Raw genomic sequence first — 115,343 nt, forward strand, 5'->3', positions numbered from 1 at the left:
GACCGTTTCCGTATCCGATTTCCTCGGTGCTTTCCAGGTTCCCGCTTCCGCGTTTCCCTTTCCGGCGAGTCCGACTCTATCAGAACCTTTCGGGCTTGATTTCCTCGGTGCTTTCCAGGTAATCCGCTTTCGCGTTTCCCTTTCCAGCGGCTCCGACTTTATCAGATTCTCTGAGTCGGAATTCCCGCCCCGTTCGGGGACTGGTTCCGGAGCACGAAGCTTCCGGGTTCCCGTTCAGGCGGAGACGTAAACGTACTGGAGCGGAGCGCCACGACGCAAATCGAGGTGCTCCGCTCCAGGTTGGGGCTTTGCCGGGGGTCAGACCTCGACGACGACCGGGAGGATCATCGGGCGCCGGCGGTAGGTGTCGGACACCCACTTGCCCAGCGTGCGGCGGATGAGTTGCTGCAGCTGGTGGGGCTCGACCACGCCGTCCTGGGCCGACCGTTCCAGGACTTCCGTGATCTTCGGGATGACATCGACGAAGACGGAGTCGTCGATGCCGGAACCGCGTGCCTGCACGTGCGGGCCGGCCGTGAGCTTGCCGGTGCTGGCGTCCATCACCACGAAGACCGAGATGATGCCCTCGTCGCCGAGGATCTTGCGGTCCTTGAGCGCGGGCTCACCGACGTCACCGACCGAGAGTCCGTCGACGTAGACGTACCCCGCCTGGACCTTGCCGGAGATCTTCGCCTTGCCCTCGATCAGGTCGACGACGACGCCGTCCTCGGCGATCACGATGCGGTCGTGCGGGACGCCGGTGAGGGCGCCGAGCTCGGCGTTGGCGCGCAGGTGACGCCATTCGCCGTGGACCGGCATCAGGTTGCGCGGCTTGCAGATGTTGTAGAAGTACAGCAGCTCGCCCGCGGAGGCGTGGCCGGAGACGTGCACCTTGGCGTTGCCCTTGTGGACGACGTTCGCGCCCCAGCGGGTCAGGCCGTTGATGACGCGGTAGACCGCGTTCTCGTTGCCCGGGATCAGCGAGGACGCCAGGATCACCGTGTCGCCCTGGACGATCCGGATCTGGTGGTCGCGGTTCGCCATCCGGGAGAGGGCGGCCATCGGCTCACCCTGAGAGCCCGTACAGACAAGGACGATCTCGTGGTCCGGAAGGTCGTCGAGCGTCTTGACGTCGACCACCAGGCCCGGCGGAACCTTCAGATAGCCGAGGTCCCGTGCGATGCCCATGTTGCGGACCATCGAACGGCCGACGAAGGCGACCCTGCGGCCGTACTCGTGGGCGGTGTCGAGGATCTGCTGAATGCGGTGGACGTGGCTCGCGAAGCTCGCCACGATGATCCGCTTGCTGGCGCCGGCGAAGACCTGGCGCAGCACGTTCGAGATGTCGCGCTCGGGCGGGACGAAACCCGGGACCTCGGCGTTCGTGGAGTCCGAGAGAAGGAGGTCGATGCCCTCCTCGCTCAGCCGGGCGAACGCGTGCAGGTCCGTGAGGCGGCCGTCCAGCGGGAGCTGGTCCATCTTGAAGTCGCCGGTGTGGACGACCATGCCCGCGGGGGTGCGGATGGCGACCGCGAGGGCGTCCGGGATGGAGTGGTTGACCGCGACGAACTCGCAGTCGAAGGGGCCGATGCGCTCGCGGTGGCCCTCGGCCACTTCGAGTGTGTAGGGCCGGATGCGGTGCTCCTGGAGCTTCGCCTCGATGAGGGCGAGGGTCAGCTTGGAGCCGATCAGCGGGATGTCCGGCTTCTCGCGCAGGAGGAACGGGACGCCGCCGATGTGGTCCTCGTGGCCGTGCGTGAGCACGATGCCCTCGATGTCGTCGAGGCGGTCCCTGATGGACGTGAAGTCCGGCAGGATCAGGTCGATTCCGGGCTGCTCCTCCTCGGGGAAGAGCACTCCGCAGTCGACGATCAGCAGACGGCCTCCGTACTCGAAGACCGTCATGTTCCGGCCGATTTCGCCGAGACCGCCGAGCGGGGTGACCCGGAGGCCGCCCTTCGGGAGGACCGGCGGTGCGCCGAGTTCAGGATGCGGATGACTCAAAAGACTCTCCTCACCACGCGCGCCACGTACCTGGCAAGGCACGTGGCGCGCGTGACGTTCGTGCAGTAGCTGTTGTGTGTGGGGTGCAGACCGCCGGGTCTGCGGGTCGTGCGTATTCAGTTGTGTCGTACGTATTCGGTTGTGAAGTCTGTGGCTAGAGCTCTACCCCGCCGGCGCCAAGATCGATCTTGAGCTGGGTGGTCTCCTCGGGCGACAGTTCGACCATCGGGGCGCGCAGCGGACCGGCGGGCAGGCCCTGGAGGGCGAGCGCGGCCTTGGTCGTCATGACGCCCTGGGTGCGGAACATGCCGGTGAAGACGGGGAGCAGCTGCTGGTGGATCTCGGTGGCCTTCTGGACGTCGCCCGAGAGGTACGCGTCGAGCATCGCGCGCAGTTCCGGGGTGACGACGTGGCCGACTACGGAGACGAAGCCCACCGCGCCGACCGAGAGCAGCGGAAGGTTCAGCATGTCGTCGCCGGAGTACCAGGCGAGGCCGGAGCGGGCGATGGCCCAGCTGGCCCGGCCGAGGTCTCCCTTGGCGTCCTTGTTCGCGACGATACGCGGGTGCTCGGCGAGCCGCACCAGAGTTTCGGTGTTGATCGGGACGCCGCTGCGGCCGGGGATGTCGTAGAGCATGACCGGCAGTTCGGTCGCGTCGGCGATGGCCGAGAAGTGCCGGTACAGGCCCTCTTGCGGGGGCTTGTTGTAGTACGGCGTCACGGTGAGCAGGCCGTGCGCGCCGGTCTTCTCGGCGTCGCGGGCCAGCTCGATGCTGTGGCGGGTGTCGTTCGTGCCGACGCCGGCGACGATGTGGGCACGGTCGCCCACCGCCTCCAGCACCGCGCGTACGAGATCCGATTTCTCCGCGTTGCTGGTGGTCGGGGACTCACCGGTGGTGCCGTTGATGATCAGGCCGTCGTTGCCTGCGTCCACCAAGTGGGTGGCGAGCCGCTGAGCGCCGTCGAGGTCGAGCCCGCCGTCCGCCGTGAAGGGCGTGACCATGGCGGTGAGGACCCGCCCGAAGGGGGTCTGCGGAGTGGAGGTCGGAGCCATGGGTAACACGCTACTCGCTGCTCAACGCGTGGTCTGCCCTCGGGGGACACGACAAAGCATGACAAAGGTGGAACCCGGCACTGCCTGCTCGGGGGTTCAAGCAGTGCCGGGTCCGTTTGATCAGGCTAGATGAACTTCGCGAAATGCCGCAATACGGACACTTCGCTCGGCTGATCCGTACATCTGTGCCGGACCGGTGCGCGGGGGCGTGTTACGGCGCCACGCGCCCGTTGGCGTTGTAGGCCGCGTGTGTGAGCGGCATGAGTTTGGCCCACTCCGCCTCCATCTTCTCGCCGACCATCTCGATCTCCCGCTGGGGGAAGGAGGGGACCTTGGCGAGCTCGTGCTGGGTGCGCAGACCGAGGAAGTGCATCAGGGAACGCGCGTTGCACGTGGCGTACATCGAGGAGAAGAGACCGACCGGGAGGACGGCGCGGGCGACCTCGCGGGCCACACCGGCGGCGAGCATCTCCTGGTAGGCCGCGTAGGCCTGGCGGTAGGAGTCCTCCATGACGCGGCCCGTGAGCTCCTGCTGCGCCTGCGTGCCCTCGACGAAGACGTACTTGCCGGGGCGGCCCTCCTGGACCAGTTTGCGGGAGGCGTCCGGGACGTAGAAGACCGGCTCCAGCTCCCTGTAGCGACCGGATTCCTCGTTGTACGACCAGCCCACGCGGTGCCTCATGAACTCGCGGAAGACGAAGATCGGGGCGCTGATGAAGAAGGTCATGGAGTTGTGCTCGAAGGGGCTGCCGTGCCGGTCCCGCATCAGGTAGTTGATCAGGCCCTTGGAGCGCTCCGGGTCCTTCTGCAGCTCTTCCAGCGACTGCTCCCCGGCGGTGGAGACCCGGGCGGCGAACAGCACGTCGGCGTCGGAGGCCGTGTGCTTGATCAGCTCGACGGTGACATCGCTGCGGAAGCTGGGCTTGAGGTCGTCGGCTGGGGTGTCGGTCACGTGCGGAGGGTCCTTCCCATTGCTGGCTCGGGCGGCGACCACTCTACGGCCCGGCACTGACAACGGGGCGTTCGGTACCGTGCCGCGACATTAGGCGCCGAACTTCTGCGAATTCGGTGATTCTGGGCACCTCTTGGGGCATTCGGCCGTCTGTATGAGTGAGACTGACACGTTCGAGCAGTTCGAGTCACTTGTCACCGGATCACCGGAACCGCGCGAGCCCACAGAGGAGAAGCACCGCCCATGTTCCGTCGGCGCGAGCCCGTCCCGTTCGCCTTCATCGCCGAAGCCGACCAGTTCCGCAGCAATGTCACTCCCCCGCCCCGCGAGCGGTCCTCCGCCGGGCAGATAGCCGGCCGGTGGCTCATCGGCCTCACCGTGATCGCCGGGATCGCCGGGTCCCTGATCCTCGGAATGCCCGCCCTGTCACAGGATCGGTCACCTGCGCAGACACAGCGTTCCGAGGCGTCGGACGGCCGCTGACTCTTCCGGACCCCCAAGGGTGGTGAGCCGGCAACCGGCTCGATAACCTCACCGGGCACAGCCCATGCGTGGATTGAGTGAGGATCAGTCGTGCCCCTGCCCTTTCTGACGGCGGACCGCGCCTTTGACGAGGCGGCCGAGGATGTCGCGCTGCCCTTCGACGACCGCGACCGCTGGCGGCGCCCCTACCGGCCCGGCCCCTGGCGGGTGGGCGCGGCCGCGCTCGTCCTGCTGCTCGCCTCGTACGTGCTCGTCGCGGCCGTGATAATCGCCCTCGCCGGGACGCTGCCCGGCGCCGCGGCCTGTATGGCCGGCGCGACCGTGGTCATACTGTGCGCGCTCCGGCTGCTGCGCATGGGGGTGTGGGTCAGCGCCCGAGGGCTGCGCCGGGTGGGCTTCTTCGTCACGCACACGACTCCCTGGGAGCAGGTCGTGGCGGTGCGCACGGTGCAGCAGCCGGTGCGCTGGCTGGGGCTCCCGCGCACGGTTCAGGGCCAGGCCCTGATGCTCGTACGCGGGGACCGCGCGCCCGGAGACGTTCCGCCGCTGATGACCACGCACAACGCCGACTTCCTGGCACGTACCGAGGCCTTCGACCGCGCGGCGGACGTCGTCGAGGTGTGGGCCGACGAGTACCGGCGGGTCTGAGCCACTCGCTCCCGGGGCCGCGTCGGGCCTCGGTTCCGCGTCGGGCCTCGGTTCCGCGTCAAGCCTCGGCTTCGCGTCAAGCCTCGGTTCCGCGTCAGGCCTCGGCTTCGCGTGCGACCCCGACTCCGCGTGCGGCCCCGGCTCCGCGCATGGCGGGATCACCGACCCGCCCCCGGACAGGAGCGTCAGCAGTGTCCGCTCCGCGCATCCCCCGGCGCCGGCACGGCGGACGGCGCCCCGCCTCGGCGGAACCGGCCAGACGGCTGTTGTACGACGATGGGGCCGGCCCGCGGTGCGCGGGCCGGCCCCATCGTCGTACAACCTGATCAGGCCTCCAGAGACCGGCCCTCGTGCAGGGCGATGGCCCGCTGCATGGCCTTGCGGGCGCGCGGGGTGTCCCGGGCGTCGTGGTAGGCGACAGCGAGGCGGAACCAGTTGCGCCAGTCGTCCGGGGCGTCCTCGGTCTCGGCCTTGCGGCGGGCGAAGACCTCGTCGGCCGAGTCACGGTCGATGCGTCCGCCCTCGGTGCGCCGCAGCTCGTCGACGGGCAGTCCGCCCTCGGCGTCGAGCACGGCGGAGAGCCGGTTGGCCTTACGAACGAACTGCGTGTTCATCCACAGGAACCAGACGCCGATGACCGGCAGGATGAGCACCGCGACACCGAAGGTGACGGTGATCAGGGTGCCGTTCTGGATGAGCAGCACGCCCCGGCTGCCGACCAGGACGAAATAGACGACCAGGACGGCGGCCGTGATGGCATAGGTGATCTTCGCGCGCATGTCTGCCGGCTAACTGTTGTACGTTCCCCGGCTCAGCCGAGGTCCAGGAAGTGTTCCAGGCCGAAGGTGAGGCCCGGGGTGGTCACCACGCGGCGGGCGCCGAGCAGGATGCCCGGCATGAAGCTGCTGTGGTGGAGGGAGTCGTGGCGGATGGTCAGGGTCTCGCCCTCGCCGCCCAGCAGGACCTCCTGGTGGGCGAGGAGGCCGCGCAGCCGGACCGAGTGCACGGGGACACCGTCGACGTCGGCGCCACGGGCGCCGTCCAGGGCGGTCACCGTGGCGTCGGGCTGCGGGGCGCTGCCCGCGCGCTCCCGGGCCGCGGCGATGAGCTGAGCGGTGCGCGTGGCGGTGCCGCTGGGGGCGTCCACCTTGTTCGGGTGGTGCAACTCGACGACCTCGACGGACTCGAAGTACGGCGCGGCGATCTCGGCGAACTTCATCGTCAGCACCGCCCCGATGGAGAAGTTGGGCGCGATGAGCACACCGGTCTCCGGGGATGCGGCCAACGATGTGCCGAGCTGCGCGAGGCGCTCCTCGGTCCAGCCGGTCGTCCCGACCACGGCGTGGATGCCGTGCCGGACGCAGAAGTCGAGGTTGCCCATCACCGAGGCCGGAGTGGTCAGCTCGACCACGACCTGGGTACCCGCTTCGACGAGCGTCTCCAGCTTGTCGCCGCGGCCCAGCGCGGCCACCAGCTCCATGTCCTCGGCGGCCTCGACGGCTCGTACCGCCTCGGCTCCGATCCGGCCCTTGGCACCGAGGACCGCCACGCGCAGCTTGCTCATTGCTTCGTTCCTTACCGAGACGGGATTTACGCGACCGCGTCGTGCAGACGGGACGCCTGCTTGTCCTTGACCGGGCCGATGACCGCCAGCGAGGGCCGCTGTCCCAGGACGTCCCGGGCGATCGAGCGGACCTCGTCCGGAGTGACCGACGCTATCCGGGCCAGCATGTCGTCGACCGACATCTGCTCGCCCCAGCACAGCTCACTCTTGCCGATCCGGTTCATCAGCGCGCCGGTGTCCTCCAGGCCGAGGACCGTGGAGCCCTGGAGCTGGCCGATGGCGCGGCCGATCTCGTCGTCCGAGAGGCCGTGTTCGGCGACCTGGTCGAGCTCGTCGCGGCAGAGCTTGAGAACGTCGTGGACCTGGCTCGGGCGGCAGCCCGCGTAGACGCCGAAGAGGCCGCAGTCGGCGAAGCCCGAGGTGTACGAGTACACGCTGTAGGCCAGGCCGCGCTTCTCACGGACCTCCTGGAACAGGCGCGAGGACATGCCCCCGCCCAGGGCGGTGTTCAGGACGCCGAGAGCCCAGCGGCGCTCGTCGGTACGGGCCAGGCCCGGCATGCCGAGGACGACATGGGCCTGCTCGGTCTTGCGGCCGAGCAGTTCGACGCGGCCCGCGGTACGGATGCTGCGCCGGCCGTCGCGCGGGGCGATGGGGGCCGCCTCGGCGTTCTTGAATGCGCCCGCCTTCTCGAAGGCGGCGCGGACCTGGCGTACGACCTTGTTGTGGTCGACGTTGCCCGCGCAGGCCACGACGAGGTGCGTCGGGTCGTAGTGCTTCTTGTAGAAGCGGCGGATGCGGTCCGCGGTGAGGGCGTTGACCGTGTTGACCGTTCCGAGGACCGGGCGGCCGAGGGGGGTGTCGCCGAGCATGGTGTGCGCGAACAGGTCGTGCACGCAGTCGCCCGGGTCGTCCTCGGTCATCGCGATCTCTTCGAGGATGGCGCCGCGTTCGACGTTGACGTCGTCCTCGAGGATGAGCGAGCCGGTCAGCATGTCGCAGACGACGTCGATCGCGAGCGGCAGGTCGGTGTCGAGCACGCGTGCGTAGTAGCACGTGTACTCCTTGGCCGTGAACGCGTTCATCTCGCCGCCGACGGCGTCGATCGCCGAGGAGATGTCCAGGGCGGACCTGCGGTTCGTGCCCTTGAAGAGCAGGTGCTCCAGGTAGTGCGTTGCGCCGTTCAGGGTCGGCGTCTCGTCGCGGGAGCCCACGTGCGCCCAGATGCCGAACGTGGCGGAGCGCACGGAGGGGAGCGTCTCGGTGACGATGCGCAGGCCGCCGGGCAGGGTGGTCTTGCGGACCGTACCGATGCCGTTCGCTCCCTTGATGAGGGTTTGGGTACGGGCGACGGCCCGCGCCTCCGAAGAGGTGCGGGCCGTCGTCGTGGAGCTACTCGACGTCACTGGTCGGTGTCGTCCTTCTTCTCATCGTCGCCTTCGCCCTCGACCACGGGGATCAGGGAGAGCTTGCCGCGGGAGTCGATCTCGGCGATCTCGACCTGGACCTTGGAACCCACGGCCAGGACGTCCTCGACGTTCTCCACGCGCTTGCCGCCGGCGAGCTTGCGGATCTGCGAGATGTGCAGCAGTCCGTCCTTGCCCGGGAGCAGCGACACGAACGCACCGAACGTCGTCGTCTTCACGACGGTGCCCAGGTAGCGCTCGCCGACCTCCGGCATGGTCGGGTTGGCGATCGCGTTGATCGTGGCGCGCGCGGCCTCGGCCTGCGAGCCCTGGGCGGCACCGATGTAGATGGTGCCGTCGTCCTCGATCGTGATGTCGGCGCCGGTGTCCTCCTGGATCTGGTTGATCATCTTGCCCTTGGGGCCGATGACCTCACCGATCTTGTCCACGGGGATCTTGACGGTGATGATCCGCGGGGCGTTCGGGGACATCTCGTCCGGCGTGTCGATCGCTTCCATCATCACGTCGAGGATGTGGAGGCGGGCGTCGCGGGCCTGCTTGAGGGCCGCGGCCAGGACGGAGGCGGGGATGCCGTCCAGCTTGGTGTCGAGCTGGAGGGCGGTCACGAACTCCTTGGTGCCGGCGACCTTGAAGTCCATGTCACCGAAAGCGTCCTCCGCACCGAGGATGTCGGTGAGGGCGACGTAGTGCGTCTGGCCGTCGATCTCCTGGGAGATCAGACCCATGGCGATACCCGCGACGGCGGCCTTGAGCGGCACACCGGCGTTGAGCAGCGACATGGTCGAGGCGCAGACCGAGCCCATGGACGTCGAGCCGTTGGAGCCGAGGGCCTCGGACACCTGACGGATCGCGTAGGGGAACTCCTCGCGGGTCGGCAGGACCGGCACGATCGCGCGCTCGGCGAGCGCGCCGTGGCCGATCTCGCGGCGCTTCGGGGAGCCGACGCGGCCCGTCTCACCGACGGAGTACGGCGGGAAGTTGTAGTTGTGCATGTAGCGCTTGCGGGTCACCGGGGAGAGGGTGTCCAGCTGCTGCTCCATGCGGAGCATGTTGAGGGTGGTGACGCCCAGGATCTGGGTCTCGCCACGCTCGAACAGCGCCGAGCCGTGCACGCGCGGGATGGCCTCGACCTCGGCGGCCAGCGTACGGATGTCCGTGACGCCGCGGCCGTCGATGCGGATCTTGTCCTTGATGACGCGCTCGCGGACCAGCTTCTTGGTGAGCGAGCGGTACGCGGCGGAGATCTCCTTCTCGCGACCCTCGAACTGCGGGAGCAGCTTCTCGGCGGCGATCTCCTTGACGCGGTCCAGCTCGGCCTCGCGGTCCTGCTTGCCGGCGATGGTGAGCGCCTGGGCGAGCTCGCTCGTGACCGCGGCGCTGAGAGCCTCGAAGACGTCGTCCTGGTAGTCCAGGAAGATCGGGAACTCACCGGTCGGCTTGGCGGCCTTGGCGGCGAGGTCCGACTGCGCCTTGCACAGGACCTTGATGAAGGGCTTCGCGGCGTCGAGGCCGGCGGCCACGACCTCCTCGGTCGGCGCCTCGGCGCCACCCTGGACGAGCTGGATCGTCTTGTCGGTGGCCTCGGCCTCGACCATCATGATCGCGACGTCGCCGTCCTCCAGGACGCGACCGGCGACGACCATGTCGAAGACGGCGTCCTCGAGCTCGGTGTGCGTCGGGAACGCGACCCACTGGCCGTTGATCAGCGCGACGCGGACGCCGCCGACCGGGCCGGAGAAGGGCAGACCGGCCAGCTGCGTGGACGCGGAGGCGGCGTTGATCGCCACGACGTCGTACAGGTGGTCGGGGTTGAGCGCCATGATCGTGGCGACGACCTGGATCTCGTTGCGAAGGCCCTTCTTGAAGGACGGACGCAGCGGGCGGTCGATCAGACGGCAGGTGAGGATGGCGTCCTCGGAGGGACGGCCCTCACGGCGGAAGAAGCTGCCGGGGATCTTGCCCGCGGCGTACATCCGCTCCTCGACGTCCACCGTCAGGGGGAAGAAGTCGAGCTGGTCCTTGGGCTTCTTGGACGCGGTGGTCGCCGACAGCACCATGGTGTCGTCGTCCAGGTACGCGACGGCGGAGCCGGCGGCCTGCCTGGCCAGACGGCCCGTCTCGAAGCGGATGGTGCGGGTGCCGAAGGAACCGTTGTCGATAACGGCCTCGGCGTAGTGGGTCTCGTTCTCCACTAGCGTTTTCTCCTCGTCTTCGTCCCGTCCTGCCCGTGTGGCAGGGGGACGGTGGCGGAGAAGCGCTCCTTCTGGTGCTGGCCGGTCTTCGATCGAAGCACCCGGGGCTCTTTCGCCCGGGGGCCACTACCGAGGACCGGCGGCGGCGAGGCGCGCTTCTCCTCGTTCGTTGTCGTGACATGCCCTACCCGGCGGGTGGGGCGCCGTCACGCTGTGTTCGTACGTGCGGTTTCCTGCGTATTGCGTTGTGCTACCACACTACAAAGCGTCGGTGACACTCCGCACGTAGAGAGCACGTGCGGCAGCACATACAGCAAAAGGAGCGGCTCCCAAGAAGTGGGAACCGCTCCCTTCACGGCGTCTTACTTGGCGCCCGCCGCACCGCGGCGGATGCCCAGGCGTTCGACCAGCGCACGGAAGCGCTGGATGTCCTTCTTGGCCAGGTACTGCAGCAGACGGCGACGCTGACCGACCAGGATCAGAAGACCACGACGGGAGTGGTGGTCGTGCTTGTGGGCCTTGAGGTGCTCGGTCAGGTCCGAGATCCGGCGCGAGAGCATCGCAACCTGGACCTCGGGGGAGCCGGTGTCGCCCTCCTTCTGACCGAACTCGGTGATGATCTGCTTCTTCGTAGCGGCGTCGAGCGACACGCGTACTCCTCGTAGTCTCATGTCTGCCACCGAGTGCCCCTGGTCCACTTCTCAGGGGAGCTTCCGTAACTCGGGAGGCGGGGATCCGCTGGGCGCGGCCTCCAGAGCAGCGCTCCGGGGGTGCGTACACAAACGGCCGTTACACAGGGTACCAGCCTGGCCGGATCCGTCTGTCCGGGTCTTCGAACCTTCCCGGAAGCCACGGACCAGGCCACTAGGGTGACGGCAGAGGTCATTCGTACGTGGGGAAGGGGCCGGCGGAACATGGCCGAGGAAGCGGAGAACGACGTCAAGGCGCGCAAGGAGCGGGAGAAGGACGAGCTCTACGCCCTCGACATCTCGGGCGTCGCATGGCAGAGCGCGCCGGGCACGGAGGAGCACGAGGAGCGGGTCGAGATCGCGTATCTGCCCGGGGGCGCGGTGGCCATGCGCTCGTCGCTGGACCCGGGGACGGTCCTGCGGTACACGGAGGCGGAGTGGCGGGCCTTCGTGCTGGGTGCCCGGGACGGCGAATTCGACCTGGAGCCGGCGCCGCAGACGGGCGGTCTGGAGACGGAGTAGCCGGTCGTCCGCCGACGAGATGGCCGGTGGTCCGCCGGCGGAGTAGCCGGTCGGCCCGCGGCCCGTCGGACGAGGGTCTGCCGACGAGCCATGTGGATCGACGGGAATCGCGGGCCGTCGGAAACCGAGGGGCCGACGCGGAGAGGTGTCCGTGGCGGCCCTTTTGTCTGCCCACCTCAAGGTCCGTACATGGGAGACAAGTGGCCGTCGGGCAAGCATTCATGGGGCAAGTGGCCATCCCGGTGCCATTGTTTGTCCGCTTTCGGGGTCAATAGTGAGCGTGCGTACGCCACTTCTGGGCAGGGTGTGCCGTAACGGGCTGCCGCGGTGAGGTGGACAGGCCTGCCCTGCGGACAGTCATGGTGATTAGGCTGGGACGGGGCGCGACGCCTGAACCCGTGGACGGGTGGCGCGCGTTACCCGGGGAGCCGGTCAATTCGGACGACCTCGTACGGACTTCGGGCGGCCTCGGTCGTCCGTGAACGTCAACGGACGACAAGTAGACGGTCGCCCCGGCACGACTTGAGGGTGCTCGACCACACCAGGAGGAATTGTGAACAGCGATCGGGACGGGATCCGCGGGGGCTGGGCGACGCCCGGCGATGACCAGTCCGACGCCGAGTCCGCCGTCGAGACGACGGGCGAGTTCACCATCGACTACGCGCCGCCCGCCTGGTACACGCAGAACGCCTCGGGCGGTGCCGGGGATTCGGGGAGCACGGGCGACTCGCACGGAGCGGGCGATTCGGGGGACTCGGAAGGCCCGGAGAAGCCGGAGGAGTCGGAGGAGCCGGAGGACTTGGCAGCTGCGGGCGCCTCGACGACTTCGGAGAGCCCGATGGACTCGGGTGATCCGGCGGCTTCGGACGTTCCGGCGGCTGCCGCCGCCGGCTCGGCGCCCGTGGCCGGCCCCGAGGCGGTCCGGCCGGCCGTCGCGCAACCCCTCGTCGCGCAGCCTCAGGCTCCGGCCGTGGCGCCCGTCGTGGACGCCGGTGGCGCGACTGCTCTGCCGAACCTTCCCGTGGGTGGGTTCCAGGCGCCGTGGACGCCCACCGATCTCCCGGCTCCCGTCGCCGAGCCGGTCGCGCCGAACGCCGCTCCACTCGCCTCTTCCGACTCCGTTTCCGCTTCCGCTTCCGCTTCCGCTTCCGACGAACCGGATTCCGGGAGCGGGGACCTGGAAAGCGGCGCGACCATGCGGTTCTCCGCTGTCGCGCTGAAGCGTGAGATCGCGGAACGGGCGGTCGCCGAGGCCACGGAGTCCGAGGACGCGGTCGCGGATGCTCCCGTGACCGCGGTCGGCTCCGAGAATGAGGGAGCGGAGGCCGAGGGCGACAGCGAGTCCGGCGCCGAAGACGGCGGCCGGGGCAACGGCGGTGTGGTGGAGGACGAGGACGAGACCGAGGCCCCGAACGCGCCCGTAGCCGCGGTCGGACCTGAGGCCGTGGTCGAACCTGAGGCCGTGGTCGAACCTGACGCCGTGGTCGAACCTGACGCCTTGGTCCAGCCCGGCTCCTTGGTCCAGTCCGAACACGTGGTCCAGTCCGAGCAGATGGCACAGCTCCAGCCCGTGGCCGCGCGCGAGCCCGAGCCCGTCGTCGATCCCGTGCTCGCCTACCAGTCCCTGGAGGCCGCCTCTCAGCGCGCGAGCGTGACCGACGTACCGGTGGCGGACCAAGCCGTCACGTCCGACGACGCCGTCGTCGCCTCGCCGGGTGCCGAGTCCGACGAGGAACCGAGCGCTGCCTCCGCCGAAGTCGAGGGCGAGGTCGCCGAGGTCGTGGAGTCGCGCTCCACGGACGACGAGGTCGGCACGGACAGCGATGCCCCCGTGGCCGACGGGTTCCAGCCGCAGGACGACTCCTTCCAGGACAGCGAGCCCCAGGACGCGGTGCCCGTGGTCCGGCCGGAGGAGCCCGCGGGTGTGCAGGACACGCCCCCCGCCTGGGCTCCGCCACCGCTCCCGCAGGGTGGACTGCCGCCCTTGCCGCCCGCCTACCAGCCCGCGGCACCCGCACCGGCCCCGCAGTGGCCCGCCTCCATGGAGCCCGCACCGGCCGCGCAGGACCGGGTGCCGCAGCAGGCACCATTGCCGCAGCAGCCGCCGTCCGCACCGGCGCCGGGCCGGCCCTTCCAGCCCCCCGCGCCCGCACCCTCACCGGGCCGGCCCTTCCACCATCCGGCGGCACAATCGCCCGCCCCCGGCCAGCCCTTCCAGCCCCCCGCGCCCGGCCAGCCCTTCCAGCCTCCGGCGCCGCAGCCCGTGTCGTCGGCGTGGCCCTCTCCTGGTGCGCCCGCAACTGCGGGTTCGCCGCAGGGACCCGCGCCCGTACAGCCGGCCGGATTCGAGAACGCCGTGCCGGCTCCGCCGCAGGCCCAGCCCTCGGTACCGCCGGCGTCGGTACCGCCGGCCCCGGCAGCCGAGGCGCCCGCAGCGGCTCCGCCGCAGCAGGGGAGTTACGGGTTCCGCCAGTCCGGCGCCCCGGACCAGGCATCCGCCCCGCAGGGCAGCTACGGCTTCCCGCAGCCCGGGACGCCCGCCCCGGCCCCGGCGGCCCCGCCCGCCCAAGCCCCGGGATACGGGTTCCCGCAGCAAGACACCCCGCCCCAGGACCAGCAGCCGGCCCTGCCTGCCGCCCCGCAGGCTCCCGGCTACGGGTTCCCGCAGCAGAACGCTCCCGCCCCGGGGCAGCAGCCACCCGTCCCGCCCGCTCCGGGATACGGGTTCCCGCAGCAGAACACCGCGCCCCAGGACCAGCAGCCACCCGTCCAGCCCGCTCCCGGCTACGGGTTCCCGCAACAGAACACCCCGCCCCAGGACCAGCAGCCGGCCCAGCCTGCCGCCCCGCAGGCTCCCGGCTACGGGTTCCCGCAGCCCGGCACGCCCATGGCTGTGCCGGACGCCGGGCCGCCGCACGCCCCGGCTCCCGGTCCCGTCCCTCAGCAGGGCTACGGATTCCCGCAGCCGGCGGCCAACTCGGCCGCCCCGCAGCCCGGTTACGACCTGGCGCAGCCGCACCAGCAGCCCCCGGCCCCGGGACAGGCGGCCCCGCCGTATCCGGCGCCGGACCAGGCGCAGAGCCCGCAGCCGCAGCCTCCGCACCAGCCGGGCCTCCCTCCCGTACAGCAGCAGCCCGCCGCCCCTGTCGACCCGCGGACCGGTACCGCCTGGCCGCAGCCCGTGCGGCACGATCAGCGGCAGCCGACCAATCCCGGTGCGGCCCCGCTCGGGTACACCGCGGCGGTGGAGCTCTCTTCCGACCGGCTGCTCAACAACAAGAGGCAGAAGGCCAAGAGCGGTCGTCCGGCCGCCGCGTCGTCGCGCTTCAAGCTGGGCGGGAAGAAGGAAGAGGCCGAGCGGCAGCGGAAGTTGGAGCTGATCCGGACTCCGGTGCTCTCCTGCTACCGGATCGCCGTCATCAGCCTCAAGGGCGGTGTCGGCAAGACGACCACGACCACCGCGCTCGGTTCCACGCTCGCCACCGAACGGCAGGACAAGATCCTCGCCATCGACGCCAACCCGGACGCCGGTACGCTCGGCCGCCGGGTGCGTCGCGAGACCGGCGCCACCATTCGTGACCTCGTGCAGGCGATCCCGTACATCAACTCGTACATGGACATCCGGCGGTTCACCTCCCAGGCGCCCTCCGGACTGGAGATCATCGCCAACGACGTCGACCCGGCCGTGTCCACGACCTTCAACGACGAGGACTACCGCCGCGCGATCGACGTCCTGGGCAAGCAGTACCCGATCATCCTGACCGACTCCGGTACGGGTCTGCTGTACAGCGCCATGCGCGGGGTGCTCGACCTCGCCGACCAGCTCATCATCATCTCGACGCCGTCGGTGGACGGGGCGAGCAGTGCCAGTACGACGCTGGACTGGCTCTCGGCGCACGGGTACGCGGACCTCGTCTCGCGGTCCATCACCGTCATCTCCGGAGTGCGCGACACCGGCAAGATGATCAAGGTGGAGGACATCGTCAGCCACTTCGAGACACGCTGCCGCGGTGTCGTGGTCGTGCCGTTCGACGAGCATCTGTCCGCGGGCGCCGAGGTCGACCTCGACATGATGCGCCCCAAGGTGCGGGAGGCGTACTTCAACCTCTCCGCGATGGTCGCCGAGGACATCGCGCGGCACCAGCAGTCGCACGGGCTGTGGACGAACGACGGCAACCCGCCGCCGGTGGCCGCGCCGCCGATGCCGGGCCAGTACGTGCCCGGGCAGCAGGTTCCCGGCCAGTACGTTCCGGGGCAGCAGGTTCCGGGACAGCCCGCGCCCGGTCAGGCTCCGCAGCAGCCCCAGCCCGGCCAGCCCTACGCCCAGCCGGGACAGCCCTACCCGCAGCAGCCGGGACAGGCCTACCCGCAGGCACCGGGACAGGGCTACCCGCAGGCGCAGCCGCCTCAGCCGGGTCAGCAGTTCCAGCCCGGACAACCCTACGAGCCGTACCAGCCGAACCCGGGGCAGACCCCGCCGCCTCCGGCGCCCCCTCAGCAGTAACGCGATCGGCCCCGTCGAGGGGCCGATTCCCGCTCGGGCCCGCACCGTTCACGGACGGTGCGGGCTTTCGCGTACCGGGGATCGCCGCTGATCGACAGCGGGACTGACGGACCGAGGGGGACTATTCCCCGTCATACGCCTCGATCAGTGCCAGCGAGCGCTTCACATCGTCGGTGATGGCTTCCAGCAGTGCCTCGATGGAGTCGAAGCGGGCCTGGCCGCGGACGAAGGCGAGGAAGTCGACGGCGACGTGCAGGCCGTAGAGGTCGAGGCCGACGCGGTCGATGGCGTACGCCTCCACCGTGCGCTCGGTGCCGTCGAACTGGGGGTTCGTGCCGACGGAGATCGCGGCGGGCATCGCCTCGCCCTGCGCGTGCAGCCAGCCGGCGTAGACGCCGTCGGCCGGGATCGCGGTGTGCGGGAGGGTCTCGACGTTCGCCGTGGGGAAGCCGAGCTCGCGGCCCCGCTGGGCACCGCGGACGACGATGCCCTCGACGCGGTGCGGCCGCCCGAGGATCTCGCGAGCGCCCTCGACATCTCCCTCGGCGACGAGGCGCCGGGTGAGAGTCGAGGAGAACGGCTCGCCGCCGCCCGCCTCGCCGGACACATGGAGGTCCACGACCTCGACCTCGAAGTCGTACGTCTCCCCCTGCTCGCGCAGGAAGTCGACGTTGCCCGCGGCCTTGTGGCCGAAGCGGAAGTTGGGGCCCTCGACGACGGCCTTGGCGTGCAGCTTGTCGACCAGCACCTTCACCACGAAGTCGGCGGGCGACAGCTTCGAGAACTCGGTGGTGAACGGCAGGATGAGCAGGGCGTCCACGCCCAGTTCGGCCATCAGTTCGGCGCGGCGATGGTGCGGGGCGAGCAGCGGGGGGTGGCTGCCGGGGCGGACCACCTCGCTGGGGTGCGGGTCGAAGGTGACCACGACGGAGGGGACGCCCAGTTCACGGGCGCGGTCCACGGCATGCCGGATGATCAGCTGGTGTCCGCGGTGCACCCCGTCGTAGGAACCGATGGTGACGACGCTGCGCCCCCAGTCCTCGGGGATGTCCTCCAAGCCACGCCAGCGCTGCACTGTGACCGCTCCTTGTCGAACCCGTGTCCGTGATTGCCTTATTCGCAGCTCTAAGGGTGCCATGCCGTGTGCTCTCGGCTTGCATCGGCATCGGGCTGTGACCGATCGCTCAGCGCCGCGGCCGCGGTGTGCGGTGCGGAGTGCCGCGCGCGGGCCCCTTCAGATGGGAACCCTGGCCCCTGCCAGGTTGTCGATCATGCGGCGCGTGCTGGGGTCGACCATGGCGGACCACTCCCCGGGGGTATCGGTCAGCCAGCGCGCGACCGGGGTGGCGAAGCCCGGGAAGCGCCGGGCCAGGTCGACCAGAGCTCGGTCAAAGCAGGTGGCCCCGGCCGGTGTGCGGACGAGGAGAAGGCCGACGCGGTTCACCAGTTCGCGGGTGGGCTCCTCGCCTCGCCGGTCGAGGCCGTCGGCGGCGGCCCTCAGGACGGTGACGAGAACGACCGGATCCCGCTCGTGCGCCAGCAGCAGATCGAGCAGCTCACGCCGCAGCGGGGCCGACTCCTTGTCTCCCGGCGTCGCGAGGACCTGGGCGAGCGCCGTCCGCACCGGCGCGCCACAGCCCTCCAACAGACCGCTGACCAGGGGAAACAGTACTGTCTGGGCGGTGCTCCCGCGGTCGAGGCGCCGGTCCACGTACGCCGCCATGTACGCGGCGGCTCCGGGGCACAGTTCCACGGTCTCCTGCACCAGCGCGGCGATTCGGCGGGCCGACGCCGACGCGGTGACGTCGGCGAGGGAGCTCAGCAGCTCGGCCGTGTCGGGGCCGAGCCGCCGCAGCCGGTCGCGGAAAGCGGTGAGCACGGGCTCGGGATGGGTGGCGAGTGCGGCGGCCAACGCGCTCGGGGGCAGCCGTGGGTCGCCGACCGCGAAGCGCTCCACGGCTTGCGGCAGGTGGAGAGCACGCGTGAGCGGATCCCGTACGAGGATGCCGAGCGCCCCGCCATGCAGTGTGCGGTCGGCGGGACGGGCGAGCAGAGCGAGAGCGGCGTGCCGCAGCAGCTCGCGGTCGGCCGGGGTCCCCGCGAAGGGCGCCGCCCGCAGCCCGTACGCGACCGCGGCCACGCGCCGCACCGGCTGTTCGTCCTGCGCCCACCGGTCCACCGCCCGGCACACGGGCGACGGCTCCTCCTCGGCCAGCACGGCCAGCAGCTCGTCGCCCCGCGGGTGTGCGCAGGCCACCAGGGACTCGGCCAGATCGTCCGGCGCCCGCCGCCGGTGCGCGTACAGCAGCGCCTGCGCGGCCGTCGCCACGGTCGCGTCCGGCGTCGCGGGCAGCGACCGCTCGTCCTCGAACCAGCGCGTGAGGTGGCGCTGTACGGCGGTGGGGTCGGCCTTGAGGAGACGGGAGACGGTGTCGAGACAGCGCGGGACGGCGGATGCCTCGCCGGGGTCCGGGGGTTCGGTCGCCGGGGCCCGGCGGGGGTCGGCGACCACCAGGCGCCTGAGCAGGTCGAAGCGTTCCGCGTCCGGTACGGGCAGTGCCACCCAGAACGCCGGACCGAACTCCTCCGGCACGGCCCTGCCCTGCTGCCGCCACGCCACGATCCGCTCGGTGAGCAGCCGCAGCACGCCGATGTACGGGGTCGCGTCGGGCACCCGGAGCAGGACGGTGGTGCAGAGGCGAGTGGCCCACCAGAGGGGGTCGCCCAGCGGGGCCCTGTGCGCGACGCCGGGCTGGGCGCCGTGCGGGGCGCCGGACGGGGCTGCGCCGTGCGGGGCGGTGAGGCGGTCCGGGGCCTCGGGCAGCAGACCGTCGACCGCGTGGACGAGATCCTCCAGGCGGAGGGTCAGTTCGGCGGTGCCCTGTTGACGGGCCAGCAGGAGCATGGTCTCGATGACGGGGCCGATCCTGTGGCGTGGGACGGGAACGGTGTCCGCCCCGGAGTCGGGCGTCGCGGAGTCAGGCCCTGTGGACCGGGCGCGGCGGGCGTGCCGACGGCCGGGCACGGTGGTCCCCGTACGCCCGGGGCGGTTGTCGGGTGCGGCGGGCCTGCCGTGGACCAGGCTGTGCAGTGCCGCGTCCAGGTCGAGGTGGGTGCCCTGGATCCAGTCGGCGAGCTCTTCGTGGGCGAAGCGGTAACCGTCGCCGACCGGGACGAGGAGTCCCTCGGTGAGAACGGCGGGCGCCCAGCCGGTGATGCCGGCGAGGCGTCCCGGGGCGGGGCCCCAGGGAAAGACGGCTTCGAAGGACTCCCGGTGCAGTTGGCCCTGCCCGGGTCCCAGACAGCCTCGGGCGGCTTCGTGCACCTGGCCGCAGACCCGGGCGGCGAGTCGGCGCACGGCGGTGCCGCGCAACCCGTTCGCCGCGGCGAGCCGGACCGCGACGCGCAGGCACATCAGGTCGAGGTGGGCGGCGAACACGTCGTCGCGGTCGAGCCGTTCGGCCGGTAGGTCCACCGGCGCGGCCCGTACCTCGGAGAGCAGCCGCAGCACCAGGGGATGGCGGGCGTCGGCCGGCACGAGGGTGCCCTCCGGAATCCCGGCACGCGACCGGGCCCGCCGGGCCTCCTCCTCGGTCAGATCGCCGAGCCGCACACAGGCGGGCAGGCCGTCGGCGTCGGCCTCCGGCGAGGGCTGCCCACCCGGGTACGCCGACGGCCGGTGCAGCAGCTCCGCCGGAAATTCCGCCCCCGCCCGTTCCCAGTACTCCGCCCGGCAGCCGACCACGAGTCGTGTGCCGGTCTCCGTCAGCCAGGCGGCCGTTCCCTCGGTCCAGGCGGGGAGCCGGTGGGCGAGCTCGGGTGGCATCTCCTCGGGGCCGTCGAGAAGGAGCAGCAGCGGCCGGGTGGTGGAGCGCGCCAGCCGGGCCAGCCGGTCCGGACCGATGTCGCCCAGTTCGCCGCCGTAGCCCTCGGGGGGCAGCACACCCTCGTCCGCGGACCGCGGCGCGGCCTCCGCCCCGGTCGCCCCGGGGCTCTGCCGGGACGCGGCCACGATCCGCCCGGCGCGCTCCAGGGCGCGCGTCGCCGCGTCCGCCACCGAGGTGTCGTCGGCGCGGAGGTCGGCGCCGCGCAGCCACAGGGTGGGTGCCGGTTCGGGGCCCCGCAGGCGGCGGGCGGCGGTGGCGGCCAGTTCCGTCGTACGGCCGCTGCCGGGCGGGCCGACGAGCCCGAGGACGACGGCCGGGCCGCTCTCGAACGCCGCGAACTCCCTGATGACATCGACCCGTTCGACGATTCCGGGGTCCGTGCCCGCGGCCCCGGACGGGACCGGTGGGCGGGGTCCGTCCGAGCCCACCGAGGTCGCGGTGAGTTCCAGGGCGCCCGCGAGATTCAGATCGGCGCCGTACGCGGGCACGGTCGCCGCGTTGCGGGCCAGCAGGTCGGCGAGCGGCCCCGGGGTACCCCGAAGGGGGACGGCGAAGCCGGGCGCCCGATGGCCCGCCGGAGTCTCCCCCGGCCCGGTGCCGTCCGGGGTCCGGGGACGCAGGGCGGTGCCGACGACCGCCACCACGGCGCCGGTGCCGACGTCGAGGACCGGTCCCCCGGCCGCTCCGCCGCCCGGCCGCAGCGCGTCCGCGCCCGCCGTGCCGATCGCCAACTCCAGTGCGCCGCACAGGAGATGGCTGCGGCCGGTGGCGGGGTACGTCACGGCGGAGGAACCAAGCACCCGCGCCTCGCGCCAGCCGCCCGCCGCGATCCGGACGTACGTACCGGTCGCGACGCGGTCCCGCACGGTGACGGGGAGCGGGCCGAGGCCGAGACCTTCGGTGCGTACGAGGGCCAGACCGACGTCGGGCAGCGGCGTGACGGCGTCGGCGGTCACGACACAGGTGCGGTCGCCGGGGGCGTGCAGGACGAGTCGTTCCAGGCCGTCGACGGCCTCGTGGCCGGTGATCACGGTGCCGTGATGGTCGGCCGCGAATCCCGTGCCGCGTGGACGGCCCGCCAGGTCGCAGACGCGTACGAGGACCTCGTCCCCCGTCTGTCCGGCGCCGTCCGCCGCCTCTTCGTTCCCGGTCCGCGGGCCTCGCGCCGCCATACTCGAACCTCCCCGCCGCGCTCCTTCTCCGAAGGTAGGGGGCGAGGTGATCAGCGGGACAGATCGTGGGGCGAACGCGCCCCCTTCTACTCCCTCGGTTCACTCCGAGCGCCTGCCCGATGGGGTGAATACGCGAGGTCGGATGGATATACACCCTTGGGTGGGGGAGCCGAGGGGGGACCGTGGAGCGGCGGGCACGAGACCCCGTGATCGCCGCTCCACGGTCGGAGCGTCCACCCGGCCGCCGCGCCGGACGTGCGCGCGGGGAACCTCAGCCGAAGACGGCCAGGCTCTTCGCCTTGCCCTTCTGCTCCTCGACCAGCGCGAGGAACTGGCCCTCGGGGTCGAAGACCGCCACGGTGCCCTTGCCCGCGTACTCGTCGGGCATGTCGAGCCGGACGCCGTTCAGCAGCAGCCCGGCCCGCCTGGTGTCCACGTCCCAGCGCGGGAACGCGGCCGCGGCCGCCTCCGCGATCGGCATCACCGTCAGCTCCTCCTGGAGCTGGTCGAGGGTGCGCGCGGAGTCCAGCTTGTAGGGGCCGACGCGGGTGCGGCGCAGGGCGGTGAGGTGACCGCCGACGCCCAGGTCCGCGCCGAGGTCGCGGGCGATCGCCCGGATGTACGTCCCGGACGAGCAGACGACGGAGACGACCAGGTCGAGCACCGGGGTGCCGTCCTCGGCGACCGCGTCACGGATGTCGTACACCGCGAACGACGAGATGGTCACCGGGCGGGCCGGGATCTCGAATTCCTCGCCCTCGCGCGCCCTCTTGTAGGAGCGCACGCCCTTGATCTTGATGGCGCTGACCTTGGACGGCACCTGCATGATGGCGCCGGTCAGCTTGGCGACCCCGGCGTCGATCGCGTCGCGTTTCACGCCGGAGGCGTCCGTCGAGGAGGTGATGTCGCCCTCGGCGTCGTCGGTCAGCGTGTTCTGGCCGAGCCGGATCGTGCCTAGGTACTCCTTCTCGGTGAGCGCGAGGTGCCCGAGGAGCTTGGTGGCCTTCTCGACCCCGAGGACGAGCACACCCGTCGCCATGGGGTCGAGGGTGCCCGCGTGGCCGACCCGGCGCGTCCTGGCGATACCGCGCATCTTGGCGACCACGTCGTGCGAAGTGAAGCCCGACGGCTTGTCGACAATGACAAGCCCGTCGGGCGTGCTGGGCTTCTGCGTCATTCCGCCGCGTCGTCCTCGTCGTCCTCGCCCGGCTTCTTGTACGGGTCCGCGTCACCCGCGAAGGACGCGCCGGCCGAGACCTCGCGCACCTTCTCGTCCGAGGCCCGTGCCTTGTCGAGCAGGTCCTCGATGGTCTTGGCGGTGTCCGGCAGGGCGTCCGCGACGAACGTCAGCGACGGCGTGAACTTCACGCCCGCCGCCGCGCCGACGGCCGAGCGGAGCACGCCCTTGGCGCTCTCCAAGCCCGCGGCCGCCTCGGCACGCTGCTCGTCGTCCCCGTACACCGTGTAGAAGACGGTGGCCTCCCGGAGGTCCCCGGTGACCCGGGTGTCCGTGATGGTGACGTGAGTGCCGAGCCGCGGGTCCTTGATCCCGCGCTGCAGCTTCTTGGCCACCACCTCTCGGATGAGGTCCGCCAGCCTCTTCGCCCGCGCGTTGTCGGCCACTGGTCCGTCTCCTTCTTCGCCTTGCTTGTTTCGTCAGTCTTCGTCTGTGTGGACTCTGCGCCGTACCGACAGCAGTTCCACCTCCGGTCGCGCCGCGACCAGCCGTTCGCACCGGTCCAGTACGTCGGTCAGGTGCGTCGTGTCCCCGGAGACCACCGCCAGGCCGATCTCTGCCCTGCGGTGAAGGTCCTGGTTGCCCGTCTCGGCGGCACTCACCGCGTACTTCCGCTGGAGTTCGGCGACGATCGGCCGGACGAGAGAGCGTTTCTCCTTGAGCGAGTGAACATCGCCGAGGAGCAGATCGAAGGACAGCGTCCCCACATACATGTGTAACCGGATGTCCCGCCGGTACGGGATAGATGGCCTGCCAATGCACTTGGCAGGGACATCAGAACCGTACAACGAACCGTCGGCTCGCTCGACGGGGTTTCCGGGCCCCGGGTCGTTCGCCCGATCGGTGACCGGCCGGGGCCGGTCACACAGTTCCCCGCGCCCCGAAGAGGGACGCGGGGAATTGCGTGATCCGGTAAAAGCCAGGCTGGCCGGCGGTGACTGCTCACCGCCGGCCAGCCTGGGAACCGCTTTACGAGCGCGGCTTCTCGCGCATCTCGTACGTCGCGATGACGTCGTCGACCTTGATGTCGTTGAAGTTGCCGAGGTTGATACCGCCCTCGAACCCTTCGCGGATCTCGGTGACGTCGTCCTTGAAGCGACGCAGCCCGGAGATGTTGAGGCTCTCCGCGATGACCTTGCCGTCGCGGACGAGTCGCGCCTTGGTGTTGCGCTTGACCTCGCCCGAGCGGACCAGGACACCGGCGATGTTGCCCAGCTTGGACGACTTGAAGACCTCGCGGATCTCCGCCGTGCCGAGCTCGACCTCCTCGTACTCCGGCTTGAGCATGCCCTTCAGGGCCGCCTCGATCTCCTCGATGGCCTGGTAGATCACCGAGTAGTACCGGACGTCGACGCCCTCGCGCTCCGCCATCTGCGCCGCGCGGCCCGCAGCGCGGACGTTGAAGCCGATGACGATGGCGTCGGAGCCGGTCGCCAGGTTGATGTCGGACTCGGTGACCGCACCCACACCGCGGTGCAGGACACGGATGTCGACCTCGTCGCCGACGTCGAGCTGGAGCAGCGAGGACTCGAGAGCCTCCACCGAACCGGACGCGTCGCCCTTGATGATGAGGTTGAGTTCCTGCACCAGACCGGCCTTGAGGGCCTCGTCCAGGTTCTCCAGGGAGAACCGGACACCCCGGCGGGCGAAGTTGGCGTTGCGCTCACGCGCCGCGCGCTTCTCGGCGATCTGACGCGCCGTGCGGTCCTCGTCGACAACCAGGAAGTTGTCGCCGGCGCCCGGGACGTTGGTGAGACCGAGGACGAGGACCGGAGTCGAGGGACCCGCCTCTTCCACGTTCTCGCCCTTGTCGTCGAGCATCGCTCGGACACGGCCGTACGCGTCGCCGACCACCATGGTGTCGCCGACCCGCAGGGTGCCTCGCTGGACCAGGACGGTCGCGACGGCGCCGCGGCCACGGTCGAGGTGGGACTCGATCGCAATACCCTGCGCGTCCTGCTCCGGGTTGGCCCGCAGGTCGAGCGAGGCGTCCGCGGTGAGGACCACGGCCTCCAGCAGGGCGTCGATGTTCAGACCCTGCTTGGCGGAGATGTCGACGAACATCGTGTCGCCGCCGTACTCCTCGGCCACCAGACCGAACTCGGTGAGCTGACCGCGCACCTTCGTCGGGTCGGCACCCTCGACGTCGATCTTGTTGACCGCGACCACGATCGGCACGTCGGCCGCCTTGGCGTGGTTCAGCGCCTCGATCGTCTGGGGCATCACACCGTCGTTGGCCGCCACCACGAGGATCGCGATGTCGGTCGACTTCGCACCACGGGCACGCATGGCGGTGAACGCCTCGTGACCCGGGGTGTCGATGAAGGTGATCTTGCGCTCTTCGTCGTTGACCTCGGTCGTGACCTGGTACGCACCGATGTGCTGCGTGATACCGCCGGCCTCGCCCGCAACGACGTTCGTCTTGCGGATGGTGTCGAGCAGTCGGGTCTTACCGTGGTCGACGTGACCCATGACGGTCACGACCGGCGGACGCGCGACGAGGAACTCCTCGCCACCCTCGTCCTCGCCGAACTCGATGTCGAAGGACTCGAGCAGCTCGCGGTCCTCCTCCTCGGGGCTGACGATCTCGAGGACGAAGTTCATCTCGTCCGCGAGGAGCTTCAGCGTCTCGTCGGAGACGGACTGCGTGGCAGTGACCATCTCGCCGAGGTTCATCATCACGCCGACGAGCGACGCCGGGTTGGCGCCGATCTTCTCCGCGAAGTCGGTGAGGGACGCACCGCGCGACAGGCGGACGGACTGTCCGTTGCCGCGAGGCAGCATCACGCCGCCGACCGACGGGGCCTGCATGGCCTCGTACTCCTGGCGCCTCTGCCGCTTCGACTTGCGACCACGACGCGCCGGACCGCCGGGACGGCCGAACGCACCCTGTGTGCCACCACGGCCACCGGGACCACCCGGACGACCGCCGAAGCCGGGACGACCGCCGCCGCCACCACCGGGACCACCCGGACGACCGGCGAAACCGCCGCCACCGCCACCGGGACCACCGGGACGACCGGCGAAACCGCCGCCGCCACCACCGGGACCGGCCGGACGACCGGCGAAACCGCCGCCCGGACGACCGCCGCCGCCACCGGGACCACCGGGACGACCGCCACCGGCACCGGGACCACGGCCACCGGGGCCGCCGCCGGGACGCGGGCTGCCCGCGGCCGGACGCTGAGGCATCATGCCGGGGTTCGGACGGTTACCGCCCGGACCGCCGCCGGGACGCGGGGCCTGCGGACGGGGCATGCCGCCCGGAGTGGGACGGGCACCGCCCGGACCGCCCTGCGGACGCGGAGCGCCGCCGGGACCGCCCTGGGGACGCGGAGCACGGTCCTGGCCGCCCGCGCCCTGCGGACGCGGACCACCGGGGGCACCGGCGCCACCGGGACGCGGGGCACCGCCCGGACGGGGCGTCTGCGGACGCGCCATGCCGGTGGAGCCACCAGAGGTGAACGGGTTGTTGCCCGGACGGGGACCGGCCGGACGGGCGCCGGGACGCGGAGCCTGGCCGCCGGGGCGCGGGGCGCCCTGACGGTCGCCGCGCTCGGGACGGTCGCCACGACCCTGACCACCCTGACCGGGACCACCGGCCGGACGGGCACCGGGACGCGGAGCCTGGCCGGCGGGACGCGGGGCGCCCGGACGGGGACCCGCGGCCGGAGCCGAGGACGTCGACGGAGTCGTCGGCGCGGCAGGCGCCGACGGCGGCGCGGTGAACTCGGGCACGGCCGGAGCCGGAGCCGCCGGAGCGGGCTTCGGGGCCGGCTTGGGACCCGGGGTCGGGCGCGGACCCGCGGCGGCCGGGGTGACCGGAGCAGCCGCGGGCTTCTCGGCCGCGGCCGGCTTCGGGGCCGGCGGGCGCGGGGCGGCCGGACGGGCCGTCTGCGCCGGAGAGGGGGCACCCGGCTTGGCCGGGGCAGCCTTGCGCGGGGCGGGCTTGCCGCCACCGTTGCCCTGCTGGAGGGCATCTGTCAGCTTGCGTACGACGGGCGCCTCGATGGTCGAGGACGCCGAACGGACGAATTCACCGAGTTCTTGGAGCTTGGCCATGACGACCTTGCTCTCTACGCCGAACTCCTTGGCGAGTTCGTATACCCGGACCTTAGCCACTTCGCTCCTTTTAGGTCCGGGTTTGCGTCCGGACCGTCGCTACTTCATGGGCGTACTCATCGCGTGCTCATCGAGTGCTCATCGCAATCTCGACCTACTTCCAACTCGCGGAATACCAGGGCCGCACGGGGGTTCCGCACGACGCTTCTTACGGGTTTGCCTGCTCGACGTAGACGCGCAACGCCGCCGTGTCGAGCGGTCCCGGAGCGCGCAGCGCCCGTGGGATCGCCCGGCGGCGGACCGCCAGATCGAGACAGTCCAGAACGGGATGCACGTACGCACCCCGGCCGGGCAGCGTACCGCGATGATCGGGGGCACATTCACCCTCGACCGCCACGATGCGCAGCAAGTCTCTCTTGGCCGCTCGCTCCCGGCACCCCACACAGGTGCGTTCAGGGCATGCGCGGGCTCGCGTCCGGCCAGACACTCTTAAGTCTACCTCCCCGTACCGACCTCACCCCTTTGGGGCAAGAATCGAACGGTTGTTGTCGTGATGTAAGCGATCCGTGGGCCGGATCTATTCCCGCTCTATTCCCCGCGCTGCTCGGCGGGGTGCTCGGTGTCCGGACGGATGTCGATCCGCCAGCCCGTGAGGCGGGCGGCGAGGCGGGCGTTCTGGCCCTCCTTGCCGATCGCCAGCGACAGCTGGTAGTCGGGGACCGTCACGCGCGCGGAGCGGGCCGCGAGGTCGACGACCTCGACCTTGGAGACACGGGCCGGGGAGAGCGCGTTCGCCACCATGTCGGCCGGGTCGTCCGACCAGTCGACGATGTCGATCTTCTCGCCGTTCAGTTCGGCCATCACGTTGCGCACCCGGCCGCCCATGGGGCCGATGCAGGCGCCCTTGGCGTTCAGACCGCTGCGGTTGGACCGCACGGCGATCTTCGTGCGGTGGCCGGCCTCGCGGGCGATGGCTGCGATCTCGACGGAACCGTCGGCGATCTCCGGCACCTCCAGCGCGAAGAGCTTCTTCACGAGGTTGGGGTGCGTGCGGGACAGGGTCACGGACGGACCGCGGACACCCTTGGCCACCCGTACGACGTACGAGCGCAGGCGCAGGCCGTGCTCGTAGTTCTCGCCGGGGACCTGCTCCTGCACCGGCAGGATGGCCTCCAGCTTGCCGATGTCCACGAGCACGTTCTTCGGGTCGCGGCCCTGCTGGACCACACCGGTGACGATGTCGCCCTCGCGGCCCGCGTACTCGCCGAGGGTCGCGTCGTCCTGGGCGTCCCGCAGGCGCTGCAGGATGACCTGCTTGGCGGTGGTCGCGGCGATCCGGCCGAACCCCGACGGGGTGTCGTCGAACTCGCGCGCCTCCTGCCCCTCCTCCAGGTCCTCGGGGTCCTCCTTCGCCCACACGGTCACATGGCCGGTCTCCCGGTCGAGTTTCACGCGCGCGCGCCGGCGGCTTCCCTCGGTGCGGTGGTAGGCGATGAGGAGGGCCGACTCGATCGCCTCGACCAGCAGGTCGAAGGAGATCTCCTTCTCCCGTACCAAACCCCGCAGGGCACTCATGTCGATGTCCACGGCTACGCCTCCTCTTCCTTCTTGTCCTTGCGGCTGAACTCGACCTGGACGCGGGCCTTGACGATGTCCGCGAAGGCGAGCCGCTTGGCGGTGGGCTTGCGCCCCTTCACGCCCGGCACTTCGACATCCAGACCGTCGTCCTCGACCCGCAGGATCCTGGCGAGCAGTTCTTCGTTGTCCGCCAGCTGGAACTTCACCAGGCGGTCGGTGGCGCGTACGTAGTGGCGGTGCTCCTTGAGCTCGCGCTCGGCACCGGGGGTTCCTACTTCGAGGGTGTATTCACCCGCACCCATCGCGTCCGTCTCGTCGAGCTTCGCCGAGAGCGCGCGGCTCACATCGGCGATCGCGTCCAGGTCGGCACCTTCGTCCGAATCCACGACGACGCGCAGAACACGCTTGCGACCTACGGTCTCCACTTCGATCTCTTCAAGATCGAGGCCCTGGGAGCTCACGAGCGGATCCAGGAGTTCTCGCAGCCTCTCGCTCTGGGTCGTGCTCATCCGGGTGACTCCTCGGCCGCGTGTGCTGTTGTGGGTTGGTCGCGTGTCAGCTCAAAGGGTATCCGGTCGCGGAGGGTGTTGCCGTCCACCGGAGCGGGCGCGCTCGCGCCGACGGGTGCCGGAGGGCCTCCGCGAAATCGCCCCGGAGACAGATGGAGGAGAGCCGCTGGGAGGTGATCGGCCCATGCGCGGGTACCGTGATCACGGGCAGCTCGCCCATACATTCGTACGAGCCCTCCGAGGACGTCTGCCGTGTCGTTCCCCCTGCCGTCGCGCACCCCGTCGGGTCCGCGCCGAAGGACCCTGCTCGCGGCCGCCGCGGGCGCCTTCGCGCTCGCGGGCTGTTCCGCTCCCGAGCCGTCCAGCGACACGACGGGCGGCAGCCCCTCGGCCGCAGACCGGGCCCGCGCGCGTGCCGCCCGCGACAGCATGACGCTCTCCGACCGGTACACCGCGGTGATCGCCGCCCATCCGGACCTTGCGGAGCGGCTCGGCCCGCTGCGGGCGGAGGTGGTCCGGCACGTGAAGGCGTTCGGAGGCGGCAGCGCGGGGGCGTCCGCGTCCCCGTCCGTCTCTCCGCCCTCGCCCTCCTCGTCGGCTTCTCCGTCCACGTCCCCGTCGGGGTCTCCGTCGGTTTCCGCGTCGGAGTCGGCGTCGAGCGCGGCTTCGGCTTCGGCTTCGGCTTCGGTCAGTGCCTCCCCCGGTGTGGCGGCCCGGCCCAAGGACGCGCTCGCCGACCTCGCCTCCGCCGAACTGGCGCTCGCGGACGAACGGACGCAGGCACTTGTGGAGGTTCCCGGCGAGCTCGCCCGACTGCTCGCCTCGGTGGCGGCGGCCGGTGCGGCCCACGCGTTTCTGCTGACGAAGGCGGCGAAGTGAGCAAGCGGAACAAGACCGAGGAAGCCGAGCTCAAGGCCCTGCAGGCCGCGCTGGGCGCCGAGCACGCGGCCGTCTACGGCTACGGTGTCGTCGGCGGCCGGATCGGCGAGGCCCGGCAGCCGGACGCCCGGTCGGGGTACGACGCCCATCGGGCACGCCGGGACGAACTGGCGCGGGCGGTGAAGGACATGGGCGGCACACCCGAGGCCGCGTCGGCCGCGTACATGCTGCCGTTCCCCGTGACGAACACCGCCACGGCCATACGGTTCGCGGCCGAGCTGGAGGAGCGGGTGGCCGACGTGTACTCCGACCTCGTACGCGCCGCCACGGGCGACCGGCGGCGCATGGCGGCCGGGGCGCTGCGGGAGGCCGCAGTCCGTGCGGTGCGCTGGAGCGGCGAGAGCGTAGCCTTCCCTGGGCTCGCCGAGCGGGCCGGCAACCCGTCCGCCACTCCCACTCCGTCCGCAACGGCGCCCTCGCCGACGTAACGCGACCTGGAACCTGGAAGGGAACATCCCGCGCATGGACTCGCGCATGGCCTTCGAACCGCCGCAGCGCCTTCTTCGGGCGCTCGGCGAGACCCGCCGGAGCGGGCCGGAGGGGGCCGACGAGGCCGACGAGTGGCTGGAGAGACTGCCCGAGCTGGTCCAACAGGCCCTCGATCTACGCGAGTTGACCGTGGAACGGGTGCAGGCACCGGGTGGGCGCAGCAGTCTGGTCGTCCTGGTGCGGCAGGCCGGCGGCACGCCCGCCGTGCTGAAGCTGTCGCCCGAGCGGGCGCGTCCGGAGAGCGAGCGAGCGGCGCTCGCCCACTGGGACGGCCGCGGCGCGGTCCGCCTTCTCGCTCCGGACGACAGCAACGACACCCACGGCGTCCTGCTGCTGGAGCGGCTGCACCCGGACATGTCCGTACGGTCGCTGCCCGAGGCGAAGGCCCTGCTGGAGGCGGCGGGGACGCTGCGGCGGCTGTGGGTCGAGCCGCCCGCCGGCCATGTCTTCGAGACCGTCGCGGAGCGCACCGGGCGGCAGGCCGAGGCCATGCGGGCCACGGCGGCGGCCGAGGCCGGTACCGGAGCCGAGGTCGGGGCCCTGGTCGACGCGGCGCTCGCGGCCCGCGACGAGCTGCTGGCCGGACCGCCCGAGGCACGGCTGCTGCACGGCACGTTCCGGCAGAGCAAAGTGCTCGCCGGGGAGCGCGTGCCCTGGCTGGCCGTGGGGCCGGACCCGGTGGTCGGTGAGTGCGCATTCGACCTGGCCCGGCTGGTCCGCGACCGGGTGGAGGACCTCATCGCGTCGCCTTCGGGGCCGTCGATCACCCGGCGCCGGGTCAAGCGGCTCGCCGAGTCCCTGGACGTGGACCAGGAACGGCTGCGCGGCTGGACCCTGTTCCGCGCCGTCGAGTCGGGTGTCCGGGCGGGCCGGGTCGGCCGCCTCCGCGACGCCGAACTCCTCCTGGAGTTCGCCGGCTGGCTCTAGGGCCTGTCTGACACTTCGCGTCGGATCAGGCCTCGGCGTCTGGCGCCGTGCAACGTAAGGCGGAGGGTCGCCCTCGTACCGGGCGTACTTGGGCGTGCCCGACAACGCGGCGAGTTGCGGTGCCAGGCGTCGCGGGCGCGGCGCCTGGCACCGCAACTCGCTCTCGGCTTCGACGAGTTCGAGGATCCCCTGGCGCACGGCCGGCGGCGCCCGCTCGGGTTCTGTCCGGGCCGCACCTCCCCGCGTGGCACATGACCCTTATGACACATGGCACATGACGGACCGTCATGTGCTGCGGGTGCGGAGAACAGCCCGAGAGAAAAAGACCGACGGCGCCCCTCGCCCCTCGCGAGAGGAGCTGTGGGGGCGCCGTCGGCTGAACGGCTACGCCGTCAGGCGGGCGATCGCCTCTTCGACGGTCAGTTCCTCGCGCTCGCCGGTGCGGCGGTCCTTCAGCTCCACGACGCCCTCGGCCGAGCGGCGGCCGGCGACCAGGATCGTCGGTACGCCGATGAGCTCCGCGTCGGTGAACTTCACGCCCGGGGAGACGCCGGCACGGTCGTCGACCAGGACGCGGACACCCGCGGCACCGAGCTTCTCGGACACGTCGAGCGCCAGCTCGGTCTGGAGGGCCTTGCCCGCGGCGACCACGTGCACGTCGGCGGGAGCGACCTCCTTGGACCAGCACAGGCCCTGCTCGTCGGCCGACTGCTCGGCCAGCGCGGCGACCGCGCGGGAGACGCCGATGCCGTACGAGCCCATGGTCACGCGGACCGGCTTGCCCTGCTGCCCGAGGACATCGAGACCGAAGGTGTCGGCGTACTTGCGGCCGAGCTGGAAGATGTGACCGATCTCGATGGCGCGGTCCATCTTGAGGCCGGTGCCGCACGCCGGGCAGGGGTCACCCGCCTGCACCACGACGACGTCGAGGTAGTCGTCGACCTCGAAGTCACGGCCGGCGACGACATTCTTCGCGTGCGTGTTGATCTTGTTGGCGCCGGTGATCCAGGCCGTGCCGGGCGCGACGCGCGGGTCGGCGATGTAGCGGACCTTCTCCAGACCCTGCGGGCCCACGTAGCCGCGTACGAGGTCGTCGCGGCCCTCGAAGTCCTCGGCCGTGACGAGCTCGACGACGGCCGGGGCGAGGTGCTCGCCCAGCTTGCCGAGGTCGACCTCGCGGTCGCCGGGGACACCCACGGCGACGATCTCGCCGTCGACCTTGACCAGCAGGTTCTTCAGGGTCGCGGAGGCGGGCACGCCGAGGTGCTCGGCGAGCGTCTCGATGGTCGGGGTGTCGGGGGTGTCCAGCTCCTCGACCGCGCCGTGCTCCGCGGACACGGGCGTGAGCTTGAACGTCACGGCCTCCGTGTTGGCGGCGTAGTCGCAGGCCGGGCAGTCCACGAAGGTGTCCTCACCGGCGGCGGCGGGAGCGAGGAACTCCTCGGAGGCCGAGCCGCCCATGGCGCCGGAGACGGCGGACACGATGCGGTAGTCGAGACCGAGGCGCGCGAAGATCTTCTGGTACGCCTCGCGGTGCAGCTTGTAGGACTCGGCGAGGCCCTCGTCCGTGATGTCGAAGGAGTACGAGTCCTTCATCTGGAACTCGCGGCCGCGCAGCACGCCGGAGCGCGGGCGGGCCTCGTCGCGGTACTTCGTCTGGATCTGGTAGAGCATGACCGGCAGGTCCTTGTACGAGGCCACCTGGTCCTTCACGACCAGGGTGAAGATCTCCTCGTGCGTCGGGCCGAGCAGGTACTCGGCGCCCTTGCGGTCCTTGAGGCGGAAGAGGAGGTCGCCGTACTCCTCCCAGCGGGCCGAGGCCTCGTAGGGCTCCTTGGGCAGCAGGGCCGGGAGGAGCACCTCCTGGGCGCCGATCGCGTCCATCTCCTCGCGGACCACCCGGGAGACGTTGTCGAGGACCTTCTTGCCGAGCGGCAGCCAGGTCCAGATGCCCGCGGCGTTGCGCCGTACGTAGCCGGCGCGGACCAGCAGCTTGTGGCTGAGCGTCTCCGCGTCCGCGGGGTCGTCACGCAATGTCTTGACCATCAAACGGGACATGCGCTGGACCTGGGCCATGATTCTCGACTCCTGCTGCGTAAGGGTGATGTCTGGAGGTTATCCGGGCAGCGGCCGTCCCCGGAAATCCATTAGCGGTGTCGCAGGGGAAGCGGGGCGCCCATCACGGCGTACGGCTTGGGTGCGCTGGGGAACAGGACCTGCCGTGCGAGGTCCTCGTAGCCGAGGGAGCGGTACAGGCCGCGGGCCGGGCTGTCGATGTCGATCGCGGAGAGGATCGAGCGGGGTTCGGCCGCGGTGTCCGTGATGGTGGTGATCAGGGCTCGGCCGACACCCCGGTTCTGGAAGCGCGGGTGGACGTGCAGTTCGGTGATCACGAAGGAGTCGTCGAGCCAGCCGTCGTGGCCCCGGCCGCGCAGATACGGTTCGACGACGGTGGACCACCAGTGCGCGCGGTCGTTGGGCATGCCGTAGACGAAGCCGACGAGCCGTCCGTCGACGGTGGTGGCGCCGAGCGCGTGGGCTCCCGGGAAGGTGAGGTGGCGCAGCACGATCTGACGTCGTACGGCGATCTCGTCGGCGCCGAGGCCGAAGGCGAGCGCCTGCACGGCGAGCGCCTCGTCGACGCGCGCGGTGAGATCCAGCGGGCCGATGACCACGTCGTCGGAGTCGCGGGGGCCCTGACCGGGGAAGCGCAGCATGCCGGGAGACTACCTGGCGAACAGCGGGACGTGTGAGGTCCCGCCGGGCCCGCGCCTGGCGTCAGAACAGGACACTCATGAACGCGCCGACCTCTTGGAACCCGACGCGGCGGTACGTCGCCCGCGCCGCCGTGTTGAAGTCGTTGACGTAGAGGCTGACGACCGGGGCGACATCGGCGAGGGCGTAGCGCAGCACGGCCGCCATGCCGGGGGCCGCAACTCCCCGCCCGCGGTACTCGGGGGCCACCCACACGCCCTGGATCTGGCAGGCCTGGCCGGTCGCGGCGCCGATCTCGGCCTTGAAGACGACCTTGCCGTCCTGGTCGAGGCGGGCGAAGGACCGGCCGGAGCCGACGAGTTCGGCCACCCTGGCCTGGTAGAGCAGGCCGCCGTCGCCGGCCATCGGCGAGACGCCGACCTCCTCGGTGAACATGGCCACGCACGCCGGCATGATCGTCTCCATCTCGTCCTTGCGGATGCGGCGGACGAACGGATCCGGGGCGATGTCGGCGGGCAGCCGGTCGGTCACCATGAGCGGCTGGTGGGCGCGGACTTCGCGGGCGGGGCCCCAGCTCGGTTCGAGCAGCCGCCACAGCTGGGCGGTGGCTTCGGCGGGACCGACGATCGAGGAGCAGCGGCGGCCGCCCCTGCGGGCCCGGTCGGCGAAGCCGCGCACGGCGCGCTGGGTGGCGCAGATCGGGACGAGGTTGGCGCCCGCGTAGCAGAGGGACTGCAGCATGCCGTCCTCGTACCAGCCCCACATCTCGCCGCCGAGCCGCCATGGGTCGAGCCCGGCGACCTGTACACGGGAGGCGACGAAAGCATTCGCCACCGGCTCGCGGCCGAGGACCGCGAGCGCGGCGTCCAGGTCACTCGGTTCGAGGACCCTGGTGGTGGTCTGGGTCAACACGTACGGAGGCCTCACCCTGGGGTCTGCTGATCTCCGCACTGTACCCGGAGAGGTTGTGCCCTGCCCGCCCCCTTGCACGGGCCCAACCGGCCGTGCCCGGCGGCCACGAGCCGCCTGCCGGACCGGTCGCGGGCCGCGCGGGGGCTGTTCGCGCAGTTCCCCACGCTCCCGGGAGCGTGGCCCCGGCCAGGGGTCCGCGGGAACCTCGGCGGACCCGGGGTCCGCCGGGAGACCGGGCTGGTTTCCCGGGCCACGCGGAACCCGGGCCGGGCTCGGGGCCCACGTGGGAACCTCGGCCGGTCCGGGACGGCCAGGAACCAGGGCCGCCTTCCCGCGCCACCCGGAACCTCGGCCGACCCAGGATCCACGTGGAACACCTCGACCGGCCCGGGTCCGCCCGGGACCGTGGGCCGGTCCGGGATCCGCGGGAACCTTGTTCGGTCCGGAGTTCGCCGTGGACCTCGGTCGGGCCCGGGTTCGCCGGGAACCTCTGCCTGTCCGGGGTCCGGGGACATCTGTCCGTCCAGGGGCGAGCGTGTGGGTCAGCCGGCCACGGACACGGACGGCTCGCCGGAGGCGATGCCCTCGGCCTCCATCTGTTCGGCGAGCTTCATCGCCTCTTCGATCAGGGTCTCCACGATCTTCGACTCGGGGACGGTCTTGATGACCTCGCCCTTGACGAAGATCTGGCCCTTGCCGTTGCCGGAGGCGACACCGAGGTCGGCCTCGCGGGCCTCGCCCGGACCGTTCACGACGCAGCCCATGACGGCGACGCGCAGCGGGACCTCCATGCCGGTGAGGCCGGCGGTGACTTCCTCGGCCAGCTTGTACACGTCGACCTGGGCTCGGCCGCAGGACGGGCAGGAGACGATCTCCAGGCCGCGCTGCTTGAGGTTCAGCGACTCCAGGATCTGCAGGCCGACCTTGACCTCCTCCACCGGCGGGGCCGACAGGGAGACGCGGATGGTGTCGCCGATGCCCTCGGAGAGCAGGGCGCCGAAGGCGACGGCCGACTTGATGGTGCCCTGGAAGGCGGGACCGGCCTCGGTCACGCCGAGGTGCAGCGGGTAGTCGCACGCGGCGGAAAGCTGGCGGTAGGCATTGACCATGACGACGGGGTCGTTGTGCTTGACCGAGATCTTGATGTCCCGGAAGTCGTGCTCCTCGAAGAGGGAGGCCTCCCAGAGCGCGGACTCGACGAGCGCCTCGGGCGTGGCCTTGCCGTACTTCTGGAGCAGACGCTTGTCGAGCGAGCCCGCGTTGACGCCGATCCGGATCGGGGTGCCGGTGTCCTTCGCGGCCCGCGCGATCTCCTTGACCTGGTCGTCGAACTGCTTGATGTTGCCGGGGTTGACGCGGACGGCGGCGCAGCCGGCGTCGATCGCGGCGAAGACGTACTTCGGCTGGAAGTGGATGTCCGCGATGACCGGGATCTGGGACTTCTTGGCGATCGTGGCGAGCGCGTCGGCGTCGTCCTGGGTGGGACAGGCGACGCGCACGATCTGGCAGCCGGACGCGGTCAGCTCGGCGATCTGCTGAAGCGTGGCGCCGACGTCCGACGTACGTGTGGTCGTCATCGACTGCACCGAGACGGGTGCGTCTCCACCCACGGCCACGGTCCCGACCTGGATCTGCCGGGTCTTCCGGCGCTCGGCCAGCTTGGTCGGAACGGACGGCATGCCGAGAGAAATCGCAGTCATCTGCTGTGCAACCCCAAGTTGTGGATCAAGGTCCCGGAATCGTGGGCTCCAGGCTTCGAGATTACGGTACGGGCGCGCCAGGGAGCACATCACGCCCCCGCTCCCAAACCCACTCAATGGAAGGCGGCCGGGCACCCAGGGTGCCCGGCCGCCGCCAACGCGGGCTTACTAGGAGATTTTCACCGGGTTGACCACGTCCGCCACGAGCACCAGCAAGGTGAAGCAGACGAAGATTCCGGCCACCACGTAGGCCACCGGCATCAGCTTCGCCACGTCGAACGGACCCGGGTCCGGCCGCTTCAGGACCTTCGCCGTGCTGCGGCGCAGCGACTCCCACAGCGCGCCCGCGATGTGCCCGCCGTCGAGCGGGAGCAGCGGGAGCATGTTGAACAGGAACAGGGAGAGGTTGAACCCGGCGACCAGCAGGAGCATCATCGCGACCTGCTGCGATGCGGGGATGTTCAGGGTGAAGACATCGCCGCCGATGCGTGCCGCGCCGACCACGCCCATCGGGGAGTCGGCCTTGCGCGGGCCGTCGCCGAAGGCCGCGTTCCACAGGTCGGGGACCTTGCCGGGCAGCGAGACCAGGGACTCGACGCCGTTCTGCATCATGTCGCCCATGCGGTTCACGGACTCGCCCAAGGACTGCTGGACGATGCCGGAGGCGGGCGTGAAGCCGAGGAAGCCGGCGTACACGTACTTGCCCTCGACATAGCCGCCGTTGCCGTCGGTCTTGCTCACCTGGTTCTTGATCAGGTGGGCCTTCAGGTCGACCTGCTGCCCCTTGCGCTCGACGGTGATCGTGACGTCCTTGCCGGGGTTGGCCCGGATGTCGGACTGGAGGGCCGACCAGTCGCCGACCGCCCTGCCGTCGAACGCGACGATCTTGTCGCCGCCCTTGAGGCCGGCGGCCTTGGCGGGCGCCGCCTGGTCGTTCGCCGCGCACTTCGTGCGGTTCTCGCTCTGCTGGATGACGCAGTCCGAGACCTTGCCGACCGTGGTGGTCTGGGTCTGGACGCCGAACGTCATCATCACGCCGAGGAAGATCGCGACGGCGAGGATGAGGTTCATGAAGGGACCGGCGAACATCACGATCACGCGCTTCCACGGCTTGCGCGTGTAGAAGAGGCGGGTCTCGTCGCCGGGCTTCAGCTCCTCGAAGGCCGCCGACCGGGCGTCCTCGATCATGCCCCGGAAGGGGGACGTCGAGCGGGCCTCGATCCTCCCGTCCGGGCCGGGCGGGAACATGCCGATCATGCGGATGTAGCCGCCGAGCGGAACGGCCTTGATGCCGTACTCGGTGTCACCCTTCTTGCGCGACCAGATGGTCGGGCCGAAGCCGACCATGTACTGCGGCACCCGGATGCCGAAGAGCTTGGCCGTCGACAGATGTCCCAGCTCGTGCCACGCGATCGAGATCAGCAGCCCGAGCACGAAGACGACTATGCCGAGGATCATCATCAGGGTCGTCATGCACGAGCCTCCGCGATTGTCGTCTGTGCCGTCAGTTCACGGGCCCGGGCACGCGCCCAGGTCTCCGCTTCGAGGACGTCCGCGAGGGTCAGGGAAGTTCCCGTACGCGGTGTGCCGTGTTCCTCGACGACCCGGGTGACGGTTTCCATGATCCCGTTGAACGGCAGTGTGCCGTTCAGGAACGCGTCCACGCACTCCTCGTTGGCGGCATTGAACACCGCCGGGGCCGTACCCGCGAGCTCCCCCACGTGCCGGGCGAGCCCCACCGCCGGGAAGGCGTCGTTGTCGAGGGGGAAGAACTCCCAGCTCGACGCCGTCGTCCAGTCGAAGGCGGGAGCCGCGTCCGGGACGCGCTCGGGCCAGCCGATGCCGATGGCGATCGGCCCCCGCATGTCGGGGGGCGTCGCCTGGGCGATCGTCGAGCCGTCCGTGAATTCCACCATCGAGTGGACATACGACTGCGGGTGCACGACCACCTCAATCCGATCGAAGGGAATGTCGTAGAGGAGGTGCGCCTCGATGACTTCCAGTCCCTTGTTGACCAGGGTCGCGGAGTTGACCGTGATGACCGGGCCCATGGCCCAGGTGGGGTGCGCGAGGGCGTCGGCCGGTGCCACGTCCGCCAGCTCCGCCTTCGTACGGCCGCGGAACGGGCCCCCGGAGGCGGTCACGACGAGTTTGCGCACATCCGCGCGGGTGCCGGAGGCCAGCGCCTGGAACAGGGCGGCGTGCTCGGAGTCGACCGGGATGATCTGGCCCGGCTTGGCCAGCGCCTTCACCAGGGGGCCGCCGACGATGAGCGACTCCTTGTTGGCGAGCGCGAGGGTGCGGCCCGCCTCCAGGGCGGCGAGGGTGGGCGCGAGGCCGATGGAACCGGTGATGCCGTTGAGGACGGTGTGGCAGTCGGAGGCCGCGACCTGGGTGGCCGCGTCGGGTCCGGCGAGGATGTCGGGAAGGGTCTCACCGGGGGCGTAGTGGGCCGCGAGGGCCTCCCTGAGCGCCGGAACGGCGTCCTCGCGCGCGACGGCGACCGTCCGCACCCGCAGCCGGTGGGCCTGTTCGGCGAGCAGGGCGACCCTGCCGCCGGCGGCGGACAGCGCGGTGACCCGGAACCGGTCGGGGTTGCGCAGCACGAGGTCGATGGCCTGGGTGCCGATCGAGCCGGTGGATCCGAGGATCACGACATCCCGGACTCCGTCCACGGGGTCGAAGACAAGATGCGGATCAGCGAGGGGGGCTGGACTGTCGCTCATCCCCCCATTGTGGCCGCATCGCGTCCGCCGAAGGACAGGGCGTCCCTCATTCCCGCCGCCTCCCCCGCGATTCCCGGTGCGCGGCCGTGTCCACGGGCCCGCGCGAGGTGTGGACATCCCGTACGGGCGGCGGTGGAGGGGTGCGCGCCCGCGGGGGTTCGGGAACGGCCGGCTGCCTTACTGATCCGCAGGTCAGCGCTTGCGGCGGCGCCTGGCTCCCGACTTCGGCGGCTTGGGGCGGTGCCGCGCGGGCGGTCCGTCGGCGGGTTCGGGAGCGGCCGGCGCGGTCCCGGGCGGCTGTCTACGGGCGAACGCGCCTTCGACCACGCCATCGGCCGTGTCGAGCGTCGGTGCGGAGAAGAGGAGGCCACCGGTGCGGTCGCGCCGGTCGAGGGCCTCGGTGGCCGGAGCCGCGGCGTCGAGGTTGAAGACGTAGCCGACTGACTCCTCCTTGATGGCGTCGGTCATGGCTCCGTACATGTCGAAGCCCTCGCGCTCGTACTCGATGATCGGCTCGCGGCCGAGGGTCCAGCGCAGGCCGATGCCGTCGCGCAGGTAGTCCATCTCGTAGAGGTGCTCGCGCCACTTGCGGTCGAGGACGGACAGGACGACGAGCCGTTCCAGGTCGCGCAGGTTCTCGGAGCCGAGTTCCGTCTCGCGCTCCCCGTACCGGGTGCGGATGTCGTCGGTCACCGCCTCGACGACCCGCTCGGTGGTGAGGCCGTCACGGCCGCCGTAGCGGTCCTCCAGCTCCTCGACGGTGATCCCCACGGGGTACAGCTGCCCGAGTACCCCCCACAGGCGCTCCAGGTCCCACTCCTCCCCGAAGCCCTCGCCGGTCTCCTGCTCGATGTACGCCCGGACGGTGTCCTCCATGAAGTGGACGATCTGTTCGCGCAGGTCCTCGCCGGCGAGGACGCGGCGGCGTTCGGCGTAGATGAGCGTGCGCTGCCGGTTGAGGACCTCGTCGAACTTCAGGACGTCCTTGCGGGACTCGAAGTGCTGCTGCTCCAGCTGGGCCTGGGCGGAGGCGATGGCGCGGGTGACCATCTTGTTCTCGATGGGTACGTCGTCGGGGACGTTCGCCATGGCCATCACGCGGTCGACGACGTTGGCCCGGAACAGCCGCATCAGGTCGTCCTCCAGCGAGAGGTAGAAGCGGGAGGCGCCGGGGTCGCCCTGCCGGCCGGACCTGCCGCGCAGCTGGTTGTCGATGCGCCGGGACTCGTGACGCTCGGTGCCCAGCACATAGAGCCCGCCGAGTTCCTTGACCTCGTCGTGCTCGGCCGCGACCGCGGAGGTGATCCGGTCGAGGGCCCTCCGCCGTTCCTCCGGGTCCGTGTCCTCGCCCGTCTCGGCCGACGCCATGGCCTCCGGGTTGCCGCCGAGCATGATGTCGGTGCCGCGCCCCGCCATGTTGGTGGCGACGGTGACGGCGCCCCGGCGTCCGGCCTGGGCGACGATCTGGGCCTCGCGCTGGTGGTTCTTGGCGTTGAGGACCTCGTGCCGGATGCCCTGCCTGCGCAGCAGCGCGGAGAGCACCTCGGATTTCTCGACGGAGGTGGTGCCGACCAGGACCGGCTGGCCGAGCTCGTGCTTCTCGGCGATGTCGGCGAGGATCGCGGCGTACTTCGCCTCGACGGTGCGGTAGATCTGGTCGGGGTCGTCGCGCCGGACCATGGGCCGGTTGGTGGGGATCGGGACGACGTGCAACTGGTAGATCTGGTGGAACTCGGCCGCCTCGGTCATGGCGGTGCCCGTCATGCCGGCGAGTTTGTCGTAGAGGCGGAAGAAGTTCTGCAGGGTGATCGTGGCGAGCGTCTGGTTCTCGTCCTTGATCGTGACGCCTTCCTTGGCCTCGATGGCCTGGTGGAGTCCCTCGTTGTAGCGGCGGCCCGCGAGGATGCGGCCGGTGTGCTCGTCGACGATCAGCACCTCGCCGTCCACGACGACGTAGTCCTTGTCCTTCTTGAAGTGCTCCTTGGCCTTGAGGGCGTTGTTGAGGTGTCCGATCAGCGGGGTGTGGTCGGACTCGTAGAGGCTGTCGATGCCGAGCTGGTCCTGGAGGTATTCGACGCCGGGGTCCAGGATCGACACCGTGCGCTTCTTGGGGTCGTACTCGTAGTCGTGCCGCATCCGCAGTTCGGCGAGGCGGTCCTTGTCGGCCTGCGTGGTGAAGTGCTCCTCCTGCACCCGTACGCCCTTCATGTGCTGGGCGAACGCGGCGAAGGCCTCGTACCAGTGCGTCGGCTGGTCGGCCGGGCCGGAGATGATCAGCGGGGTGCGCGCCTCGTCGATGAGGATCGAGTCGGCCTCGTCGACGATCGCGAAGTGGTGCCCGCGCTGGACGAGTTCGTCCTGCGACCAGGCCATGTTGTCGCGCAGATAGTCGAAGCCGAACTCGGTGTTGGTGCCGTAGGTGATGTCGCAGGCGTACTGGGCGCGGCGTTCGGCGGGCGTCGACTCCGTCCGGACGACGCCGACGCTCAGCCCGAGGAAGCGGTACGCGCGCCCCATCCACTCGGCGTCACGCCCGGCCAGGTAGTCGTTGACCGTGACGAGGTGAACCCCCTCGCCCGTGAGGGCGTTCAGATACACCGGCAGGGTGCCGACGAGGGTCTTCCCCTCACCGGTCTGCATCTCGGCGATGTTGCCGAGATGCAGCGCCGCTCCGCCCATGATCTGTACGTCGAAGTGGCGCATGCCGAGGATGCGGCGGGACGCCTCGCGCATCGCGGCGAAGGCTTCCGGCAACAGGTCGTCGAGGCTCTCACCGGCTGCGTACCGCTCCTTGAACTCCGGTGTGAGCGCCTGGAGTTCCTCGTCGGTCAGCGCCCTGAACTCCTCTTCCAGGGAGCCGACCTGTGCCGCGAGGCGTTCGAGGCGGTGCAGCATCCGGCCCTCGCCCGCCCGCATGATCCTGCTGGTGATGGCGTCGAGACCTTTTCCTGGCATGGGAATTCCCTCGCGATTCGGCGCAGTTATACGGCGTCCATGAGCATCTCTGGCGGCAATTGGCCGGCCGGAGAATACGGACACCCTGCTGATTCGCTCTGATCACTTCACGCGGTACGGGGTCGTCGACCGCGTCGAGCGCCGCGCGGCCGAGTTGCTGGACGACGGGCCGCTCGCCGGGCCGGCCCGCGTCGAGGAGTCCGTCGGTGTCCCGGAGCCCGGTCCTCCGGGTCGCCGGCGCGTCGAAGCGGGCGACGGGTGGCCGCGGCACCTCGTCGACCAGGGCCGACGCGCAGTCGTCGAGGAGGACCGCCAGGGCGTCCCGGTGTGCCTCGAAGGTCTCCGGCGCGGTTTCGCGCAGCTTCCGCGCCGGGGGCCGCGCCTCGCCGCGTACGGTCCGCGGAGCCCGTACGCCGTCCATTTCGTTCAGCTGCCACCACGCCTCGGCGCGGGCCCGCGTCAGCTGTACGGAAATGCCGTGACTGTATTCTTCCCCGACTCCTCGGCGCATCTGCCGTCCCTGTTTCGCCGTTCCTTTCATTGTTGACGCACAGCTTCGGTGCGGCAAGCAGCGGAACGGCGAAAGGGACCTCTGTGCATGACTGGGTATTGCTGGCTATCGCTGATTGTTGCCGGGGAAGGCGTCAGCGAATGGGTCGGTGGACGTTTTCCCGGGTGCTCGCGCCCGGTGTCGCGTCCGCGATCCAGGGGCCTTCGCCGGACGGGTCGAGGACGCCTTCCTCCAGCCAGGTGTAGGTGCCCGACAGGACGCCCTTGACGACCTTGCGGTCGATGTCGTCGGTGTTGGTCCACAGGCGTTCGAAGAGTTCGTCGACGCGGATGCGGGACTGGCGGCAGAAGGCGTCGGCGAGCTGGTAGGCCTCTCGGCCGTGTTCCCCCGTGGTGCGCAGGAGTTCGGCCCGTACACAGGCCGCGCTCATCGCGAAGAGCTCGGCGCCGATGTCGACGATCCGGCCCAGGAAGCCCTGCTTGGTCTCCATGCGGCCCTGCCAGCGCGACATCGCGTAGAAGGTGGACCGGGCGAGCTTGCGAGCGCTGCGCTCGACGTAGCGCAGATGCGGGGAGAGGTCCACGTCCTGGTGGAACTCGTTGTACGAGCGCGGGAGTTGGCCTGCGCCCGCGACCAGTTTCGGCAGCCACTTGGCGTAGAAGACACCGGCGTTCGCGCCCGCCTTCGCCTTCTCCGAGAGGGACTTGTCGGGGTCGATGAGGTCGCCGGCCACCGAGAGATGGGCGTCGACGGCCTCCCGGGCGATCAGCAGGTGCATGATCTCCGTGGAGCCCTCGAAGATGCGGTTGATGCGCAGGTCGCGCAGGACCTGTTCGGCGGGGACGGCGCGCTCGCCCCGGGCCGCCAGTGACGCGGCCGTCTCGAAGCCGCGGCCGCCGCGGATCTGGACCAGCTCGTCGGCCATCAGGCAGGCCATCTCGGAGCCGTACAGCTTGGCGAGGGCGGCCTCGATGCGGATGTCGTTGCGGTTCTCGTCGGCCATCTGCGACGACAGGTCGAGAACGGCTTCGAGCGCGAAGGTGGTGGCCGCGATGAAGGAGATCTTGGAGCCGACGGCCTCGTGGAAGGCGACCGGCTTGCCCCACTGCTCGCGCACCGCCGACCACTCGCGGGCGATCTTCAGGCACCACTTGCCCGCTCCCACGCACATGGCGGGCAGCGAGAGGCGGCCGGTGTTGAGGGTGGTGAGGGCGATCTTCAGGCCCGCGCCCTCCGGTCCGATGCGGTTGGCCGCCGGCACCCGCACCCGGTGGAAGCGGGTGACGCCGTTCTCCAGGCCGCGCAGGCCCATGAACGCGTTGCGGTTCTCGACCGTGACGCCCTCCGAGGCGGCTTCCACCACGAAGGCCGTGATGCCGCCCTTGCGGCCCTCGGACTTCGGGACGCGCGCCATGACGACGAGGAGATCCGCGACGACGCCGTTGGTCGTCCACAGCTTCACCCCGTCGAGGATGTAGTCGTCGCCCTCGGGGACGGCCGTCGTGGCGAGCCGCGCCGGGTCGGAACCGACGTCCGGCTCGGTGAGCAGGAAGGCGGAGATGTCGGTGCGGGCGCAGCGCGGCAGGAAGGTGTCGCGCTGTTCCTGGGTGCCGAAGAGTTTCAGCGGCTGCGGTACGCCGATCGACTGATGGGCGGAGAGCAGCGCGCCGAGCGCCGGGTTCATGGAGCCGACGAGGGCGAGGGCCTTGTTGTAGTACACCTGGGTGAGGCCGAGCCCCCCGTACTTGGTGTCGATCTTCATGCCGAGCGCGCCGATTTCCTTGAGCCCGGTGATGGTCTCGTCCGGGATCCGCGCCTCGCGCTCGATCCGGGCGGAGTCGATCTTCGTCTCGCAGAAATCGCGCAGTTTGGCCAGGAACTCCTCGCCGCGCTGGGTGTCCTCGTCGGCGGGGAGCGGGTGCGGGTGGATCAGGTCGAGCCGGAAGCGGCCGAGGAAGAGTTCCTTGGCGAAGCTGGGCTTCTGCCAGCCCTGTTCTCGCGCGGCCTCGGCGACCTGTCGGGCCTCACGTTCAGTGACTGTGGGCTGGTGGGGTGTTGCGGACATGAGGCTCACCTCGCCGCGAATAGGGATCTTGGGACTGTTCGTTACCGACCGGTTCTACTCGATCGTATTTACCTGATTCCGGGTGACCCCACCAGTCCTCGCGCAGCGTTCGGCCCAATGGCCGCCCCCCGGAACCACGGCCGGCACCGCCCCTCGGCCGCCCCCTCACCCGCGGGGACGGGCACGGTCGGCGCTGTTGCGCCGGAGGTCCCTTCCGGGGGACGGTCTGAGTACGCCGGTCAGGGGGCCGCCGCACGATCTCGAGACTGCTGAACCACGTTCAGGATTTTAGTCGTCGAAGCGCTTCGACAACCTATGGACACGATTCCTCCACCGGGCTAATGTCGAGCCACCCTCACTCGCCCCTATCCGTACCGCGCGCACTGTCGAAGCGCTTCACAAAGCTTGGAGAGCTGGATGGTCACCCTCGCCGAGGTCGCCCAGCACGCCGGAGTCTCGGCGAGCACGGTGAGCTATGTCCTCAGCGGCAAGCGGTCCATCTCCATGGACACCCGGCAGCGGGTCGAGCGGAGCATCCAGGAGCTCGGCTACCACCCGAACGCGGGCGCCCGCGCCCTGGCGAGCAGCCGGTCCAACATCATCGCGCTGATGGTTCCGCTCCGCACCGACATGTACGTCCCCGTGATGATGGAGATCGCCATAGCGGTGGCCACGAACGCCCGGACACACGGCTACGACGTCCTGCTGCTCACCGGCGAGGAGGGGCCCGACGCGGTGCGCCGGGTCACCGGCAGTGGGCTGGCCGACGCGATGATCCTCATGGACGTCGAACTCGACGACGAGCGGCTGCCGTTGCTGCGCGAGACGGACCAGCCGTCCGTGCTCATCGGCCTGCCCGCCGACACCACCGGCCTGACCTGCGTCGACCTCGACTTCGGGGCGACGGGCGCGCTGTGCGCCGAGCATCTGGCGCTGCTCGGCCACCGTGACATCGCTGTCATCGGCGAGGCACCCGCCGTCTACGAGCGGCACACCGGCTTCGCCGAGCGCACGCTCGACGGACTCCGTTCCCGCTCGCGGGAGTTGGGGCTGCGCGTGCTGCACCGGCCCTGCGAGGGCGGCTACGACGCGATGGCCCTCACCCTCGCCCGCATCTTCGACGAGCGCCCGGGCACCACGGGCTTCATCGTGCAGAACGAGTCGGCGGTCGAACCGCTGCTCGCGCTGCTGCGCCGGGAGGGCCGTGCCGTGCCCGAGGACGTGTCGGTGATCGCGATCTGCCCGGACCAGGTCGCCACCCAGGCATCGGTGCGGCTGACGTCGGTCGCCATCCCCGCGCAGGACATGGGCCGGCATGCCGTCGAGCACCTGATCGCCAAGCTCGAAGGGCGCGGCAAGGACGAAGTCGTACTGATCGCACCGGAGTTGACGGTACGGGCGAGCACGGGGCCGGCCCCGTCCGCTCCCTGACCCAGGACCCTTTCGGGGGCGCCCCTTCCGGCCCCCTCCTCGGACCTCGTGACCCCTGCCGGGGCACCCCTCGATCTGCGCGCTCTCTCAGCACCGCCCTGACCGCACCGCCCTGTCCTTACCCCAGCCCGCGCCCCCCGCACTCCCGCTCTGCACCCCCCGCACTCCCTGTCTGCACTCCTTCATGTCTGCACTCCTTCAGGAGCACGGTGAATCAGTCTGCCGAAACACAGCCCCAGGTCAGCCTCGCCCAGTCCTCCCCGACCGTCGGCACGTTCCGTGAGCGGGACGGCGCGCTGGAGTGGAGCGGCCGCACGGAGACCGTCCGGATCGAGCCGTGGGGCCCCGACGCGGTCCGGGTCCGCGCCCGTCTCGGCGGTCCCGTGCTCGACGGCCTGCCGGGAGCCCTGCTCGACGAGCGGGAGGCCACCGCGAGCTCGATCGAACTCCGGGACGACGATGGCCGGTTGACGGTCGGAGCGCTGACCGTCGAGGTGAGCGCCGAGGGACTGATCCGCTTCACCCGCACCGGCGACGGCGGTGAACTCCTCGCCGAGGAGCGCGCCCACTTCTGGTGGCCCGGGTCGCGGCTGTACACCCCCACCGGCAACGGCCACCACCGTCTGGAACAGCGCTTCGCCGCGTACGAGGGCGAGAAGCTGTACGGACTCGGGCAGCACCAGCACGGGCTGTTCGACCAGAAGGGCGCGGTCCTGGACCTGATCCAGCGCAACGCCGAGGTCACCATTCCCGTGCTCACCTCCAGCCGCGGCTACACCCTCCTGTGGAACAGCCCGGCCATCGGCCGGGTGGAGCTCGCGGGCAACGGCACCCGCTGGGTCGCCGACTCGGCCCGCCAGATCGACTACTGGATCACCGCGGGCACTCCGGCCGACGCCCAGCGCCGCTACAGCGCGGCGACCGGCCGTACACCGATGCTGCCCGAGTGGGCGGCCGGATTCTGGCAGTGCAAGCTGCGCTACCGCACCCAGGAGGAACTCCTGGAGGTGGCACGGGAGTACAAGCGCCGGGGTCTGCCGCTGTCGGTCATCGTCTGCGACTTCTTCCACTGGACCCACCTCGGCGACTGGAAGTTCGACCCGGCCGAGTGGCCCGACCCGGCGGCCACGCAGGCCGAACTCGTGGGCCTCGGCGTCAAACTGGTGGCGTCGGTCTGGCCGTCGGTCTCGCCGCTCTCCGAGAACCACCAGCTCATGGAGCAGCGGGGCTACTTCATCGGCACCGAGTACGGGCCGATGGCGCACGCCGACTGGCCGGACAAGCAGGTCGCGTCCACCGTCCAGGTGGCCTTCTACGACGCCACGAACCCCGAGGCGCGCGACTTCCTGTGGTCGCGGGTCAAGGACAACTACCTCGATCCGTACGGCATCTCGGCCTTCTGGCTGGACGCCTGCGAGCCGGAACTGAAGCCGGGCTTCGCCGAGAACCTGCGGTACCACGCGGGCCCGGGTCTGGAGGTCGGCAACCTCTACCCCAGGGAGAACGCCCGCACCTTCTACGAGGGTCTGCGCGCGGCCGGGGAGACCGAGATCGTCTCCCTCAACCGCTCGGCCTGGGCGGGCAGTCAGCGCTACGGGGCCGCCCTGTGGTCCGGCGACATCGGTACCGACTTCGCGACCCTGCGCCGCCAGATCGCCGCGGGCCTCAACACCGCGCTGTCCGGCATCCCCTGGTGGAACACCGACATCGGTGGTTTCCACGGCGGCGACCCGGACGACCCGGCGTACCGCGAAGTCATGGTCCGCTGGTTCCAGTTCGGCGCGCTGTCCCCGCTGATGCGGCTGCACGGCTTCCGCGACCCGGGACTGCCGCTCGGCCCCGACATGACCGGCGGCCCGAACGAGGTCTGGTCGTACGGCGAGGAGGCCGGCGCCGTCATGGAGAAGTACCTGCGGCTGCGCGAACGCCTGAAGCCGTATCTGCTGGGCGTCATGCGGGAGGCCCACGAGGAGGGGCTGCCGGTGATGCGCCCGCTGCTCCTGGAGTTCCCGGGCGACCAGGGGGCGTGGTCGGTGGACGACGCCTATCTCCTCGGCCCCGACCTGCTGGTCGCGCCGGTCCTCACGGCGGGCGCGACGGCCCGTACGGCGTACCTGCCGGCGGGTGCGCGCTGGACGGACGCGTGGACCGGGAAGACGTACGAAGGCGGCGCGGACGTCACGGTCGACGCGCCGCTGGACCGGATCCCGCTGTTCCTGCGGGACGGAGCCACGCTGCCCGTGGCCGGTTAGGACCTGTCCGAGCCGGGTGCGGCCGGTCCCCGCGAGGGACCGGCCGCACCGTCAGGCAGGGATCAACCAGGCTTGGATCAACTGCTGCTGACCGTCAGGTTGTTGGTGGTGAAGTCGAGACCGCCCGCGGACGAGGTGATCTCGAAGCCGAACTGCACGTCTCCGATGGTCGCGCTGCTCGACATCCAGCCCTTGGTGTTCGCGATCCACCTCATGATCGGGAGGATGTTGACGGTGCCGGAGGTGGAGTCCGAGGTGCGCAGGAACGAGAAGACGTCGTTCGCGCCGTTGTTGCCCTTGTAGACGGTCCAGGTGTTGCCGTTCAGCGTGAGCGTGCCCTGTGAGGTGCCGAGCGCGCCGACGGCTCCGTTGTAGTTGACCCACAGCATGGTCTCGTGGGCGTAGCCGGTGTCCCAGATGTCGTACGAGGTGTTGTACGCGCCGGAGGACGGGACGGTGACGTTGTAGGTGCTGGTGAGGGTGGACAGCCCCGCGATCGTTTTGCCGACGTACTTCTTGGAGTTGGGGTAGGACTTGATGCCGCCGGTGTTGGGGTGGTCGGCCCAGACTCCCCAGTTGGTGCCGGAGTTGGCCCAGATGCACTGGCTGCCGGCGCCGGAGCCCCAGATGTCGTTGTAGAGCGTGTACCCGTTGAGGGTGGTACTGCCCCACTGGTCGCAGGAGGACCAGACGGCGGCCTGGGCGGGGGCCGAGGCGAGGCCGATGGTCGCGCCGAGCGCGAGCGCGGGGGCGACGAGGACCTTGGTGATCCTGTTCAGTGTGCGAAGTGCCATGGTGTCCCTTCCATGGGTGGGGGGAAGTGCGGGGTCTACCGCGGCCCCAGAGTGAGAACGCGGTCTTCTCCGGCGCTCAGTGAGAGCGGTCGCGCGCCGGCGGAAGTCTGGAGTTCGATGCGGCAGGTGCGGCCCGGTCGCAGCACGGCCGTGGCACCGTCGGGGGTCCAGGTGAGGTCGGCCTCCGCGCCGAACCTCGTGCGAGCGCCCCGCAGTTCGCCGCTCGCGAGACCGGCGGGGAGCGCGGGAAGCAGGACGAGCCGCTCCGGTGTGGACTGGATCAGCGCCTCGATGAGCACGGCCGGCAGGGTGTGGGCGGCGTCGGCGTTGTAGACGTGCCGGTTCGGGTAGTGGCCGCTCATCAGGGACACGTGGAAGAAGTCCCCGGCCAGCACGTTGTCGAGGGCGCCCGCCACGCGCTCCGCGTCCCGCAGCCGGGCGGCCACCAGGGCGTGATGGAGATGGCCGTGCGCGGAGTCGTTCTCGGCGCCGCGCAGTTCGAGAGCGCGATGGGCCGCCGCGGCGAGTTCGGGAGTGTCGTACGGGTTGATCTCGTCGAGCGGCCAGACGCCGTAGAGGTGGCTGAGGTGCCGGTGGTCATAGGTGTCGACGAGTCCGGGACGGGCCCACTCGGCCAGCGCGCCCTCGGCGTTGATCCGGTGCGGCGGCAGCCGGTCGGCGAGCGAGCGCCAGCGCTCGGCGTCGGGCCCCGGGTGGTACGCGGCCGCCGTGCGCAGGGCGTGCCGGGCCGCCGAGAGGTCCATGGCGGCGTTGACGGTGACCCAGCTCGCGTTCGCGGGACGGTTCTCCGGTGAGTAGGACGGCACGATCACCAGGTGGCCGTCGTCGTCGGTCCGGGTGAGGAAGTCCTCGTAGAAACGGGCCACTTCGGCCAGCGCGGCGGCCAGCTGCGGGTCGCGTTCGCCACGGGTCTCGTCGTGGTCCACGAGGGGCTTGAGCAGCCAGTCGGCACCGGCGGTCCACACGTGCAGCGGGTAGGCGCGGCTGAGGTGGTAGATGTGGCCGGACTCACCGTCGGTGTGGGCGGGGGCCACGACCCCGCGTGCCCCGAAGACGGCTCGGGCGTTGTCCCGCCAGTGCGGCAACTGGCCGTGGATCAGGGCCGCGTGCGCCTCGGTGACCTCGGGGAGCGCGGCCGCGGCGGCCGAGGCGGTCTGCAGATTGAGGTTGGCGTCCGTGGTGAACGCCCCGGACCAGGCGGTGTCCCAGTCACCGGTCCAGAGCCCGGTCAGCCGGGGCGGCAGCGTACCGGCCGCGGACAGCAGGTGGTGACGGCCGGCCGCGAAGAGCCTCTCCAGCAGGGCGGGGCTCTTCGGGCGCCGGACCAGCTCCGATCCAGGGAGGGCCCGTTCTGCGGGCTCGGCGCGCAGGTCGAGGGTGACACGAAGGTAGGCGGCGCGGTGCAGGGCGGTGTGGCGGGCGAGCAGGTGGGTGTAGGCATGCTCGATGTCCTCGGCGCCGTGGCCGGCCTCGGGCAGCAGCTCCCGCAGCGCGCGGACCTCGGCGAGGACGTCCAGCTCGCCCCGGTGCCGGTGCACCCGGGTCAGCAGCAGCATCGAGCGGGCGCCCTCGACCTGTACGCCGGGAAGGGCGGAACGGGTCCGGCCGTCGGTGACGAGGAGTGTGACCCCGGTGTACGCCAGGTCGCTGCCCGGATAGCGGGCACGCAGCGTGAGGAGGGCGCCCTCGGGGGTGCGGACGGCTCCGTGGCCGACCGCCAGGTCGGCGGGCGCTCCCGGCAGCCGGTGGTCCGGCGTCACCTCGACCGCGAGGTCGGAGGCGGTCACATACTGCGCGATCACGTCGTCGGCGCGCGAGACGAAGGCCTCGCTGTGCCAGTCACGGCAGTCGGCGCGGACGACGCCGGTGCTGAAGTCGGCCTCGCGCCGGTAGGCGCGCCACTCCTCGGCTGGGCGGCGGAGCCGCAGCTGGAAGGCCGGGTGGAACGGTTGCACCCACAGCAGCGGCCGGCCGTCGGTGAAGTCCTCCCCCGCGCTCATGTCTCCGGCCAGCAGCCTGTCCTGTACGTCGGCGAGGCGGTCGGCGAGCTCGGGCGGACGGGCGTTCGCGCTGCCGTTCGGACGGATCAGACGGTGATGGTTCACGATCACCCGGTCGTCGTTCGGATCACCGAACACCATGACGCCGTGCGTGCCGTTCCCGCTCAGGAAGGCGTCCTCCCAGCGGGCGGCGGGCAGGGGTTCCCAGGTGCCGTGGACGGGGGCGCCGGTACGGCCGCCGTCCCTTCGGGAGTGGGCGTCGACGGAGCCGGCGCCGGCGCGAACCTTGTCCGTCATGGGGCGAGCACCACCGCTCCGTGGCGCTCCAGTCGTACGGAGTCGAGCACGGGCGCGCCGCCGAGCAGGTCGCGGTGGCTGCCCGGTATCTCGATGGTCACCGGGTCGCGCCCGTGGTTGAGCAGGAAGAGCAGTTCGCCGCGCCGGACGGCCTCGACGCCGTCGGGCAGACCGTCGAGCACGGGCCGGATGCCCGCGCCGTCCGCCGCTTTCGCCAGCAGTTCGCGCAGGGCGGCCGGTTCGGGAAGGGTCGACAGGTACCGGGCGGTGCCCTTGCGGAGCACGGCGGGCAGTCCGTCCAGCTCGCCGCCCCGGTACCGCGCCTCGGCGACCGCGGTTCCGTCGGGTTCGATCTCCTCGGACCAGAGCACGCCCCGGAAGCCGTCGCATTCGACAGTCTCCCCCGCGTCCAGCGGCCACCATTCGTGCAGCGTGCGGATGCCGAACAGTTCGCGCAGCCGCTCGTCCATGCCGCCCGGCCGCACCCGGTCGTCCTCGTCGGCGACGCCGGTGAGGAAGCCGCAGACGAGCGTGCCGCCCGCTCGTACATGGGCGAGGAGGTTGTCGATCGCCGCGTCCGTGAGCAGGTACAGCTGGGGCACGACGACCATCCGATAGGCGGAGAGGTCGTGCTCGGGATGCGCGAACGCGGTGGTGAGGTGAGCTTCCCACAGGGCGCGGTGCCAGGCCCGTACGAGCTCCGTGTATTCCGTCTTCGAGGACAGCCGCCCGTCCTGCGCTCCCGCCCACCAGGAGTTCCAGTCGTGCAGGATCGCGATGTCCGAGGCAACATGACTGTCTGTCACATGATCGCCGAGAAGGGCGAGTTCGGCGCCGATCCGCTTGATCTCCTGGAACGTGCGGCCCCGCTCCCCCGCGTGGCCGATCATCCCCGAGTGGAACTTCTCCGCACCCTGCCGGGACTGCCGCCACTGGAAGTAGCAGACGGCGTCGGCGCCGCGCGCCACGGCCTGCAGCGACCACAGGCGGTTCAGCCCGCGCGGCTTGGGGTGGTTCACACCGCGCCAGTTGACCGCTCCGGCCGCCTGCTCCATGACCATCCAGGGACCGCCCCCGGCCTGCGAGCGCGTCATGTCCTGGATGAGCGCGCCGTTCTGCGCACCGAGCGGGTCGCGCGGGTCCGGATAGATGTCGACCGAGACGACGTCTTCCTCGGTGGCCCACCGCCAGGCGTCCTGTCCGACCCACATCGGCATGAAGTTGCTGGTCACCGGAGTGTGCGGGCTGTGGCGGCGCACGATGTCCCGCTCGGCGGCGTAACACTCCAGGAGCATGTCGGAGGTGAACCGCTTGAAGTCGAGCACCTGTGTCGGGTTCTTCATGTAGTGCGCGTGACGCGGCGGGACGACCTCGTGCCAGCCGTCGTACCCCTGGCCCCAAAAGGCCGTTCCCCAGGCAGTGTTGAGGGCTTCGACGGTGCCGTATCTGTCCTGGAGCCAGCGGCGGAAGGCGGCGGCCGCCTCGTCGCCGTAGTCGAAGGTGCAGTACTCGTTGTTGATGTGCCACATCGTGAGCGCGGGGTGGCTGCCGTAGCGGGCGGCCAGATCCTCGGTGATGGCGGCGGCACGGCGACGGTAGACGGCGCTGGAGTGCGAGAAGTGCTGCCGGGAGCCCCACCATTCGGTGCGGCCGTCCTCGTCCCGGGGCAGCGTCTCGGGGTGCAGCCGGCCCAACCAGGGGGGCGGCGAGGAGGTGGGGGTGGCGAGCACGACGCCGACGCCGTGCTCGTGCATCAGGTCCATCAGCCGGTCCAGCCAGCCGAACTCCCGTGCTCCCGGGCGCGGTTCCAGCTGGGCCCAGGAAAAGACCCCGAGGGTGACGGAGTTGACGCCCGCCTCCTTCATGAGGCGGACGTCCTCGTGCCAGGTCTCCTCGGGCCACTGCTCGGGGTTGTAGTCGCCGCCGAACAGAAGGCGCCCCCGGGTGGCATCGCTCAGACTCGGCCGCCCGGACTCCGGGCCGGTTCCGCGGGGCGTGCGCATGACCTACCTCGATCGGGGAGAGGAGTGGACCGCCGCGGCCGACCGCTGGTCAGGAGCAGGTCGGCCGCGGCGAGCAGAGGGGTGCGGCGGGGCGACGGGATGCGGCGGAACAGAGGTGGCGCGGGAAGCCGGCCTGGGTCAGCCCTTCACGGCGCCGGTGAGCATGCCCTTCTTGAAGTGCCGCTGGACGAAGGGCGAGAGGATCGCGACCGGCAGCAGTGCCATCACCATGACGGCCATCTGGATGGCCAGCGGCGACAGTTGACCGGTGTTGATCTGCGTGGCGAGTCCGACGGGACGCTCCTGCTTCTGCACCAGCTGGATCATGACGTTCTGCAGCGGCATCATGTCCTGGTCGGTCAGGTAGATGGAGGCGTTGAACCAGGCGCTCCAGTAACCGACCGCGTAGAACAGCGAGATCACCGCGAGGACCGCCCGGGAGAGCGGCATCACGATCTGCCACAGGATGCGCCAGTCGCCGGCGCCGTCGATGCGGGCGCTGTCGATCAGTTCGGACGAGATGCCCATGAAGAACGCTCGCAGCACCAGGATGTTGAAGACACTGACCGCGCTGGGGAGGATCAGCGCCAGATAGGTGTCGGTGAGGCCGAGCGCCTGCACGAGCAGATAGGTGGGGATGAGTCCGGCGCCGAAGAACATCGTGGCGAGCAGCAGCATCAGGAACCAGCGGTGGCCGAGCGATCCGATGCGCGAGAGGCCGTAGGCGCACAGGACCGAGACCGTCATGCTGAACAGGGTGCCGACCAGGGTCACGCCGACGCTGACGAGCGCGGCGCGCTGCACCTGGCCGCCGGTGAGCAGTTCCTGGTAGGCGACAAGGGTGACGCCCTTGGGGATGACCACCAGGCCGCCGGCCGCGTCGATGGTCTTCTTCGACTGGAGGCTGGTGACGACGACGATCCACAGCGGGAAGAGGATCGCGAACGCGGCCAGGGTGAGGGCGAGCCCCTTGCCCGCGAGGCCGGCCTTCGACGGCTCTTCCTCCCAGGGCGGCCGGGGCGGCGCCGCCCAGCGGCCGGGCTTGTCGCGCGGTTCGTACGTCAAGGCGGTCATTTCTTGTACACCCCCTGCTCACCCATGAGATGGGCGACCTTGTTGGCGGTCAGGACGAGCCCCAGGCCGACCACACCCTTGACCAGTCCGGCGGCCGCGGCATAGCCGAAGTCCTGGTTGCGGATGCCGTTCCACCACACGTAGGTGTCGAGGACCTCGGAGGCTCCGGGTCCCACCGAGTCGCGCTGGAGCAGGAGTTGCTCGAAGCCGACGGTGAGCGCGTCGCCGACGCGCAGCACCAGGAGCAGGGCGATCACCGGGCGCAGGGCCGGCAGGGTGATGTGCCACATCCGGCGCCAACGCCCGGCCCCGTCCATGGCAGCGGCCTCGTACAGGTCGGGCGAGACGGACGACAGGGCCGCGAGGAAGACGATGATGCCCCAGCCCGCGTCCTTCCAGACACCCTCGGCCGTCACCAGGAACTTGAAGATCCCCGGATCGGTCATCAGGTCGATGCCCTGATGACCGTGTTGGCGCAGGGTCTGCGCGATGATGCCCGCCCCGCCGAAGATCTGCTGGAAGACCGTGACGACGAGGACCCAGGAGAAGAAGTGCGGGAGGTACATGACCGCCTGGGCGACCGCCCGGACCCGGGGCCTGACCACGCTGTTGATGAGCAGCGCGAGGCCGACCGGGATCGGGAAGTAGAGCACGAGCTGGAGGAAGAACAGCACGAACGTGTTCTGCACCGCGTGCCAGAAGCCCGAGTCCGCGAAGATCCGCTGGAAGTTCTCCAGACCGATCCAGGGGCTCTCGAACATCGCGACGAAGCCGTTGTCGCTCAGGTACGGGTCGTAGTCCTGGAAGGCCACGATGTTGCCGAGGACCGGTATGTAGTTGAAGACAAGAATGAGCGCGATCGCCGGGAGGGTCATCAGGACCAGAGTGCGGTCGCGTCTGAACCTCAGCCGGAAGGCCAGTTTTCCGGCGCCCCGTCCGGCGCTCCTCCCGGCCCGCCGTCCGGCGGCGCGCCCGGCGGCGCCGTCCGGCACACTCCCCTCCAGCGCGCTCCCGTCCGGCACGCTCCCCTCCGGCGCACTCCCGTCCGGCCTCTTTCCCGCCTCGGCCCCGGCCCTGCTCCGAGGCACCGTGCTGTCGGACACGGCCTTCTCCTTGCCTCAGCCCTGGGTCACTTGGCCGTGGAGCCGTTGTCGTCGAGCAGCTTCTTGTACCAGGCGCGCAGGTCGTCGCCGCCCTTCTGCTTCCAGTCCGCGACGGCCTGCTGCATGTCGCCGATCTTCTTGCGGCCCCGGACGATGTCGTCCTCCAGCTGCTCGAAGTCGTTGGCGAGGTTGGTCCACCGGTTGGGCTCGGTGATGGTCAGACCGTAGAAGGACGACTTCTTGGTGAAGGCGCCCATGCGCTGCTGCCACTCGACCTGGAGCTTGGCGATCTCCGGCAGATCGGGGTGGGCGAGGTAGGCGGCCGGGTCGCCGGTGTAGTCGTAGGCGCCGTTGACCTCGTTGGTGCCCTTGGTGGTCTTGGTGGGCAGGCCGTTCTTGACCGTGTAGTCGGTGCCCTCGACGCCGTACACCGTGAGCATGTACTCCTTGGTGCCGTACGGGGCCGCGCAGAAGTCGGCGAGCGCGAGGAAGTCCTTGATCTGCTGCTTGGACGCCTTCTTGCTGACGAAGGTGAAGATGCCCGCGGGCTGGGTCGCCCAGAGCGTGGGGTTCCCGCCGTCGGGACCGAAGATGTCGAACGCGCCCATCTCGAAGTCGGTCTTCTGGGTGCGCTGTTCGGCCGTCGAGCCGTACCAGTAGGACAGGTCGCCGTTGAAGACGAGGGACTGGCCCGCGGTGAACCGGTTGGACGCGTCGCCCTTGACGGCCTTGGCGTCGGGGTGGACGACCCCCGCCGCGTACAGCTTGCGTGTCCACTCCAGGGCTTCGAGGTACTCGGCGGTCTCGATCCGGTTGACCAGCTTGCCGTCCCTCAGGTCCCACCACAGCGCCTTGTCGCTGCCGTTGAGGACGCCGTAGATGTTGAAGGCCGTCCACTTGAGGTCGTCGCAGGCCCATACCTTCGCCTTGGCGTCGGTGGCCTCCTTCGCCCAGGACAGGAACTCGTCGGGCGACTTGGGCAGGGTGTAGCCCTTCTTGGCGAAGATGTCCTTGCGGTAGAAGGGCGCGATGTTCGTGACGTACGAGGCCGGCATCGGGATCGCGCGCAGCCGGCCGCCGAAGATGGAGCGCTGCCAGGCGTCGGTCGGTACGGCCGCGAGGTTCGGATAGTCCTTGACCTTGTCGCCGGACAGATACGGGCCGAGGTCGGCGAACTTGGCGTCGATCGCGCTCGGTATCTTGCCGTTGAGGTTCCAGCCCGGGACGACCACCACGTCCGGGATGTCACTGGAGGCGAGGATCGCGCCCAGCTTCTCGTCATAGGTGTTGCCGTCCTGGTTCTGCCAGGTCGCCTTGACGCCGATGGCCTCGTTCATGGCCGTGTAGTACGCGTTGTCGCCTGCCGGAGGACTGCCCCAGAACGGCGACATGATCTTCAGGTCGCTGCCGCCGCCCAGCTTCTTCGGGACGGCCGTCTTCAGCGCGTTCAGGTCGATCGCCTGCGTGAACCCCGCCGCCGATCCGTTCTTCGAGGGGATGTCGGGCGTGACGACGCTCGACGCCACGAACGTCGGAAGGATCTTCTGGGCGTCCTTCCCCGAGGTGGTGCCGTCCTTGTTGCCGTCCTGTCCGCCGCCGCAGGCGGCGAGCAGGGGCATTCCGCCGGCCACGGCGGCCGCTGCGACCGCAGTGGAGGCGAGGAAGCTTCTCCGGCTGGGGGCGGAGGTGGCGGAGTTCGGCGTCATTGCGTCAACCCTTCATGGCGCACAGCAGGACACCCGGCGGTGGAGCCGTCGGCTGCGGTGTCTTGAGTGGATCTGGCTGAGCTGAAGCGGTCCCTCGGAGGACTGTGCCCTCCGAGGAGGGAAGTCCGTCAATCGAAGCGCTTCGATGTTGCTGCGAGGTTAAGTGAACGCCTGGGGGTGCACAAGGGTCGATCCCAAGATTCCTCGGAGGTGTCACGCAAGAGAGGTGTTCCGCCTGACACTTGACATCACTGGCGAGAAACGAAGGTGCTGCGCCCGGGTGTCTTGACACCCACCCCTCCGTCGATCGAGCATCGAAGCGCTTCGAAAGCGCCCTCCGCTCCATCGCAAAGGGATCACCACGTGACCGCAGAGACGCCACCCATGCCGCCCTTCCGTGACGCGAGCCTGCCGTTCGCGAAGCGCATCGACGACCTGCTGGCGCGGCTCACCCTCGACGAACGGATCGCGTTCCTGCACCAGTTCGCCCCCGCCGTCGAGCGACTCGGAGTGCAGGCCTTCCGCACCGGCCAGGAGGCACTGCACGGGGTCGCCTGGATGGGTCCGGCGACGGTGTTCCCGCAGGCCGTCGGGCTCGGCGCGACCTGGAACGAGGATCTCGTGCGCCGGGTCGGGGAGGCCGTCTCGTCGGAGGTGCGCGCGATGCGCGCCCGCGACGACCGCGTGGGCCTCAACGTCTGGTCCCCCACGGTCAATCTGCTGCGCCACCCGCTGTGGGGCCGCAACGAGGAGGGCTACTCGGAGGATCCGGGGCTCACCTCCGCCATCGCCACCGCGTACACCCGCGGTCTGCGCGGCGATCATCCGGCCTACTGGCGTACCGCGCCCGTGCTCAAGCACTGGCTCGCGCACAACAACGAGACGAGCAGGGACACTTCGTCCTCGTCCGTCCGCCCGCGTGTGCTGCACGAGTACGATCTGCGCGCCTTCCGCGACACCGTGGTAGCGGGCGCCGTCGCCGGGGTGATGCCCGCGTACAACCTGGTCAACGGCCGCCCCAACCACGTCTCGCCGTATCTGCGCGAGCACCTGCGGGCCTGGACCGACCAGGATCTGCTGGTCTGCTCGGACGCGGGCGCACCCTCCAACCTGGTCGACTCCGAGCACTACTTCGACACCCACGAGGAAGCCACCGCCGCCGCGCTCCGCGCCGGCGTCGACAGTTTCACCGACCACGGCACGGACGGCTCCCGGATCGCCGGACGCGTCCGGGGCGCCCTGGAGCGGGGCCTGCTGACCGAGGCCGACATCGACACCGCGGTCCGCCGCCAGCTCACCGTTCGCTTCCGGCTGGGCGAGTTCGATCCGGGCCTCGACCCGTACGCCGCCGTCGACGACTTCGACACGCCCGCCCACCGCGCGCTCGCCCGGGAAGCCGCGGAGCAGGCGATCGTCCTGCTCAAGAACGACGGTCTGCTGCCGCTTCGCCCCGGCGTCCGGATCGCCGTCGTCGGTCTGCTCGCCGACGAGTGCAAGCTCGACTGGTACAGCGGCACGCTCATCCACCGCTCGACCCCGCTGGAAGGCCTGTACGAGCGCTTCGGCGCCGAGCGCGTGGACTTCGCCGAGGGCGTGGACCGCGTACGGCTGAGGACGTCGTCCGGCGGGTATCTCGCGGTGCCCGCCGCCGATGACCCCGCGCAGGAGGCACGCGGTGCCGAAGGCGCCCTCGACCCGGCGCTGCTCGCGGGCCGCACGGATCTGCCCCCGCTGACCGCCGACGCCGCCGGTACCGAACTGGCGCTGATCGACTGGGGCGAGGGAGTCCTCACCCTGCGCGCCCCCGACGGCCGGTACCTCTCCGTCGCCGACGACGGCTTCGTCCGCGCCTCCGCCGACCGGCCGGGCGGCTGGGTCGTCCAGGAGACCTTCCGGCTGGAACCCTCCGCATCCCATGAGAACGGCCATCTCCTGAAGCACCTGGGGACGGGCGGGTACGTCTCTGTCGCCGCCGACGGCGTGAAGGTTGCCGCGGAGGACGCCGGGAACGCCGAGATCTTCGAGCTGGAGTTCGGCGAACGCGGCGAGGACGCGGTGGCGCGCGCCGCCGCCTCGGCCGACGTGGTCCTCGTCGTCGCGGGCAACGACCCGCACATCAACGGACGAGAGACCGAGGACCGTACGACGCTGCGGCTGCCCGCCCATCAGGAGCGGCTGCTGCGTGCCGCCCGCGCGGCGAACCCGGACACGGTGCTGGCCCTGGTCTCCGCCTACCCGTACGCGGTCGACCCCGCCGATCTGCCCGCCATGCTGTGGACAGCGCACGGCGGCCAGGCGGCGGGCACCGCGCTGGCCCGCGTCCTCGCCGGGGACGTCTCCCCCGCGGGCCGCCTCCCGCAGACCTGGTACGCCGGCGACGACGACCTGCCCAGCCTGCTCGACTACGACGTGATCGGCGGGCGGCAGACCTATCTCTACTTCGAGGGGACTCCGCTGTTCCCGTTCGGACACGGCCTGTCCTACGCCTCGTTCGCCTACTCGGACCTTCGAGTCCGCCGAGAGGCAGCCGCGTTGACGGTCTCCTGCACCGTCACCAACACCGCGACCGTGACCGCCGACGAGGTCGTCCAGCTTTACACCCGCGCGGTCGCCCCGTCCGTGTCCCGCCCGCGCCGCGAGCTGGCGGCGCACCGCCGGGTCCGCCTCACCCCGGGCGCCGCGACCGTCGTCTCCTTCGAACTCCCGCTCTCCGCGTTGGAGTTCTGGGACGTGGCACACGGTCGGCGGCGCCTGGAGCCGGGCACGTACGAGCTGCTGGTCGGCGCGTCCAGCGAGGACATCCGGCTCGGTGCGATCGTCGAACTCGACGGCGAACCGGACGCTCCCCGACCGGTCCGCGAACGCGGCCTGAACGCCGCCGACTTCGACGAGCAGCGAAACACCGTCATCGTCGACCGCACGAAGGCGGCGGGCGACGCGGTGACCCCCGTCGACGGCGGCACGGGGGAACTCCTCTACCGGAACTGCGACTTCGGCGAAGGCGTCACCGGGGTCGTCATCGAGGCGACGGGCGAGGGGGTTGTCGAACTGGCGCTGGACGGCGGCCCGTCGATGTCCTGGCCCCCGCCGAGCGGTGCGCCGGTCACCGAACTGCCGCCGGGCGATGCACAGGTCAACGAACTGCGGCCACACGGTGCGCGCGTCACCGAACCGCCGCCGGACGGCAGGCCGGTCGCCGAACTCGCGCCGAGCGGAACCCAGGGGCCCTACGACTACCGCACCCGCACGGCCGCGTTCGCCGCCGAGGGTGTGCACGACGTCCACCTCAGACTGCGCGGCCCCGTCCGGCTCGCGCACGTCGGCTTCTCCGGCTGAGGGTCCGGAGGGGCCGGCACAGGGGTCCGGCACCGGAAGGCATCGGTGCCGGGCCCCTTCTCGGGCGACCTTAGCTGAAAACGATTGTCACTAGACATGTCGTTTTCGGTCACGTCTCGAAGACCGACGGCCGGAGCCCGTGGGCATCCATGAGCTCTTCCCGAGACACCCGGCCTTGCACCTGCCCTGGACGCTCGGCAACCCGGCCCCGGGCCGGGGTGTTTGCTCCTCCCGGGCCGTGCGCTAATATGATCTTCAGCAGATTGGCGGAGGTCACGCCTTTCGCGATGCGTTGGTGGTCCAAGGAAAGACGCCCCGCTTCCTGCGGGGAAATGCAGGTGCAAGGCCTGCCCGGCGCTCTGTGAAGACCCTGTCCCGCGTTGTCCGGGACAGGGTCTTTTTTTGTCCGGGCCATTCACGGGCGGGTCGGCAGTCGGCAGCCAGCCCTGCTGAACGGCGCGTGCGCCGGCCTCGAAACGGCTGCGTGCGCCGAGGCGGTCCATCGGTTCGGAGGCGATCCGCCGGGCCGTGCGGTGCGACACCCCGAGCCGTTCGGCGATCGCCTCGTCGGTATGGCCCCCGGCCAGGAGACGGAGGGCGGTCGCCTGCTGGCCGGTGAGCCCGTTCGGGTCGGTGGGAAAGACCTCGCCGAGCGGCCGGGCGGCCTCCCAGGTGGTCTCGTCAGAGAAATCACGTGGAGGCAAACGTCCCTGGCCTGTTGCGTCCTGACGGAGCGTCGGCAGCACCGGAACACCGGGCACTCACGGAGGTCGCCGTCTGGAGTTCCCCAAGGCCGGCGCTGCCGCAGCGGCGATCGTCAAGAACGCCTCGCTCCCCACCTGGACAAGCCGACGGCCGGAGCCCCCGCACAGTGGGCTCCGGCCGTCGGTTTCGGTGAGGTCTGCGTCAGAGGGCGAGGCCCGTCAGCACCAGCACGCGCTCGTACGTGTAGTCGTCCATCGCGAACTTGACGCCCTCGCGGCCGACGCCGGACTGCTTCGCACCGCCGTACGGCATCTGGTCGGCGCGGTAGGACGGCACGTCGCCGATCACGACGCCACCCACCTCCAGGGCGCGGTGCGCGCGGAACGCGGTCTGCAGGTCGTGCGTGAACACACCTGCCTGGAGGCCGTACTTGGAGCTGTTGGCGGCGGCGAAGGCAGCAGCCTCGCCCTCCACCTTCTGCACGGTGAGGACCGGTCCGAAGACCTCCTCGCAGGAGATCGTGACGTCGGCCGGCACGTCGGCGAGGACGGTCGGCGCGTAGGAGGCACCGTCGCGCTTGCCGCCGGTGAGCAGCGTGGCGCCGGCCGCGACGGCCTCGTCCACCCACGACTCGACGCGCTCGGCGGCGGCCTCGCTGACCAGCGGGCCGACATCCGTCGTGTCGTCGGACGGGTCGCCGGTGACCTGGGCCTCGACCGCCGCGACGATGCGCGGCAGCAGCCGCTCGTACACCGCCGCGTCCGCGATCACGCGCTGCACCGAGATGCAGGACTGGCCGCCCTGGTAGTTGGAGAAGGTCGCGATCCGGGTCGCGGCCCAGTCGAGGTCCGCGTCGCTCGCGAAGTCGGCGAGGACGACGGCCGCGCCGTTGCCGCCCAGCTCCAGGGTGCAGTGCTTGCGCGGCACCGAGTCCATGATCGCGTAACCGACGGTCTCGGAACCGGTGAAGGAGATGACCGGAAGTCGCTCGTCCTGGACGAGGGCGGGCATCTTCTCGTTGGCGACCGGAAGGATGCTCCACGAACCGGCCGGGAGGTCGGTCTCGGCCAGCAGATCACCGATGATCAGACCGGACAGCGGGGTCGCGGGCGCCGGCTTCAGGATGATCGGGGCACCCGCGGCGATGGCCGGGGCGACCTTGTGGGCGCACAGGTTCAGCGGGAAGTTGAAGGGCGCGATACCGAGGACGACACCCTTGGGGAAGCGGCGCGTGAGGGCGAGCCGGCCCTGACCACCCAGGTCGGTGTCGAGGCGCTGCGCCTCGCCGCCGTTGAAGCGGCGGGCCTCCTCCGCGGCGAAGCGGAACACGGACACCGCGCGGCCGACCTCGCCCCGGGCCCACTTGATCGGCTTGCCGTTCTCGGCGGAGATGAGCTGCGCGATCTCCTCGGTGCGCTCGGCGAGGCGGCGCGAGACATGGTCGAGGGCGGCGGCACGCACGTGGGCCGGGGTGGCGGCGAACTCGTCCCGCACGGCGTACGCGGCGGCCACGGCCTCTTCGACCTGGGCCTCGGTGGGCACGCTGACCTGCCCGACGACCCGGCCGTCCCACGGCGAGGTGACGTCGAAGGCGGTCTCACCGGTGGCCTGGCGGCCGGCGAGCCAGAAGGCGTGGGTGGCCCCCACAATTTCTACCTGGGGCATGTGCGAGTCCCGGCCCTTCCATATTGAGGGGTGACGATGGGGGGTGTTTCTGGTGGTCCTGCGCTTTCCCGTCCACGGTAGGGCCGGGAACACCGCCGGTGGTTTGTCCGGCGCGTAACAGTCGGAGGCCGGGGTACGCCGGTTTGGCCTGATCGCAGAGGTCACTCGGCCACGGTCGGCACCGGGCCGCCCGGCGACCCGTGCGGGCAGGTCACCCGGGTCACCGTCACCGGGTGGGGCGCCGCCTCAGCCATTTCGAGGCCTGCGGCCGGCGAGCTGCTGGCGGCGGCGGGACTGGTTCACTCCCCTGTCGCGGCCGTGGCCTTCAGGGCCAGCCAGAGTTCCATCCGGACGTCGGGATCGTCCAGCGACCGGCCGAGGATCTCCTCGACCCTGCGCATCCGGTAGCGCAGCGTGTGCCGGTGGACCCCCAGATCGGCGGCCGCCGCGTCCCACTGGCCGTGGCGCGACAGCCACGCCCGCAGCGAGGCGACCAGGTCTCCGCGCCCGGTGGCGTCGTGCTCGTGGAGGGCCCGCAGCAGCCCGTCGGCGAACGCCCGTACCGCGTCGTCCGCGAGCAGCGGCAGCACGGAACCGGCCGCCAGTTCCTCGTGCTCGACGAGGAACCGGCCCCGCCGCCGGGCGACGGACAGGGCCTGTTCCGCCTGCTTGTAGGCGGCGCGGGCGGCGATCGGGCCGGCCGGGGCCGAGAGCCCGACGACGAGTTCGTCCTCGTCCCCTGCGGCCCCGGCGAGCTGCTCGCGCGGGACGGCCCGCGCCGACTCCAGCACCACGGCGTAGTCCCCGCAGGCCGCGACCGCGGCGCCGCCGTCCACGGCGAGGACGACGAGCCGCTCCCCGTCGGGCACGACGAGCACGGACTCCCCGGAACGCGCGGCGGCGGATTCGACGACCTCGGCGAGGCCGCCCAGCGGGTCGCCGTTGACGTGTGCCACGGCGACGGGGGTCTTGGAGGGCGCGGCGGCGCCCACGCGCGCGTGCCCGTCGGCGTGCGCCCGCCCGGCCGACGCGGACACCGACTCGGCGATGATCAGCCGGAAGGGCGCGTCGAGCAGTTCGCCGTACAGGTCCCCGGCGACGGCCCGTGCGTGGTCGGGCTCCCCGGCGAGCAGCATCCCCAGCACGGCCGCGCCGATCCGCTGTTCGGCGGCGTGCAGGGACCGAGAGCGTTCCGTGGTGAGTGTCAGCAGGGCGATCGCCGAGTGCACGGCGTAGCGCTCGGCGGTGCCGAGGGCTCCGGCGGTCCCGACGGCGAGCGCGGCGCGCGGCCTGCGGCCCGTTCCGAGGGAGTGCAGTTCGACGCGGTCCTCCCCGCCCACCACAGAGCTCGCGGGTGCGGGCCGCTCGCGCAGCCGCTCCACGTCCGGGGTGAGCCGGGCGGCGCGGCGCCCCGCCCAGTCCGGCGCGGTGGCGACGACGGCGCCGGACGCGTCGTAGAGCGCCGCCCATCCGTCGACCTGTCCGGCGAGCGCGGAGAGGAGTCCCTCCGGTCCGTCGTTCAGCGCCTGCTTGGTGAGTTCGCGCTGTGCGGCGAACCCGGCGGTGACGGCCCGGTACTGATCCGCGGAGATGGCGGCGGACACGGCCTTGCTGATGGCGAGGAAGGGGGTGCGCCGGGGCACTTCGAGGAGCGGCAGCCCCTCCTCCTCGGCCGCGTCGACGAGCGCCTTCGGGATCTCGTCGTAGTTGACCCCGACGGCGAAGCCGATCCCGACGACTCCGGCACCGGCCAGCCGCTTCACGTAGCGCCGCATGGTGTCGGGATCGTCCGCGTCCAGCTTGAGCGCGGTGATCAGCAGCAGCTCCCCGCCCTCCATGTACGGCACGGGGTCGGCGAGCTCACTGACATGTGCCCAGCGGACCGGCACGTCCAGGCGGTCCTCGCCCGCGCGCACCGTGAGCTTGAGCGCGGAGTGGTGGACGAGCGAGGCGAGCGTGGGGGGCATGAGGCCTTCAGGTCGGTGTGATCGCTGTGATCTCTGTGATCTTTTGGCCGCGGCGTATGAACGGCCTGTGTCGATTCTGCCTCACCGTACGGTCGCCGCGTGCGTTCATGCCCGGACACCCTGGTCAGCGGGGCCGTATATCCATACGCCCCCCTCGATACGTCACGCCTGGGGGCCCGTCAGCCGCGCAGGTCCACCAGCAGCGGCGGGGCGTGTTCCCCCTCGACGCTGGTCAGCGACAGGACGGCGTGGCCGGGCGGGACCGCGTGCGCCAGTTCGGAGGCGGACCAGCGTTCCCGCTCGACCTGACGCACGGTCACGGCGTCCGTGGTCACCGCCTTGCCGGTCACCAGCTTGCGCAGGGCATGGATGGCCCGGGTCATGGGCTGGTCGGCGAAGACGGTGTGCTGGGCCACGTCATGCGTCTCCACCCACTCGGTGCCCCAGGCGGCCGCGAACCTGCCGCCGTCCCAGGTCGTGACCCCGGACAGGGCCATCCGGCAGCCGACCGCACCGTACAGCGGTCCGTGCAGGGCCTCGGGGACGTCGGCGACGGTGCGCAGCGCGAGCACCACGCCCGCGTTCTGCGAACGCAGTCGCTGCGTCCGGCGTACGGACTCGGCGGTCACCGCGCCGGTGGCGTCGTCGAGGACGAGCCCGGCGAAGTGCGCCCGGCCGGTGTCGCGGACGACGGCGGTGAACTGGGCCAGGACGAGTCGGGTGATGAGCCGGGACGCCTCCTCATGACCGTGCTCGGGCAGGTCGATGCGGACGCGGAGGGGGTGGTGGGCCACCGCGCGCAGCGAGAAGGGGCGGATCGTGTCGTCGCCCGCGCCGAAGAAGTCGGCGAAGGCCGGCCGGTCCAGCAGGGCGAGCCGGTCGGCGAGAGCCGGGGCGGGGTCGGCGGGGGTGCCGGTCTGCCGGAGCCGGGCGTCGAGCTCCCGGCGCATGGCCAGGTGCCGTTCGTCCGCCAGCGCCTCGTGCAGGTCCGCCAGCGCCCCGCGCTCCCCCTCGAGCAGCTCCCGCAGGACGGGCAGGGACGGAAACGCGCCGTACGCCGCCCGGTACGGGCCGAGCAGCTGGGCGAGCGTCGTCGCGGCCCGCTGGACACCCATGGTGTCGAGGTCACCGGCCAGGGCCTCGGCGAGGAGGGCGGCAGCCTCGTCGGGGTCGTCGGACTCGGCGTAGGGGTCCAGGTCGTGGACGGACGCCGGGTCGCCAACGCGTACCACGACGTCGAAGGCGGAGTCCGGGGCGAGTGCCGTCCCGGCGGCGCAAACGGCGACGACCGCGCACCGGCCGGTCAGCGCCTGGAGGGCGAGGCCTTCGACCACCGGGGCGATCACATGCCGGGTCTTGCCGGACCCCGACGGTCCCACGACGAGGAGCGACGTGCCGAGCGTCTCCGGCCCGATAGCCGCGCCCACCCCGCCGTAGGCGAGCGGCGTACGGTCACCGCTCGCCCACCGCCCGATGCGCACCTGTCCCGTGAGCAGGTCGTGCCGGGCGGCGCGGACGGGCAGGTCGCGGGCGCCGGAGGGGTGGGCGAGGGCGGCGGCGCCCTGGCGCCGCACAGCGTCGGTGAATGCCGTGATCCGTGCCAGGCTCCGGGCCTGTGTCCAGGCGCGTCCCACCCGGGCGCAGTCCACGTCGTTCATCCGGCCGGCGAGCACCTCGGCGGTGAGGATGTCCGCCGCTTCGTGCTGCCCGGCCGCGCGCAGTTCGGGCCAGCGTGCCCGGGGCTCGTCGGGGGCCGTCTGCAGGGGCCCCTCGTCCTTCCTGCGGCTGCGCGCGGCGAGCCAGGTCCGGGTAAGCGGCCACCAGCCGCCGAGGCGGGCAAAGGGCCAGGTGAAGAGCAGAACCAAGGCGGTGTACACGCCGTAGACGAACAACAGCGAGCTGAAGAGGCTGTAACTACCCGAAATGGCGTAGGTGAGAGAAAAGATCGGATCAACGATCGGAGCGGGATCCCAGCCGACTCCGGGGAACGCGCCCGGGAAGACGAAGCTGAGGGTCAAGAGGGCGCCGAGGAGTGCGAGCAGAGCTCGTGCGGGCTGTCGCCTACGCTCGAAGTAGTAGCGGAAGGCCTGTGGCCAGCTACCCAGTCGACTCATCGCGATGCTGAGCAGAACGAAGAAGATGCCGTTGTAGGCCACCAGGGCGTCTGCGCCGCGCCCCACGTCTTTTTTGTAAGCAACGAGTGTGCCGCCCCACCACCAGTCGTCCGGGGTGAAAAGCCGCAGGAGCGTCCACTGATACGGAATGACGCCCCGCTTCCAGAAGGACCACACGATCATCCCGACCACCAGTGGGATGACCAGGCCGATGACGGTGACCGGTGAGAGTTTCCCCTGGGCCCGCGCGGCCTTCGGCAAGCTGTACCCGTAGCGCCAGATACCTGGCCGGGCACCCGGGCGCGGCTCGTTGAGCCAGTCGGCGACCACTGGACGGGCCTGCTGCGGCAGGAACGCCGGCCTTGCGGGCATGTCCGGTGGCCCCGCTGGAGGTGGCACGGGATTCGCATGCGTACCCCGCGCATCCTGGGTCCCGTAGCCGTCCATCGCCCTTGCCCCCTGACCAGCCAGTCCGCCTGTCGCTCCGAGGCCAATCTAGTGCTCCTGCGGGGCGAGTTCACCGTTTACACGGCCGGGCCCGCGGCGGGACGGGACCACCGGGCGTCCGCTCCTCTATGTCCACCGCGGACAACCGATTCCTCCGACAACGCCCACATGGCGCATGCCGACCCCCCCTCCTCGGCTCTAGCCTGCGAAGAAAGAAGGCAAGCGTCCGAAAACCCCCCGCCCGGACACCCCGCGTTCGCCGGGGACCGTCCGGTTCGCAAGATCATCAGGGAGCCCCTCATGACCGCACTTCCGCAGGAGCGCCGCGTCGTCACCGCCATCCCCGGCCCGAAGTCGCAGGAGCTGCAGGCCCGACGCACCGCCGTGGTCGCGGCCGGTGTGGGGTCGGTGCTCCCTGTCTTCACCACGCGCGCCGGCGGCGGGATCATCGAGGACGTCGACGGCAACCGCCTCATCGACTTCGGCTCCGGCATCGCCGTGACGTCGGTCGGCGCGAGCGCCGAGGCCGTCGTGCGCCGGGCCTCCGCCCAGCTGCAGGACTTCACCCACACCTGTTTCATGGTCACGCCGTACGAGGGGTACGTCGCCGTCGCCGAGGCGCTCGCCGAGCTGACCCCGGGCGACCACGCCAAGAAGTCCGCCCTGTTCAACTCGGGCGCCGAGGCCGTCGAGAACGCCGTCAAGATCGCCCGCGCGTACACCAAGCGCCAGGCCGTCGTCGTCTTCGACCACGGCTACCACGGCCGTACGAACCTCACGATGGCGCTGACCGCCAAGAACATGCCGTACAAGAACGGCTTCGGCCCGTTCGCGCCCGAGGTCTACCGCGTGCCGGTCGCCTACGGCTACCGCTGGCTGACGGGCCCGGAGAACGCCGGCGCCGAGGCGTCCGCGCAGGCCATCGACATGATCAACAAGCAGATCGGCGCCGACAACGTCGCCGCGATCATCATCGAGCCGGTTCTCGGCGAGGGCGGCTTCATCGAGCCCGCGAAGGGCTTCCTGCCGGCCATCAGCCAGTTCGCCAAGGACAACGGCATCGTCTTCGTCGCGGACGAGATCCAGTCCGGCTTCTGCCGTACCGGCCAGTGGTTCGCCTGCGAGGACGAGGGCATCGTCCCGGACCTGATCACGACCGCCAAGGGCATCGCGGGCGGTCTGCCCCTCGCCGCCGTGACGGGCCGCGCCGAGATCATGGACGCCGCGCACTCCGGCGGCCTGGGCGGCACCTACGGCGGCAACCCGGTGGCCTGCGCCGGTGCGCTCGGCGCGATCGAGACGATGAAGGAGCTCGACCTCAACGCCAAGGCGAAGAACATCGAGTCGGTCATGAAGACCCGCCTCGGTGCCATGGCCGAGAAGTTCGACATCATCGGCGAGGTCCGCGGGCGTGGCGCCATGATCGCGATCGAGCTGGTCAAGGACCCCGCCACCAAGGAGCCGAACCCGGAGGCGGCCGGCGCGCTCGCCAAGGCCTGCCACCAGGAGGGCCTGCTGGTCCTGACCTGTGGCACCTATGGCAACGTCCTCCGCTTCCTGCCCCCGCTGGTCATCGGCGAGGACCTCCTGAACGAGGGTCTCGACATCATCGAGCAGGCCTTCTCGCGCATCTGACGCCCGAGACACCGCAGCACCGGAATCCGGGAGACCGCCCACGGGCGGATTCCCTCGGGTTCCGGTGCTGCGGCGTTCCGGGTCGGGGCGTGTGAAGAAGGTGTGCGAGGTGCATGACGGGACGCGATTCCGCCTGTCGGAGCCGCACCCCCTGCCGTAGGTTCTAACCAGATCAGCGATACACCACCCACAGGGGACTGTGGGTGACACCGGGCCGAGGCTTCCCCGGCTTCGCCCTGGTCGTGCCCTCGCGCACACACCCGGAGCTCCGGCTCCGGTGCTCCTCACCGATCGGACAGTCGCCCGCCCCAAACCCCCCGGGGCGCGCGGCATTCCGGTCCGGTCGGCCGCCTCGGAACCACCCCCCCCCCTGTTCCGGGGCGGCCGACCTCCTTCTTCTGCCGGGTGCCTCTTCTCCCCGGCCTCTCTCTTCTCCAGGGCCCTCCTTGCCGGGCCACTTCCTCTGCCAGGTCTCTTCTTCCGCCGGCCATCGCACGCGGGCGGTGCCGAGCCGGCGGGGACAATGGCAGGCTGTCCCCCATGCCCCGCACGCCCCTCCTGTTCGGCCTGCCCGCCCTCTGCTTCGTGCTCATCACCTGGCAGGTCGTGGCGGGCGGCCCGCTCGTGAGCCTGGACGAGCGGCTGAGCGGCGCCCTCGTCCACCCGGACCGGTTCTCCGAGCTGCTCGCCGACCTCGGCAACATCCAGGTGGCGGTTCCGGTGCTCGTCCTGGCGCTGATGTACGTCGCCCGGCGGGGCCGCGCCACCGGTCTGGACCGATGGTGGCTGCCTCCGGCCGCCGCCGCGGTCCTGATGGCCCTTGTCCCCGCGGTGATCGTGCCGCTGAAGGAACTCGTCGCCCGGCCGGGCCCCCCGGTCATGGGACCCGGCACCGGCTTCTATCCCTCGGGGCACACCGCCACCGCCTTCATCGCGTACGGCGCCGCGACGCTGCTCCTCCTCCCCCTGCTCCGCACCGCGGGCGCCCGTGGCGCACTGCTGAGCGTCTGTGCGGCCGTGAACGCGTGCGTGGCCTTCGGCCTGATCCGGCGCGGCTACCACTGGCCACTGGACGTGGTGGCCAGTTGGTGCCTCTGCGCGGTGCTGCTGTGCTCCCTGCGGCTCTTCGTCAGCCGAAGTACGCGTCGAAGTTCCGCGAGAACTCCCAGCCTCCGAACCGGTCCCAGTTGACCGACCACGTCATCAGGCCGCGCAGACCCGGCCAGGTGCCATGGGTCGCGTACGAGCCGCAGTTGGTCTTCTTCGTGAGGCAGTCGAGCGTCTTGGTCACCTCGGCCGGGGCCACATAGCCGTTGCCGGCGTTGGTGGTGGCGGGCATGCCGATGGCTATCTGGTCGGGGCGCAGGGGCGGGAAGACGTTGCCCGCGTCACCCGCGACCGGGAAGCCCGTCAGGAGCATGTCGGTCATCGCGATGTGGAAGTCGGCGCCGCCCATGGAGTGGTACTGGTTGTCGAGGCCCATGATCGAGCCGGAGTTGTAGTCCTGGACGTGCAGGAGCGTCAGGTCGTCGCGCAGGGCGTAGATCACCGGGAGATAGGCGCCGGCGCGCGGGTCCTGGCCGCCCCACTTCCCCGTGCCGTAGTACTGGTATCCGAGCTGGACGAAGAAGGTCTCCGGGGCCATGCTCAGGACGAACTTCGAGCCGTACTTGGCCTTCAGGGTCTTCAGGGCCGAGATGAGGTTGACGATCACCGGGGTGGTCGGGCTCTTGAAGTTCGTGTCGCTCGCGTCCAGGGAGAGCGAGTGGCCCTCGAAGTCGATGTCCAGGCCGTCCAGGCCGTAGGTGTCGATGATCTTCGAGACCGAGGAGACGAAAGTGTCGCGGGCGGCCGTGGTGGTCAGCTGGACCTGGCCGTTCTGGCCGCCGATCGAGATCAGCACCTTCTTGCCGGCCGCCTGTTTGGCCTTGATCGCGGCCTTGAAGTCGGCGTCGCTCTCCACCGTGGCGCACTCGGTGACCGGGCAGCGGTTGAAGCGGATGTCGCCCGAGGTGACGGAGGTCGGTTCACCGAAGGCCAGGTCGATGACGTCCCAGCTGTCGGGTACGTCGGCCATGCGCGTGTAGCCGGCGCCGTTGGCGAAGCTCGCGTGGAGGTAGCCGACCAGGGCGTGGGTGGGCAGGTCGGAGGAGCCTCCGCCGCCCCCGCCGGAGCCCGCCGAGGTGGTCGCGGTGACCGTGGCCGACTTCGCGGACTCGCCCGCGTCGTTCGTCGCCGCGACCTGGAAGGAGTACGCGGTCGAGGCGGACAGCCCGCTCACGGTGGCCGAGGTGCCGGTGACCGTCTGGACCTTCACTCCGTCCACTCCGTCGCGGTAGACGGCGTAGCCGGTCGCGCCGGTCACCGCCGTCCAGGACAGGCCGACCGCCGAGGAGGTGACGGTACCGACCGTCAGTCCGGTGGGCGCGGCCGGCGGCTGGCCCGCGGCGACGCCGGGGCCGGTCAGCGAGAGGTCGTCGGCGTAGTAGGCGCCGGTGCCGTACCAGCCGTGCGTGTAGATCGTGACCTGGGTGGTGGCGGCGCCGGTGCGGAAGGTGGTGCTCAGCTGCTGCCAGTCGGCCGCGGAGGGGGTCCAGGTGCTGACGTCGGTCGTACCGGTGCCGGTCGCGCCGAGGTAGACATAGCTGCCGCGGACGTAGCCGGAGAGGGTGTACTGCGCGTCGGGCTTCACGGTCACGGTCTGCGAGCACTGTGCGTAGTCGCTGCCGGCCGGGGTCGCCATCAGCGCCGAACCACCGCTCCGGACCGGAGAATTGACGGTGCTCGCCGCCGTACAAGTCCAGCCGCTCAGGCCCGACTCGAATCCGCCGTTCCTGGCGAGGTCCGCGTCGGCCGCGCGGGCGGCCGACGAGAGCGCGACCATGCCGGGTACGGCCAGGGCAGTGGCCGTGCACACGGCGAGCAGCGTTCGCCGACCGTGCGCGAACGGTCTGTTGTGTCTGGTGCGGTCCACGATTGCCTCCGGGCATGGGGGAGTTGGAGGATGGAGCGCGCCCAACTTGGTCCAGACCAATTCGGTTGTCAAGCCCTCCGACAGGCAACGGACTTCGAACGGCCGCCGGAAACTCACCGGGCCGCCTTCCGGACGGTCGCCGATCCCGACCCCGCACCGTCACCGATCTCGACCCCCAACGTCGCCGAACCCCGGCCCCTCACCGAACCCGGCCCCTCACCGTCGCCGGCCTCGGTTCCCACCGTCGCCGAGCCGGGCCCCTCACCGCCGTCGGTCCTCGTTCCCGGCGAGGGCCGCCGCGGCCTCGTGCATGGCCAGTTCGAGAAGTGCCGGGTCGGTGAGCGTGCCGGAGCCGTCCGGCGGGACCAGCCACCGGACCCCGCCGGTCGACCGTCCCGGGTACGGCACCACGATCCAGGTGCCGTGGCCCGCCGTGCGCACCCCCGTGCCGAGCCAACGAGCCGCGGTGCCCGCCGGCACGAAGAAACCCATCCGGGCGTCGCCGAAGTCGACGAGCACCGGACCGGGTTGGTCGATCACCCGGGTCAGTACGTCGAGGGTCGGATAGCCGAGCTCGCCCGGCAGAATGAGGACGTCCCAGGCCCTTCCCGCCGGCAGCAGCGCGATCCCGCGGGGATTGCGCTCCCACTCCCAGCGGCAGGCCTCGGGATCCGGAGCCACGGATGCCAGCCAATCGACCGCCGCATTGGGCCCTGTCATGACGGAACCTCCCTCTCGTGTCGACGCCGGTCGCGTCACAGAGGAGAGGGAGGTCCGGGCCGGTCATTACGCGGGTTCCGGCTACGAGTTGACAATGGTTCAGGTCACACCCGGCCGACACCGGGCGCGCGCCGGTGGATCACGATCGGACGCGTGCGCCGGTGGATCGTATTTGGGTTCGCGCGCCGGTGGATCAGGTTCAAGGGCGCACGCTCGTGGATCGCGTTCGAGGGGGCAGGCCCTCAGCCGTGGAGGACATTCCGGCGACGCACGCCCTCAGCTGTCGAAGCCGAGGCCCAGTTTGTCCATCGTCTTCAGCCACAGATTGCGCCGGCCGCCGTGCGTGTCCGCCCGTGCCAGCGACCACTTGGTGAGCGCGATACCGGTCCAGGCGAAGGGCTCGGGCGGGAACGGCAGCGGCTTGCGGCGGACCATCTCCAGCTCGGTCCGTTCGGTGCGCTCCCCCGCCAGCAGGTCGAGCATCACGTCGGCGCCGAACCGGGTGGCGCCGACTCCGAGGCCCGTATAGCCCGCCGCATAGGCGACCTTGCCCCCGTGGGCGCTGCCGAAGAACGCCGAGAACCGCGAGCAGGTGTCGATCGCGCCGCCCCAGGCGTGGGAGAAACGGACGCCCTCCAGCTGCGGGAAGCAGGTGAAGAAGTGCCCGGCGAGCTTGGCGTACGTCTCCGGGCGGTCGTCGTGCTCGGCGTTCAACCGGCCGCCGTAGGGGTAGATCGCGTCGTAGCCGCCCCACAGGATCCGGTTGTCGGCGGACAGCCGGAAGTAGTGGAACTGGTTGGCCGAGTCGCCGAGGCCCTGGCGGTTCTTCCAGCCGATGGAGGCCAGCTGGTCGGCGCTGAGCGGCTCGGTCATCAGCGCGTAGTCGTAGACCGGGACGGTGTACGAGCGGACGCGCCTGACCAGGTTCGGGAAGATGTTGGTGCCGAGGGCCACCCGGCGGGCGCGGACCGAGCCGTACGGCGTGCGGACGGCCATGCCGGCGCCGGACGGCTTCAGTGCGAGGGCCGGCGTGTGCTCGTACACCCGCACTCCGAGCTCGACGCACGCCCGCTTCAGGCCCCACGCCAGCTTGGCCGGGTGGAGCATGGCGACACCACGACGGTCGTGCAGCCCGGCCAGGAAGGTCGGGGAGTCGACCTGTTCCCGTACGGCCCCGGTGTCCAGGAACTCGATGCCGTCGGCGAGGCCCTCGCGCTCCAGCTCCTGGTGCCAGTCGCGCAGTTCGGCCGCCTGGTGCGGCTCGGTGGCGACGTCGATCTCACCGCTGCGCTCGAAGTCGCAGTCGAGGGAGTAGCGGGCGACGGCCGCCTCGATCTCGTCGAGGTTGCGAGCGCCCAGCTCCTCCAGCTTCCTGATCTCGTCCGGCCAGCGGGTGAGCCCGTTGGACAGACCGTGGGTGAGGGATGCGGCGCAGAAGCCGCCGTTGCGGCCCGAGGCGGCCCAGCCCACCTCGCGGCCCTCCACCAGGACGACATCCCGCCCGGGGTCGCGCTCCTTGGCGATCAGCGCGGTCCACAGTCCGCTGTAGCCGCCGCCGACGACCAGCAGGTCGCAAGTCTCGGCGCCGGTGAGCGCGGGCTCGGGGCGGGGTTTGCCGGGGTCGTCCAGCCAGTACGGGACCGGCTGGGCGTCGGAAAGAGATTTCGTCCACTGATTACCACGGGTCATGGCGCTTGGGGCCATGATTTCAACTCCCAACAAGGGTGACGAGCGTTATGCCTTTTGCCTGTTCCGGCGATTGCCGAGGACCATTCCGGCCAGGACGAACAGTACGGCGACGAGGAACATGGCCGTACCGATGACATTGATCTGAACGGGTGTTCCGCGCTGTGCCGAACCCCAGACGAACATGGGGAACGTGACGGTCGAGCCCGCGTTGAAATTGGTGATGATGAAATCGTCGAAGGAGAGCGCGAAAGCGAGCAGCGCGCCCGCGGCGATTCCGGGGGCCGCGATGGGCAGGGTCACGCGCAGGAAGGTCTGCGCGGGGCCGGCGTAGAGGTCCTGGGCCGCCTGTTCCAGTCGCGGGTCCATCGACATGACACGGGCCTTGACCGCCGTCACGACGAAGCTGAGACAGAACATGATGTGGGCGATCAGGATCGTCCAGAAGCCCAGCTGAGCGCCCATGTTGAGGAACAGAGTGAGCAGCGAGGCGGCCATGACGACCTCGGGCATCGCCATCGGCAGGAAGATCAGCGAGTTCACCGCGCCGCGCGCCCGGAAGCGGTAGCGGACCAGTGCGAAGGCGATCATCGTGCCGAGGACGGTGGCCCCGACGGTCGCCCAGACGGCGATCTGGAGGCTGAGCGAGAGCGAGCCGCACATGTCGGCGACCCCGCACGGATCGCGCCAGGCGTCCGTGGAGAACTGCTGCCATTCGTAATTGAAGCGCCCCTTCGGTTTGTTGAAGGAGAACACCGTGACGACGATGTTGGGCAGCAGCAGATATCCGAGCGTCACCAGGCCGGCGATGACGACGAAATGGCGCTTGAGCCAGTTCACGAAGGCCATTTAAACCAGATCCTCCGTCCCGGACTTGCGGATGTAGAGCGTGACCATGATGAGGATCGCGGCCATGAGAATGAACGAGAGCGCCGCGGCCGTCGGATAGTCGAGAATCCGCAGGAACTGGGTCTGGATGACGTTGCCGACCATCCGGGTGTCGGTGGAGCCGAGCAGGTCGGCGTTCACGTAGTCACCGCTGGCGGGGATGAAGGTCAGCAGCGTTCCCGAGACCACACCGGGCATCGACAGCGGGAACGTCACCTTGCGGAAGGTGGTGATCGGCCGCGCGTACAGGTCGCCCGCCGCCTCGTGCAGCCGTCCGTCGATGCGCTCCAGCGAGGTGTAGAGCGGCAGCACCATGAACGGCAGGAAGTTGTACGTGAGTCCGCAGACCACCGCCAGCGGGGTGGCGAGGACGCGGTCCCCCGCTGTGAAGCCGAGCCAGTTGGTGACGTCCAGGACGTGCAGCGAGTTCAGGGCGCCGACGACCGGGCCGCCGTCCGCGAGGATCGTCTTCCAGGCGAGCGTGCGGATCAGGAAGCTGGTGAAGAACGGCGCGATCACCAGGATCATGATCAGGTTGCGCCAGCGGCCCGCCCGGAACGCGATCAGGTAAGCGAGCGGATACCCGAGCACCAGACACAGGATCGTCGCGGCGCCGGCGTAGAGCACGGAGCGCAGGAACTGCGGCCAGTAGTCGGAGAGGGCGTTCCAGTACGTCTGGAAGTGCCAGGTGACCTTGAAGCCCTCCTCCAGGGAGCCCGTCTGCACGGACGTGGAGGCCTGGTAGACCATCGGCAGCGCGAAGAAGACGACGAGCCACAGAAGTCCGGGCAGCAGCAGCCAGTACGGGACCAGGCGGCCACGCTTCCTGGGCGGCTTCTCGGTGGGCTGCGGCGCGATCGGTGGCGCCTCCACCTCGGTGACGGTGGCCATCAGGCGGCCTCTTCCTCGGCCAGGTCGACGCCCGCGTCGATGTCCTGGGCGGCGTCGAGGCCGAAGGTGTGCGCCGGGCTCCAGTGCAGGACGACGTCCGCGCCCGGGACGAGCCGGGAGTCCCGGTCGATGTTCTGGGCGTAGACCTCGAACTCGGGGCAGACCGCGCTGTCGATGACGTACTGGGTGGAGACGCCGATGAAGCTGGAGTCGGCGATCTTGCCGGTGATCCGGTTGCGGCCGGCGGGTATCTCGCCCGCGTCGTCGGCGTGCGTGAGGGAGATCTTCTCCGGGCGGACTCCGACCAGGACCTTGCCGCCGGTCGTGGCGGTCGCCGAACAGCGCGCCACGGGGAGCACCAGCTTGCCGCCGCCCGCCTTGAGCACGATGTCGTCGCCGCTGCGGGAGTCGACCTCGGCCTCGATGAGGTTGGAGGTGCCGAGGAAGTTGGCGACGAAGGTGGTGTTCGGGTTCTCGTAGAGGTCGGCGGGCGCGCCGAGCTGCTCGACTCGGCCCGCGTTCATCACGGCGACGGTGTCGGCCATGGTCATGGCCTCCTCCTGGTCGTGCGTGACATGGATGAAGGTGATGCCGACCTCGGTCTGGATGCGCTTGAGCTCCAGCTGCATCTGGCGGCGCAGCTTGAGGTCGAGGGCGCCGAGCGGCTCGTCGAGGAGCAGCACCTTGGGGTGGTTGATCAGCGCGCGGGCCACGGCGACACGCTGCTGCTGGCCGCCGGAGAGCTGGTGCGGTTTCTTGCGCGCCTGCTCACCGAGCTGTACGAGGTCGAGCATGTCCTCGACCTGCTTCTTCACCGACTTGATGCCCCGCCGGCGCAGGCCGAAGGCGACGTTCTCGAAGATGTCGAGGTGCGGGAAGAGGGCGTACGACTGGAAGACCGTGTTCACCGGGCGCTTGTAGGGCGGCAGGTTCGTCACGTCCTGCTCGCCGAGCGAGACGACGCCCGAGGTGGGCTCCTCCAGGCCGGCGATCATCCGCAGGGTGGTGGTCTTGCCGCAGCCCGACGCCCCGAGGAGGGCGAAGAACGAGCCCTGCGGCACGGTCAGGTCGAGGGGGTGTACGGCCGTGAAGGCGCCGTACGTCTTGCTGATCCCGGAGAGGCGGACGTCGCCGCTGTTTTCGTTCGTCATGGTGGTCACGCCCCTGTGAGCTTCGCGAACTTCTCTTCGTAGGCCGTCTCTTCCTTCTGGCTCAACGAGCGGAAGGCGTGGGACTTCGCGGCCATGGCCTTGTCAGGAATGATCAGCGGGTTGTTCGCCGCGTCCTTGTCGATCTTCGCGAGATACGGCTTCACCCCGTCGACCGGGCAGACGTAGTTGATGTAGGCGGAGAGCTCCGCCGCGGGCTCGGGCTCGTAGTAGAAGTCCATGAGCCGCTCGGCGTTCGTCTTGTGACGTGCCTTGTTGGGGACGAGCATGTTGTCCGTGGACGTCAGATAGCCGCTGTCCGGGATGATGAAGTCGACGTCCGGGCTGTCCGCCTTGAGCTGGACCACGTCACCGGCCCAGGCGAGACAGGCCGCGAGGTCGCCCTTGGTGAGGTCGGACGTGTAGTCGTTGCCGGTGAAGCGGCGGATCTGGCCCTTGTCGACGGCCTTCTGGAGGCGTGCTGTCGCCGCGTCGAAGTCGTCGTCGGTGAAGTTCGCCGGGTCCTTGCCCATGTCGAGCAGCGTCATGCCGATGCTGTCGCGCATCTCCGAGAGGAAGCCGACGCGCCCCTTGAGCTTGGGGTTGTCGAGCAGGTCGGAGACGGACCTGACCTCGACCCCGTCGAGCGCCTTCTTGTTGTAGGCGATGACGGTCGAGATGCCCTGCCAGGGGTAGGAGTAAGCGCGTCCGGGGTCCCAGTCCGGGTTGCGGAACTGGGCGGACAGGTTGGTGTAGGCGTGCGGGAGGTTCGACGGGTCGAGCTTCTGCACCCAGCCGAAGCGGATCAGCCGGGCCGCCAGCCAGTCGGTGACGACGATCATGTCGCGCCCGGTGTCCTGGCCCGCGGCGAGCTGCGGCTTGATCTTGCCGAAGAACTCGACGTTGTCGTTGATGTCCTCGGTGTACTTGACCTTGATGCCGGTCCGCTTGGTGAACGTGTCCAGCGTGGGGTGGTGCTTCTCGCTGTCGTCGACGTCCATGTACTCGGTCCAGTTGGAGAAGTTGATCGTCTTCTCCTTGGCCGAGTGGTCCTCCGACGACACACTGCCCTGGGGTTTGCCGGCCGCGGGGATCCCGCAGGCGCTCAGCGCCCCGAGACCGCCGACGGCCAGCGCGCCGCCCGCCGAGGCGCGCAGCAGTGACCGGCGGGTGAGGGACGCCCTGCCATTCCGGAAGCTGCGCCGCAAGGCGGCCAGTTGCACCGGGGACAGGCGTTCGGGCTCGTACTGCTCCATGCTCTGATGCCCTTTCGGAAGGGTCGCGGCCGTGGTCGCGGCCTGGTCTGCCATGTGGCCGTAGCCGGTCGATCGGCTACGGCCGGTCCCCGAAGACCGTGCGGTGCCAGTCCTTCCTGGCTACCGCGGTGTTGTCGAACATGACGTGCTTGATCTGCGTGTACTCCTCGAAGGAGTAGGCGGACATGTCCTTGCCGAAGCCGGACGCCTTGTAACCGCCGTGCGGCATCTCACTGATGATCGGAATGTGATCGTTGATCCAGACGCAGCCGGCCTTGATCTCGCGGGTCGCGCGGTTGGCACGGTAGACATCGCGGCTCCAGGCGGAGGCGGCGAGTCCATATGGTGTGTCGTTGGCCAGCGCGATGCCCTCGTCGTCGGTGTCGAAGGGGAGCACCACGAGGACCGGGCCGAAGATCTCGGCCTGCACGATCTCGCTGTCCTGCCCGGCGTCGGCGACGAGCGTGGGCGCATAGTACGCGCCGCTCTTGAGCTCACCCTGTGGGGCCTCGCCGCCGGTGACCACGCGCGCGTAGCCGCGGGCCCGGTCGACGAATCCGGCGACGCGGTCGCGCTGGGCGTGCGAGATCAGCGGGCCGAGGTCGGTGTCCGACGCGAAGGGATCGCCCACGCGGACGCTCGCCATCAGGGCGCCGGTGCGCTCCACGAACGCTTCGTAGAGCGGCCGTTGCACGTACGCGCGCGTGGCGGCCGTGCAGTCCTGGCCCGTGTTGATGAGCGAACCGGCGACCGCGCCGTGCACGGCGGCCTCCAGGTCCGCGTCGTCGAAGACGAGGAAGGGGGCCTTGCCGCCGAGCTCCAGGTGGAGGCGCTTGACGGTCGAGGTGGCGATCTCGGCGACGCGCTTGCCGACGGCGGTCGACCCGGTGAAGGAGGTCATGGCGACGTCGGGATGCCCGACGAGATGCTCACCGGCCTCCTTGCCCAGACCCGTGACGATGTTGATGACCCCGTCCGGGATACCCGCGTGGGTGGCCGCGTCGGCGAACAGCAGCGAGGTGAGCGGGGTCAGCTCGGCCGGCTTCAGCACGATGGTGTTGCCGGCCGCGACGGCCGGGAGGATCTTCCAGGCGGCCATCTGGAGCGGGTAGTTCCAGGGCGCGATGGAGCCGACGACGCCGATGGGTTCGCGGCGTACGTACGAGGTGTGGTCGCCGGAGTACTCACCTGCCGACTGGCCCTGCAGATGCCGGGCCGCGCCTGCGAAGAAGGCGGTGTTGTCGATGGTTCCCGGCACGTCGAACTCGCGGGTCAGCTTGAGGGGCTTTCCGCACTGGAGTGACTCGGCCTGGGCGAACTCCTCGGCACGCTCGGCGAGCACGGCGGCGAAGCGGTGCAGCGCGTCGGAACGCTCCCCGGGGGTGGTGCCCGCCCAGCCGGGGAACGCCGCGCGGGCGGCCGCGACGGCCGCGTCCACGTCGGCGGTGCTCGCCAGCTCGTACGTGTACACCTCTTCGCCGGTGGCAGGGTTCACGACGGCGTGCGTACGACCGGAGGTGCCCTTGGTGAGACGGCCTCCGATGTACTGCGCGCCGTCCGCGAGGCGGTCCTGCGCCTGGAAGCGATGGCCCGGATTGTGCATGTCGCTCTCCTCCGCCGTCCTCCCCGTCGAGACGAGGGTCGGCGTAGCTCCAGCTCGATTTGAGTGCCGATCCTGACAGAGCAAAGGGACTCCAACAAGTGATTCCGTTGTTGCCTTTTGGTTACGCGACGGAATCCTTCGACCAGGTGTCGAGTCCTCCCGGAAAAGGCGGGACGGAATGTCAGTGGTGCGTGCCACAGTGGCGTGCATGGGGAAGATCGGGTCGCGGGAAGCACTGGTCAGTGCGGTGGAGTCGGGGACGCGGGTGAAGTACCTGCACTTCTGGGGGCACCGCCCGAGGGCGGACGGCCAGGTGGGGTCGAGCTGTCTCAGCCAGTGGTGGCCGTCACCCTTCGTGGTCGAAGGTGTCACCTACGCGACGGCGGAGCACTGGATGATGGCGTCCAAGGCGCGCCTCTTCGGCGACGCGGACGCCGAGCGGAAGGCGCTGGACGCACCGAACCCCGCGCTCGCCAAGAAGGCCGGCCGGCTGGTGCGCAGCTTCGACGACGCCATATGGGAGCGCGAGCGGTTCGAGATCGTGGTCGAGGGCAGCGTCCACAAGTTCTCCGCCCACCCCGGCCTGCGGGCGTTCCTGCTGGGCACCGGCGGGCGGGTACTGGTCGAGGCGAGTCCCATGGACCGGGTCTGGGGCATCGGACTAGCCGCGACCGACGAGGGCGCGTCGAACCCCCGCCACTGGCGTGGACCGAACCTGCTGGGCTTCGCACTGATGGAGGCACGAGAGCGGTTGCGCTAGCCGCGAGGGGCGTCCCGGGGGCCGGGGCCACTGGAGCCCGGTGGGGCGGGGGCCCGGTGGGGCGGGGGCCCGGTGGGCCGGGGGGCCCGGTGGGCCGGGGGGCCCGGTGGGCCGGGGGGCCCGGTGGGCCGGGGGGCCCGGTGGGCCGGGGGGCCCGGGGTCCGACACCTGCGACTCACGACGGCTGGGCCGGTTGCAGGTCCGGAGGGCCTGGGGCTGACCCGCGCGCCTCCCCGGAGAGCCTTCGCCCGGACCATGCTGGGGAGGGCGGAGCGCCGGTCGGCGACTTCTGACGGCGGGCCGCCCGCGAGCCCGGAAGCTTGGGGACCCGGCAGTGATCCCGACGGCTTCCGGTCGGTGGAGGCCGGTTCGCGGCTCGGGCGGCGCTGCGGGCAACGGCAGCCGGCCGGTCGCGCCGCACTGCGGATGCGACGGGACCCGAACCGGCTGAAACTGTGCGTGTGACTGGCATCGATGCGGCACGTGACAAGGCCGCGCCCGCAGCGACCCGCGCCCCGCACCAATCGCTGGCACTCGCGGCCATGCTCTTCGCCGTGGCGATGACGTTCATCGACCAGACGATCGTCTCCATCGCGGCGCCGGACATCGTCCGCGAGCTGGGGCTGTCGGCCTCCGGCATGCAATGGGTGGTCAACGCCTACCTGCTGTCGCTGGCCGCGTTCTTCGCCCTCGGCGGGCGCCTGGCGGACCTTTTCGGGCCACGCCGTGTCGTCGTCGTCGGCACCCTCGTGTTCGTCATCTCGTCGGTACTCTGCGGATGCGTGCCCAAGGGAGACTTCGCCCAGACCTGGCTGATCATTTTCAGGGCGACACAGGGCCTGGGGGCCGCTCTACTCTTCCCCGCGGCACTCGCCGTGGTGGTGGCCGTGTTCCCGGTCCAGCGCCGCGGCCGGGCCCTGGCGTTGTTCTTCGGGCTGTCCGGCGCGCTGACGGCCATCGGCCCGCTGCTGGGCGGCTGGCTCACGGCGTGGACCTGGAGAGCGATCTTCTGGGTCAACGTGCCCGTCGCCGTCGTGGCACTGGTCCTGACCGTGATGGCGCACATTCCCGACCGGCGGCGCGACGAGTCGCTGGACGGCGTCGGGGCCCTGCTGATCGCGGTGGGCATGGGCCTGAGCGTGCTCGGTTTCCAGCAGGCCGCGTACTGGGGCTGGGACAGCGCGGCGACCTTGGGCTGCATCGCTGGCGGCCTCGTCGTCCTGATCCTCTTCTGGCGCTACGAGCGGGAAAGGCGCCACCCCCTGGTCAACCTGGCGGTCTTCCAGGACAAGGCGTTCACCGTGGACTCCATGGTGCTCTTCTTCGCCATGCTCGCCTTCGTGCCGGTCTTCTTCTTCGCCTCGGTGTACGCACAGGTCTCCCTCAGCGCCTCGCCCGATCAGGCGGCGCTCTACCTGCTGTACTTCTTCGCGGGCTTCGCGATCGCCTCCCAATGGGGCGGCCGCATGCTGGACAAACAGGGCGCACGGCCGGCCATGAAGATCGGCACCGCCCTGGGTGCGGTCGGGTTCGCCCTCTGGGCCCGCAAGTTGACCGATCTGTCCATGCACGACCAATGGCCGTACGTCGCCCTCGCGGGGGCCGGCATCGGCTTCATCCTGGCGCCCGCCTCCACGGACGCCGTCAACCGGTCCATCGGCGCCTCGTACGGCGAGGTCACCGGCATCACACAGACCGTCCGCAACTACGCGGCGAGTGTGGGCCTCGCCGTCTTCGGGACGATCCTGACGCACACGATGACGGACAAGGTCGTGTCGACGCTCCAGTCCCACGGCCTGTCGTCGGACGAGGCCCACGGCGTGGCCAAGGACATCGCCCAGGCGGTCACGGGCAATTCCGACGCACGGCAGCCCACCGGCACCGGCGCCACCGCCTCGACCATGCGCGAGGTGATGGCGAGCGTCCGGATGGACTTCGCCGAGGCCAACCAATGGGTCTTCTACGGCATGGCCGTCGCGCTCGCCGTCGGATTCTTCTGCGCCTTGCGCCACCCCGGGGGCCGAGGACGGGTGGCCGCCGACGACGAACCCCCGACGGCCGACTGACGCTGCCGCCGACATGCCGGCCCACCGGCATACCTGACCCGGACCGTGGCGACCATCGCTGCGGGCCCCGGGCCCCGGGGCCCGGGCCCCGGGCCCCGGGCTATCGCTGGTGTGTCATGACCAAGGACGTGGAGAAACCGTCGTCGCCGCCCGGGTCACCGCTGCCGCCGTCGTCCGAAGCGACGATGATGAAGACGACCAGGCCGACAGCGAGGACGAGGCCGACACCTCCGCAGATGACCCCGGCCAGCGCCTGCCCGGAGTTCGTTGCCTCACCCCGGCGGGCCTTGGCCCGTCCGACCAGACCGAAGATCACGGCGAGGACGCCCAGCACGATCGCCAACGGCCACGCGAAGAACAGGACCACCGCGATGATGCCCAGCACGAGCGCGGCGGTCCCCATGCCATTGCTCGGCATGGGCTGCGCCAGGGGCCAGCCGTAGCTCGGTGCGCCCGGATAGGCGGTACCCGCGGGAGCGCCGGGGTACCGCGGGAAGCCGTGGCCGTACGGGAGGCCCGGACCGTCGGGGGCGATCGGCGGCGGGGGGACGGGCTCGCCGGGAACGGGCTGCGGATAGGGGCTGCGGGCCGCGGGCGGTGCGAAGGGGTTGTCCCAGGAGGGATTGCCGAGGCCTCCCGGTCCGGGCGGGACCGGTGCACCGGGCAGCGAGGTGATTGCCGGCAGACCGTACACCGGAGGAGGCGTGGCACTCCCCCGCGCCGCCTCCCTGGAGGAGGCGATCTCCTCGGGCGGCGCCCAGGGGTTGAACTCGGGTTCCCGGTCGACGGCGCGCTTTCCGAGAAAGACCTGGGCATCGGGGACAGGCGCGTCGAAGGGCGCGCTGCCCTGCGCGGGCACGGAACCCATCGGCCCGTCACCGGACACACCGCCCACCGCCGGCGCCGGGTGCTCCGGTCCGTCACCGAACGCGCTGTCCACCCACCGCGCACTCGCCTCGGGCCCGGAACCCGGATCACCATCTCGGTCGCCGTCCGGATCACTGCCCCGACCGCTGTCCCGGTCACTGTCCGGGTGGCCGTAGCGATCGCTGTGCCGATCGCTGTCCGCCGGAGGTGCCACGGGGTCCGGGTCGGCGGCGGATACGCGGTCCGCTCCGGGTATCGCGTCCGTCGGACCGGCATCCGGACCGGCATCCGGCGCGGTGCCCGTCCCGGGTGGCCCGTTCCGCGCGGACGTCGGGTTCGCCCCGCCCGGCGGAGTCCACGCGCCCGTGTCGCGTGGTGCTGTCGGCCTTTGGGCGTCGTCGGACATGTGCGAGGTCCCCTCTCTCGTACGTTCCGTCATGCTACGGCCCGTGCGGCTCCGGGGGATCTCCGTCGCGCGACGGCCCGCGCGGGACACACCGGGCCCGTGCGGCGGGGGCCGCCTACGATGATCCCCGAACCATCGATCAGCCGATCACCCGCGCCCCGCCGGTCACGGTCAGGGGACGCCGTTCCGGGGAGGAACCCGTTGACCGAGCACATCGCCTCACGCGACGACGCCCGCGACCTGCACGCCTTCATCGCCGGGCTGCCCAAGGCCGAACTGCACGTCCACCACGTCGGCTCCGCCTCCCCGCGCATCGTGTCCGCCCTCGCCGCCCGTCACCCCGACTCCCGGGTGCCGACCGACCCCGAGGCGCTCGCGGACTACTTCACGTTCACGGACTTCGCCCACTTCATCCAGGTGTACCTGTCCGTCGTGGACCTCATCCGCACGCCCGAGGACGTACGGCTGCTGACGTTCGAGGTCGCCCGGGACATGGCGCGCCAGCAGGTGCGCTACGCCGAGCTGACGATCACTCCGTGGTCCTCCACGCGGCGCGGAATCGACGAGCGCGCCTTCATGGACGCGATCGAGGACGCCCGCAAGGCCGCAGAGGCCGAGCTCGGTGTCGTCCTGCGCTGGTGCTTCGACATCCCGGGCGAGGCCGGCCTGGAGGCTGCCGAGGAGACCATGCGGCTCGCGACCGACGACCGGCTGCGGCCGGAGGGCCTCGTCTCGTTCGGGCTCGGCGGCCCCGAAGTCGGCGTGCCGAGGCCGCAGTTCAAGCCGTACTTCGACCGTGCCCGCGCCGCGGGACTGCGGTCGGTGCCGCACGCCGGTGAGACGACGGGCCCGGAGACGGTCTGGGACGCGCTGAACTTCCTCGGCGCCGAACGCATCGGCCACGGCACGAGTTCCGCGCGGGACCCGAAGCTGCTCGCCCATCTCGCCGAGCACGGCATCGCCCTGGAGGTCTGCCCGACCTCGAACATCGCCACGCGCGCGGTCCGCACCCTCGACGAGCATCCCGTCAAGGAGTTCGTGGCGGCCGGGGTGACGGTCACCGTCAACTCCGACGACCCGCCGATGTTCGGCACCGATCTCAACACCGAGTACGCGGTCGCCGCCCGCCTCCTCGACCTCGACGAATCGGGCCTCGCGGCGCTCGCCAAGAACGCGGTGCAGGCGTCGTTCCTCGAAGAGGCGGGGAAGGCGAAACTCGCCGCGGAGATCGACACGTACGCCGCGACCTGGCTCGCGCTCTGACCCAGCACAATGGGATCATGCGCACCGTGACCGCAGTCGCCCATCGCGGCGACCCCTATCGCGCCCGTGAGAACACGATCGACTCGTTGCGTTCCGCGCTCCACCGGGGCGCGGACGCCGTGGAGATCGACGTACGGCTGACCCGCGACCGCGTACCCGTACTGCTGCACGACGCGACACTCAAACGTCTGTGGGGACACGACCGGCCGCTGCGTTCTCTCTCCAGCGACGAGGTGCGCGGACTCACGGAGGGCGGTGTGCCGACGCTGGCGGAGGCCCTCGGGGCGACCGGCGACAGCCGGGTCATGGTCGATCTGCCCGGATCGGTGGACGCGAGGGTCGCGCGCGAGGTCGTGGACGTGGTGCGCGCGTGCGGGGCCGAGGAGCGGGTGTACTACTGCGCCGCGGCGCCCGCCATGCTCGCGGTGCGGGCCGCCGACTCGTCCGCGGAGATCGCGCTGACCTGGACGACCGTGGCGCCGCCGCGCCGCGGGCTGCTCGACGTCGTACGGCCGCGCTGGCTCAACTACCGCTTCCCGCTGGTGAACCGGGACCTCACGGCCCGCGTTCACCGCGACGGCTACCTGGTCTCCGTATGGACCCCGGACACCCGTCGCTCCATGCGCCGACTGCTCGACGTCGGCGTCGACTCGATCACGACCAACCGCATCGACGCACTGACCGCCCTGCGCAGGGACTGAGGCGGTCGCGAGGCACGCTTCGCGGTCGTGGCGGGTCGTCCCTCAGGGGCGACCCCGGCCCGGATACGGGGGACGGCGCCGTGCTCGATGAGGATCCGAAGGGGTCGCACACGGCAGGAGGATGAGCGGTGTCCCTTCCGGCACACCGCCCTCGGGAGCACCCGGAACCTGTCCCGCACCCTCGTCCACTCGGTCGACTCCACCGACGCCAAGGGCGAGTCGATGAAGCCGGTCGCCCGGCGGATCGCCCTGGCGGCGCTCAAGTAGCCAGTGACGGCGGGGCCGTTCGGCCCGTGGTGAGCGCCTCCAGACGCTTGATCCTCTTCCGGACGACGTACAGCGGGATCACCCCGAAGATCCCGAAGGACAGGTCGACGACCGTCCACCAGAAGGGAATTCCGCGGATCGGTCCGCAGATCAGGGCCAGCGGGACGATGCCGGCGCAGGCGATCATCCCGAACTCGACGACCCAGATGTTGCGGACCGGATCGCGGTACGGACCGTAGAAGGCGACCGCGATCACCAGATGCGCGAACGCCAGCCAGTCCGTTCCGTAGAGCAGGAAGGGGTATTGGGCGTCGGCGGCGTCGAGGCCGTGCCGCACCCGCTCGATCCAGTCCATCAGGACGGGCAGGTGCTCGGGCACGGTCAGGGACCTCAACAGGTCCTCGGCCCAATGGAGTTCGTGCACCAGGGGGAAGGCCGTGGCGCCACTGAGCACCAGGCTGACGACGAAGAAGGCAAGCCACGCGCGGATACCCTTGAGCAGGGCGGCTCTGTCGCTCATGTCTGGAGCGTACGCCCCGACTTGAACGTGTTCAAAACCGCCCCCGCCCGGGGTGCCGATGGCTCAGGCGCCGCTCTCCCTCAGCATGTCCTCGCGCTCGACGATCTTCACGCGCTCACGGCCCTGCGGTTCGCCCAGCGCCTTCTCCGCGGCGTCCAGCCGGTACCAGCCGTCCCACGTGGTGAAACGGACGTCCCGGTCGCCGAGGAAGGCGTCGACGGCGGCCGGATCGGGCGAAGCGGGCGTGTGCAGACGGCCGTTCACGTGGTCGTCGAGCAGGCTCGCGACCGTCTCGTTGGCGTCGCCCTTGGTGTGGCCGATCAGGCCGATGGGACCGCGCCGGATCCAGCCGGTGACATAGGTGGACTGCAGGTGCTCGCCCGAGTCCTCCAGCACGCGGCCGGCCGCGTCCGGCACCGTGCCCGAGTCGACGTCCCAGGGGAGCTTGGGCAGGCTGTCCGAGAGGTAGCCCACGGCGCGGTAGACCGCGGTGACGTCCCAGTCCTTGAACTCGCCGGTGCCCTTGACGTTTCCGGTGCCGTCGAGGGCGGTGCGCTCGGTGCGCAGGCCGACGACCTCGCCGTTCTCGCCGAGGATCTCGGCCGGCGACTCGAAGAAGTGCAGGAACAGCTTGTGCGGGCGGTCGCCGGTGTCGCGGATCGCCCAGTTCTCCAGGGTCTTGGCGACCATGTCGGCCTGCTTGTTGCCGCGCCGGGTGGCGATCGAACCCTCGTCGTAGTCGATGTCCTCGGGGTCGACGATGACCTCGATGTTCGGCGAGTGGTCCAGCTCGCGCAGCTCCATCGGGCTGAACTTCGCCTGCGCCGGGCCCCGGCGGCCGAAGACGTGGACCTCAAGGGCCTTGTTGGCCTTGAGTCCCTCGTGGACGTTCGGCGGGATCTCGGTGGGCAGCAGCTCGTCGGCGGTCTTGGCGAGGATGCGGGCCACGTCCAGCGCGACGTTGCCGACGCCGAGGACGGCGACCTTCTCCGCCTCCAGCGGCCAGGTACGCGGAACGTCCGGGTGACCGTCGTACCAGGAGACGAAGTCCGCCGCGCCGTACGAGCCGTCGAGGTCGAGGCCGGGGATGTCGAGGGCCCGGTCGGCCGTCGCACCCGTGGAGAAGATCACCGCGTCGTAGAAGGCGCGCAGATCGTCGAGGCTGATGTCGCGCGGGTAGTCGACGTTGCCGAAGAGGCGGACCTGGGGCTTGTCGAGCACCTGGTGCAGGGCGGTGATGATGCCCTTGATCCGGGGATGATCGGGGGCGACGCCGTAACGGATGAGACCGAACGGGGCCGGCATCCGCTCGAACAGGTCGATGGAGACACCGGGCTCGGCGGCCACTGCGGATTTCAGCAGCGCGTCGGCGGCGTAGATGCCGGCGGGGCCGGCTCCGACAATGGCTACCCGCAGGGGGCGAGGCATGATCAGATTCCCTTCGAGCAGGGGCAGGGGACTCGACGGGAAGCCTAAGCTGAGGCAAACCTAAGTCAGTAGGCGGGTCCGGGCTATGACCTCATAAGGTTGACTTATGGGCCCTGAAGGACCGCTTTATGGGTGGCGTCATACGAGGCCGGAAGGCTACCGGGGGCACACCGAGCCGGCGCGGGCAGGGGCCCGACAGCCCGCTCGCGCCACAAGGACACCACCCCGCCCCGCGCGCGCCACAAGCCGCCACCCCGCCCTGCCGACGCACGAGGCACGAGCCACCACCCTGTCCGCCTATCGCTGGACCGCCCCCGACGGGGTGGGGACCGCTCCGGTCCGGACGGCGGACGGCCCGACGGTCGCGGAGGCCGGCGTCGACGACGGAGTGCGGGTGCGGACGGGTGAGCGGGTTGCGGCAGTGGGAGTGGGTGCGGTGCTCGGCGCGAAGGTCCGGTCGGAGCGGGGGCTCCGACCGGGGCGAGGGCTGACACGCCCCGGCGACACCGACGGGGTGGGCTCGGCCGACGGACTGCTCGCGGGCGGCGGGGCCAGCGGGACCACCGGGGACACCGGGGACTCCGGTGCGGCCGACCGGAGCGGCAGCGCGACGAGAGCGCCGACGGCACACGCCATTCCGACCCCGGCCGCGGCGCGCAGCAGCCGGCGACGGGCGGCACCCCGGCGGATCGCCTCGTAGCGGCCCGGCGGTGGACCGAGATAGTCGGAGGGGGGCCGCATGATGACCGCGAGCGGGTCGTCGGGGCCGAAGTCCGGACCATCGTCAGAGTGTGTGATCAAGACTTCTCCTCAGGTGCGCGCGGAGCAGTTCGCGGGCCGCGTGGAGATCGGCCTTGATGGTTCCTTCCTTGCGCCCGGTCAGCGCGGACACCTCCCGGATCGGCATGTCAGCGTAGTAGTGCAGCAGGATCGGGACGCGCAGCCGTTCGGGAAGCGACTGCACGAGCAGACGTACGGACGGATCGGCCTGTTCGTTCTGCGGGCCGACGGCGGCCTCGGCGGTGGCCCGGTGCACGGCCCTGCGTTCCCGCTCCAGCTTGCGCCAGTGGTCCCGGACGAGGTTGGCCGCGGTGACGTAGAGGAATCCGCGCGGCTCGGCGACGGAGGTCCAGCGGGCCCAGAGCCGGGTGAACGCCTCCGAGGCGATCTCGTGGGCCGTCCCGTCGTCGTCGACGAGACGGCGGCACCAGCCGGCGAGACGCGGATAGAGGGCGGCGAACAGCTCGGACGCTGCCTTCTCGCGGGACCCTTTCAACATTCTCCATGGTCGTGACGGCACTGGAAGGGAAGGATCCCGGGCCGCGGGCATACATCCATCGGCCCAGGATCCCGCCTCCGGGTCCACGGCGGACCCGGAGGCTGTGACAGGGAAACGGCGGTCGTGTGTCAGGGGTTGGCGGAGCTCATCGCCGCGAACACGATCACGTTGTCGAGGTAGCCGTTTCCGGAACGGGGACCTCCGCAGGTGATGAGCCGCAACTCCGGGCGGTCCACGTCGCCGTAGACCGCGTCCGTCGGGAAGTCGGCCTTGGCGACCGTGCGGACGCTGCTGACGGCGAACACCGCCGTTCTGCCGTTCTCCAGGCGCACCACGATCCGGTCGCCGTGGCGCAGCCGCGCGAGGTGACGGAAGACGCCGTCCCCGTACGCGCCGACCGTGACATGACCGAGGATCACCGACGGGCCCTTCTGACCCGGCGTCGGCGAGTGCCGGTACCAGCCGGCCCGGTCGTGCGCCGCGATCGGGGGCACCTGCACGCTGCCGTCCGGGGCCAGTCCGAGCCGCATGAGCGGGGTGTCGACCCCGATGGCCGGTATCCGCAGCCCGACCGGGACCGAACGCCCCAGCGCGTGCGCCGACTTCGCGGCGGTCCGCGAGACCGGAGGTGTGCTGCCGGTGTGCGAGGCCGGAGGTGTGCTCCCGGGCCGCGTGTTCGCGGGCGGGCCGGCCGGGTGGCCGGCGCAGCCCACGAGCAGCACGGCCGTCGCCGCGGTGACGAACGCGCGCCTGGAGAAAGGCGTCATTCCCCGGTCGCCCGACGGCGGCGTACGACGAAGACCGCAGCGCCCGCGACGAGCACCGCGGCGGCACTCCCGCCGATCAGCCCGCCCGGTCCCGAGGACTGCGTCGCCGTCGGCGCCACACCGGTGTCGGGCGCTCCGCTCGGCCGGACGGAGACCTGACGCGAGGCCGGCGCCCGCGTCGGTACGGGGCTGGGGGCGGCGGAGGGCCTCCGGGTCGCGGTGGGGCTCGCCGGGGCCGGCGTGGCCGAGACGCTCGGCCGGGTCGTGGCGCGGGGGCTCGGGGAGGTCCCGTCGGCGAACGCGGGCACCGTGCCCACCAGTACGGCGGTGCACGCGAGTGCCGTGGCACTGAAGACGGTTCGGCGCATGAATCGCTCTCTTTCGTCGGTCCGCCCGCCGGTAGGAACGGCGTGCGGGTTACGGATCGAGCGGAGAGACGAGCCGGCGGTGGACGTGGTTGTAAAGAACGGGCAAAGACGCTTCGGGGAACGGGAACTCGGTCGCGGCCGAGGCCACCCGCTCCCGTCCTGGTGCCAACCTCCGCCAGGGTCTGCGGTGTTGGCGCGACTGTTCAGGATCACAAGGCCCGGTTCGCCCCGGAAAACAGGCAGTTGTACTGCCGAGCCGAACCCTGTAATGCCCGAGTAACGGCGCCTGCCTAGCGTCCGAGCTCCCCCGTACCGTTCCTGGAGGAGCACCCCAGATGCACCTGCCCCAACCGCCCCGGCGCAGACGCGCCGTCTGGGCGGCGGCCGCCTTCACCGCGACCGCCCTGCTGACCGCGTCGACACCCGCACTCGCCGCCGGCACCGCCCCGTCGGCCGAGGTCGACTCCGCGCTCACGGCCGCCGTGGCCAAGGGCGGTGACGCGACGTTCTTCGTCGTCCTGAAGGATCAGGCGGACCTGTCCGGCGCCAAGAAGCAGAAGACGCACGCCGCGAGGGCCAGGGCCGCCTTCAAGGAGCTGCGCGCGAACGCCGCGGACAGTCAGGCCTCCCTCAAGTCCTTCCTGGACAAGAAGAAGATCGGCCACCAGGACTACTGGATCGCGAACGCGATCCAGGTCACCGGTGACCAGGACCTCGTGAACGAGCTGGCGAGGCGTCCGGACGTCGCGTCGATCGTCAAGGAGCAGCACTACAAGCTCGACGACATCGAGACCGCCGACAACGAGATCACCAAGTCGCGCACCGGAGTCGGCCGCGAGCGGTGAGGACACCCCCGAGTGGGGAGTCGCCGACATCGGCGCCGACGACGTGTGGAAGCAGTACGACGACCGCGGCGAGGGCATCGCCAACGTCGACTCGGGCGTGCAGTACAACCACCCCCGACCTGGTCGCCCAGTACCGAGGCAACAACGGCGACGGCTCCTTCACACACGACTACAACTGGTACGACCCGACCGGCCAGTGCGGCACCAGCGGCGTCCCCTGCCACAACAACGGCCACGGCACCCACACGATGGGCACGATGGTCGGCAAGAACGGCATCGGTGTCGCGCCGAACGCCAAGTGGATAGCCGCCAAGGGCTGCGAGTCCTCCTCCTGTTCGGACGCTTCGCTGCTCGCGGCCGGACAGTGGATCCTCGCGCCGACCGACCACAACGGCCAGAACCCTCGCCCGGACCTCGCGCCGAACATCGTCAACAACTCCTGGGGCGGCGGCGACACGACGTTCTACCAGGACATCGTCGAGGCCTGGAACGCCGCCGGAATCTTCGAGGCGTTCGCCGCCGGCAACGACGGTGACGGCAAGACCTGTTCCACCGCGCACGCCCCCGGCTCGCAGGCCCCGTCCTACGGCGTCGGCGCCTACGACTCCACCGGCACGATCGCCTCCTTCTCCGGCTTCGGCCCCTCGCTGGTCGACGGCTCGATGAAGCCGAACATCTCGGCGCCGGGCGTCAACGTCCGTTCCACGTGGCCCGGTTCGTCGTACAACTCCATATCCGGTACGTCGATGGCGACACCGCATGGGCTGGATCCATCTGATCATGGGGGTGGTCCCCACTCTCGCGGTCGGCGCCCTGTTCCTGAGTGCCCCCGGGCCAGGCTCGTCGGTGTGGCGATGACCGGACCGGCCATGCTCGCAAACTTCCCGTGGATTCGCTATGCGCCGTTCTGAGGCCGTCGTCCTGATTACGGTCAACGTGATCTGGGCACTGTGGCCGCCCTCAAGCCGTGTTCGGATCGGAGGCACTCATGAAGGACCTCAAGTTTGAGCAGAAGCGCTCGTTGTCCCGCCTTGAGGCGGCTGACCAGCTCACAGCCCTCGCAGCCGTGCTGAGGGAAGGTGGGGATGCCGAATTGGAACTCAGCCTGGGAACGCTGAGTCTGCGGATCCCCGACGACCTTCGCAGCGAGATCGAGGTTGGGATCGGTGATGGGGAGATTGAGTTGGAGATCGAACTCAAGTGGCCCACTGCATCGACCCAGACAGATTCGGTGCGTACGGACGCAGGCACGGAGGAGACGACAGCTCGAAAGAGCGTGCCCGCCAAGCAAGGGCGCAGCAGTGCGGGCACCGAAAGGGGCAAAGAAGCGAAGCGGACCGCTAGGAAAACGTCCTGAGTCGTGCGAGGAGCTTGAGCCGACCGGTGCGCATCTTGTGGACCATCCGTTGCCACGGCAGGCCCGTCGCGGCGAGTCGGCGGTAACGCCCAACGAATCACGGCATCTCAGGGAGCGATCCCTCCACAATAGGAGTGACGTCGAAATCCCGTACCCCCGGGACCGATCGAACGTGGTCCGAGCCACGTGCATCGAAATGATGCGTCGTCACCTCTGAATACTGGCGGTGATCTTGATGTCAACTATCCCTCTTTTGTGCCAACCAAAAATCCTCGTCACAGCCCGCCGGCCCCCGGCTCACAGGCCGGCTATCGCGTTCCAGCGCTTGGCGAACTCCGTGCGTTCGGTGGAGGTGATGTCGCGGGCGATGGCGAGGCGCTTGCGCATGGTCGCGTCGGGAAAGATCAGCGGGTCCTCGGCGAGGGCGGCGGTGTCCTTGTCCTTGGAGGAGGCGAGGACGTCCTGGGCGGCGGGGACCGGACAGACGTAGTTGACCCAGGCGGCCAGCTCGGCGGCGACCTCGGGCTCGTAGTAGTAGTCGATGAGCTTCTCCGCGCTGGCCTTGTGCCGGGCCAGGTTGGGGATCATCAGCGACTCGGCCCACAGCTCGGCGCCCTCCTCGGGGACGACGAAACGGATGTCGGGGTCGTCGGCCTGGAGCTGGATCACGTCGCCCGAGTAGGCCTGGCAGGCCAGCACGTCGCCGCTGGAGAGGTCCTTGATGTAGTCGTTGCCGGTGAAGCGGCGGATGTGCCCGCTGCCCACCCGCGTCTCGACCTGCTCGCACACCTGGTGGAAGTCGTCCGCCTTCCACCGTGTGATGTCGACACCGTTGGCCTGCATGAGCAGCGCGAACGCCTCGTCCAGGCCGGAGAGCAGAGTGACCCGGCCCTTGAGGTCGTCGGCCCACAGATCGGACACGTGCTTGATCTCGCGGCCGACCTTGCGGCGGTTGTACGCGATGCCGGTGATCCCCGACTGCCACGGCACCGAGGACTTGCGGCCGGGGTCGAAGGCGGGCGAACTCAGCAACGGGTCCAGGTACTTGGTGACGTTCGGCTGCTCGGCCCGGTCCATCTCCTGGACCCAGCCGAGCCGGACGAAGCGGGCGCACATCCAGTCGCTGATGACGATCAGATCGCGGCCGGTCCGCTGATGGTTCATCAGGGACGGGCTGATCTTGCCGAAGAACTCGTCGTTGTCGTTGATCTCCTCGATGTAGTCGACGGAGATCCCGGTGCGCTTCTCGAAGGCCTCCAGCGTCGGCCGCCGGGTGGTGTCCTTGTCATCGGTGTCGATGTACAGCGGCCAGTTCGCCCAGGTCAGCCGCTTGTCCGTGGCGGAGAGGTCGGCTCCGGCCCGGTCGCCCGGTCCCACGTACGCCGCCGGCACCCCGCATCCCGCGAGGGCCCCGAGCGCGGCACCACCGCCCAGGCCGCGCAGCAGGGACCGGCGGGACAGGGGCGAGGTCTTCCGATTCACTGGCACGCGCCGAGCATGCCCACCCTGGCTCGGTCCGGACAATGGACGCTGCGTCGACCGGTCGCGCGCCGACCCGACACCCTGTCGATCAGTTTCCGAGCGTTTCGAAGACTCCGGGCGCGTGGCCGTCGGCCGGGCGCGCGCGAGAAGCCTGGCCGTCGGGCCGCCTGGCGCGGAAGGCGGGGCCATCGGTCGGCCGTACACCGGAGGCGGGCGCGTCGGCCGGTCCGGGCGGGGGAACGGGCGGTGCGCAGGGCGGGAACGTGACCCTCACCGTCAGACCGCCCTGCGGACGGGGCCACGCCTCGACCGTGCCTCCGTGGGCGGTGGCGACGGCCGTGACGATGGACAGACCGAGGCCCAGGCCCTCGCGATGGTGGCCCTTCCCGCGCGGGCGGGGCCGAGGGTGCGTGCGGGTCCGTTCCGCACCCACGCGCCGGAACGGCTGGAAGAGTCCGGCTACTTGGTCGCGCGGGATCACCGGGCCGGTGTTGTCGATCCGCAGGACGGGCCGCCCCGCCTCCGTACCGGTCCACAGACGCACCCAACTCTCGCCGTTCTCCGGGTTGTTGTGTCGTACGGCGTTGTCCGCGAGGTTGACCACCAGCCGCTCGATCAGCTGGGGATCGCCCAGCACAGGCGCGGAGTTGAGGTCGGCCCGCACCTGCGGCCCGCCGTCCTCCGGCCCGCCGTCCCCGGACCCGCCATCCTCCGGCCCGCCGTCCTCGCACCCACCGTTCTCGGATCCGCCGTCCGCGCGCCCGTTGCCCTCCGGCCCACCGGTCGGCTCCCCGCCGCCGGCCACCACCGTGCCGTCCGGCAACCGCTCCCGCACCATCTCGGCGAGGTCGATGAACTCCCTGCGCTGAAGCCCGCGTTGGCTGCGCGCGAGCGTCAGGAGGGCGTCGATGAGCCGCGCCTGTTCCTGTCCGGCGGCGCGCACCCTCAGGCACGTGGCCCGCAGGCTCTCCACCGACGCCCCGGGGTCGGCGAGCGCGACGTCCACGATCGCCTGCTGGAGCGTGAGTGGAGTGCGCAGTTCGTGCGACGCGTTGGCGACGAACTGCTTCTGCGCCTCGAACGCGCCTTCCAGCCGCCCCAGTACGTCGTCGAAGGTGTCCGCCATCGCCTTGAGCTCGTCCTCGGGGCCCGGTACCGCCAGACGCTGGCGGAGGTTGTCCGCGGAGATCCGCCGGGCGGCGGCGGTCATCGTGCGCAGCGGCGCGAGGACGCGTCCGGCCATCAGCCAGCCCAGGGCCACGGAGGCGAAGGTCATCACGGCGAGCGCGATGCCCGCTTCGACCAGCAACTGGTGCAGTTGATCGGCGTGCAGGGCCTCGGCGTACATCGTGAGCGTCGGCGGATCGGGGCTGGTGAAGGCGTTGCCCGCGGGCAGTCCGGGCCCCACGGACGAGCCGATCGCCGTAGACGGCGTGGACCGCGACGCCAGCAGGTAGGTGAAGCCGAGCAGAGCCGCCCCCGCCACCATGAACAGCGCGCTGTAGAGCAGGGTGAGCCGCCAGCGAATACTGCGCGGAGCCAGCCGCCACCGAATACTGCCCGGGGTCGACCGCGGGCGGAGTGCGCCCGGGCCCGGTCGTCGGCGGAGTGCGCCCGGGGCCGGCCATCGGCGAAGAGTGCCCGGGGCCGACCGCGGGCGGATGTCGCGCCGCCCCGGCAGCCGGCGGTCACCGTGCGGTTCCGGTCGCGGGCGGGGACCGCGCGCCGCCGGCCGGGGCCGGGGGCGCTCGTCGTACGGGTCCGGCCGGTTCGGGCCCGAAGGTCCGTCCGTCATGCGATCCGGTACCCGGCCCGGTCCACCGTCGCGATGAGCGGCGGCTCCCCCAGTTTGCGGCGCAGACGGCTCACCGTGACCTTCACAGTCTGGCTGAAGGGGTCCGCCGCCTCGTCCCAGGCCCGCTCCAGGAGTTCCTCGGTGGAGACCACGGCACCTTGCGCGGCCAGCAGGAGTTCGAGCACGGCGAACTCCTTCGGGCTGAGGGCGAGGCCCGAACCGCCCCGGGTCGCCTGCCGCCGTGCCGGGTCGAGCCGCAGCTCTCCGCGGACCAGGACAGGAGGCAGCGCGGGTTGCGCGCGTCGCGCCAATGCCCTTATTCGCGCGACGAGTTCGGCGAAAGCGAACGGCTTCGGCAGATAGTCGTCGGCCCCGAGGCCGAGCCCCATGACGCGGTCGGCCACCGTGCCGGACGCGGTGAGCATCAGCACCCGCGCCCGGCCGTCGCCCGCGGTCAGCGTCCGGCACACCTGGTCGCCGTGGACGCCGGGCAGATCGCGGTCGAGCACGACGACGTCGTACCCGTTGACATCGGCGCGCTCCAGCGCCGTGGGCCCGTCCAGCGCGAGATCGACCGCCATGCCCTCGCGGCGCAGCCCGGCCGCCACGGTCTCGGCGAGCTCTTCATGGTCCTCGACCACCAGCACACGCATGGCGGTCAGTGTGGCGGGCCGGTGGTTACACGGGGATAAGCGTCCCCTGTGCGGGTCTCGCCCTTTCCCCTGTGCGAGCTCGCCCCTTCCCCGGTTCCGCCCTGCCGCTACCGGGCCCTGACCACCTCGCCGGGGCCCACCCGCCCCCGCGCACCCGGCAGAGCCCCGCCGTCTCGGCCGACTTCGGCTGCTTGTCGCGTCGCGATAAGGACGACCGTTCCCGTGCCGTAACCGCCCCCGGGCTTGTCTGGAGCACAGCACGACACAGCGCACCGCGCCACGACACACCACGACGCGTCCCGGCACGACCGATCACGCCACGACACATCGCGGCACGGCACGTCAGGCCACGACGCGTCACGGCACAGCGGTGCGCCACCGTGCCCCACCGCATCCGAACCGGCGGTACCGCCGCCCACCCCATGGAGGAACCCCATGCGTGCACTGGCCACTCGGCCACAACGACTCGCCCTGGCCTGCGCCCTGATCTCGGCCGCCGCGCTCGGGACCGTCAGTGCCTCGGCGGCTTCGGCGTCCGACAGCTCCACCGTGACCGCCGCGACGGCCGTGACCACCGCGTCGTCCCGGCTCACGCTGCACGCCGGGACCGGCGAGCCGCCCAAGGGAGCCCTGCCGCCCAAGGGAGCGATGCCCGCCATCGCGTACCGGCCCACCGCGCAGGCGCCCGGCGACGTGAACACCGCCAACGGCCTGTTCGCGACCTGCATGCGTGACCACGGCCAAAAGGTCTTCCCGGTCTTCCACGCCTCGAAGGACAAGCAGGGCCACGTGCGGATGAGCGTGCAGATGAAGGCCGCCAAGCCGTTCGACCCCACGTCGAAGGGCTACCGGGCCGACGTCAAGGCGTGCGCGCCGATCCTGAAGAAGTCAGGCATCAGCTTCCCTACGGGAACCGGCCTGCCGCCGCTGCCCGCGCCGGGCAAGCCCGGCAGCGGTCCCGGCACCCGATCCGGTGGCGGATCCATTGGTGGGTCCGTCGGTGGGTCCGTCGGTGGGTCCGTCGGTGGGGCCACTGGAGGATCCGTTGGCGGATCAGCTGACGGATCCCGCAAGTTGCCGCCCCGCCTCCACACGGAGAAGGGACAGCCCGGCGTACGCGACCTGCCCTCGCTCTCCTTCGTGACCGAGAGCGCCTGAGCCTGCGCGGAGGGGGGAACACGTGGCCCCGGACGGGATCAACTCCCGTCCGGGGCCACGTGGTTCACACGATCGGAGCGCGGCCTGTGCGCGGCCGGTTCGAGGTCAGCCGTCGAGCGACGTCATCACGTGCTTGACGCGCGTGTAGTCCTCGAAGCCGTAGCCCGACAGGTCCTTGCCGTAGCCGGACTTCTTGAAGCCGCCGTGCGGCATCTCGGCGACCAGCGGGATGTGCGTGTTGATCCACACGCAGCCGAAGTCGAGGGACTTGGACAGGCGCATCGCGCGGCCGTGGTCCTTGGTCCACACCGAGGAGGCCAGCGCGTAGTCGACGCCGTTGGCCCACTCGATGGCCTGGGCCTCGTCCGTGAAGGACTGGACGGTGATGACCGGGCCGAAGACCTCGTTCTGGATGATCTCGTCGTCCTGCTTGAGGCCGGAGACGACGGTCGCGGCGTAGAAGTAGCCCTTGTCGCCGACCTGCTTGCCGCCCGCCTCCACCTTGGCGTGCGCGGGCAGCCGCTCGATGAACCCGGCGACCTGCTTGAGCTGGTTCGGGTTGTTCAGCGGGCCGTAGAGCACGTCCTCGTCGTCCGGCTGGCCGGTCTTCGTCTCGGCGGCGGCCTTGGCGAGCGCGGAGACGAACTCGTCGTGGATGGAGTCCTGGACGAGGACGCGGGTGGCGGCCGTACAGTCCTGGCCGGCGTTGAAGTAGCCCGCGACCGAGATGTCCTCGACGGCCTTGGCGATGTCGGTGTCCTCGAAGACGACGACCGGGGCCTTGCCGCCCAGCTCCAGGTGGACGCGCTTGACGTCCTTGGCCGCCGACTCGGCGACCGAGATGCCCGCGCGGACGGAGCCGGTGATGGACGCCATCGCCGGGGTCGGGTGCTCGACCATCGCGCGGCCGGTGTCGCGGTCGCCGCAGATGACGTTGAAGACGCCCTTGGGCAGGATGCCGCCGAGGATGTCGGCGATCAGGACGGTGGAGGCCGGGGTGGTGTCCGAGGGCTTCAGGACGACCGTGTTGCCCGCCGCGAGGGCCGGCGCGAACTTCCACACCGCCATCATCATCGGGTAGTTCCACGGCGCGACCTGGGCGCAGACGCCGACCGGCTCGCGGCGGACGATCGAGGTCATGCCCTCCATGTACTCGCCGGCCGAGCGGCCCTCGAGCATGCGGGCGGCACCCGCGAAGAAGCGGATCTGGTCGACCATCGGCGGGATTTCCTCGGACCGGGTCAGACCGATCGGCTTGCCGGTGTTCTCCACCTCGGCCGCGATCAGCTCCTCGGCCCGCTCCTCGAACGCGTCCGCGATCTTCAGGAGGGCCTTCTGCCGCTCGGAGGGGGTCTTGTCCCGCCACTCCGGGAAGGCCGCGGCGGCGGCCGCCATCGCGGCGTCGACGTCCGCCTGGCCGGAGAGCGGCGCGGTCGCGTACGCCTCGCCGGTCGCGGGGTTGACCACCTCCGTGGTCCGTCCATCGGCGGCATCGCGGAACTCTCCGTCGATGTAATTGCGCAGACGACGCAGCTCGGTGCTCACTGCCCGGCCCTCCTGTCGGATGTCCAACGACTCAGGTGTCCACTACCTGAGATGCCTGGCCCCCACCCTAATCCGTGACGCCACGTTTTCAACACCCCCGAACGACCCAGAACTGCGAAATCCGCAAGACACGTACCCGTAAACAACGAATTTCATCGCCCGAACCTTGCGGAACTATCGAGACGTCGTGCACAGTGGGGTCGTGGCCAGTCGAAGCGCGGAACCCAGGGACTCCCGCGAGTCCAGGAACGGCAGTCCCCAGGTGGACACCGTCTCCCTCGCCATCATCGAGCAGCTCCAGCAGGACGGACGCCGCCCGTACGCCGCGATCGGCAAGGCCGTGGGCCTCTCCGAGGCCGCCGTCCGCCAGCGAGTCCAGAAGCTGCTCGACCAGGGCGTCATGCAGATCGTCGCCGTCACGGACCCGCTCACCGTGGGATTCCGCAGGCAGGCGATGGTCGGCATCACGGTCGAGGGCGACCTCGACCCGGTGGCGGAAGCACTGACTGCCATGTCGGAAGTCGAGTACGTGGTGATGACCGCGGGCTCGTTCGACATCCTCGCCGAGATCGTCTGCGAGGACGACGACCACCTGCTGGACGTCATCAACAAACGCATCCGGGCCCTGCCCGCGGTGCGCTCCACCGAGAGCTTCGTCTACCTGAAGCTCAAGAAGCAGACCTACATGTGGGGAACCCGATAGCCGTGAGCACCAAGGACCTCAGCAAGACCGCGTACGACCACTTGTGGATGCACTTCACCCGCATGTCCTCGTACGAGAACGCGCCCGTTCCCACCATCGTCCGTGGTGAGGGCACCTACATCTACGACGACAAGGGAAAGCGCTACCTCGACGGTCTCGCGGGCCTGTTCGTGGTCCAGGCCGGTCACGGCCGCACCGAGCTGGCCGAGACGGCTTTCAAGCAGGCCCAGGAGCTGGCCTTCTTCCCGGTGTGGTCCTACGCCCACCCCAAGGCCATCGAGCTGGCCGAGCGCCTCGCGCACCACGCGCCGGGCGACCTGAACAAGGTGTTCTTCACGACGGGTGGCGGCGAGGCCGTCGAGACCGCGTGGAAGCTCGCCAAGCAGTACTTCAAGCTGCAGGGCAAGCCGACCAAGTACAAGGTCATCTCGCGTGCGGTCGCCTACCACGGCACCCCGCAGGGCGCCCTGTCCATCACCGGCCTGCCGGCCCTGAAGGCCCCCTTCGAGCCGCTGGTCCCGGGTGCCCACAAGGTCCCCAACACCAACATCTACCGCGCCCCGCTCTTCGGCGACGACCCCGAGGCCTACGGCCGCTGGGCCGCCGACCAGATCGAGCAGGAGATCCTCTTCGAGGGCCCGGAGACCGTCGCCGCGGTCTTCCTGGAGCCGGTGCAGAACGCCGGTGGCTGCTTCCCGCCGCCGCCCGGCTACTTCCAGCGCGTGCGCGAGATCTGCGACCAGTACGACGTGCTGCTGGTCTCGGACGAGGTCATCTGCGCCTTCGGCCGCCTCGGCACGATGTTCGGCTGCGACAAGTTCGGCTACGTACCGGACATGATCACCTGCGCCAAGGGCATGACCTCGGGCTACTCCCCGATCGGCGCGTGCATCGTCTCCGACCGCATCGCCGAGCCGTTCTACAAGGGTGACAACACCTTCCTGCACGGCTACACCTTCGGTGGCCACCCGGTCTCCGCGGCCGTGGCGCTCACGAACCTCGACATCTTCGAGCGCGAGGGCCTGAACCAGCACGTGCTGGACAACGAGGCCAACTTCCTGCAGACCCTGCAGAAGCTCCACGACCTGCCGATCGTCGGCGACGTCCGCGGCAACGGCTTCTTCTACGGCATCGAGCTGGTGAAGGACAAGGTCACCAAGGAGACCTTCACGGACGAGGAGTCGGAGCGCGTGCTCTACGGCTTCGTCTCCAAGAAGCTCTTCGAGTACGGCCTCTACTGCCGCGCCGACGACCGCGGTGACCCGGTCATCCAGCTGTCGCCGCCGCTGATCTCCGACCAGTCGACCTTCGACGAGATCGAGGGGATCGTCCGTCAGGTTCTGACGGAGGCGTGGACCAAGCTCTGATCTCCCCCCCCGGTGATCAACAACGGCCCCGGTGCCGCCCGTTCGAGTGAGAACGGGCGCCCCGGGGCCGCGTGCTGTCCGGCCTGGCGGCCCCGACTCCCTAGCGTGCCCTTTGACTCCTCCCCCTCGTGAACGAGGGGGATTCCTGGCTCACGCCGCTCGGTCGCTCAGCGAACGATCGAGTCTTACGCGATCAGCACCAGCCGGGTTGAGACCAGCCCGGACGGCAGAAACGCCTAGGAGGTAGCGCGTGCTTGGTTCTCGCGACGCACTGTCCGCAACACACGCTACCTACGACTGTGCGCGTGACTGATGGGTCCTGCCTTCGTTCCCTCGTACGGGGGACTTCGCACGGCAAATCTGATCTGAACGAGGTGTACGCGATGGTGGCCCCGCCTGACAACGACGTGCTCTGGGCACGCGCCCTGCACGTCAAGCACAACGGCTCGCCCGCGCTCAGCGGTGTCTCGCTCGGCGTCCGTGAGGGCGAGATCCTCGCCGTCGGCGGCCCGCGCGGCAGCGGCAAGACGACCCTCCTCCAGTGCCTGTCCGGCCAGCTGCTGCCGCAGCAGGGCGAGGTCTGGTTCAACAGCTCGCCCGTGCACACCATGGGTCCGCTCACCCGCGAGCGGCTGCGCCGGGACCGGTTCGGCTGGATCGACCCGGTCCCGATGCTGGTCCCCGAGCTGAACGCCTGGGAGAACGCCGCCCTCCCGCTGATGCTGCGTGGCTGGGCCCGCCGGGCCGCCAAGACCACCGCCCTGGAGTGGCTGGAGCGCCTGGACATCGGCGGCTGCGCCCGCAAACGCCCGCACGCCCTGCTCCAGGCCGAGCGGCAGCGCGTGGCCATCGCCCGCGCAATCGCCCCCATCCCCACCGTGCTGTTCGCCGACGAGCCGACGGCCCCGCTGCACCGCGCCGACCGCGCCCTCGTCCTGCGCACGCTCACCACGGCGGCCCGCTCGCACGGCATCACCGTCGTCCTCGCCACCCACGACGCGGACACCGCGGCGCTCGCCGACCGCACGGTGTCGCTGCTCGACGGACGGCGTGTGAACACCGTCCACCTGCCCCCGGTCGCCGAGACGGAAGGCCGGGCCGCGTGCTCGCTCTCCGTCTAGCCCGCGGGGGCCACCCCCTCGTCCAGCTCCGCCGGCTCCTGGTCGCCACCGCCTCCGCGGGCACCGGGTTCCTGCTGCTGTGCACGCTGGGTTACGCGATGAGCCATCCGGACGCCTCGGCCGCCGGCGCGCTGCGCCTGGCCTGGTGCGTCGCTCCCCTCGCCGCCACGGTCTACTTCGCCGTCGCGGTGGCCCGCACCGACCCCGCCACCCGCCCACGGTCCGGCCTGTCCGCCATCGGCCTCGGTCCCGGCCGGCTGATGGCCGTCTCCGCCTTCACCACGGCCCTGTCCACGCTCCTCGGCTCGCTGCTCGCCCTGCTCCTCTTCCTCCACCTGCGCGGCGACCTGACCGGCATCGCGTTCGGCGGCGCGGCGAACGACTTCCTCGCCTCCGGCCAGTCCCTGCCCCTGCCCGCGGCCCTCACGCTGCTCACCCTGGTGCCGATCGCGGCCTCCGGCGCGGCGGCCGTGGCCCTGCGCCCACGGCGCGGCGGGCCGCAGCGCAGCGCGTGGGCGTACGGCCGCAGCTGGATCTCGGCGCGGCAGAACGCGATCGCGAGCGCTCCGCAGCGCGGGAGGACCCGGAGCGGCGGACGGCCCGACGGTGGCGGTCGCGGCGCGCCCGCGGCCGCCACCGTGAGCGGCACGGCCGTCGCCTCCCCCGTGAGCGGCACGGCCGCCTCCACCGCGACCGTCACGGGCGACGGATTGACCGTGACCGGCACGGGTGACGGGTTCCGGGACGTGTCGGCGGACACCGACGGCGCCGCCCTGCCGCAGCCCGACCCGCGAGCCCCGGGAACGGACGGCCCCGACGGTCCCGACGGTCCCGACTTCCACTGGACCGCCGAGGCGTACGCCGGTGCAGATACCGCCCAACGGGTGGGCACGCACGACCGTTCGGGCACCGTCGCCAACAGGCACCACAGGACGCCCGCCTCGTACGACGAGGGTGCGGACGGGTCGTATGAGGGTGTGGCCGGGCCGTACGAGGGTGCGGACGGGCCGCACGACCGTGCGAAGGCGCCCGAGGCGCGACAGGACCGGCATCGGGCGGCCCAGGCAGACTCCCGGCGGCTACCGCCCCCGGAGGCCTCCCCCAACGGGCTTCCCTGGGGCGCGGCCACGCTGGCGGCGGGGCTGGCCGTGGAGACGTACGCGAGCCGTTCGGGACCCGCGCCCGCGCTCGCGCTGCCCGGCGGATTCGTCGGCGGCCCGGCCGGAGTGCTGCTCGGCTGGGTGCTGACGGCGGTCGGCCTGGCCCTCGCCGGGCCCGCGATCACCCATCTGTGCGGGCGGCTGCTCCAGGCCGTACGTCCGGGCGCGCTGCGACTGCTGGCGGGGCGGGTGCTCCAGGCGGAGGCGCGGCGCATCGGGCAGCCGCTGGGTGTGGTGTGCGCGGTGGCGTCGGGCGGGTTCGCCATGACGACGCTGTACACCGGTGCCCGGCCCGCGTTCGGTCCGCTGACCACCCTCGGCGCCCTGCTGGTCGCCGGGTGCACGCTGCTGACGCTGGCGACCGCCGCCGTCGAGGCGAAACAGGCCCGTGCGGACACCACGGCGGCCCTGCTGCGGCTGGGGGCGCCGGCCACGATGCTGCGCGGCGCCGCGGCCCTGCGCGCCGGGGTGCTGTTCGTCGCGTTCGCCCCGCTGACCTGGGCCGTCGCCGAGCTGGCCGCGCTTCCCCTGATCAGCTGATCCGCGCGCGGACCGCTCCGCGCGAACCCCGGGGAGAAAGTCCGCGCCGGGCGATGATTTCCGGGCGGACCCCCGGTCTATCCCTGCGAACGGCACAACACTGACGGGAGACCCTCGCATGTACCAGCAGATGATCTTCGTGAACCTGCCGGTGTCCGACGTGGACACCTCGAAGAAGTTCTTCACGGAGCTCGGCTACACGATCAACCCGCAGTTCTCCACCGACGACTGCGCCTGTGTCGTGATCAGCGACACGATCATCGCGATGATGCTCAGCAAGCAGCGCTACGCGGACTTCACCAAGAAGCAGATCGCGGACGCGACGAAGACCAGCGAGGTGCTGCTGTGTCTGAGCGCCGAGAGCCGCGAGAAGGTCGACGAACTGGTCGACGCCGCCATCGCGGCGGGCGGCTCGGGGACCGGCGAAGCGCAGGACCAGGGCTTCATGTACGGCCGCGCCTTCGACGACCCGGACGGCCACACCTGGGAGGTCATGTGGATGGACCCGGCGGCGGTCCAGGGCTGAGCCCCACCGACCCGGTCGACGTCTCCGGGGCCGACGCGCGGTACAGGGGTCCGCGCGCCGGCCCCGCGGCGTCTCCCGAGGGGCCCCGGCCGTGGTCTCGGCGCCGAGTGCGTCACCTGGCGCGGCATCACCCGCGCACCGGACGCCCCCGGATGACACGACAACAGCCAAGCCCCAACACCGGCCGCCCCGAACCCGGGCCCAGGACACCGGTACCGGGCACAGCGCGCGAAGCGCCGTGCGCAGGCGCCGGACCTGGGGCGCGAGTCGCCGTGCATGCGCCGCGCACCGGGAGCGCGAGACGCCGCGCTCACACCCCGAAACTGGCCCACGAGTCGCCGTGCGGACGCCGCGCACACGGGGCACAAGTCGATGTGCGCAGGCCCCGCGCCCGGGGCACGCGTCGTGGTGCCGGGTGCCCCGGACCCGGAGGGTGCTCCGAAAGGCAGCCCCTAGCATGGCCGCGTGCAGCCGACACCCCTTCACGCATCCCATGACCGTGAGATCGAATCCCTCGCCGAGTTCGACGAAGTCGTCTCGACGGGCGGCTCGCTCGCCCGATTCCGTGTCCAGGCCGTCGATCTGACAGGCCGTACGCAAGATCTGCTCTCCGTGGACACCACCGGCGCCGTCTTTCTCGGCTGCCCGATGGAGCAGGCCGCGGCCGAGCGGGTCCGGACCTCGGGCGCCCTCGTCTTCCCGCCCGTACCGGGCCTTCCCCTCGACCCCTACCGGGGTCATCTCTACTCCCCCGACGAGCTCTTCGCCTCGCTCGACGCGGGATACGAGGCGACGCCCGACGCCCGTGCGTACGCCTGGTTCCAGCAGACCAAGGCCGACGGCGACATATTCGCGTCGATGGTGCGCGCGGTCCACGACGACTCCGTCTCGGACGCGCTCGACGAACTCCTCCTCGGCGTACGGGTGGTCGGCGTGATGGGCGGCCACGCGATGGCACGCGGCTCACAGGCGTACGCGGGGGCCGCGCGGCTCGGCCGCACACTCGCGCGCTCCGGTCTCATGGTCGCCACCGGCGGTGGTCCCGGCGCCATGGAGGCGGCGAACCTCGGCGCGTACGCGGCTCCGTTCGACGACGGCATGCTCGACGAGGCGTTGGGCGTCCTGGCCGCCGTCCCGTCGTTCACCCCCTCCGTCACCGAGTGGGCGCGCGCGGCGTTCGAGGTGCGGGAGCGCTGGCCCTCGGGCGGCCCCTCGGTCGGCATCCCCACCTGGTTCTACGGCCATGAGCCGCCGAACGCCTTCGCCGCGCACACGGCCAAGTACTTTGCCAACGCGACCCGCGAGGACGGACTGCTGGCCCGCTCGAACGCGGGTGTCGTCTTCCTGCCGGGCGCCGCCGGGACCGTACAGGAGATCTTCGACAACGCGACCCCCAACTATTACGAGTCGAGGGGCGAGCCGACTCCCATGGTCCTGGTGGACCGTGCGCACTGGACCGAGAAGTACCCCGCCTGGGCGTTGCTCAAGTCGCTGGCCTGCGAACGAGCGATGGAGGCGCGGATCGCGCTCGTCGACGGCATCGATGACGCTCCGGAGGCACTCAAACACTTCGGAGGTTAACAACTCGGCAAAGCCAACGGCGAGGCAGGGCATATGCATTGACAGCCCTTAGGCTGCGCTTATAAACCTGTGAAACTCCTGGGGGTGCTGTTGCTGGAATGATTCGCAGCAAATCCCCCAACACCCCCCGCAGTTGCGCAACCTGTGAAGGGCAATCGTGTCCATATCTCGACGCACCGCACGTACCGTGCGAATCCTCGGCGTTGCCTCCGCCTCTGCCGCGCTCGCGCTCGGCGTCGCCGGCAACGCACTCGCTTGCAACATCGGTGACTTCTCGGCGGCCGCCACCTGTGACGGCAACGGGAAGGGCATCATCACCGTGACCGACGTCGACGCCTCTGCCAAGGAGGCCACGGTCACGGTCTTCCTGGAGTCGAACGGCGCCGACGCACACCAGGTCGGCTCTGCCCAGAAGGTCACCGGCAACAAGAACGGTGCCACCATCTCGTTCGCGGAGGACTGGGCCCCCAAGGCCGAGTACCGCGTCCACGTCACCGTCCCGAACATCGTGGACAAGGACATCTCGCCGAACCTGGTGACGCAGTCCGAGGCCTGCGCCACGAAGTCGGAGTCGCCGTCCCCGTCGGAGAGCCCGAAGCCGTCGGACAGCGCCTCCGCCTCGGACACTCCCTCGGACTCGGCGACCCCGTCGGACTCCGAGAGCAGTGCCGCTCCGGCCACCCCGGGCGACAACCAGCCGTCCGCGGCCGCCGGTGAGTCCAACCTCGCCGAGACCGGTGCGAACTCCAACACCCCGATGATCGCCGGCATCGCCGCGGCGTTCGTCATCGTCGGTGGCGGAGCGGTCTTCTTCGGCATGCGCCGCCGCGGCGCCTCGAAGGCCGGCTGACGCAGACCCGCTTGCTGTACGACCGTGTGGCCCGCCCCCGTCGAGGGGGCGGGCCACACGGCTGTCCGGGCGGTGCCTCGGTCAACTGGCCTGATTCTCGGGCCCTCTGACGGCACCTACGCCCCGAGGACGACGATCTCGTCGGCGTCGAACTCCACCCCGACCACGTCCCCGGGCTCCGGAGCGTCCCGCAGCGCGCAGGCCGCCTCCAGCCGGGGCGCGCCCTCCGGCTGAAGCTGTACGGCGACGTGCGTGCCCCGGAAGGTGCGTGCGGCGACCGTGCAGCGCAGCCCGTCCGCCGCGGCCACGAGACGTACCCCGGCGGGCCTTACGAGGAGCGTGCCGGGCCCCTGGGGAGCGCCCTCGGGCACCGGGACCTTGCCCCACGGGGTGTCGGCGGCCGCCGCGCTCACCGTCGCCTCGACCACGTTGTCGAAGCCGAGGAAACGGGCCACGAACGCGTCCGCGGGATGCTGCCAGACCTCAAGTGGCGTACCGGACTGGGCGATCCGCCCGTCGCGCATCACTACGACCCGGTCCGCGAGGGCGAAGGCCTCACCCTGGTCGTGGGTGACGGCGAGCACCGTCGTACCCAACTCGCCGAAGAGGCCGCGCAGTTCGACGACGAGCCGTTCGCGCAGCGAGCGGTCCAGCTGGCCGAGCGGTTCGTCGAGCATCAGCAGACGGGGGCTGGGCGCGAGGGCGCGGGCCAGTGCCACCCGCTGCTGCTCGCCGCCGGAGAGCGAGGCGACGGCGCGGTCCCGGGCCCCGGGCAGACCGACGAGATCCAGCAACTCCCCCACCCGGGCCACCTGACCGCTCTTCGACGTGCCGCGCATGCGCAGCCCGAAGGACACGTTGGCGCCCACGTCCCGCTGCGGGAAGAGCTGATGGTCCTGGAACATCAGGCCGACGCCGCGCTTGTGCGCGGGAACGGCCGCCTGGTCCTGTCCGTCCAGCACCACACGGCCCGCGTCCAGCGGCTGCAGTCCGGCCACCGCCCGCAGCAGCGTGGACTTGCCGCTGCCGCTCGGCCCGAGCACGCACACGATCTCGTGCTCGGCGACATCGAGGTCGACGGCGTCGAGCACGGCCCGCCCGCCGAAGCGTACGGTCGCGCCCTGCAGGCTCAGCAGCATCTAGAACTCCCCGGTCCGGTCGGTCCGTACCCGCTCCAACAGCAGCAGCGCCGCAGCGCAGACCACCATCAAAATGGTCGAAAGGGCCATCGCCTGGCCGTAGTTGAGGTCGCCCGCGCGCCCGAGCAGCTGGGCCACGGCGACCGGCAGCGTCGGGTTGCCGGGCCGTGCGATGAAGACGGTCGCCCCGAACTCCCCGAGGGAGACGGCGAAGGCGAACCCGGCCGCGACCAGCAGCGCCCGCCGCACCATCGGCAGATCGACCTCGCGCCACACCCGCCACGGCGACGCCCCGAGCACGGCCGCGGCTTCCCGCAGCCGCCCGTCCACCGCCCGCAGCACGGGCAGCATCGTCCGTACGACGAAGGGGACACCCACCAGCGCCTGCGCCAGTGGCACCAGGATCCAGCTGGCACGCAGATCCAGCGGCGGCTCGTCCAGGGCGATCAGGAACCCGAAACCCACGCTCACCGCGGAGACGCCGAGCGGCAGCATCAGCAGCGCGTCGAAGCCCCGCATGAGACGGCCGGCGCGCCGGGTGAGCGCCGCGGCGGCCAGACCGCCGATGAGTACGGCGATGGCGGTGGCGGCGAGCGCGTACTCCAGCGAGTTGCCGACCGCCTCGATCGGGGCGACGAGGAAGACGCCGCCGTCGTCGTCGGCCAGCGCCCGGTAGTACCCGAATCCCGGTGCGCCGAGGGACCGCTGGACGAGGACGGCGAGCGGCAGCACGAGGAGGACCGCGATGCTCACCAGCACGCCCGCGAGGAGCGCCCACTGCCCGGTCCCGCGCGGTCGGCGCGCGGTCGTCTCCGGGGCCACCAGACGCAGGGCGGTCTCCCGTCGGCGTACGGTCGCCGCGTGCACGGCGAGGATCGCGCCCACGGCCACGAACTGGACGATCGTGAGCACCGCCGCCGTCGCGAGGTCGAAGATCTCGGAGGTCTGCCGGTAGATCTCGACCTCGAGGGTCGAGAAGGTGGGGCCGCCGAGGATCTGCACCACACCGAACGAGGTGAAGGTGAAGAGGAAGACCATGAGTGCGGCGGCGGCCACGGCCGGCCCGAGCGCCGGCAGCGTCACCCTGCGCCACGCCGCGAGACGCGAGGCGCCGAGCATGCGCGCTGCCTCCTCCTGGCGCGGGTCCAGCTGCGACCAGAGCCCGCCGACGGTCCGTGCGACGACCGCGTAGTTGAAGAAGACATGCGCGAGCAGGATCGCCCACACCGTGGTGTCCAGCCGTACGCCCCACAGCTCGTCGAGCAGCCCGCCCCGGCCGACCAGCGCGAGGAACGCCGTACCGACGACCACGGTCGGCAGCACGAAGGGAACCGTCACCACGGCCCGGAGGATCTGCTTGCCCCTGAAATCGAAGCGCGCGAAGACATACGCGCCGGGGAGCGCGATCAGCAGCGTGAGCGCCGTCGAGGCGACTGCCTGCCAGGTGGTGAACCACAGCACGTGCCGGATGTCGGACCGGGTCGCCACGTCCCAGATCCGGCCCAGCTGCCAGCCGCCGTCCCCGTGGAGGCCGCGCGAGACGATCGCGGCGACGGGATAGGCGAAGAAGACCGCGAAGAACGCGACGGGCAGGACCATCAGCCCGAACCGCACCGCGCTCTGCCCGCGCGCCCTTCGCGAAGCCCCGCCGGCCGCGCCGGCTCCTTGGACTCCGTCGTCTCCTCCGGCTCCGTCGGCTACTTCAGTACGAGTGAGGTCCACGACTTGACCCACTGGTCGCGGTCGGCGGCGATCTTCGCGGGTGCCAGGGTCTCGGGATCCTTGGCCTGCGGACCGAACCGCGCGAACTCCGCGGGCACCTGCGCGCCCTCACGGACCGGGTAGACGAACATGTTGAGCGGCATGTCGTCCTGGAACTCCTTGGTGAGCAGGAAGTCCAGGAACGCCTTGCCGCCCTTGGCGTTCTTGGCGTGGCTGAGCAGACCCGCGTACTCGACCTGCCGGAAGCAGGTACCGGCCGCGACCCCGGTCGGGGCGGTGGTGGGCTTCGGCTTGGCGTAGATGACCTCGGCGGGCGGCGAGGAGGCGTAGGAGACGACGAGCGGCCGGTCGGCCTTGGCCTTCTTGCCGCCGGCGGACCCGGAGAACTCGTCGTTGTACGCCTGCTCCCAGCCGTCCACGACCTTCACGCCGTTGGCCTTGAGCTTCTTCCAGTAGCCCTGCCAGTTGTCGTCGCCGTAGTGGGCGGCCGACCCGAGCAGGAAGCCGAGGCCGGGCGAGGACGTGGCGGCGTTCTCGGTGACGAGGAGATTCTTGTACGCGGGCTTGATCAGGTCGTCGAAGGACTGCGGCGGCGCCAGCTTGTGCTCGCTGAAGTAGGCCTTGTCGTAGTTGACGCAGATGTCGCCCGTGTCGATGGGCGTGACCCGGTGCTTGTCCTGGTCGGTCCGGTACTCGGGCAGGACCAGATCCGCGCCCTTGGCCACGTACGGCTGGAACAGCCCGTTGTCGAGCGCGCGGGAGAGCAGGGTGTTGTCGACGCCGAAGAAGACGTCGCCCTGCGGGTTGTCCTTGGTCAGGATGGCCTTGTTGACGGCCTGACCGGCGTCGCCGTCCATGAGGACGCGGACCTTGTAGCCGGACTGCTTCTCGAAGTCCTTGAGCACGCTCTTCGACACGAGCCACGAGTTGTGGCTGACGAGCGTGATCGTCTTCGCATCGCCCGAGCCGGTGGCGTCGGACGAGCCGCACGCGGACAGAGCGGGCAGCGCGACGAGGCCGAGCCCGACGGCCAAGACCGCGAACCGCCTGCTGCTGGTGGTGGTGATCACTGGATTCCTCCTGGGTGACCAGGAAGAGACGCGGCCCCGCCCGGGACCTCTGACGGCTCCCGGGCAGGGCGCAACAGCTTGAGTAACGACCGAACTTCCTACCCAGAATGACCTGGGCAAGGTTCAGAGGGTCTGCGGTCTGTCCCGCACTCTCAGCGCTGTGGCGCTCCCCTGTCGGAATATGAAGATGTACTGACTCGGCTCAGACTACCGCTCGGTCGCGGCGAGCTGACCACACGCTCCGTCGATCTCCTGGCCACGGGTGTCCCGGACGGTCACCGGCACGCCATGGGCCGCGATGGCCTCGACGAACGCCTTCTCGTCCTCGGGCCGCGAGGCGGTCCACTTCGAACCCGGGGTCGGGTTCAGCGGGATGAGGTTGACGTGTACGGGCTTGCCCTTGAGCATCCGCCCGAGCCGGTCACCACGCCACGCCTGGTCGTTGATGTCCCGGATCATGGCGTACTCGATCGACAGGCGCCGACCGGACTTGGCCGCGTACTCCCATCCGGCGTCCAGGACCTCGCGCACCTTCCACCGCGTGTTCACAGGGACGAGGGTGTCGCGCAGCTCGTCGTCGGGGGCGTGCAGGGAGATCGCGAGCCGGCACTTGAAGCCCTCGTCGGAGAACCGGTTGATGGCGGGGACCAGCCCGACCGTCGACACGGTGATACCGCGCTGCGAGAGCCCGAGGCCGTCCGGCTCGGGGTCGGTGAGGGCCCGGATCGCGCCGACCACCCGCTTGTAGTTGGCGAGCGGCTCGCCCATCCCCATGAAGACGATGTTGCTCAGCCGAGCCGGACCCCCGGGGATCTCGCCGTCGCGGAGCGCCCGCATACCGTCGACGATCTGGTGCACGATCTCGCCGGTCGACAGGTTCCGGTCGAGGCCGGCCTGTCCGGTGGCGCAGAACGGGCAGTTCATCCCGCAGCCCGCCTGCGAGCTGATGCACATGGTCACCCGGTCCGGGTAACGCATCAGCACGGACTCGACGAGCGTGCCGTCGAAGAGCCGCCACAGGGTCTTGCGGGTGGTGTCCTGGTCGGTCGACAGGTGCCGTACGACCGTCATCAGCTCGGGAAGCAGCGCCTCCTGGAGCTTGCCGCGCGAGGCGGCCGGGATGTCGGTCCACTCGGCGGGGTCGTGTGCGAACCGGGCGAAGTAGTGCTGCGAGAGCTGCTTGGCACGAAACGGCTTCTCACCGATCGCGGCAACCGCCTCTTTGCGCTCGGCGGGAGTGAGATCGGCAAGGTGCCGCGGCGGCTTCTTGGCTCCGCGCGGCGCGACAAAAGTGAGTTCTCCGGGCTTAGGCATGGCTGTACCAGTGTCGCAGATCAACTCCCCCGACCAGGCCGGAGCGGGGTGGGAGCGGTCACCCACGGCCCAGGGGAGTGCCCGCTCGTCGCCGACATACCCCAGATCGCATCCACCCACGGCCGTCACTCGAGCGGCTGGGGAGCGACCAGGAGCCGTTCGCTGTAGAGCCAGGTGAAGGTGCGGTGCGGTTCGAGATGGGCCCCCGGGCGACGATCGCAACTGGTGGTGGGACGCGGGGTAACCGTGGCAAGGCCGACCGGCTCAACGACGGCATGCGGCGGGCCCGCAACGACCTGGTCCTGGTCACCGACGCCGACACGCACCTGCACGCCGACGCCGTGACCCACCTGGTCCGGTGCAGCTGCGCTCGCCCCGCTACGCGGCCGTCGCCGGGTGTCCGCGAGTGACCAACCGCGGCCGTGTGATCGCGACCATGCAGATGCTGGAGACGGCCTCCCTGATCGGGCTCATCCGCCGCACCCACGCCCTCGCCGACCGGGTCGGGACCGTCGCCGGCGTCCTCGGTCTCTTCCGCCGTGACGCCGTCCTGGCTGTCGGCGGCTACGACCCGACGATGGCCACCGAGGACATCGAACTCACCTGGCGCCTCCTCCAAGCCGGTCACCTCACCGGCTTCACCCACAACGCCCTCGTCGGCATGCAGGTCCCCGAGACCCTCTCCGGCATCTGGGCCCAGCGCACCCGCTGGGCCCGCGGTCAGGGCGAAGTCCTGCGCACCCACGCGCGTACCGTGGCCCGCCTCGAACACGCGGTGATATGGCCCATCGCCCTCGAAGCCCTGCTCTCCTACGTCTGGGTCGGGTGCATGCTGATCGCCATGGGCTGGGGCTTCATCCGCTGGGTCGTCAGCCCCGGCGACACCCAGTTCGACTCCATGCCGGCCTGGGGTGTCGGCGTCGCGGTCATCGCCATGATCCAAATCGTCATCGCGGTCCTCGTCGACCTCCGCCTCGACCCCAGACTCCCGTACGCCTGTGTTCTGCTGCCCCTGTACCCGCTCGCATACTGGACCATCAACGCCCTGGCCGCCCTCACCGCACAAACCCCCGGTCTGCTGCGCGGACCCCGCAAGCATCGGGTCATCTGGGACTTGCCCCGCAGCGACACCTGACTCCGGACCGGAGGCGACGGGAAGAAGAGGGCCAGACCTTGACTCGGGCAGCGACGACCGTCGCGTCATCGCGCTCATAGTCGCCACCCGGCGAGCCGGGCGCACAGTCATGGCGTGAGTGTCTACCGCTCGTCGGCGTGGCGGCCCACCGGCAGGCCCACCTGCAGGCCACAACCGAGCCGGCGGACCGGCACGCCAGAACCTTGGCCGGACCCGGCCCGGCGGCCCCGCAGCGGGCCCTGGCCGGACCCGGCGGACCTTGACCGGGCCCGGCAGGCCCGGTCAAGGCACCCCCGTTACGCGAACTGGCCGGGCCGGTAGGCGCCGGCGGGCTGCTGGACGATGACGTTGCCTCGGTTGAAGGCGTTGATGACGGAGATGCAGCACACCAGGGCGGCGAGCTGCTCCTCGTCGTAGTACTTGGCGGCGTTCGCCCAGCACTCGTCCGTGACACCGCCGGCCGCGTCGGCGATCCGCGTGCCCTGCTCCGTGAGCTCCAGGGCGGCGCGCTCGGCATCGGTGAACACCGTCGCCTCGCGCCAGGCCGCGACCAGGTTGAGGCGCACCGAGGTCTCGCCCGCGGCGGTGGCGTCCTTGGTGTGCATGTCGGTGCAGAAACCGCAGCCGTTGATCTGACTGGCGCGAAGCTTCACCAGTTCCTGCGTCGCGACCGGCAGAGTCGAGTCCGCGAGCGCCCTGCCCGCGGCGACGATGTGCTTCGTGAACTTGGCCGCGACGGGGCTGGCGAAGAGGTTCAACCGAGCTTCCATGGTGCGCTCCTGTGTCGTTGTTCGTGGCTACACCTGATCGACGGAACAGCTCGGCACGATGTGACACGACTGAATGTGACCTGCGTCTCCCGCCCTCGGTGCGGCGGGGATCACCCGCCGCGAGGTTCGGGTCGGGACACGAGGGAACACGGGCAGGGTGCTGCCCACGGCATCACGCCAAGGCCTAGAATCGAATGCGTGTACGAAAACGTGTCCCGTCTGGAGCATCTGCGCAGCGTCCGCGCCTGGCTGCTCTGGCAACTGCGCCGCACCGACGACACCATCAGCGAGCTGGAGCGACAAGAGACCGCCGCCACCCGCGCGGCCCGCACGTCACCCCCGCCACCCCGCGGATGGAAACTCGCGATGCGACGAACACGCGGCACCAAGGCCACCCCCGACGCCGTCCACACGGGCGACTGCGGGATGGCCGGGAAGAACACGAAGCCACTCGCACGTGAGCAGGCTCTCCGGGCGATCACCGAAGACGGCGTCACGGCATGCCCGTACTGCCGCCCCGACACGGATCTGGGTGTCCTGTGAACCACGAAAACGCACAGCCGAACCACGACGAGACACAGCCCGAGGACATTCCCGCCGCGCCCATCGTCGTCGGCCGCCCCGCCGGGACCGGCGGCCGCCGCGTGACGATCCGCGGCCGGAGCGGCGGCATCGCCCA

At 70.6% G+C, this 115,343-nt stretch carries 87 protein-coding genes, 1 tRNA gene and 3 pseudogenes (1 of these 91 running past the window's edge); 32 read left to right on the forward strand and 59 right to left on the reverse strand.

Annotation, left to right across the window (positions count from 1 at the left end):
* Nucleotides 1-318: 318 nt before the first annotated feature.
* The 3 genes from ACZ4N5_RS25655 to thyX form a co-directional block, all read right to left on the reverse strand.
* Nucleotides 319-2,004, reverse strand: coding sequence for a ribonuclease J (locus ACZ4N5_RS25655; RefSeq protein ID WP_467759410.1), 1,686 nt, complete (start codon nucleotides 2,002-2,004; stop codon nucleotides 319-321).
* 154 nt (nucleotides 2,005-2,158) lie between these two features.
* Nucleotides 2,159-3,058 carry a 4-hydroxy-tetrahydrodipicolinate synthase gene (gene dapA, locus ACZ4N5_RS25660; RefSeq protein ID WP_467759411.1) on the reverse strand — a complete coding sequence of 300 codons (900 nt, stop codon included), beginning with the start codon at nucleotides 3,056-3,058 and terminating at the stop codon, nucleotides 2,159-2,161.
* A 211-nt stretch (nucleotides 3,059-3,269) separates the two neighbouring features.
* Complete coding sequence (gene thyX / locus ACZ4N5_RS25665) at nucleotides 3,270-4,010, reverse strand: FAD-dependent thymidylate synthase (RefSeq protein WP_467759412.1); 741 nt, start codon at nucleotides 4,008-4,010, stop codon at nucleotides 3,270-3,272.
* Between the two features lie 243 nt (nucleotides 4,011-4,253).
* Here thyX and ACZ4N5_RS25670 point away from each other — a divergent pair, with 243 nt between their 5' ends.
* Both ACZ4N5_RS25670 and ACZ4N5_RS25675 read left to right on the forward strand, forming a co-directional pair.
* The gene (locus tag ACZ4N5_RS25670) at nucleotides 4,254-4,493 is read left to right on the forward strand and encodes a hypothetical protein (protein ID WP_467759413.1); all 240 of its coding nucleotides are present in this window, start codon (nucleotides 4,254-4,256) and stop codon (nucleotides 4,491-4,493) included.
* Nucleotides 4,494-4,583: 90 nt separating this feature from the next.
* The gene (locus tag ACZ4N5_RS25675) at nucleotides 4,584-5,141 is read left to right on the forward strand and encodes a hypothetical protein (protein ID WP_467759414.1); all 558 of its coding nucleotides are present in this window, start codon (nucleotides 4,584-4,586) and stop codon (nucleotides 5,139-5,141) included.
* A gap of 326 nt (nucleotides 5,142-5,467) precedes the next feature.
* On the opposite strand, the gene ACZ4N5_RS25680 is transcribed toward ACZ4N5_RS25675, so the two are convergent.
* From ACZ4N5_RS25680 to rpsO, 5 genes are all read right to left on the reverse strand, one after another.
* On the reverse strand, nucleotides 5,468-5,920 hold the full coding sequence (locus ACZ4N5_RS25680; protein WP_261709629.1) for a tetratricopeptide repeat protein: 453 nt from the start codon (nucleotides 5,918-5,920) through the stop codon (nucleotides 5,468-5,470).
* A 32-nt stretch (nucleotides 5,921-5,952) separates the two neighbouring features.
* Nucleotides 5,953-6,705: a 4-hydroxy-tetrahydrodipicolinate reductase gene (gene dapB, locus ACZ4N5_RS25685; RefSeq protein ID WP_467759415.1), complete on the reverse strand. Its 753-nt coding sequence runs from the start codon at nucleotides 6,703-6,705 to the stop codon at nucleotides 5,953-5,955.
* Nucleotides 6,706-6,731: 26 nt separating this feature from the next.
* Complete coding sequence (locus tag ACZ4N5_RS25690) at nucleotides 6,732-8,111, reverse strand: M16 family metallopeptidase (protein ID WP_467759416.1); 1,380 nt, start codon at nucleotides 8,109-8,111, stop codon at nucleotides 6,732-6,734.
* Complete coding sequence (locus tag ACZ4N5_RS25695; protein ID WP_467759417.1) at nucleotides 8,108-10,324, reverse strand: polyribonucleotide nucleotidyltransferase; 2,217 nt, start codon at nucleotides 10,322-10,324, stop codon at nucleotides 8,108-8,110. Before ACZ4N5_RS25695 ends, ACZ4N5_RS25690 begins: the two co-directional genes overlap by 4 nt.
* A 362-nt stretch (nucleotides 10,325-10,686) precedes the next feature.
* The gene (gene rpsO / locus ACZ4N5_RS25700; RefSeq protein ID WP_261709633.1) at nucleotides 10,687-10,974 is read right to left on the reverse strand and encodes a 30S ribosomal protein S15; all 288 of its coding nucleotides are present in this window, start codon (nucleotides 10,972-10,974) and stop codon (nucleotides 10,687-10,689) included.
* Between the two features lie 264 nt (nucleotides 10,975-11,238).
* On the opposite strand from rpsO, the gene ACZ4N5_RS25705 reads away from it, so the two are divergent.
* On the forward strand, nucleotides 11,239-11,535 hold the full coding sequence (locus ACZ4N5_RS25705; protein WP_467759418.1) for a DUF397 domain-containing protein: 297 nt from the start codon (nucleotides 11,239-11,241) through the stop codon (nucleotides 11,533-11,535).
* Nucleotides 11,536-12,088: 553 nt separating this feature from the next.
* Entirely contained in the window at nucleotides 12,089-16,039 is a 3,951-nt protein-coding gene (locus tag ACZ4N5_RS25710; RefSeq protein WP_467759419.1) for an SCO5717 family growth-regulating ATPase, read from the forward strand.
* Nucleotides 16,040-16,160: 121 nt separating this feature from the next.
* On the opposite strand, the gene ACZ4N5_RS25715 is transcribed toward ACZ4N5_RS25710, so the two are convergent.
* The 9 genes from ACZ4N5_RS25715 to rimP form a co-directional block, all read right to left on the reverse strand.
* Nucleotides 16,161-17,114, reverse strand: a complete 954-nt coding sequence (locus tag ACZ4N5_RS25715) for a bifunctional riboflavin kinase/FAD synthetase (RefSeq protein WP_467759420.1) — start codon at nucleotides 17,112-17,114, stop codon at nucleotides 16,161-16,163.
* 159 nt (nucleotides 17,115-17,273) lie between these two features.
* On the reverse strand, nucleotides 17,274-21,098 hold the full coding sequence (locus ACZ4N5_RS25720) for a serine protease (protein WP_467759421.1): 3,825 nt from the start codon (nucleotides 21,096-21,098) through the stop codon (nucleotides 17,274-17,276).
* A gap of 271 nt (nucleotides 21,099-21,369) precedes the next feature.
* Nucleotides 21,370-22,275, reverse strand: coding sequence for a tRNA pseudouridine(55) synthase TruB (truB, locus tag ACZ4N5_RS25725; protein WP_467759422.1), 906 nt, complete (start codon nucleotides 22,273-22,275; stop codon nucleotides 21,370-21,372).
* Entirely contained in the window at nucleotides 22,272-22,721 is a 450-nt protein-coding gene (rbfA, locus tag ACZ4N5_RS25730) for a 30S ribosome-binding factor RbfA (RefSeq protein ID WP_467759423.1), read from the reverse strand. Before rbfA ends, truB begins: the two co-directional genes overlap by 4 nt.
* Nucleotides 22,722-22,754: 33 nt before the next feature.
* Nucleotides 22,755-23,048 carry a DUF503 domain-containing protein gene (locus tag ACZ4N5_RS25735; protein WP_351123437.1) on the reverse strand — a complete coding sequence of 98 codons (294 nt, stop codon included), beginning with the start codon at nucleotides 23,046-23,048 and terminating at the stop codon, nucleotides 22,755-22,757.
* A 256-nt stretch (nucleotides 23,049-23,304) separates the two neighbouring features.
* The gene (gene infB, locus ACZ4N5_RS25740) at nucleotides 23,305-26,457 is read right to left on the reverse strand and encodes a translation initiation factor IF-2 (protein ID WP_467759424.1); all 3,153 of its coding nucleotides are present in this window, start codon (nucleotides 26,455-26,457) and stop codon (nucleotides 23,305-23,307) included.
* A gap of 148 nt (nucleotides 26,458-26,605) precedes the next feature.
* Nucleotides 26,606-26,884: a YlxR family protein gene (locus ACZ4N5_RS25745; RefSeq protein ID WP_467759425.1), complete on the reverse strand. Its 279-nt coding sequence runs from the start codon at nucleotides 26,882-26,884 to the stop codon at nucleotides 26,606-26,608.
* Nucleotides 26,885-26,985: 101 nt separating this feature from the next.
* On the reverse strand, nucleotides 26,986-27,984 hold the full coding sequence (nusA, locus tag ACZ4N5_RS25750) for a transcription termination factor NusA (RefSeq protein ID WP_355842116.1): 999 nt from the start codon (nucleotides 27,982-27,984) through the stop codon (nucleotides 26,986-26,988).
* A gap of 2 nt (nucleotides 27,985-27,986) precedes the next feature.
* Entirely contained in the window at nucleotides 27,987-28,484 is a 498-nt protein-coding gene (gene rimP, locus ACZ4N5_RS25755) for a ribosome maturation factor RimP (protein WP_261708020.1), read from the reverse strand.
* A gap of 252 nt (nucleotides 28,485-28,736) precedes the next feature.
* Here rimP and ACZ4N5_RS25760 point away from each other — a divergent pair, with 252 nt between their 5' ends.
* The 3 genes from ACZ4N5_RS25760 to ACZ4N5_RS25770 are packed head-to-tail and all read left to right on the forward strand — an operon-like array spanning nucleotide 28,737 to nucleotide 30,839.
* On the forward strand, nucleotides 28,737-29,363 hold the full coding sequence (locus ACZ4N5_RS25760; RefSeq protein ID WP_467759426.1) for a hypothetical protein: 627 nt from the start codon (nucleotides 28,737-28,739) through the stop codon (nucleotides 29,361-29,363).
* On the forward strand, nucleotides 29,360-29,851 hold the full coding sequence (locus ACZ4N5_RS25765) for a ferritin-like domain-containing protein (protein WP_467759427.1): 492 nt from the start codon (nucleotides 29,360-29,362) through the stop codon (nucleotides 29,849-29,851). The genes ACZ4N5_RS25760 and ACZ4N5_RS25765 overlap by 4 nt, the downstream gene beginning before the upstream one ends.
* Nucleotides 29,852-29,897: 46 nt before the next feature.
* Entirely contained in the window at nucleotides 29,898-30,839 is a 942-nt protein-coding gene (locus ACZ4N5_RS25770; RefSeq protein WP_467759579.1) for an aminoglycoside phosphotransferase family protein, read from the forward strand.
* A gap of 384 nt (nucleotides 30,840-31,223) precedes the next feature.
* On the opposite strand, the gene ACZ4N5_RS25775 is transcribed toward ACZ4N5_RS25770, so the two are convergent.
* The 8 genes from ACZ4N5_RS25775 to ACZ4N5_RS25810 all read right to left on the reverse strand — a co-directional run bounded on the left by ACZ4N5_RS25775 (nucleotide 31,224) and on the right by ACZ4N5_RS25810 (nucleotide 44,423).
* The gene (locus tag ACZ4N5_RS25775) at nucleotides 31,224-32,915 is read right to left on the reverse strand and encodes a proline--tRNA ligase (RefSeq protein WP_467759428.1); all 1,692 of its coding nucleotides are present in this window, start codon (nucleotides 32,913-32,915) and stop codon (nucleotides 31,224-31,226) included.
* Nucleotides 32,916-32,986: 71 nt separating this feature from the next.
* Nucleotides 32,987-33,556: a GNAT family N-acetyltransferase gene (locus ACZ4N5_RS25780; RefSeq protein ID WP_467759429.1), complete on the reverse strand. Its 570-nt coding sequence runs from the start codon at nucleotides 33,554-33,556 to the stop codon at nucleotides 32,987-32,989.
* A gap of 61 nt (nucleotides 33,557-33,617) precedes the next feature.
* Nucleotides 33,618-34,466, reverse strand: coding sequence for a GNAT family N-acetyltransferase (locus ACZ4N5_RS25785; protein WP_467759430.1), 849 nt, complete (start codon nucleotides 34,464-34,466; stop codon nucleotides 33,618-33,620).
* Nucleotides 34,467-35,008: 542 nt separating this feature from the next.
* Nucleotides 35,009-36,166 carry a flavodoxin-dependent (E)-4-hydroxy-3-methylbut-2-enyl-diphosphate synthase gene (ispG, locus tag ACZ4N5_RS25790; protein WP_467759431.1) on the reverse strand — a complete coding sequence of 386 codons (1,158 nt, stop codon included), beginning with the start codon at nucleotides 36,164-36,166 and terminating at the stop codon, nucleotides 35,009-35,011.
* A gap of 168 nt (nucleotides 36,167-36,334) precedes the next feature.
* Entirely contained in the window at nucleotides 36,335-37,639 is a 1,305-nt protein-coding gene (locus ACZ4N5_RS25795) for a M50 family metallopeptidase (protein ID WP_467759432.1), read from the reverse strand.
* Nucleotides 37,636-38,892, reverse strand: a complete 1,257-nt coding sequence (gene dxr, locus ACZ4N5_RS25800; RefSeq protein WP_467759433.1) for a 1-deoxy-D-xylulose-5-phosphate reductoisomerase — start codon at nucleotides 38,890-38,892, stop codon at nucleotides 37,636-37,638. Before dxr ends, ACZ4N5_RS25795 begins: the two co-directional genes overlap by 4 nt.
* A gap of 192 nt (nucleotides 38,893-39,084) precedes the next feature.
* Entirely contained in the window at nucleotides 39,085-41,847 is a 2,763-nt protein-coding gene (gene secA / locus ACZ4N5_RS25805) for a preprotein translocase subunit SecA (protein WP_467759434.1), read from the reverse strand.
* Nucleotides 41,848-42,491: 644 nt separating this feature from the next.
* The gene (locus tag ACZ4N5_RS25810; RefSeq protein WP_467759435.1) at nucleotides 42,492-44,423 is read right to left on the reverse strand and encodes an acyl-CoA dehydrogenase family protein; all 1,932 of its coding nucleotides are present in this window, start codon (nucleotides 44,421-44,423) and stop codon (nucleotides 42,492-42,494) included.
* 417 nt (nucleotides 44,424-44,840) lie between these two features.
* Between ACZ4N5_RS25810 and ACZ4N5_RS25815 the strand changes: the two genes are divergently transcribed.
* The gene (locus ACZ4N5_RS25815) at nucleotides 44,841-45,854 is read left to right on the forward strand and encodes a LacI family DNA-binding transcriptional regulator (RefSeq protein WP_467759436.1); all 1,014 of its coding nucleotides are present in this window, start codon (nucleotides 44,841-44,843) and stop codon (nucleotides 45,852-45,854) included.
* Nucleotides 45,855-46,063: 209 nt separating this feature from the next.
* The gene (locus tag ACZ4N5_RS25820) at nucleotides 46,064-48,106 is read left to right on the forward strand and encodes a glycoside hydrolase family 31 protein (protein ID WP_467759437.1); all 2,043 of its coding nucleotides are present in this window, start codon (nucleotides 46,064-46,066) and stop codon (nucleotides 48,104-48,106) included.
* A 77-nt stretch (nucleotides 48,107-48,183) separates the two neighbouring features.
* Here ACZ4N5_RS25820 and ACZ4N5_RS25825 read toward each other — a convergent pair whose 3' ends face one another.
* From ACZ4N5_RS25825 to ACZ4N5_RS25850, 6 genes are all read right to left on the reverse strand, one after another.
* Entirely contained in the window at nucleotides 48,184-48,900 is a 717-nt protein-coding gene (locus ACZ4N5_RS25825) for a glycoside hydrolase family 12 protein (protein WP_467759438.1), read from the reverse strand.
* 35 nt (nucleotides 48,901-48,935) lie between these two features.
* Nucleotides 48,936-51,218 carry a glycosyl hydrolase family 95 catalytic domain-containing protein gene (locus tag ACZ4N5_RS25830; protein ID WP_467759439.1) on the reverse strand — a complete coding sequence of 761 codons (2,283 nt, stop codon included), beginning with the start codon at nucleotides 51,216-51,218 and terminating at the stop codon, nucleotides 48,936-48,938.
* On the reverse strand, nucleotides 51,215-53,221 hold the full coding sequence (locus tag ACZ4N5_RS25835; RefSeq protein WP_467759440.1) for a beta-galactosidase: 2,007 nt from the start codon (nucleotides 53,219-53,221) through the stop codon (nucleotides 51,215-51,217). The genes ACZ4N5_RS25830 and ACZ4N5_RS25835 overlap by 4 nt, the downstream gene beginning before the upstream one ends.
* A 138-nt stretch (nucleotides 53,222-53,359) precedes the next feature.
* On the reverse strand, nucleotides 53,360-54,295 hold the full coding sequence (locus ACZ4N5_RS25840) for a carbohydrate ABC transporter permease (protein WP_467759441.1): 936 nt from the start codon (nucleotides 54,293-54,295) through the stop codon (nucleotides 53,360-53,362).
* Nucleotides 54,292-55,287: an ABC transporter permease gene (locus ACZ4N5_RS25845; RefSeq protein WP_467759580.1), complete on the reverse strand. Its 996-nt coding sequence runs from the start codon at nucleotides 55,285-55,287 to the stop codon at nucleotides 54,292-54,294. Before ACZ4N5_RS25845 ends, ACZ4N5_RS25840 begins: the two co-directional genes overlap by 4 nt.
* A 137-nt stretch (nucleotides 55,288-55,424) precedes the next feature.
* Nucleotides 55,425-57,104, reverse strand: coding sequence for a type 2 periplasmic-binding domain-containing protein (locus ACZ4N5_RS25850; protein ID WP_467759442.1), 1,680 nt, complete (start codon nucleotides 57,102-57,104; stop codon nucleotides 55,425-55,427).
* Nucleotides 57,105-57,467: 363 nt separating this feature from the next.
* On the opposite strand from ACZ4N5_RS25850, the gene ACZ4N5_RS25855 reads away from it, so the two are divergent.
* Together ACZ4N5_RS25855 and ACZ4N5_RS25860 are read left to right on the forward strand one after the other, a co-directional pair.
* Nucleotides 57,468-60,440: a glycoside hydrolase family 3 C-terminal domain-containing protein gene (locus ACZ4N5_RS25855; protein ID WP_467759443.1), complete on the forward strand. Its 2,973-nt coding sequence runs from the start codon at nucleotides 57,468-57,470 to the stop codon at nucleotides 60,438-60,440.
* 289 nt (nucleotides 60,441-60,729) lie between these two features.
* Nucleotides 60,730-60,799 (forward strand) — tRNA-Gly (locus tag ACZ4N5_RS25860).
* A 168-nt stretch (nucleotides 60,800-60,967) separates the two neighbouring features.
* Here the strand turns inward: ACZ4N5_RS25860 and ACZ4N5_RS25865 are convergent.
* From ACZ4N5_RS25865 to ACZ4N5_RS25880, 4 genes and pseudogenes are all read right to left on the reverse strand, one after another.
* Nucleotides 60,968-61,201: pseudogene (locus ACZ4N5_RS25865) on the reverse strand (helix-turn-helix transcriptional regulator); the annotation flags it as partial.
* 145 nt (nucleotides 61,202-61,346) lie between these two features.
* Nucleotides 61,347-62,792 (reverse strand): aldehyde dehydrogenase family protein, encoded by a 1,446-nt coding sequence (locus ACZ4N5_RS25870; protein WP_467759581.1) that lies wholly within the window; start codon nucleotides 62,790-62,792, stop codon nucleotides 61,347-61,349.
* Nucleotides 62,793-63,109: 317 nt separating this feature from the next.
* The gene (locus ACZ4N5_RS25875) at nucleotides 63,110-64,777 is read right to left on the reverse strand and encodes a PucR family transcriptional regulator (protein ID WP_467759444.1); all 1,668 of its coding nucleotides are present in this window, start codon (nucleotides 64,775-64,777) and stop codon (nucleotides 63,110-63,112) included.
* Nucleotides 64,778-64,956: 179 nt separating this feature from the next.
* Nucleotides 64,957-67,338, reverse strand: coding sequence for an ATP/GTP-binding protein (locus ACZ4N5_RS25880; RefSeq protein WP_467759445.1), 2,382 nt, complete (start codon nucleotides 67,336-67,338; stop codon nucleotides 64,957-64,959).
* A 300-nt stretch (nucleotides 67,339-67,638) separates the two neighbouring features.
* On the opposite strand from ACZ4N5_RS25880, the gene gabT reads away from it, so the two are divergent.
* Complete coding sequence (gabT, locus tag ACZ4N5_RS25885; RefSeq protein WP_467759446.1) at nucleotides 67,639-68,973, forward strand: 4-aminobutyrate--2-oxoglutarate transaminase; 1,335 nt, start codon at nucleotides 67,639-67,641, stop codon at nucleotides 68,971-68,973.
* Nucleotides 68,974-69,513: 540 nt separating this feature from the next.
* Nucleotides 69,514-70,164: a phosphatase PAP2 family protein gene (locus tag ACZ4N5_RS25890; RefSeq protein ID WP_467759447.1), complete on the forward strand. Its 651-nt coding sequence runs from the start codon at nucleotides 69,514-69,516 to the stop codon at nucleotides 70,162-70,164.
* Here ACZ4N5_RS25890 and ACZ4N5_RS25895 read toward each other — a convergent pair.
* From ACZ4N5_RS25895 to ACZ4N5_RS25930, 8 genes are all read right to left on the reverse strand, one after another.
* Nucleotides 70,103-71,857, reverse strand: coding sequence for a chitinase (locus tag ACZ4N5_RS25895; RefSeq protein WP_467759582.1), 1,755 nt, complete (start codon nucleotides 71,855-71,857; stop codon nucleotides 70,103-70,105). The two genes, ACZ4N5_RS25890 and ACZ4N5_RS25895, sit on opposite strands and share 62 nt — an antisense overlap.
* Before the next feature lie 351 nt (nucleotides 71,858-72,208).
* Nucleotides 72,209-72,667, reverse strand: coding sequence for a bifunctional DNA primase/polymerase (locus tag ACZ4N5_RS25900; protein ID WP_467759448.1), 459 nt, complete (start codon nucleotides 72,665-72,667; stop codon nucleotides 72,209-72,211).
* 276 nt (nucleotides 72,668-72,943) lie between these two features.
* Nucleotides 72,944-74,371: an NAD(P)/FAD-dependent oxidoreductase gene (locus ACZ4N5_RS25905; RefSeq protein WP_467759449.1), complete on the reverse strand. Its 1,428-nt coding sequence runs from the start codon at nucleotides 74,369-74,371 to the stop codon at nucleotides 72,944-72,946.
* Between the two features lie 30 nt (nucleotides 74,372-74,401).
* On the reverse strand, nucleotides 74,402-75,202 hold the full coding sequence (locus tag ACZ4N5_RS25910) for an ABC transporter permease (protein WP_467759450.1): 801 nt from the start codon (nucleotides 75,200-75,202) through the stop codon (nucleotides 74,402-74,404).
* A complete protein-coding gene (locus ACZ4N5_RS25915) occupies nucleotides 75,203-76,132 on the reverse strand; it encodes an ABC transporter permease (RefSeq protein WP_467759451.1) in 930 nt (309 codons plus the stop codon).
* Nucleotides 76,132-77,283, reverse strand: a complete 1,152-nt coding sequence (locus tag ACZ4N5_RS25920) for an ABC transporter ATP-binding protein (RefSeq protein ID WP_467759452.1) — start codon at nucleotides 77,281-77,283, stop codon at nucleotides 76,132-76,134. The genes ACZ4N5_RS25915 and ACZ4N5_RS25920 overlap by 1 nt, the downstream gene beginning before the upstream one ends.
* Nucleotides 77,284-77,288: 5 nt before the next feature.
* Nucleotides 77,289-78,536 (reverse strand): polyamine ABC transporter substrate-binding protein, encoded by a 1,248-nt coding sequence (locus tag ACZ4N5_RS25925; protein ID WP_467759453.1) that lies wholly within the window; start codon nucleotides 78,534-78,536, stop codon nucleotides 77,289-77,291.
* A 76-nt stretch (nucleotides 78,537-78,612) separates the two neighbouring features.
* Nucleotides 78,613-80,139 (reverse strand): gamma-aminobutyraldehyde dehydrogenase, encoded by a 1,527-nt coding sequence (locus ACZ4N5_RS25930; RefSeq protein ID WP_467759454.1) that lies wholly within the window; start codon nucleotides 80,137-80,139, stop codon nucleotides 78,613-78,615.
* Nucleotides 80,140-80,347: 208 nt separating this feature from the next.
* On the opposite strand from ACZ4N5_RS25930, the gene ACZ4N5_RS25935 reads away from it, so the two are divergent.
* Nucleotides 80,348-80,899 (forward strand): NADAR family protein, encoded by a 552-nt coding sequence (locus tag ACZ4N5_RS25935; RefSeq protein ID WP_467759455.1) that lies wholly within the window; start codon nucleotides 80,348-80,350, stop codon nucleotides 80,897-80,899.
* Nucleotides 80,900-81,441: 542 nt separating this feature from the next.
* The gene (locus ACZ4N5_RS25940; protein ID WP_467759583.1) at nucleotides 81,442-82,965 is read left to right on the forward strand and encodes an MFS transporter; all 1,524 of its coding nucleotides are present in this window, start codon (nucleotides 81,442-81,444) and stop codon (nucleotides 82,963-82,965) included.
* Between the two features lie 100 nt (nucleotides 82,966-83,065).
* On the opposite strand, the gene ACZ4N5_RS25945 is transcribed toward ACZ4N5_RS25940, so the two are convergent.
* A complete protein-coding gene (locus tag ACZ4N5_RS25945) occupies nucleotides 83,066-83,905 on the reverse strand; it encodes a DUF4190 domain-containing protein (protein WP_467759456.1) in 840 nt (279 codons plus the stop codon).
* Between the two features lie 467 nt (nucleotides 83,906-84,372).
* Between ACZ4N5_RS25945 and ACZ4N5_RS25950 the strand changes: the two are divergent.
* The 3 genes and pseudogenes from ACZ4N5_RS25950 to ACZ4N5_RS25960 all read left to right on the forward strand — a co-directional run bounded on the left by ACZ4N5_RS25950 (nucleotide 84,373) and on the right by ACZ4N5_RS25960 (nucleotide 86,469).
* A pseudogene (locus tag ACZ4N5_RS25950) lies at nucleotides 84,373-85,501 on the forward strand (adenosine deaminase).
* A gap of 17 nt (nucleotides 85,502-85,518) precedes the next feature.
* On the forward strand, nucleotides 85,519-86,202 hold the full coding sequence (locus tag ACZ4N5_RS25955; protein ID WP_467759457.1) for a glycerophosphodiester phosphodiesterase: 684 nt from the start codon (nucleotides 85,519-85,521) through the stop codon (nucleotides 86,200-86,202).
* Nucleotides 86,203-86,289: 87 nt separating this feature from the next.
* Complete coding sequence (locus ACZ4N5_RS25960; protein WP_467759458.1) at nucleotides 86,290-86,469, forward strand: hypothetical protein; 180 nt, start codon at nucleotides 86,290-86,292, stop codon at nucleotides 86,467-86,469.
* Here ACZ4N5_RS25960 and ACZ4N5_RS25965 read toward each other — a convergent pair.
* From ACZ4N5_RS25965 to ACZ4N5_RS25990, 6 genes are all read right to left on the reverse strand, one after another.
* Nucleotides 86,462-86,989: a hypothetical protein gene (locus ACZ4N5_RS25965; RefSeq protein ID WP_467759459.1), complete on the reverse strand. Its 528-nt coding sequence runs from the start codon at nucleotides 86,987-86,989 to the stop codon at nucleotides 86,462-86,464. The two genes, ACZ4N5_RS25960 and ACZ4N5_RS25965, sit on opposite strands and share 8 nt — an antisense overlap.
* 63 nt (nucleotides 86,990-87,052) lie before the next feature.
* Nucleotides 87,053-88,417, reverse strand: a complete 1,365-nt coding sequence (locus tag ACZ4N5_RS25970; protein WP_467759460.1) for an FAD-dependent oxidoreductase — start codon at nucleotides 88,415-88,417, stop codon at nucleotides 87,053-87,055.
* A 297-nt stretch (nucleotides 88,418-88,714) separates the two neighbouring features.
* The gene (locus ACZ4N5_RS25975; protein WP_467759461.1) at nucleotides 88,715-89,218 is read right to left on the reverse strand and encodes a hypothetical protein; all 504 of its coding nucleotides are present in this window, start codon (nucleotides 89,216-89,218) and stop codon (nucleotides 88,715-88,717) included.
* On the reverse strand, nucleotides 89,202-89,693 hold the full coding sequence (locus ACZ4N5_RS25980) for an RNA polymerase sigma factor (protein ID WP_467759584.1): 492 nt from the start codon (nucleotides 89,691-89,693) through the stop codon (nucleotides 89,202-89,204). Before ACZ4N5_RS25980 ends, ACZ4N5_RS25975 begins: the two co-directional genes overlap by 17 nt.
* 131 nt (nucleotides 89,694-89,824) lie before the next feature.
* On the reverse strand, nucleotides 89,825-90,463 hold the full coding sequence (locus ACZ4N5_RS25985; RefSeq protein ID WP_467759462.1) for a class F sortase: 639 nt from the start codon (nucleotides 90,461-90,463) through the stop codon (nucleotides 89,825-89,827).
* Entirely contained in the window at nucleotides 90,460-90,831 is a 372-nt protein-coding gene (locus ACZ4N5_RS25990) for a sortase-dependent protein (RefSeq protein ID WP_467759463.1), read from the reverse strand. The genes ACZ4N5_RS25985 and ACZ4N5_RS25990 overlap by 4 nt, the downstream gene beginning before the upstream one ends.
* A 335-nt stretch (nucleotides 90,832-91,166) precedes the next feature.
* Here ACZ4N5_RS25990 and ACZ4N5_RS25995 point away from each other — a divergent pair.
* Nucleotides 91,167-92,437: pseudogene (locus tag ACZ4N5_RS25995) on the forward strand (S8 family serine peptidase); the annotation flags it as partial.
* 227 nt (nucleotides 92,438-92,664) lie between these two features.
* On the forward strand, nucleotides 92,665-93,033 hold the full coding sequence (locus ACZ4N5_RS26000; RefSeq protein ID WP_467759464.1) for an amphi-Trp domain-containing protein: 369 nt from the start codon (nucleotides 92,665-92,667) through the stop codon (nucleotides 93,031-93,033).
* A 297-nt stretch (nucleotides 93,034-93,330) separates the two neighbouring features.
* Here ACZ4N5_RS26000 and ACZ4N5_RS26005 read toward each other — a convergent pair whose 3' ends face one another.
* From ACZ4N5_RS26005 to ACZ4N5_RS26015, 3 genes are all read right to left on the reverse strand, one after another.
* Nucleotides 93,331-94,521 carry a polyamine ABC transporter substrate-binding protein gene (locus ACZ4N5_RS26005; protein ID WP_467759465.1) on the reverse strand — a complete coding sequence of 397 codons (1,191 nt, stop codon included), beginning with the start codon at nucleotides 94,519-94,521 and terminating at the stop codon, nucleotides 93,331-93,333.
* 82 nt (nucleotides 94,522-94,603) lie between these two features.
* Complete coding sequence (locus tag ACZ4N5_RS26010) at nucleotides 94,604-96,004, reverse strand: sensor histidine kinase (protein ID WP_467759466.1); 1,401 nt, start codon at nucleotides 96,002-96,004, stop codon at nucleotides 94,604-94,606.
* Between the two features lie 302 nt (nucleotides 96,005-96,306).
* A complete protein-coding gene (locus tag ACZ4N5_RS26015) occupies nucleotides 96,307-96,963 on the reverse strand; it encodes a response regulator transcription factor (RefSeq protein ID WP_467759467.1) in 657 nt (218 codons plus the stop codon).
* 435 nt (nucleotides 96,964-97,398) lie between these two features.
* On the opposite strand from ACZ4N5_RS26015, the gene ACZ4N5_RS26020 reads away from it, so the two are divergent.
* Nucleotides 97,399-98,121 (forward strand): hypothetical protein, encoded by a 723-nt coding sequence (locus ACZ4N5_RS26020; protein WP_467759468.1) that lies wholly within the window; start codon nucleotides 97,399-97,401, stop codon nucleotides 98,119-98,121.
* A 105-nt stretch (nucleotides 98,122-98,226) separates the two neighbouring features.
* Here ACZ4N5_RS26020 and ACZ4N5_RS26025 read toward each other — a convergent pair whose 3' ends face one another.
* On the reverse strand, nucleotides 98,227-99,666 hold the full coding sequence (locus ACZ4N5_RS26025) for a gamma-aminobutyraldehyde dehydrogenase (protein WP_467759469.1): 1,440 nt from the start codon (nucleotides 99,664-99,666) through the stop codon (nucleotides 98,227-98,229).
* 187 nt (nucleotides 99,667-99,853) lie between these two features.
* On the opposite strand from ACZ4N5_RS26025, the gene ACZ4N5_RS26030 reads away from it, so the two are divergent.
* From ACZ4N5_RS26030 to ACZ4N5_RS26060, 7 genes are all read left to right on the forward strand, one after another.
* A complete protein-coding gene (locus ACZ4N5_RS26030; RefSeq protein ID WP_261708071.1) occupies nucleotides 99,854-100,369 on the forward strand; it encodes an Lrp/AsnC family transcriptional regulator in 516 nt (171 codons plus the stop codon).
* Complete coding sequence (locus ACZ4N5_RS26035; protein ID WP_467759470.1) at nucleotides 100,354-101,736, forward strand: aspartate aminotransferase family protein; 1,383 nt, start codon at nucleotides 100,354-100,356, stop codon at nucleotides 101,734-101,736. Before ACZ4N5_RS26030 ends, ACZ4N5_RS26035 begins: the two co-directional genes overlap by 16 nt.
* A gap of 383 nt (nucleotides 101,737-102,119) precedes the next feature.
* Nucleotides 102,120-102,857, forward strand: coding sequence for an ABC transporter ATP-binding protein (locus tag ACZ4N5_RS26040; RefSeq protein WP_467759471.1), 738 nt, complete (start codon nucleotides 102,120-102,122; stop codon nucleotides 102,855-102,857).
* Nucleotides 102,839-104,557 (forward strand): hypothetical protein, encoded by a 1,719-nt coding sequence (locus ACZ4N5_RS26045; RefSeq protein ID WP_467759472.1) that lies wholly within the window; start codon nucleotides 102,839-102,841, stop codon nucleotides 104,555-104,557. Before ACZ4N5_RS26040 ends, ACZ4N5_RS26045 begins: the two co-directional genes overlap by 19 nt.
* Before the next feature lie 118 nt (nucleotides 104,558-104,675).
* Nucleotides 104,676-105,083: a VOC family protein gene (locus tag ACZ4N5_RS26050; RefSeq protein WP_401337171.1), complete on the forward strand. Its 408-nt coding sequence runs from the start codon at nucleotides 104,676-104,678 to the stop codon at nucleotides 105,081-105,083.
* Nucleotides 105,084-105,548: 465 nt separating this feature from the next.
* Nucleotides 105,549-106,664, forward strand: a complete 1,116-nt coding sequence (locus ACZ4N5_RS26055) for an LOG family protein (protein WP_467759473.1) — start codon at nucleotides 105,549-105,551, stop codon at nucleotides 106,662-106,664.
* Nucleotides 106,665-106,821: 157 nt separating this feature from the next.
* Nucleotides 106,822-107,514, forward strand: a complete 693-nt coding sequence (locus tag ACZ4N5_RS26060; RefSeq protein WP_467759474.1) for an LAETG motif-containing sortase-dependent surface protein — start codon at nucleotides 106,822-106,824, stop codon at nucleotides 107,512-107,514.
* A 116-nt stretch (nucleotides 107,515-107,630) separates the two neighbouring features.
* Here the strand turns inward: ACZ4N5_RS26060 and ACZ4N5_RS26065 are convergent, their stop codons facing one another.
* The 4 genes from ACZ4N5_RS26065 to rlmN all read right to left on the reverse strand — a co-directional run bounded on the left by ACZ4N5_RS26065 (nucleotide 107,631) and on the right by rlmN (nucleotide 112,759).
* Nucleotides 107,631-108,653 carry an ABC transporter ATP-binding protein gene (locus ACZ4N5_RS26065; protein ID WP_467759475.1) on the reverse strand — a complete coding sequence of 341 codons (1,023 nt, stop codon included), beginning with the start codon at nucleotides 108,651-108,653 and terminating at the stop codon, nucleotides 107,631-107,633.
* Entirely contained in the window at nucleotides 108,654-110,375 is a 1,722-nt protein-coding gene (locus tag ACZ4N5_RS26070; RefSeq protein WP_467759476.1) for an ABC transporter permease, read from the reverse strand.
* Nucleotides 110,351-111,445 carry a thiamine ABC transporter substrate-binding protein gene (locus ACZ4N5_RS26075; protein WP_467759477.1) on the reverse strand — a complete coding sequence of 365 codons (1,095 nt, stop codon included), beginning with the start codon at nucleotides 111,443-111,445 and terminating at the stop codon, nucleotides 110,351-110,353. Before ACZ4N5_RS26075 ends, ACZ4N5_RS26070 begins: the two co-directional genes overlap by 25 nt.
* Before the next feature lie 207 nt (nucleotides 111,446-111,652).
* A complete protein-coding gene (gene rlmN, locus ACZ4N5_RS26080; RefSeq protein WP_467759478.1) occupies nucleotides 111,653-112,759 on the reverse strand; it encodes a dual-specificity RNA methyltransferase RlmN in 1,107 nt (368 codons plus the stop codon).
* A 185-nt stretch (nucleotides 112,760-112,944) separates the two neighbouring features.
* On the opposite strand from rlmN, the gene ACZ4N5_RS26085 reads away from it, so the two are divergent.
* A complete protein-coding gene (locus tag ACZ4N5_RS26085) occupies nucleotides 112,945-113,169 on the forward strand; it encodes a glycosyltransferase (protein WP_467759479.1) in 225 nt (74 codons plus the stop codon).
* Entirely contained in the window at nucleotides 113,166-113,894 is a 729-nt protein-coding gene (locus ACZ4N5_RS26090) for a glycosyltransferase family 2 protein (RefSeq protein WP_467759480.1), read from the forward strand. The genes ACZ4N5_RS26085 and ACZ4N5_RS26090 overlap by 4 nt, the downstream gene beginning before the upstream one ends.
* Before the next feature lie 296 nt (nucleotides 113,895-114,190).
* On the opposite strand, the gene ACZ4N5_RS26095 is transcribed toward ACZ4N5_RS26090, so the two are convergent.
* Complete coding sequence (locus ACZ4N5_RS26095) at nucleotides 114,191-114,664, reverse strand: carboxymuconolactone decarboxylase family protein (protein ID WP_467759481.1); 474 nt, start codon at nucleotides 114,662-114,664, stop codon at nucleotides 114,191-114,193.
* 198 nt (nucleotides 114,665-114,862) lie between these two features.
* Between ACZ4N5_RS26095 and ACZ4N5_RS26100 the strand changes: the two genes are divergently transcribed.
* Together ACZ4N5_RS26100 and ACZ4N5_RS26105 are read left to right on the forward strand one after the other, a co-directional pair.
* A complete protein-coding gene (locus tag ACZ4N5_RS26100; RefSeq protein WP_467759482.1) occupies nucleotides 114,863-115,207 on the forward strand; it encodes a DUF6233 domain-containing protein in 345 nt (114 codons plus the stop codon).
* Between the two features lie 47 nt (nucleotides 115,208-115,254).
* Nucleotides 115,255-115,343: the 5' portion of a hypothetical protein gene (locus ACZ4N5_RS26105; RefSeq protein ID WP_467759585.1), read on the forward strand. The gene runs 160 nt beyond the window's last position; the window shows 89 of its 249 coding nt (coding positions 1-89); its start codon is at nucleotides 115,255-115,257; the stop codon falls past the right edge of the window.

This window comes from Streptomyces sp. NPDC026500 (assembly GCF_055567635.1).

What these genes read in the sequence shown, in the direction of transcription:
- ACZ4N5_RS25680 (WP_261709629.1), bottom strand. Translation starts at nt 5,920, where the DNA reads ATGCGCGCGAAGATCACCTATGCCATCACGGCCGCCGTCCTGGTCGTC.
- rlmN (WP_467759478.1), bottom strand. Translation starts at nt 112,759, where the DNA reads ATGCCTAAGCCCGGAGAACTCACTTTTGTCGCGCCGCGCGGAGCCAAG.
- ACZ4N5_RS25670 (WP_467759413.1), top strand. Translation starts at nt 4,254, where the DNA reads ATGTTCCGTCGGCGCGAGCCCGTCCCGTTCGCCTTCATCGCCGAAGCC.
- ACZ4N5_RS25935 (WP_467759455.1), top strand. Translation starts at nt 80,348, where the DNA reads ATGGGGAAGATCGGGTCGCGGGAAGCACTGGTCAGTGCGGTGGAGTCG.
- ACZ4N5_RS26065 (WP_467759475.1), bottom strand. Translation starts at nt 108,653, where the DNA reads ATGCTGCTGAGCCTGCAGGGCGCGACCGTACGCTTCGGCGGGCGGGCC.
- ACZ4N5_RS25960 (WP_467759458.1), top strand. Translation starts at nt 86,290, where the DNA reads ATGAGGATCCGAAGGGGTCGCACACGGCAGGAGGATGAGCGGTGTCCC.
- ispG (WP_467759431.1), bottom strand. Translation starts at nt 36,166, where the DNA reads ATGACTGCGATTTCTCTCGGCATGCCGTCCGTTCCGACCAAGCTGGCC.
- ACZ4N5_RS25900 (WP_467759448.1), bottom strand. Translation starts at nt 72,667, where the DNA reads ATGACAGGGCCCAATGCGGCGGTCGATTGGCTGGCATCCGTGGCTCCG.
- ACZ4N5_RS25830 (WP_467759439.1), bottom strand. Translation starts at nt 51,218, where the DNA reads ATGACGGACAAGGTTCGCGCCGGCGCCGGCTCCGTCGACGCCCACTCC.
- ACZ4N5_RS25905 (WP_467759449.1), bottom strand. Translation starts at nt 74,371, where the DNA reads ATGGCCCCAAGCGCCATGACCCGTGGTAATCAGTGGACGAAATCTCTT.
- ACZ4N5_RS25875 (WP_467759444.1), bottom strand. Translation starts at nt 64,777, where the DNA reads ATGCCCCCCACGCTCGCCTCGCTCGTCCACCACTCCGCGCTCAAGCTC.
- dapA (WP_467759411.1), bottom strand. Translation starts at nt 3,058, where the DNA reads ATGGCTCCGACCTCCACTCCGCAGACCCCCTTCGGGCGGGTCCTCACC.
- ACZ4N5_RS25890 (WP_467759447.1), top strand. Translation starts at nt 69,514, where the DNA reads ATGCCCCGCACGCCCCTCCTGTTCGGCCTGCCCGCCCTCTGCTTCGTG.
- ACZ4N5_RS25780 (WP_467759429.1), bottom strand. Translation starts at nt 33,556, where the DNA reads ATGCTGCGCTTCCCCGGTCAGGGCCCCCGCGACTCCGACGACGTGGTC.
- ACZ4N5_RS25970 (WP_467759460.1), bottom strand. Translation starts at nt 88,417, where the DNA reads ATGCCTCGCCCCCTGCGGGTAGCCATTGTCGGAGCCGGCCCCGCCGGC.
- ACZ4N5_RS25825 (WP_467759438.1), bottom strand. Translation starts at nt 48,900, where the DNA reads ATGGCACTTCGCACACTGAACAGGATCACCAAGGTCCTCGTCGCCCCC.
- ACZ4N5_RS25735 (WP_351123437.1), bottom strand. Translation starts at nt 23,048, where the DNA reads ATGTATGTGGGGACGCTGTCCTTCGATCTGCTCCTCGGCGATGTTCAC.
- ACZ4N5_RS25965 (WP_467759459.1), bottom strand. Translation starts at nt 86,989, where the DNA reads ATGAGCGACAGAGCCGCCCTGCTCAAGGGTATCCGCGCGTGGCTTGCC.
- ACZ4N5_RS25940 (WP_467759583.1), top strand. Translation starts at nt 81,442, where the DNA reads ATGCTCTTCGCCGTGGCGATGACGTTCATCGACCAGACGATCGTCTCC.
- ACZ4N5_RS26095 (WP_467759481.1), bottom strand. Translation starts at nt 114,664, where the DNA reads ATGGAAGCTCGGTTGAACCTCTTCGCCAGCCCCGTCGCGGCCAAGTTC.
- ACZ4N5_RS25925 (WP_467759453.1), bottom strand. Translation starts at nt 78,536, where the DNA reads ATGGAGCAGTACGAGCCCGAACGCCTGTCCCCGGTGCAACTGGCCGCC.
- gabT (WP_467759446.1), top strand. Translation starts at nt 67,639, where the DNA reads ATGACCGCACTTCCGCAGGAGCGCCGCGTCGTCACCGCCATCCCCGGC.
- ACZ4N5_RS25915 (WP_467759451.1), bottom strand. Translation starts at nt 76,132, where the DNA reads ATGGCCACCGTCACCGAGGTGGAGGCGCCACCGATCGCGCCGCAGCCC.
- ACZ4N5_RS25985 (WP_467759462.1), bottom strand. Translation starts at nt 90,463, where the DNA reads ATGACGCCTTTCTCCAGGCGCGCGTTCGTCACCGCGGCGACGGCCGTG.
- ACZ4N5_RS26010 (WP_467759466.1), bottom strand. Translation starts at nt 96,004, where the DNA reads ATGGTGGCGGGGGCGGCTCTGCTCGGCTTCACCTACCTGCTGGCGTCG.
- ACZ4N5_RS25850 (WP_467759442.1), bottom strand. Translation starts at nt 57,104, where the DNA reads ATGACGCCGAACTCCGCCACCTCCGCCCCCAGCCGGAGAAGCTTCCTC.
- ACZ4N5_RS25920 (WP_467759452.1), bottom strand. Translation starts at nt 77,283, where the DNA reads ATGACGAACGAAAACAGCGGCGACGTCCGCCTCTCCGGGATCAGCAAG.
- rimP (WP_261708020.1), bottom strand. Translation starts at nt 28,484, where the DNA reads ATGAGCACGACCCAGAGCGAGAGGCTGCGAGAACTCCTGGATCCGCTC.
- ACZ4N5_RS25910 (WP_467759450.1), bottom strand. Translation starts at nt 75,202, where the DNA reads ATGGCCTTCGTGAACTGGCTCAAGCGCCATTTCGTCGTCATCGCCGGC.
- ACZ4N5_RS25770 (WP_467759579.1), top strand. Translation starts at nt 29,898, where the DNA reads ATGGCCTTCGAACCGCCGCAGCGCCTTCTTCGGGCGCTCGGCGAGACC.
- ACZ4N5_RS26040 (WP_467759471.1), top strand. Translation starts at nt 102,120, where the DNA reads ATGGTGGCCCCGCCTGACAACGACGTGCTCTGGGCACGCGCCCTGCAC.
- ACZ4N5_RS25720 (WP_467759421.1), bottom strand. Translation starts at nt 21,098, where the DNA reads ATGGCGGCGCGAGGCCCGCGGACCGGGAACGAAGAGGCGGCGGACGGC.
- dxr (WP_467759433.1), bottom strand. Translation starts at nt 38,892, where the DNA reads ATGAGCGACAGTCCAGCCCCCCTCGCTGATCCGCATCTTGTCTTCGAC.
- ACZ4N5_RS25815 (WP_467759436.1), top strand. Translation starts at nt 44,841, where the DNA reads ATGGTCACCCTCGCCGAGGTCGCCCAGCACGCCGGAGTCTCGGCGAGC.
- truB (WP_467759422.1), bottom strand. Translation starts at nt 22,275, where the DNA reads ATGACGCAGAAGCCCAGCACGCCCGACGGGCTTGTCATTGTCGACAAG.
- ACZ4N5_RS25895 (WP_467759582.1), bottom strand. Translation starts at nt 71,857, where the DNA reads ATGGTCGCGCTCTCGTCGGCCGCCCGCGCGGCCGACGCGGACCTCGCC.
- ACZ4N5_RS25990 (WP_467759463.1), bottom strand. Translation starts at nt 90,831, where the DNA reads ATGCGCCGAACCGTCTTCAGTGCCACGGCACTCGCGTGCACCGCCGTA.
- secA (WP_467759434.1), bottom strand. Translation starts at nt 41,847, where the DNA reads ATGCCAGGAAAAGGTCTCGACGCCATCACCAGCAGGATCATGCGGGCG.
- ACZ4N5_RS25795 (WP_467759432.1), bottom strand. Translation starts at nt 37,639, where the DNA reads ATGACGACCCTGATGATGATCCTCGGCATAGTCGTCTTCGTGCTCGGG.
- ACZ4N5_RS26015 (WP_467759467.1), bottom strand. Translation starts at nt 96,963, where the DNA reads ATGCGTGTGCTGGTGGTCGAGGACCATGAAGAGCTCGCCGAGACCGTG.
- dapB (WP_467759415.1), bottom strand. Translation starts at nt 6,705, where the DNA reads ATGAGCAAGCTGCGCGTGGCGGTCCTCGGTGCCAAGGGCCGGATCGGA.
- ACZ4N5_RS25705 (WP_467759418.1), top strand. Translation starts at nt 11,239, where the DNA reads ATGGCCGAGGAAGCGGAGAACGACGTCAAGGCGCGCAAGGAGCGGGAG.
- ACZ4N5_RS25835 (WP_467759440.1), bottom strand. Translation starts at nt 53,221, where the DNA reads ATGCGCACGCCCCGCGGAACCGGCCCGGAGTCCGGGCGGCCGAGTCTG.
- ACZ4N5_RS25840 (WP_467759441.1), bottom strand. Translation starts at nt 54,295, where the DNA reads ATGACCGCCTTGACGTACGAACCGCGCGACAAGCCCGGCCGCTGGGCG.
- ACZ4N5_RS26020 (WP_467759468.1), top strand. Translation starts at nt 97,399, where the DNA reads ATGCGTGCACTGGCCACTCGGCCACAACGACTCGCCCTGGCCTGCGCC.
- ACZ4N5_RS25955 (WP_467759457.1), top strand. Translation starts at nt 85,519, where the DNA reads ATGCGCACCGTGACCGCAGTCGCCCATCGCGGCGACCCCTATCGCGCC.
- ACZ4N5_RS25930 (WP_467759454.1), bottom strand. Translation starts at nt 80,139, where the DNA reads ATGCACAATCCGGGCCATCGCTTCCAGGCGCAGGACCGCCTCGCGGAC.
- ACZ4N5_RS25880 (WP_467759445.1), bottom strand. Translation starts at nt 67,338, where the DNA reads ATGGACGGCTACGGGACCCAGGATGCGCGGGGTACGCATGCGAATCCC.
- ACZ4N5_RS26050 (WP_401337171.1), top strand. Translation starts at nt 104,676, where the DNA reads ATGTACCAGCAGATGATCTTCGTGAACCTGCCGGTGTCCGACGTGGAC.
- ACZ4N5_RS25810 (WP_467759435.1), bottom strand. Translation starts at nt 44,423, where the DNA reads ATGTCCGCAACACCCCACCAGCCCACAGTCACTGAACGTGAGGCCCGA.
- ACZ4N5_RS25775 (WP_467759428.1), bottom strand. Translation starts at nt 32,915, where the DNA reads ATGGCCCAGGTCCAGCGCATGTCCCGTTTGATGGTCAAGACATTGCGT.
- ACZ4N5_RS26000 (WP_467759464.1), top strand. Translation starts at nt 92,665, where the DNA reads ATGAAGGACCTCAAGTTTGAGCAGAAGCGCTCGTTGTCCCGCCTTGAG.